The 91,206-nt window shown below is 43.3% G+C and carries 90 protein-coding genes, 3 tRNA genes and 1 pseudogene (1 of these 94 cut by a window edge); 83 read left to right on the top strand and 11 right to left on the bottom strand.

The features are described from left to right. The first annotated feature begins 49 nt into the window (after window positions 1–49). The 11 genes from G587_RS0106265 (at window position 50) to dnaB (ending at window position 7,790) form a co-directional block, all read left to right on the top strand. Window positions 50–122 (top strand) — tRNA-Asn (locus G587_RS0106265). A 51-nt stretch (window positions 123–173) separates the two neighbouring features. Next, window positions 174–245, top strand: a tRNA-Glu gene (locus G587_RS0106260). 6 nt (window positions 246–251) lie between these two features. Then, a tRNA-Cys gene (locus G587_RS0106255) sits at window positions 252–322 on the top strand. Window positions 323–482: 160 nt separating this feature from the next. Further along, window positions 483–1,385, top strand: a complete 903-nt coding sequence (locus G587_RS0106250) for a S1 RNA-binding domain-containing protein (RefSeq protein ID WP_026491527.1) — start codon at window positions 483–485, stop codon at window positions 1,383–1,385. Between the two features lie 41 nt (window positions 1,386–1,426). After that, window positions 1,427–2,143 (top strand): NAD-dependent protein deacylase, encoded by a 717-nt coding sequence (locus G587_RS0106245; protein ID WP_026491526.1) that lies wholly within the window; start codon window positions 1,427–1,429, stop codon window positions 2,141–2,143. 206 nt (window positions 2,144–2,349) lie between these two features. After that, window positions 2,350–2,640: a 30S ribosomal protein S6 gene (rpsF, locus tag G587_RS0106240; RefSeq protein WP_022763530.1), complete on the top strand. Its 291-nt coding sequence runs from the start codon at window positions 2,350–2,352 to the stop codon at window positions 2,638–2,640. Window positions 2,641–2,662: 22 nt separating this feature from the next. After that, window positions 2,663–3,121, top strand: a complete 459-nt coding sequence (locus G587_RS0106235) for a single-stranded DNA-binding protein (RefSeq protein ID WP_026491525.1) — start codon at window positions 2,663–2,665, stop codon at window positions 3,119–3,121. Window positions 3,122–3,178: 57 nt separating this feature from the next. Continuing rightward, entirely contained in the window at window positions 3,179–3,442 is a 264-nt protein-coding gene (gene rpsR, locus G587_RS0106230) for a 30S ribosomal protein S18 (protein WP_022763528.1), read from the top strand. A 448-nt stretch (window positions 3,443–3,890) separates the two neighbouring features. After that, entirely contained in the window at window positions 3,891–5,942 is a 2,052-nt protein-coding gene (locus G587_RS0106225) for a DHH family phosphoesterase (RefSeq protein WP_026491524.1), read from the top strand. A 41-nt stretch (window positions 5,943–5,983) separates the two neighbouring features. Next, window positions 5,984–6,430, top strand: a complete 447-nt coding sequence (gene rplI, locus G587_RS0106220) for a 50S ribosomal protein L9 (RefSeq protein ID WP_026491523.1) — start codon at window positions 5,984–5,986, stop codon at window positions 6,428–6,430. A gap of 1 nt (window position 6,431) precedes the next feature. Further along, entirely contained in the window at window positions 6,432–7,790 is a 1,359-nt protein-coding gene (dnaB, locus tag G587_RS0106215) for a replicative DNA helicase (protein ID WP_026491522.1), read from the top strand. 95 nt (window positions 7,791–7,885) lie between these two features. Here the strand turns inward: dnaB and G587_RS0106210 are convergent, their stop codons facing one another. Then, complete coding sequence (locus tag G587_RS0106210; protein ID WP_022760404.1) at window positions 7,886–8,056, bottom strand: DUF362 domain-containing protein; 171 nt, start codon at window positions 8,054–8,056, stop codon at window positions 7,886–7,888. Between the two features lie 432 nt (window positions 8,057–8,488). Between G587_RS0106210 and nifJ the strand changes: the two genes are divergently transcribed. Further along, window positions 8,489–12,016 (top strand): pyruvate:ferredoxin (flavodoxin) oxidoreductase, encoded by a 3,528-nt coding sequence (nifJ, locus tag G587_RS0106205; RefSeq protein WP_026491521.1) that lies wholly within the window; start codon window positions 8,489–8,491, stop codon window positions 12,014–12,016. Window positions 12,017–12,210: 194 nt separating this feature from the next. Here nifJ and G587_RS0106200 read toward each other — a convergent pair whose 3' ends face one another. After that, a complete protein-coding gene (locus G587_RS0106200) occupies window positions 12,211–12,975 on the bottom strand; it encodes an adaptor protein MecA (protein WP_026491520.1) in 765 nt (254 codons plus the stop codon). A 777-nt stretch (window positions 12,976–13,752) separates the two neighbouring features. Between G587_RS0106200 and G587_RS0106195 the strand changes: the two genes are divergently transcribed. The 5 genes from G587_RS0106195 (at window position 13,753) to G587_RS0106175 (ending at window position 18,877) form a co-directional block, all read left to right on the top strand. Continuing rightward, complete coding sequence (locus G587_RS0106195) at window positions 13,753–15,471, top strand: glycosyl hydrolase family 18 protein (RefSeq protein WP_026491519.1); 1,719 nt, start codon at window positions 13,753–13,755, stop codon at window positions 15,469–15,471. Between the two features lie 25 nt (window positions 15,472–15,496). Beyond that, window positions 15,497–16,555: an L-threonylcarbamoyladenylate synthase gene (locus tag G587_RS0106190; RefSeq protein ID WP_026491518.1), complete on the top strand. Its 1,059-nt coding sequence runs from the start codon at window positions 15,497–15,499 to the stop codon at window positions 16,553–16,555. A gap of 78 nt (window positions 16,556–16,633) precedes the next feature. Then, window positions 16,634–17,068: a ribose 5-phosphate isomerase B gene (rpiB, locus tag G587_RS0106185; RefSeq protein ID WP_026491517.1), complete on the top strand. Its 435-nt coding sequence runs from the start codon at window positions 16,634–16,636 to the stop codon at window positions 17,066–17,068. Window positions 17,069–17,152: 84 nt separating this feature from the next. Then, window positions 17,153–17,635 carry a deoxycytidylate deaminase gene (locus G587_RS0106180; protein ID WP_026491516.1) on the top strand — a complete coding sequence of 161 codons (483 nt, stop codon included), beginning with the start codon at window positions 17,153–17,155 and terminating at the stop codon, window positions 17,633–17,635. A 24-nt stretch (window positions 17,636–17,659) separates the two neighbouring features. Then, on the top strand, window positions 17,660–18,877 hold the full coding sequence (locus G587_RS0106175; protein ID WP_155829440.1) for a cell wall hydrolase: 1,218 nt from the start codon (window positions 17,660–17,662) through the stop codon (window positions 18,875–18,877). On the opposite strand, the gene G587_RS0106170 is transcribed toward G587_RS0106175, so the two are convergent. Next, on the bottom strand, window positions 18,871–19,368 hold the full coding sequence (locus G587_RS0106170) for a DUF402 domain-containing protein (protein WP_026491514.1): 498 nt from the start codon (window positions 19,366–19,368) through the stop codon (window positions 18,871–18,873). The two genes, G587_RS0106175 and G587_RS0106170, sit on opposite strands and share 7 nt — an antisense overlap. 109 nt (window positions 19,369–19,477) lie before the next feature. Between G587_RS0106170 and G587_RS0106165 the strand changes: the two genes are divergently transcribed. Next, window positions 19,478–22,036 carry a hypothetical protein gene (locus G587_RS0106165; protein ID WP_026491513.1) on the top strand — a complete coding sequence of 853 codons (2,559 nt, stop codon included), beginning with the start codon at window positions 19,478–19,480 and terminating at the stop codon, window positions 22,034–22,036. Window positions 22,037–22,115: 79 nt separating this feature from the next. Here G587_RS0106165 and G587_RS0106160 read toward each other — a convergent pair whose 3' ends face one another. The 4 genes from G587_RS0106160 to murC form a co-directional block, all read right to left on the bottom strand. Continuing rightward, window positions 22,116–23,315, bottom strand: coding sequence for a ribose-phosphate pyrophosphokinase (locus G587_RS0106160; protein ID WP_026491512.1), 1,200 nt, complete (start codon window positions 23,313–23,315; stop codon window positions 22,116–22,118). Window positions 23,316–23,327: 12 nt separating this feature from the next. Further along, complete coding sequence (locus tag G587_RS0106155; protein ID WP_026491511.1) at window positions 23,328–24,296, bottom strand: ATP-binding protein; 969 nt, start codon at window positions 24,294–24,296, stop codon at window positions 23,328–23,330. 62 nt (window positions 24,297–24,358) lie between these two features. After that, entirely contained in the window at window positions 24,359–25,384 is a 1,026-nt protein-coding gene (locus tag G587_RS0106150; RefSeq protein WP_026491510.1) for a DnaD domain protein, read from the bottom strand. A gap of 301 nt (window positions 25,385–25,685) precedes the next feature. Continuing rightward, window positions 25,686–27,071 (bottom strand): UDP-N-acetylmuramate--L-alanine ligase, encoded by a 1,386-nt coding sequence (murC, locus tag G587_RS0106140; RefSeq protein WP_026491509.1) that lies wholly within the window; start codon window positions 27,069–27,071, stop codon window positions 25,686–25,688. Window positions 27,072–27,333: 262 nt separating this feature from the next. Here murC and G587_RS0106135 point away from each other — a divergent pair, with 262 nt between their 5' ends. From G587_RS0106135 to G587_RS21655, 6 genes are all read left to right on the top strand, one after another. Then, entirely contained in the window at window positions 27,334–28,605 is a 1,272-nt protein-coding gene (locus G587_RS0106135; protein WP_026491508.1) for a glucose-1-phosphate adenylyltransferase, read from the top strand. Continuing rightward, on the top strand, window positions 28,605–29,723 hold the full coding sequence (gene glgD / locus G587_RS0106130; RefSeq protein WP_026491507.1) for a glucose-1-phosphate adenylyltransferase subunit GlgD: 1,119 nt from the start codon (window positions 28,605–28,607) through the stop codon (window positions 29,721–29,723). The genes G587_RS0106135 and glgD overlap by 1 nt, the downstream gene beginning before the upstream one ends. A gap of 37 nt (window positions 29,724–29,760) precedes the next feature. Beyond that, complete coding sequence (spoVG, locus tag G587_RS0106125; protein WP_026491506.1) at window positions 29,761–30,081, top strand: septation regulator SpoVG; 321 nt, start codon at window positions 29,761–29,763, stop codon at window positions 30,079–30,081. 139 nt (window positions 30,082–30,220) lie between these two features. Next, window positions 30,221–30,805 carry an aminoacyl-tRNA hydrolase gene (pth, locus tag G587_RS0106120; RefSeq protein WP_026491505.1) on the top strand — a complete coding sequence of 195 codons (585 nt, stop codon included), beginning with the start codon at window positions 30,221–30,223 and terminating at the stop codon, window positions 30,803–30,805. A gap of 68 nt (window positions 30,806–30,873) precedes the next feature. Continuing rightward, on the top strand, window positions 30,874–34,443 hold the full coding sequence (gene mfd / locus G587_RS0106115; RefSeq protein ID WP_026491504.1) for a transcription-repair coupling factor: 3,570 nt from the start codon (window positions 30,874–30,876) through the stop codon (window positions 34,441–34,443). A gap of 15 nt (window positions 34,444–34,458) precedes the next feature. Beyond that, on the top strand, window positions 34,459–35,412 hold the full coding sequence (locus tag G587_RS21655; protein WP_051200805.1) for a prephenate dehydratase: 954 nt from the start codon (window positions 34,459–34,461) through the stop codon (window positions 35,410–35,412). 120 nt (window positions 35,413–35,532) lie between these two features. Here the strand turns inward: G587_RS21655 and G587_RS0106105 are convergent, their stop codons facing one another. Next, window positions 35,533–35,835 carry a hypothetical protein gene (locus G587_RS0106105; RefSeq protein ID WP_026491503.1) on the bottom strand — a complete coding sequence of 101 codons (303 nt, stop codon included), beginning with the start codon at window positions 35,833–35,835 and terminating at the stop codon, window positions 35,533–35,535. 448 nt (window positions 35,836–36,283) lie between these two features. Between G587_RS0106105 and G587_RS0106100 the strand changes: the two genes are divergently transcribed. From G587_RS0106100 to G587_RS0105995, 21 genes are all read left to right on the top strand, one after another. Further along, the gene (locus G587_RS0106100) at window positions 36,284–38,020 is read left to right on the top strand and encodes an ABC transporter ATP-binding protein (protein WP_026491502.1); all 1,737 of its coding nucleotides are present in this window, start codon (window positions 36,284–36,286) and stop codon (window positions 38,018–38,020) included. A gap of 84 nt (window positions 38,021–38,104) precedes the next feature. Beyond that, window positions 38,105–41,656, top strand: a complete 3,552-nt coding sequence (locus tag G587_RS0106095) for a DNA polymerase III subunit alpha (protein WP_026491501.1) — start codon at window positions 38,105–38,107, stop codon at window positions 41,654–41,656. 211 nt (window positions 41,657–41,867) lie between these two features. Further along, the gene (gene pfkA, locus G587_RS0106090) at window positions 41,868–42,836 is read left to right on the top strand and encodes a 6-phosphofructokinase (protein ID WP_026491500.1); all 969 of its coding nucleotides are present in this window, start codon (window positions 41,868–41,870) and stop codon (window positions 42,834–42,836) included. 78 nt (window positions 42,837–42,914) lie between these two features. After that, window positions 42,915–43,748, top strand: a complete 834-nt coding sequence (locus G587_RS0106085) for a TrmH family RNA methyltransferase (protein WP_026491499.1) — start codon at window positions 42,915–42,917, stop codon at window positions 43,746–43,748. 22 nt (window positions 43,749–43,770) lie between these two features. Beyond that, window positions 43,771–44,565 (top strand): pyrroline-5-carboxylate reductase, encoded by a 795-nt coding sequence (proC, locus tag G587_RS0106080; protein ID WP_026491498.1) that lies wholly within the window; start codon window positions 43,771–43,773, stop codon window positions 44,563–44,565. Between the two features lie 217 nt (window positions 44,566–44,782). Next, entirely contained in the window at window positions 44,783–45,931 is a 1,149-nt protein-coding gene (locus G587_RS0106075; RefSeq protein WP_026491497.1) for a cell wall hydrolase, read from the top strand. A gap of 94 nt (window positions 45,932–46,025) precedes the next feature. Continuing rightward, on the top strand, window positions 46,026–47,015 hold the full coding sequence (argF, locus tag G587_RS0106070; protein ID WP_035785892.1) for an ornithine carbamoyltransferase: 990 nt from the start codon (window positions 46,026–46,028) through the stop codon (window positions 47,013–47,015). Next, on the top strand, window positions 47,015–47,839 hold the full coding sequence (locus G587_RS21650; protein WP_196812522.1) for a biotin--[acetyl-CoA-carboxylase] ligase: 825 nt from the start codon (window positions 47,015–47,017) through the stop codon (window positions 47,837–47,839). The genes argF and G587_RS21650 overlap by 1 nt, the downstream gene beginning before the upstream one ends. A gap of 33 nt (window positions 47,840–47,872) precedes the next feature. Continuing rightward, the gene (locus G587_RS0106060; RefSeq protein ID WP_026491495.1) at window positions 47,873–48,679 is read left to right on the top strand and encodes a type III pantothenate kinase; all 807 of its coding nucleotides are present in this window, start codon (window positions 47,873–47,875) and stop codon (window positions 48,677–48,679) included. Between the two features lie 19 nt (window positions 48,680–48,698). Beyond that, window positions 48,699–49,274, top strand: coding sequence for a DUF6145 family protein (locus tag G587_RS26160; RefSeq protein ID WP_242830040.1), 576 nt, complete (start codon window positions 48,699–48,701; stop codon window positions 49,272–49,274). Window positions 49,275–49,316: 42 nt separating this feature from the next. Next, window positions 49,317–50,345 (top strand): tRNA dihydrouridine synthase DusB, encoded by a 1,029-nt coding sequence (gene dusB / locus G587_RS0106050; protein WP_081679353.1) that lies wholly within the window; start codon window positions 49,317–49,319, stop codon window positions 50,343–50,345. A gap of 196 nt (window positions 50,346–50,541) precedes the next feature. Then, the gene (greA, locus tag G587_RS0106045; protein WP_026491492.1) at window positions 50,542–51,021 is read left to right on the top strand and encodes a transcription elongation factor GreA; all 480 of its coding nucleotides are present in this window, start codon (window positions 50,542–50,544) and stop codon (window positions 51,019–51,021) included. A 77-nt stretch (window positions 51,022–51,098) separates the two neighbouring features. After that, window positions 51,099–52,664, top strand: a complete 1,566-nt coding sequence (gene lysS, locus G587_RS0106040) for a lysine--tRNA ligase (RefSeq protein ID WP_026491491.1) — start codon at window positions 51,099–51,101, stop codon at window positions 52,662–52,664. A 355-nt stretch (window positions 52,665–53,019) separates the two neighbouring features. Continuing rightward, window positions 53,020–53,499: a DUF6462 family protein gene (locus G587_RS26595; protein WP_330364400.1), complete on the top strand. Its 480-nt coding sequence runs from the start codon at window positions 53,020–53,022 to the stop codon at window positions 53,497–53,499. Further along, window positions 53,492–54,304 (top strand): ParA family protein, encoded by an 813-nt coding sequence (locus tag G587_RS0106025; RefSeq protein WP_026491489.1) that lies wholly within the window; start codon window positions 53,492–53,494, stop codon window positions 54,302–54,304. Before G587_RS26595 ends, G587_RS0106025 begins: the two co-directional genes overlap by 8 nt. Then, window positions 54,267–55,175, top strand: coding sequence for a ParB/RepB/Spo0J family partition protein (locus G587_RS0106020; protein ID WP_026491488.1), 909 nt, complete (start codon window positions 54,267–54,269; stop codon window positions 55,173–55,175). Before G587_RS0106025 ends, G587_RS0106020 begins: the two co-directional genes overlap by 38 nt. A 2-nt stretch (window positions 55,176–55,177) precedes the next feature. Then, the gene (locus G587_RS0106015; protein WP_026491487.1) at window positions 55,178–55,543 is read left to right on the top strand and encodes a replication initiator protein A; all 366 of its coding nucleotides are present in this window, start codon (window positions 55,178–55,180) and stop codon (window positions 55,541–55,543) included. Between the two features lie 68 nt (window positions 55,544–55,611). Then, a complete protein-coding gene (locus G587_RS0106010; RefSeq protein WP_026491486.1) occupies window positions 55,612–56,556 on the top strand; it encodes a DUF6017 domain-containing protein in 945 nt (314 codons plus the stop codon). 82 nt (window positions 56,557–56,638) lie between these two features. Continuing rightward, entirely contained in the window at window positions 56,639–57,079 is a 441-nt protein-coding gene (locus G587_RS0106005) for a hypothetical protein (RefSeq protein ID WP_022769957.1), read from the top strand. 35 nt (window positions 57,080–57,114) lie between these two features. Next, the gene (locus G587_RS0106000) at window positions 57,115–57,753 is read left to right on the top strand and encodes a hypothetical protein (protein WP_026491485.1); all 639 of its coding nucleotides are present in this window, start codon (window positions 57,115–57,117) and stop codon (window positions 57,751–57,753) included. 43 nt (window positions 57,754–57,796) lie between these two features. After that, entirely contained in the window at window positions 57,797–58,087 is a 291-nt protein-coding gene (locus G587_RS0105995) for a HigA family addiction module antitoxin (RefSeq protein ID WP_026491484.1), read from the top strand. A gap of 5 nt (window positions 58,088–58,092) precedes the next feature. Here the strand turns inward: G587_RS0105995 and G587_RS0105990 are convergent, their stop codons facing one another. After that, entirely contained in the window at window positions 58,093–59,130 is a 1,038-nt protein-coding gene (locus G587_RS0105990) for a YeiH family protein (RefSeq protein ID WP_026491483.1), read from the bottom strand. 127 nt (window positions 59,131–59,257) lie between these two features. Between G587_RS0105990 and G587_RS0105985 the strand changes: the two genes are divergently transcribed. From G587_RS0105985 to G587_RS0105925, 12 genes are all read left to right on the top strand, one after another. Continuing rightward, complete coding sequence (locus G587_RS0105985; protein ID WP_022780006.1) at window positions 59,258–60,142, top strand: LysR family transcriptional regulator; 885 nt, start codon at window positions 59,258–59,260, stop codon at window positions 60,140–60,142. A gap of 373 nt (window positions 60,143–60,515) precedes the next feature. Next, entirely contained in the window at window positions 60,516–61,598 is a 1,083-nt protein-coding gene (locus tag G587_RS0105980) for a DUF5688 family protein (protein ID WP_022770876.1), read from the top strand. A gap of 217 nt (window positions 61,599–61,815) precedes the next feature. Further along, window positions 61,816–62,469 (top strand): hypothetical protein, encoded by a 654-nt coding sequence (locus tag G587_RS21640; protein WP_051200800.1) that lies wholly within the window; start codon window positions 61,816–61,818, stop codon window positions 62,467–62,469. A 560-nt stretch (window positions 62,470–63,029) separates the two neighbouring features. Further along, window positions 63,030–63,158 (top strand): hypothetical protein, encoded by a 129-nt coding sequence (locus G587_RS26475; RefSeq protein WP_256379307.1) that lies wholly within the window; start codon window positions 63,030–63,032, stop codon window positions 63,156–63,158. 242 nt (window positions 63,159–63,400) lie between these two features. Then, window positions 63,401–64,357: a hypothetical protein gene (locus G587_RS21630; RefSeq protein ID WP_051200798.1), complete on the top strand. Its 957-nt coding sequence runs from the start codon at window positions 63,401–63,403 to the stop codon at window positions 64,355–64,357. A gap of 21 nt (window positions 64,358–64,378) precedes the next feature. Then, a complete protein-coding gene (locus G587_RS0105955) occupies window positions 64,379–64,759 on the top strand; it encodes a hypothetical protein (RefSeq protein ID WP_026491482.1) in 381 nt (126 codons plus the stop codon). Window positions 64,760–64,969: 210 nt separating this feature from the next. Next, on the top strand, window positions 64,970–65,332 hold the full coding sequence (locus G587_RS24230; RefSeq protein WP_155829439.1) for a helix-turn-helix domain-containing protein: 363 nt from the start codon (window positions 64,970–64,972) through the stop codon (window positions 65,330–65,332). 76 nt (window positions 65,333–65,408) lie between these two features. Beyond that, a complete protein-coding gene (locus tag G587_RS0105945; RefSeq protein ID WP_026491481.1) occupies window positions 65,409–66,035 on the top strand; it encodes a hypothetical protein in 627 nt (208 codons plus the stop codon). A gap of 167 nt (window positions 66,036–66,202) precedes the next feature. Continuing rightward, window positions 66,203–66,451 (top strand): hypothetical protein, encoded by a 249-nt coding sequence (locus G587_RS0105940; RefSeq protein WP_026491480.1) that lies wholly within the window; start codon window positions 66,203–66,205, stop codon window positions 66,449–66,451. A 373-nt stretch (window positions 66,452–66,824) separates the two neighbouring features. Then, window positions 66,825–67,157 (top strand): helix-turn-helix domain-containing protein, encoded by a 333-nt coding sequence (locus G587_RS21620; RefSeq protein WP_035785883.1) that lies wholly within the window; start codon window positions 66,825–66,827, stop codon window positions 67,155–67,157. A 210-nt stretch (window positions 67,158–67,367) separates the two neighbouring features. Further along, complete coding sequence (locus G587_RS0105930; RefSeq protein WP_026491479.1) at window positions 67,368–68,792, top strand: AAA family ATPase; 1,425 nt, start codon at window positions 67,368–67,370, stop codon at window positions 68,790–68,792. Next, entirely contained in the window at window positions 68,782–69,492 is a 711-nt protein-coding gene (locus tag G587_RS0105925; protein ID WP_026491478.1) for a hypothetical protein, read from the top strand. Before G587_RS0105930 ends, G587_RS0105925 begins: the two co-directional genes overlap by 11 nt. A 206-nt stretch (window positions 69,493–69,698) precedes the next feature. Here the strand turns inward: G587_RS0105925 and G587_RS21615 are convergent, their stop codons facing one another. Then, window positions 69,699–69,929: a hypothetical protein gene (locus G587_RS21615; RefSeq protein ID WP_035785880.1), complete on the bottom strand. Its 231-nt coding sequence runs from the start codon at window positions 69,927–69,929 to the stop codon at window positions 69,699–69,701. Between the two features lie 19 nt (window positions 69,930–69,948). Here G587_RS21615 and G587_RS25020 point away from each other — a divergent pair, with 19 nt between their 5' ends. The 8 genes and pseudogenes from G587_RS25020 to G587_RS26470 all read left to right on the top strand — a co-directional run bounded on the left by G587_RS25020 (window position 69,949) and on the right by G587_RS26470 (window position 73,324). Beyond that, entirely contained in the window at window positions 69,949–70,209 is a 261-nt protein-coding gene (locus G587_RS25020) for an MBL fold metallo-hydrolase (RefSeq protein ID WP_081679351.1), read from the top strand. Window positions 70,210–70,266: 57 nt separating this feature from the next. Beyond that, window positions 70,267–71,064, top strand: a complete 798-nt coding sequence (locus G587_RS0105910; protein ID WP_026491477.1) for a putative ABC transporter permease — start codon at window positions 70,267–70,269, stop codon at window positions 71,062–71,064. 33 nt (window positions 71,065–71,097) lie between these two features. Continuing rightward, entirely contained in the window at window positions 71,098–71,289 is a 192-nt protein-coding gene (locus G587_RS0105905) for a hypothetical protein (protein WP_026491476.1), read from the top strand. 4 nt (window positions 71,290–71,293) lie between these two features. Next, window positions 71,294–72,028 (top strand): GNAT family N-acetyltransferase, encoded by a 735-nt coding sequence (locus G587_RS0105900; protein WP_022770074.1) that lies wholly within the window; start codon window positions 71,294–71,296, stop codon window positions 72,026–72,028. A 36-nt stretch (window positions 72,029–72,064) separates the two neighbouring features. Beyond that, a complete protein-coding gene (locus G587_RS0105895) occupies window positions 72,065–72,757 on the top strand; it encodes a TVP38/TMEM64 family protein (protein ID WP_022770073.1) in 693 nt (230 codons plus the stop codon). After that, window positions 72,758–72,856: pseudogene (locus G587_RS26735) on the top strand (metallophosphoesterase); the annotation flags it as partial. Window positions 72,857–73,047: 191 nt separating this feature from the next. Beyond that, window positions 73,048–73,212, top strand: a complete 165-nt coding sequence (locus G587_RS25015) for a helix-turn-helix domain-containing protein (protein ID WP_185752359.1) — start codon at window positions 73,048–73,050, stop codon at window positions 73,210–73,212. Further along, window positions 73,190–73,324, top strand: coding sequence for a hypothetical protein (locus G587_RS26470; protein ID WP_022770070.1), 135 nt, complete (start codon window positions 73,190–73,192; stop codon window positions 73,322–73,324). The genes G587_RS25015 and G587_RS26470 overlap by 23 nt, the downstream gene beginning before the upstream one ends. 107 nt (window positions 73,325–73,431) lie before the next feature. Here the strand turns inward: G587_RS26470 and G587_RS0105875 are convergent, their stop codons facing one another. Further along, the gene (locus G587_RS0105875) at window positions 73,432–73,980 is read right to left on the bottom strand and encodes a TetR/AcrR family transcriptional regulator (protein WP_022770068.1); all 549 of its coding nucleotides are present in this window, start codon (window positions 73,978–73,980) and stop codon (window positions 73,432–73,434) included. Window positions 73,981–74,125: 145 nt separating this feature from the next. Between G587_RS0105875 and G587_RS0105870 the strand changes: the two genes are divergently transcribed. From G587_RS0105870 to G587_RS21595, 18 genes are all read left to right on the top strand, one after another. Beyond that, on the top strand, window positions 74,126–75,619 hold the full coding sequence (locus G587_RS0105870; protein ID WP_026491475.1) for a radical SAM protein: 1,494 nt from the start codon (window positions 74,126–74,128) through the stop codon (window positions 75,617–75,619). Between the two features lie 404 nt (window positions 75,620–76,023). After that, window positions 76,024–76,182, top strand: coding sequence for a hypothetical protein (locus G587_RS25380; protein WP_022770065.1), 159 nt, complete (start codon window positions 76,024–76,026; stop codon window positions 76,180–76,182). A gap of 245 nt (window positions 76,183–76,427) precedes the next feature. Next, a complete protein-coding gene (locus G587_RS25815) occupies window positions 76,428–77,150 on the top strand; it encodes a hypothetical protein (RefSeq protein ID WP_022770064.1) in 723 nt (240 codons plus the stop codon). Next, complete coding sequence (locus G587_RS26730) at window positions 77,065–77,247, top strand: DUF6462 family protein (protein WP_334290988.1); 183 nt, start codon at window positions 77,065–77,067, stop codon at window positions 77,245–77,247. Before G587_RS25815 ends, G587_RS26730 begins: the two co-directional genes overlap by 86 nt. Window positions 77,248–77,412: 165 nt before the next feature. Beyond that, window positions 77,413–78,633, top strand: a complete 1,221-nt coding sequence (locus tag G587_RS0105855; protein ID WP_022770063.1) for a site-specific integrase — start codon at window positions 77,413–77,415, stop codon at window positions 78,631–78,633. Between the two features lie 721 nt (window positions 78,634–79,354). Next, window positions 79,355–80,377 (top strand): DUF5688 family protein, encoded by a 1,023-nt coding sequence (locus tag G587_RS0105850; protein WP_026491474.1) that lies wholly within the window; start codon window positions 79,355–79,357, stop codon window positions 80,375–80,377. Next, complete coding sequence (locus G587_RS21600; protein ID WP_035765119.1) at window positions 80,377–80,586, top strand: hypothetical protein; 210 nt, start codon at window positions 80,377–80,379, stop codon at window positions 80,584–80,586. The genes G587_RS0105850 and G587_RS21600 overlap by 1 nt, the downstream gene beginning before the upstream one ends. 6 nt (window positions 80,587–80,592) lie before the next feature. After that, window positions 80,593–81,546, top strand: a complete 954-nt coding sequence (locus G587_RS0105840; RefSeq protein WP_026491473.1) for a replication initiator protein A — start codon at window positions 80,593–80,595, stop codon at window positions 81,544–81,546. A gap of 16 nt (window positions 81,547–81,562) precedes the next feature. After that, a complete protein-coding gene (locus G587_RS0105835; protein WP_026491472.1) occupies window positions 81,563–82,384 on the top strand; it encodes a ParA family protein in 822 nt (273 codons plus the stop codon). After that, the gene (locus G587_RS0105830) at window positions 82,344–83,312 is read left to right on the top strand and encodes a ParB/RepB/Spo0J family partition protein (RefSeq protein ID WP_026491471.1); all 969 of its coding nucleotides are present in this window, start codon (window positions 82,344–82,346) and stop codon (window positions 83,310–83,312) included. The genes G587_RS0105835 and G587_RS0105830 overlap by 41 nt, the downstream gene beginning before the upstream one ends. A 43-nt stretch (window positions 83,313–83,355) precedes the next feature. Further along, on the top strand, window positions 83,356–83,832 hold the full coding sequence (locus tag G587_RS0105825) for a PcfB family protein (protein ID WP_026491470.1): 477 nt from the start codon (window positions 83,356–83,358) through the stop codon (window positions 83,830–83,832). Continuing rightward, a complete protein-coding gene (locus G587_RS0105820; protein WP_026491469.1) occupies window positions 83,829–85,574 on the top strand; it encodes a VirD4-like conjugal transfer protein, CD1115 family in 1,746 nt (581 codons plus the stop codon). The genes G587_RS0105825 and G587_RS0105820 overlap by 4 nt, the downstream gene beginning before the upstream one ends. A 135-nt stretch (window positions 85,575–85,709) precedes the next feature. Next, entirely contained in the window at window positions 85,710–86,438 is a 729-nt protein-coding gene (locus G587_RS0105815) for a DUF3800 domain-containing protein (protein ID WP_026491468.1), read from the top strand. 507 nt (window positions 86,439–86,945) lie between these two features. Further along, window positions 86,946–87,158, top strand: coding sequence for a Maff2 family mobile element protein (locus G587_RS0105810; RefSeq protein ID WP_026491467.1), 213 nt, complete (start codon window positions 86,946–86,948; stop codon window positions 87,156–87,158). A 150-nt stretch (window positions 87,159–87,308) separates the two neighbouring features. Continuing rightward, entirely contained in the window at window positions 87,309–88,175 is an 867-nt protein-coding gene (locus G587_RS0105805; RefSeq protein ID WP_026491466.1) for a VirB6/TrbL-like conjugal transfer protein, CD1112 family, read from the top strand. A gap of 16 nt (window positions 88,176–88,191) precedes the next feature. Continuing rightward, window positions 88,192–88,593, top strand: coding sequence for a PrgI family protein (locus G587_RS0105800; protein ID WP_026491465.1), 402 nt, complete (start codon window positions 88,192–88,194; stop codon window positions 88,591–88,593). A 37-nt stretch (window positions 88,594–88,630) separates the two neighbouring features. Next, a complete protein-coding gene (locus tag G587_RS0105795) occupies window positions 88,631–90,991 on the top strand; it encodes a VirB4-like conjugal transfer ATPase, CD1110 family (protein ID WP_442855753.1) in 2,361 nt (786 codons plus the stop codon). Window positions 90,992–90,995: 4 nt separating this feature from the next. Beyond that, a protein-coding gene (locus G587_RS21595) for a C40 family peptidase (RefSeq protein WP_051200794.1) crosses the window boundary here: on the top strand, window positions 90,996–91,206 show its 5' portion. It continues 1,829 nt past the right edge of the window; the window shows 211 of its 2,040 coding nt (coding positions 1–211); it begins with the start codon at window positions 90,996–90,998; the stop codon falls past the right edge of the window.

The raw sequence follows: 91,206 nt of genomic DNA, 5'->3' as shown, positions 1-91,206 counted from the left end.
TAACGGATCAAGATGAAATTCAGTGTTCGGTTTTGAAGGTACGGAATAATCCTCAATAGCTCAGTCGGTAGAGCATTCGGCTGTTAACCGAAGTGTCGTAGGTTCGAGTCCTACTTGGGGAGCTGGTTGTACGGAGTTCTACAATCGAAGAGCCTGCGAGGCAGGAAAAACACGGCTCCGTGGTCAAGTGGTTAAGACATCGCCCTTTCACGGCGGTAACACGAGTTCGAGCCTCGTCGGAGTCATTACATGGTGACTTAGCCAAGTGGTAAGGCGTGGGACTGCAACTCCCTGATCGTCGGTTCAAATCCGTCAGTCACCTTTAAGAGTAAGTCTTAAATGCTAAGAGAAGCATTTAAGGCTTTTTTATTGTATAAATTATTGGTACAATTCTTCAATTCAGCGGTGTATAATTTATTTCAGATGATAAAAGAAAAGTTTTGTTCGCGTATAGACGGACTAAGGAGGGAGGAATTTCTAAAATGGAATCAATGGAAGATTTTAAGGATGAGATAGACAGATCCTTTAGACAGATTAAAGAGGGGGATATCCTTACAGGTACTGTAATTGGCATCGAGGATACCTATGTACTTCTTGATATCAAATATTACACTCAGGGTGTTATAAAGGCTGAGGATTTAAGTGATGATCCTAAGTTCAATATCAGAACTGACATCAAGGTCGGTGATGAGGTAGAGGCTACAGTAGTAGCAACCGATGATGGCAATGGCAACATTCTTCTTTCTAAGAAAGAGGCTACACAGGTTCTTGCCTGGGATAAGTTAAAGGCACTTCTTGAGAGCAAGGAGAACGTTACTGTTACTATAAGCGAAGCAGTTAAGAGTGGTGTTGTCTGCTACCTTGAGGGTATCAGAGCGTTTATTCCCGCTTCTAAGCTTTCACTTAACTACATCGAAGAGGATGCTCTTAATGACTTCGTAGGTAAGAAGTTAGAGGTTAGAGTTATCACTGCTGATGAGAAGGAAAAGAAGCTTGTTCTTTCAGCAAGAGAGATCTTAAGAGAGAAGGCAGATGAGGAGAGAGCTCAGAAGGTATCTAATGTTCAGGTAGGTCTTGTAACTGAGGGTACAGTTGAGAGTCTTCAGGACTATGGTGCATTCATTAACCTTGGTAACGGTCTTTCAGGTCTTGTGCATATTTCTCAGATCTCAAATCAGAGAATCGCTCATCCCAGCGCTGTTCTTAAGGTTGGTGATAAGGTTAAGGTCAAGGTTACAGCTATCAAGGACGGAAAGCTCAGTCTCAGCATGAAGGCTCTTCAGGACGTAGCTGCAACAGAGATTACAGAAGAGAAGATTGAATTTGAGAGCGAGGGTGAGGCTACAACTTCACTTGCAGATCTGTTAAAGAAGGCTGGTTTCTAATACTGTAGGCGACGGTTTTCATGGGGGAAAGGCGGTTAGCTATGGATGACAAGATTAGAGAGTTAAAAGAGCTTATAGATGGTTCTGACAATATCGTGTTCTTCGGAGGTGCAGGAGTATCTACGGAGAGCGGTGTTCCGGATTTTAGAAGTGAGGATGGTCTGTATCATCAGCACTACAAGTATCCTCCGGAGCAGATGCTTAGTCACAGCTTTTATATGAGAATGCCTGAGGAGTTTTTCAGATTCTATAAGGATAAGCTCCTTGTGAAGGGAATTAAGCCAAATAAGGCGCATTTAAAGCTCGCTGAGTGGGAAAAACAGGGTAAGCTTAAGGCTGTTATTACTCAGAATATTGATGGTCTTCATCAGGCTGCTGGAAGCAAAGAGGTATTGGAGCTCCACGGCAGCGTACACAGGAATTACTGTGAGAGATGCGGTAAATTCTATGACTTTGATTTCATGGCTGAGTGCGAGGGTGTTCCCTACTGCGACTGCGGCGGAAGGATTAAGCCTGACGTTGTTCTCTATGAAGAAGGCCTTGATATGGACGTCATGAGCAAAGCTGTTGGCTATATCTCTAATGCAGATGTGCTCATAATCGGCGGAACATCACTTGTTGTATATCCGGCAGCCGGACTTATTGATTATTATCGCGGTCACAAGCTTGTCTTGGTAAATAAGCAGGCGACGACAAGGGACTCTCAGGCGGATCTTGTGATCCAGGGACCTATTGGAGAGGTATTTAGCCAGCTATAGTATTAAAAAGCAGTTTTGGGTAATCGAAAACACTATATATAGAAGGAATGAATAGTCAGAATATTGGAAGCATATTCTGACTATCATAAATTAGGCCTTTTTTGCTTGCATGATTTCATATTTTGTGGTAAAGTCTATCTCTGTGATAATTTCCTTGTTACCGTACTGAAAACGGTAGCCAGAGACCAAAAGGAGGTAAAGAAAGCATGACAAAATATGAGTTAGCCGTTATCGTTAACGCAAAGATCGAAGACGACGCCAGAGCAGCAGCTGTTGACAAGTGCAAAGCTTTGATCGAGAGATTCGGCGGACAGATCACAAATGTTGATGAGTGGGGCAAGAAGAAGCTTGCTTACGAAATCGACAAGATGAATGAAGGCTTCTACTATTTCATTCACTTCGATGCAGAGCCTACAGCTCCTGCTGATATCGAGAAGCGTGTCCGCATCGTCGATGGCGTCATTCGTTATTTGCTTGTTAAGCAGGACGAGGCCTAAATAGAAAAGGACGAGAAAAAATATGAATAAAGTTATACTTATGGGACGTTTAACAAGAGATCCTGAGGTTAGATACTCTCAGGGGGAGAGTTCTCTTGCAATTGCAAGATACACACTTGCAGTAGACAGAAGATTCAACAGAAACAATCAGGACGGTCAGACAGCAGATTTCATTAACTGCGTAGCGTTTGGCAAGGCCGGAGAGTTCGCTGAGAAATATCTTAAAAAGGGAACCAAGATGGCCGTAACAGGCCGCATCCAGACTGGTAGCTATACCAATAAGGATGGCCAGAAAGTATACACTACTGAAGTTGTAGTTGAGGATCAGGAATTCGCTGAGAGCAAGAACGCTCAGGGCGGAAACGGAGGATTCTCAGGTGGCTCACAGCCCGTTGGATTCGATGCTCCTAGCAGCAACGGTCCTGCAGATGGTTTCATCAATGTTCCTGACGGAATTGATGAGGAGCTTCCATTCAATTAATTGATTTGTAATGCCCGATGGGCGTTGTCAACTGAAATTCGATAAGGAGGTACCACAATGGCTTTCAATAAGTCTGATAGAACCGATTCTCCTGTAAGAAGAAAAGGTGGTATGCACAGAAGAAAGAAAGTTTGCGTTTTCTGTGGAAAAGACAATGTTATTGATTACAAAGATACAGCAAAGCTGAAGAAGTTTGTTTCCGAGAGTGGAAAGATCCTTCCCAGACGTATCACAGGTAACTGCGCTAAGCATCAGAGAGAGCTTACATCAGCTATCAAGCGTGCAAGACACCTTGCACTTATGCCTTACGAGGCAGAATAATAGCATTGCTATTTGAATAGTTATTTAGAGACACTTTTTAGAAGAAATTCTAAGAAGTGTCTTTTTTTATCTCAAAATATCCTGTTCGAGGCTGACTATATAGAATATTCTCGATAGTTTTATAAAGGTTTAATTGTCAGCATATACGCTATTCCGTATAATTATTATGGTATATTGGGTTAGTATGAATTCGATTGGCCAAGGGATGAACTTCGATAAACTGCTTAGGGGGCTGATGGATTATGAATAGAAATCATACCAAGGGTTTTAAATATATATTGTCATTGACTATATTTGCAGCTTTGATCCTTGGGATACTATGCCCTTTGATTGGGACGGTATAGAGGAATTCCTGAAATAATTAACTTCTTCATATAGCTTTTTATTTATGCTATTATTATATGGTATATATAGGCGAGATATCGCATTATGGATGGAGAAAGAGGTTATGCCGAAGAATAGAATAAAGTTAAAGGGGAAACTGAAAACATTTCTTCGTATTTTTATTTATCTTGGAATACTTCTTGCGCTCGTGATGGTTGCTGTTTTTACAGTGGATTTCACTGCGGGGCTTATTGTTGCGGCATTTGCTGCTTTATATTTCATGGCTGTTTTGTATCTTGATTTTTACAACAAGCCGATCATTATGAATGAGCTGGTCAGCTTTGCTACTGAGTATGGCCAGATTCAGAAAAGGCTCTTAAGGGAGCTGGATCTTCCCCATGCGCTTTTGGATGATACCGGTAAGATTGTGTGGACTAATGCGGCCTTCGAGAAGGCTGTGCACCAGGAGAAGGGATTTCATAAGCCTATCTCTGTGCTTTTTCCCACTATCACTCCGGAGAGATTCCCTACAGGAGATGAGGAGTCTCATCAGGATGTCGAGTTCGAGGGTAATTTCTATACTCTGAAGATGAAGAAGATATCCCTTGAGGAGATGGCTCTTAACAGCGACATTATCGAGTCTGATGGATACGAGGGATACCTTATAGCGGTTTATCTCTTTGATGAGACAGCATTAAAACTGGCTATAAACGAGGTTGATTCCCAGAGTCTTGCTGCAGGTCTTATTTACATCGATAACTATGATGAGGCCTTGGAGAGCGTAGAGGAAGTCAGAAGATCTCTGCTCACAGCGCTTATCGATAGAAAGATCAATAAGTACATCGCAACCTGCGATGGTATTGCCAAGAAGATTGAGAAGGATAAGTACTTCGTAGTAATGCCTAAGAAGTCAGCGCAATACTTGAAGGAAGTCCGCTTCGATATCCTTGAGGATGTTAAGACTGTAAACATCGGTAACGAGATGGCGGTTACACTTAGTGTGGGCGTTGGTCTTGACGGTCTTTCCTATGCGCAGAACTATGAGTTTGCAAGAAATGCCATTGATGTCGCTCTCGGTAGAGGCGGTGACCAGGCTGTTGTTAAGACTCCGGATGAGATCATGTACTTCGGAGGAAAGAGCCAGAAGGTTGAGAAGAGTACCCGCGTTAAGGCGAGAGTTAAGGCTCATGCTCTTAAGGAGATCATAAACGGAAAAGATACCGTTATCGTTATGGGTCACAGACTTGGCGACGTTGACAGCTTTGGTTCATCCGTTGGTATTTACAGAATCGCCAAGACTCTGGATAGAAGATGCCATATCGTTTTAAATGATGTGACTAATTCAATGAAGCCTCTGGTTGACCTTTTCAAGGATAATCCGGAATACGAGTCTGATATGATCATCAGCAATCAGCAGGCTATTGATATTGCAGGTAATAACGTTGTTCTCGTGGTTGTGGATGTAAATAAGCCCAGTATCACTGAGTGTCCTGAGCTTCTTAAGTTCTGTAAGACCATAGTTGTGCTGGATCACCACAGACAGGGCGCTGAGGTAATTGAGAACGCTACGCTTTCATACGTAGAGCCCTATGCATCAAGTGCCTGCGAGATGGTTTCAGAGATTCTGCAGTATATTGACGAGACAGTTAAGATAAGACCTGAAGAGGCTGACAGTATGTATTCGGGAATTGTTGTAGATACCAACAATTTCATGAACAAGGCAGGTGTCAGAACCTTTGAGGCAGCAGCTTTCCTTAGAAGAAATGGTGCGGATGTTACACGCGTAAGAAAGCTCTTTAGAGAGGATGCAACTGAGTACAAGGCTAAGGCTGATGCGGTTGGTCAGGCTGAGATTTACCGCGGTGCCTATGCTATTTCAGTATGTGCAACTGAGGAGGTTCAGAGCCCTACGATTGTGGCTGCGCAGGCTGCAAACGAGCTTCTTAACATCAAGGGTGTTAAGGCCAGCTTTACGCTTACCCAGTATCAGAATCAGATCTATGTAAGTGCACGATCTATTGATGAAGTTAACGTGCAGATAATAATGGAGAAGCTTGGCGGCGGCGGACATATCAATTCTGCCGGATGTCAGTTTGAGGGCATTAGTAACGAAGAAGCTATCAATATGGTGAAGAGCACGCTTGATAGCATGATCGAGGCAGGAGAGCTCTCATAATTTCAATATTTGATATTTAAAGATTACGGAGGAGTATTTTCATGGAAGTTATATTGTTGGAGGACGTTAAGTCTCTTGGAAAAAAAGGTGACGTAGTCAAGGTTAGTGACGGTTACGCTTCTAATTTCATTTTGCCTAAAAAGCTCGGTGTCGAGGCTACAAAGGCAAATCTTACAAATCTCAAAAATCAGAAGGCAAAGGATGCCCGCGATGCGCAGGCTCTTCTTGAGAAGATGCAGGATTACGCAAAGGAGATCGAGAAGGCAACTGTTCGTCTCACCATGAAGGCAGGTGAGGGCGGAAGAGTTTTCGGTTCAGTTTCTTCCAAGGAGATTGCGACAGAGGCTAAGAAACAGTGCGGATTTGATATCGATAAGAAAAAGATTCAGCTCCCTGAACCCATCCGTACATTTGGTACAACAGAGGTTCCTGTAAAGCTTCATCCACAGGTTACTGCTACACTTAAGGTTTCTGTAACGGAGGCTTGATATGCCTGAAGAAAATGTAATACAGCGCACCATGCCCAACAGCCTTGAGGCTGAGCAGTCGGTGGTTGGTGCCATGATCATAGATAAGGATGCGATTCAGATTGCATCCGAGATCATAACCGGTGACGATTTTTATAACAGACAGCTGGGAATGCTATTCGAAGCCATGGTTGAGCTCCACAAGGAGGGAACACCTGTCGACGGCATCACTCTGCAGAATCATCTTAAGGAAAAGAATGCGCCTCCGCAGGTTTATGATATGAACTACATTCTGGGAATGGCTGAGGCCGTGCCCACTTCTGCTAACGTGAAGTTCTATGCGGAGATTGTTCATGAAAAGAGTAAGCTTAGAGAGCTCATTCATTCCTGCGGTGATATCATAAACAACTGCTACAACGACAACATGGATCTTCAGGATCTTATGACTGACACTGAGAAGGAGATTTTCAGAATCACACAGCTTCGTAACAGCGGTGAGTTCGTGCCTATCAGTGAAGTTGTAATGAATGCCCTTAATAAGATCGAGCAGGCAAGTAAGATGCAGGGAACTGTAACTGGTCTGTCCACAGGCTTTACGGATCTGGATTACAGAACGGCTGGATTCCAGCCCTCTGACCTTATTCTTATTGCGGCCCGTCCTTCAATGGGTAAGACGGCGTTTGTTTTGAATATTGCGCAGCATATGGCTTTCCATCAGGATAAAACCGTTGCGGTTTTCTCTCTGGAAATGTCAAAGGAGCAGCTGGTTAACCGTCTGATGTCAATGGAGTCACACGTTGATTCACAGCACATCAGAACAGGTAACATGACAGATATGGACTGGGAAAATCTTATCGAGAGTGCAGATCTTATCGGAAGGTCTCACCTTATTATCGATGACACCCCGGGTATATCAATCCAGGAGCTCCAGTCTAAGTGCAGAAAATTCAAGATGGAGCACAATCTCCATATTATCATGATCGACTACCTGCAGCTGATGAGTGGTAGCGGTAAGCGCTCCTCCGAGTCAAGACAGCAGGAGGTATCAGAGATTTCAAGATCACTTAAGGCTCTTGCCCGTGAGCTGAATGTGCCGGTTGTGGCGCTGTCACAGCTCTCCCGTGCGGTTGAGTCAAGACCTGATCACAGACCTATGATGTCAGACCTTCGTGAATCCGGAGCCATCGAGCAGGATGCGGATATGGTTATGTTCATCTATCGTGATGACTACTATAACAAGGATACCGACAGGAAGGGCGTATCAGAGATCATTATTGCTAAACAGAGAAATGGTCCGATTGGAACCGTTGAGCTGGCATGGTTGCCTGAGTTTACGAAGTTCGCGAACTTAGAGCCTTCCAGGAAGAGTAATATAGAATAATATCCCCTCATCCGTCACTTCGTGACGGATGAGGGTAATAAAAAACTCCGGAGCTTTCGCTTCGGAGTTTCTTGTTTTCATTTGCAATTGTGCAATTAGCCCTGAGAGATAGCTGAAACAGGGCACTGAGCTGCGCAAGAACCGCAGTCGATGCATGTATCAGGATCGATGTTGAACTGTGAGTCTCCCTGAGAAATAGCAGATACAGGGCACTGACCTGCACATGATCCGCAGCTGATGCAAGAATCACTAATAACGTATGCCATATCAAAAATCTCCTTCCTGAAATAAAAGTTAGTAATATGTGAGATGATCGGTATTAGCCGTTACCAATCCATATTACCTACTACAAAAGATATGATAATATAATTGTTTCTTTTTCGCAAGCAATTTAACGATAACTTTTATCTATAAAAAGGTTGTTTATAAAAGATTTATTTTTTTTATATTTTCGTTATTTTGTTTAGAAAAATTATCAATGCTAAAGCGTGGAAATGCCGTATTTGCGTTGACTTTGAATAATCACAATGTTAGAATTTAAATTGCGCGTAGTGCGCATATTAGCGGTTTTACGGCATAGGTGTGTAAAAGCTTAACATGCCTATCCTGGAAATCCAAGTCAAAGTAATCATAGGAATTCCGGTTTTTTTCTTTGCCCCTATGGTTACAATACATTATTTAAGGTAGGAGGAATAGAAATGGCAAGAAACATGAAAACCATGGACGGTAACGAAGCTGCTGCATATGCTTCATATGCATTCACTGAAGTTGCTGCCATGTACCCGATCACACCTTCATCAGTTATGCCTGAGCATGTTGATGAGTGGGCTACTGCCGGCAAGAAGAACATCTTCGGTCGTACAGTACAGATCACAGAGATGCAGTCCGAGGCAGGTGCAGCAGGTGCTGTACACGGATCTCTTGTAGCAGGTGCACTTACATCTACTTACACTGCATCACAGGGACTTCTTCTTATGATCCCCGATATCTACAAAGTAGCAGGTGAGAGACTCCCCGGTGTATTCAATGTATCAGCTCGTTGTGTGGCTTCACATGCGCTGAACATCTTCGGCGATCACTCTGACGTTTATGCATGCCGCCAGACTGGTGCAGCAATGCTCTGCAGCTCAAGTGTACAGGAGGTTATGGATCTTACACCTGTATCTTACATGGCTGCTATCGAGGGAAAACTTCCTTTCATTAATTTCTTTGATGGTTTCCGTACATCACACGAAATCCAGAAGATCGAGGTTTGGGATTACAAGGATCTCGACGAGATGGTAAATCACGAGGCAATTGACGAGTTCAAGGCTAACGCTCTTAACCCGAATCACCCTCGTCAGATGGGTTCAGCTCAGAACCCTGATATCTTCTTCCAGGCAAGAGAAGCTTGCAACACTGGTTATGATGAGCTTCCTGCAATTGTTCAGAAGTACATGGACAAGGTTAATGCTAAGCTTGGAACAGATTACAAGCTCTTCAACTACTACGGAGCTGCTGATGCTGAGACAATCATCATCGCTATGGGTTCTGTAAACGATACAATCGAAGAGACAATCGACTACCTTGCAAACAAGGGCCAGAAGGTCGGCGTAGTTAAGGTTAGACTTTATCGTCCTTTCGATGCTAAGGCACTTGCCAGCGCTATCCCTGCAAGCGTTAAGAGAATCGCTGTTCTTGACAGAACAAAGGAGCCCGGTTCTTACCGTGAGCCTCTTGCTCTTGATGTTATTGCAGCTCTTAAGGGCACTAAGTTTGAGTCAGTTCCTGTTATGTGCGGGCGTTACGGTCTTGGTTCTAAGGATACAACTCCTGAGCAGATCGTTGCTGTATTCAACAACACAGATAAGGAACAGTTCACAATCGGTATCAATGATGATGTAACACATCTTTCACTTGATGCAGGTGCTCCCCTTGTTACAACTCCCGAGGGAACAACAAACTGTAAGTTCTGGGGTCTTGGTGCTGACGGTACTGTTGGTGCTAACAAGAACTCCATCAAGATCATTGGTGATAACACAGATATGTATGCTCAGGCATACTTTGATTATGACTCTAAGAAGTCAGGTGGTGTTACAATGTCTCACCTTAGATTTGGTAAGACTCCTATCAAGTCAACTTACCTCATCAAGAAGGCTAACTTTGTAGCTTGCCACAATCCTTCATACATCCGCAAGTTCAACATGGTTCAGGAGCTTGTTGATGGAGGATCATTCCTTCTTAACTGCCCTTGGACAGTAGATCAGCTTGAGGCTGAGATCCCCGGACAGGTTAAGAAGTTCATGTATGACCACAAGATCAACTTCTACATCATGAACGGTTCTAAGATCGGTGTTGAAGTAGGTATGGGTCCTACAAGAATTAACACAATCCTTCAGTCTGCATTCTTCAACATCACAAAGATCATTCCTGAAGAAGATGCAATCAAGTTCATGAAGGATGCTGCTCAGAAGACATACGGCCGTAAGGGTGAAGATGTCGTTAAGAAGAACTGGGATGCTATCGATGCAGGTGCTGATCCGAAGAACCTCATCAAGGTAGAGATTCCTGAAAGCTGGAAGGATGCTAAGGACGAAGGCCTTGAGTTCACAGAAGCTAAGGGCGATCGTAAGGACGTTGTAGATTTCGTTAACAATATCCAGTCCAAGGTTAACTCTCAGGAAGGTAACACTCTTAAGGTTTCTGACCTTCTTCCTTATGTTGACGGTTCTACACCTAGTGGATCTGCTGCATTCGAGAAGAGAGGTATCGCAGTTAACGTTCCGAAGTGGGATGCTACAAAGTGCGTAGAGTGTGGATTCTGTTCACTCGTTTGTCCTCACGCTGCAATCAGAACAGTTGCTCTTACAGACGACGAAGTTGCTAAGGCTCCTGAAGGACTTCAGACAAAGGATCTCAACGGAGTTCCCGGATACAAGTTCTCAGTTGTTATCTCTGCACTTGATTGTACAGGTTGCGGATCTTGCGCTAATGTCTGCGTAGGTAACAAGGCTGGCGAGACACTTAAGATGGGTGCTATCGCAGAGAACAAGGACGAGCAGAAGTACTTCGACTATGCAGTTAAGACTCCTGTTAAGACAGAAGTTGTTGAGAAGCTTAAAGAGACAACAATCAGAGGTTCACAGTTCAAGCAGCCTCTCCTTGAGTTCTCAGGCGCTTGCGCAGGTTGTGGTGAGACACCTTATGTTAAGCTTGTTACTCAGCTCTTTGGTGACAGAATGTACGTTGCTAACGCTACAGGATGTACATCAATCTGGGGTAACTCCTCACCTTCAACACCTTACACAGTAAACGAAAAGGGTCAGGGTCCTGCATGGGATAACTCCCTGTTCGAGGATAACGCTGAGTTTGGTTTCGGTATGGTTCTTGCACAGAACGCACTCCGTGACGCTATTAAGGAAAAGGTAGAAGAGATCGTTGCTGCTGGCGGTTCTGCTAAGGATGCTGCTCAGAAGTATCTCGATACATTTGCTAACGGCGCTACAAACACAGCTGCTACAGAAGAGCTCGTAGCTGCACTTGCAAGCGACAGCTCAGATGCTGCTAAGTATGTTCTTAAGAATAAGGACTTCGCAGCTAAGAAGTCACAGTGGATCTTCGGTGGTGACGGATGGGCATTCGATATCGGATTCGGTGGTCTCGATCACGTACTTGCTTCCGGTAAGGATGTAAACGTTCTCGTTGTTAACACTGAGGTTTACTCAAATACAGGTGGACAGTCTTCAAAGGCTACTCCTACAGGTGCTGTAGCACAGTTCGCTGCAGGCGGTAAGGAGATCAAGCAGAAGGATCTTGCTTCTATCGCAATGAGCTATGGTTATGTATACGTTGCTCAGATCGCTATGGGTGCTGATATGAACCAGACACTTAAGGCAATCGCAGAGGCTGAGGCATATCCGGGACCTTCACTCATCATCGCTTATGCTCCTTGTATCAACCAGGGTCTTAAGGCCGGCATGAACAAGGTTATGGACGAAGAGAAGAAGGCAGTTGCTACAGGATACTGGCATATGTTCAGATTCAATCCTGCTGCAGAGCAGAAGTTCTCACTTGACAGCAAGGCTCCTACAGAGGAGTATCAGGACTTCCTTGACGGTGAGGTTAGATACCTTTCACTTAAGCTCAAGAATCCTGAGAGAGCACAGAAGCTCTATGCTAAGTCTAAGGAGAACGCTCAGGAGCGTCTTGACTACCTGAACAAGCTCGTTACTCTTTATTCTAAATAAAAGTAATCACTTAGCGCGGTTTTTTCGAGCTTAGTGTACTACTTTGTTCTGGCGAGCGAAGCGAGAGCAGAACTACATTATGAAATTTTGGAAAGGCTTCGGAGAGAAATCTCCGGAGCCTTTTTACTTAGGAAAAAATGCATATTAGAGCAATAAAAAACCGAGGCCATAAACCTCGGTTTTAGTAGTTCATATTAAATCTGTGAAAGCTTCTGAATAGCCTCGTCCTTAATGATCACGCTGTAGTGCTCATTGAGGAACTGCTCGCTGATGGAGCTTGAGGACTCTGACTTACCATATTCGGAAAGTAGAGTGCAGAGCTTCTGAAGGTTAGCAGCTGATTCATTATCAGGATGGATCAACAGATAGAGCCTTCCGGTTGAGTCATTTTTATACAAAGTATTCCTTACGGACAAAGTTACCTTATTAAGTGATGAGAACTCCATCACGTCATGCATTGATCCGAATGAGAAAAGGAAGAAGGGATCAACACCAGGTTTACCGGTGCTTCCTGAAGCAGCAGGTCTAGCCTTTGCAGGCTTGCTGTTACCAAGAACCCTGTCAATCATATCGGAATCTGTAGCTGTATCATTTTTGAGCTTCTGGAAAAGATCCATAACGTCTTCTTCAGACTCATCATCATCCTCAGAGCCAGTGATCTCGCTCTGAAGTGCGGGTGAGAAGTTGGCAAAGCGTGTGTCAAGCTCCTCGGGATCTTCTACTTTAGTTATAATGAGAACGATGCACTCGGAATTGATCGGAACAGCTTCGATCATAAGAGGAATGTCCTCCGCGTCGAATCCGAACTGGTAGCTGGCCTGCTGCATCATATCGCGAAACAGGTCCTTAGCTTTATCTGTTCCATATGCAAGCTCGCTGATCTTAAGCTCTCTGCTTGCTAAATCTTCCTTTGTGAGTGTGCATCGAATCTGAGAATCATTAACTCGTTCGATTTTCATGCGATGCCCTCCCTATCTATATAAAGGTTATAGTAAAATCTAGTAATGGTTTTTATATGTTAAATGAAACAACAACGTGTGTCAATAGATGTATCGGTATGTTTTAAAATTTCATACATATGAAGAAAATTATAAATTTATAAAATATTGAAATTCGTTGTTGACATTATGATTAGCGTCGTGTATATTACATACTCGTGGTGCCTCTGTAAAGAGTATCAGGGAGGAGGCATGTACACAAACAGTTTAATAAAAATGTTTCACACAGTCTGTGTGGAACGTCTTACAAGATCAACCGATAATCTCGGAATGAAATCAAAAAATATACCTGTATCCATTTACAAACAAACAACAAACTTGCAGGAATAGTTTTTAGAAGATAAAGATTGTGATACAACAGTGGCACCAGTGCCATTAGTCGGCGATCTCTGATCTTACTTTTATTACCCGGAGAATTATTCTATCAGACTTATAAGAAGCACTTGGGAAATTATCACTAGGTAGAGGATTGATACGAATCCGCTTGCTCTTTTTGGTGTCTGAAGGTCTATTCTCATATCGAAACAGTTGACAAAAAAAGCAGATTGAAAAGGAATTCATCATGTTGGCCCCACCAGCAGAGTACATGCCGGAATTAAGACAAGTTAAGGCATTCTATGATTTTTTAAGATTTGTCCATGGGTAAGAAGCACAATATCAGATGAATCGCCGAGAAAATGGCAACAAAACAGAATATTATGGTATAATGAGGCGATTGAAAGGAGTCGGTATTTTTAAATGAAAAAAAAGATTAAACCGGTGATTATCATAATCGCCCTTATTATAATTATTGGACTTATATATGCAGCACAGATTTTACTGGAGCATTTTTCATATACAAAGGATAAAGCAGATTTAAACGAGTACTACGGACTTACGGATGCAAAGCAGGCAGTTCTTTTCATAGATGACGAGCTCATGGAGGAGAAGGCGGCCTATTTAAATGAGAAGTTCTATCTTGATTACAATCTGGTTCATCAGTATGTAAGCAGCAGATTCTACTATGGCGCTGCGGACGGAATCATAGTTTATACGGGACCTAATGCGATCTATACCTGCGCTGTGGGTGACAGTACTATCACTTCTACAGCGGGAGACAGCATAAGTCTTGATACAGCTGCTGCAATTCTTGAGGGTGAGACTCTTTATGTTTCACTTGATTACATCAGCATGTTTACGGATAACACCTACCAGGGCTTTGTGGACGAGGGTCCTGCGAGAGTAAGGATATTCACTGCGCCCGGCAAAGAGGTTCAGGTCGGAACTCTGAAAAAGGACATCGCAATAAGAAGGCTCGGCGGAAGAAAGAGCGAGGTTGTCAGCACCGCGATGGCAGGAACTGTGACCGTTGTGGAGCAGATGGAGGAGTGGTCAAGGATCATAACAGCCGATGCTCAGATAGGATATGTTGAGAACAAGCATCTGAAGGATATCGCACCCGGAGTACTTACAGGTGATGCTAATCCGAACAAGGTGGGCCTTGGTGAGTACACCTCCATTTCCATGGAAGGTAAGATCAACATGGGCTTCCATCCCATCGGTGGAATCGCAGGTAATGAGTCAGTTTCAGGTATTATCTCTCAGGCGAAGAGTCTTAACGTGATCGCACCTACATGGTTCTCACTTTCAGATACCGAGGGCAATATCTCTAGCTATGCAACACACGATTACATAACAGCTGCACATGCCAGCGGAATTCAGGTATGGGCTGTTGTTGATAACTTTAATAATGAGAATAAGCCGGATACAGAGGCTGTGCTTTCAAGCGCTTCTGCCCGTGCAAACCTTATTTCTAACCTTTTGGCTCAGCAGGCTGAGTACGGCTTCGAGGGAATAAATGTTGACTTCGAGCTTATCGGCGAGAGCTACGCGGAGTCCTATGTTGAGTTCTTAAGAGAGCTTTCAGTGGCTTGCCGCCAGAATAATATAATCATGTCTATCGACAACTATGTGCCGATGGATTTCAACGATCACTATGATCTCACAGAGCAGGGCATTGTTGCTGACTATGTGGTAATCATGGGATACGACGAGCACTATGCAGGCTCTGAGGAAGCCGGTTCAGTTGCTTCTATCAGCTATGTGTCTACAGGAATTGAAAAAGCGCTGGAGGAGGTTCCTGCTTCCAAGCTTGTAAATGCAGTTCCTTTTTATACAAGACTCTGGACAACCAGCGGAGGAGAGCTCTCAAGTAAAGCTCTTCACATGGATGGAGCAGCAAGCTTTATCTCTGAAAACGGCATCGAGCTTAAGTGGGATGAGGCGACCTGCCAGTACTACGGCGAAAAGACAGCCGAGAATGGCGATTTCTATCAGATATGGAATGAGGATGCGAGATCCTTAGAGGCTAAGCTTGGCGTTATGCAGAGCAAAGGAATTGCTGGCGTTGCAGAGTGGGCTCTTGGCTTTGAGTCACCTGATGCATGGGATGTTATCGCGGATTATATGAGTAAGTAATTGAGGTTTTAAATAGAAGTAACAGATGGAAACAGAAGTAGTAATAATAGACGAACAGAATATAGATGAAAAGGCCCTTGAAGCTTTAAAGCATGCAGGGGAGATAATTAAAAAGGGAGGGCTTGTCGCTTTTCCTACAGAGACCGTGTACGGACTTGGCGGAGATGCGCTTAATCCAGAGTCCTCTAAGAAGATCTACGCCGCTAAGGGCAGACCTTCAGATAATCCACTTATAGTTCATGTGGCGGATATGGAATCAATAGAGAAGATAGTTAAGGAAGTTCCGGAGGAAGCCTATAAGCTTGCAGATGCGGTCTGGCCGGGACCTCTTACCATGATCATGAATAAATCAGATGCCGTTCCCTATGAGACCACGGGGGGACTTGATACTGTGGCGATCAGAATGCCAAGTAACAAGATTGCGGCTGAGCTGATAAGGCAGTCGGGAGGCTATATAGCTGCTCCCAGTGCTAATCTGTCAGGAAGACCAAGTCCCACGGAGGCGAAGTACTGCGTGGAGGACTTGGACGGCAGAGTTGAGATGATAATCGACGGAGGCCAGGTTGGAATAGGCCTAGAGTCCACAATAGTTGATCTTACTGTGGAGCCTCCGATGATACTTAGACCCGGATATGTCACAAGGGAGATGCTTGATGATATCTTAGGCGGTGTCAGCATAGATAAGACGATTCTTAGTGCTGACAGCGGTGTTAAGCCCAAGGCTCCGGGAATGAAGTACAGACATTATGCACCTAAGGGTGACCTCACAATAGTTGAGGGAGATCCCGAAAAGGTTACCGAATATATAAATAAGGAAATCGAAAAGCTTCGCGCGGAGGGTGTTAAGACCGGTGTTATAGCTACATCAGAGACACGAGATCTGTATAAAGCGGATGTTGTTAAAAGCGCAGGTAACAGAGACGACGAGGAAGAGATTGCAAGGAACCTTTTTAGCATACTCAGACAGTTCGATGATGAGAATGTAGGCTGCATGTATTCCGAGGCTTTTAATGAGAACGGGATCGGACAGGCCATAATGAACAGACTTCTTAAGGCAGCAGGCCATAAGGTAGTCAGGATCTGACAGGAAAAGTAAACAGTTGCGGCCGCTATTTTTATATAGTAGGAACTGCAATAAATATAAAAAGAGGAGTATGAAAAAATGATAGCACTTGGTAGTGATCACGGCGGATTTGACATTAAACAGGTGGTAATCGAGCACCTTAAGGAGAGAGGCATTGAGTACAAGGACTTTGGTACCTATGACAAGAACTCCTGCGATTACCCGATTTTCGGTAAGGCAGCAGCTGAGGCTGTAGCAAACGGCGAGTGTGAGAAGGGTATTGTTATCTGCACAACAGGTATCGGTATCTCAATCGTTGCCAACAAGGTTAAGGGCGTTAGATGTGCACTTTGCAGCGAGCCTCATTCAGCCAGACTTACAAGAGAGCATAACGATGCCAACGTACTTGCAATGGGCGGGGCACTTATCGGTCCCGACATGGCAATCGATATCGTTGATACCTTCCTGGATACAGACTTCTCAGGACTTGAGAAGCATGTAAGAAGAATCGGCGAGATTACTGATATGGAGTAATACCCTCATCGGCACAGCGTGCCACCTTCTGCCTGTAAGGCAAGGTGAATAAGAGGGTAGAAATTGAAAAAGGGGGACTGGAGTATGAAAAGAGAAGATTACATATCCTGGGATGAGTATTTCATGGGCGTTGCAAAGCTTGCAGCTATGCGCTCAAAGGATCCTAACACTCAGGTTGGAACCTGTATCGTAAGTCAGGACAACAAGATTTTATCCATGGGATATAACGGATTCCCTATCGGCTGTGACGATGACAGCTTCCCTTGGGAGAGGGACGGGGAGGATGAACTTTCTACAAAATATCCTTATGTTACCCACAGTGAGCTAAATGCCATTCTTAATTACAGAGGCGGAAGTCTTGATGGCGCAAAGCTCTATGTATCACTTTTTCCCTGCAATGAATGTGCAAAGGCTATCATTCAGTCGGGGATAAAGGAAGTAGTATATGACAGTGATAAGTACAGCTCATCAGCAGCAACGAGAGCATCCAAGAAGATGTTCGATGCCGCTGGAGTTAAGTACACTGCATATAGCAGATCAGGTAAAAATATCCATATAGAAATATAAAACAAAAACTATCAGAGGTTGAGAGTGAAAAGTTATTGGGGAAAGGCCTTTCGCCTCAGCGCACTTGCGCTGTTGCCGGTTTTATGCCTAAATCTGGGAAAGCCGGCGATAAGTGTACATGCAACAGAGGAAACCAAGAAGGCACTTCAGGAAGCAAAGGATAAACTTAATAATACTAAGGATCAGCTGAGTGATACTCAGGATCAGCTTGAGGAAAAAAAGGACGACATCGGTAATCTCCATAAGGAGAAAACTGTCCTTGAGAGTAAGCTGAACGATCTGAATGAGCAGCTTGCTGAGGTTAGCAGCAACTTAGAAGACCTTGAAGGACAGATAGAAGTCAAGGAGGAGGAGATAAGTACCACTCAGGATGAGCTGGCTGCTGCTATAAGCACAAGGGACGAGCAGTACGCAGCCATGAAAAAGCGCGTGCAGTTCATCTATGAGAAGCAGGGCTTCATGCTCCTTGATATGCTGACAGATGTGGGTGGTTTTGCTGATTTCCTTAATCAGAGTGACTATGTTGCGGCGCTTTCGGCCTATGATAGAAAAATGCTCGAGCAGTACAAGGAAACCTGTGTGAATATCGATGCCAAGGAAAAGGCTCTCCAGACTGAAAAAGCAGAGCTTGATGAGTGCAAGGATCAGGTTGAGGCTGAGCAGAGCAGAGTTTCCGGTCTTGTCACTGAGACCAACGGAAGTATCAGCCAGTATAAGCAGAATATTTCTACTGCCGAGGAAGAGGCAAAGGATATAGAGGAGCAGGCAAGGGCATACGAGTCCCAGGTCGAGGAGCAGAATAAAGATGTAAAGGCTCTTGAGGCTAAGCTTGCTGAGGAAATAAGACTGTCAAAGCTGGCAGCGAAATCAAAATGGAGAAATATCTCAGAAGTAAGTTTTGCAGAGGGTGACAGATACCTTCTTGCGAATCTTATCTACTGCGAGGCAGGTGGTGAGCCCTACGAGGGTAAGGTCGCTGTTGGTGCAGTAGTTATTAACAGGGTTTTGAGCTCGGTCTACCCGGATACGGTAGTCGGAGTTATATATCAGTCAGGACAGTTTTCACCTGTCGGAAGCGGAAGGCTTGCGCTTGCACTTGCTAACGGAAGTGCTACAGAATCTTGTTATCAGGCAGCAGACGCTGCCATGGGCGGAGCCACAAACGTAGGAAACTGCGTATACTTCCGTACTCCTATTCCGGGACTTTCCGGAATAAATATCGGCGGACACGTATTCTACTGATCCAGAACCTTTGCAGCGAGAGCCTTTATAATAGGCGCTTCAAGGGCAGAAATGCTGTTTTCATAAATCGCATCCATAAGATCACCGAGAGAGGTGAGAGCCTGTCTTAGCTGCTTTTCATCTATGAGCTGCTTTTCGAAGGCTTCTGCTAACTCATCAAGATCAAGGATGCGTATCTTGCCGTCGGGGTAGATGACCACATCGGCGAGAAGATCGAGGGTAAGAACAGAATTCTCCTCAGGTCCTTTCTGATAATCCACGATATCGCAGTACCAGTACATAAGGCTGGAATCTGCGCGGTAAAATTTGCTAATCTTGTATCCGCGTTTTAAATAATAGATGGAATATCCGTGAGACAGATCAGACCGGGGATGTATCGCTTTCCATGCAGTGACAATAGTGTTATCATCACATTGCAGGATTTGATCATCCTTCAAAAGAATACATTCATCCGGAATAATACGTTTGCGGTAAAGAACAGGGTAACTCATGATTCCCCCTATCTGCGCTATCATGCGCTGGCTATAAACGTTTAGAAGTTAGAAAAATATTACCGCGATGAGTGTAATAAGTCAATGGAATTAAGGATTAGGATTTGTAATGAAAAACGCTATCTTTAAGATAATATATACAATAGTAGTATTTATAGTTTCCATATTTCTGATAGGGCACTTCACCAATGTTGAGACTGTCGACATGACAGCCAAGATGGGTGCTCCTACTTTTCCCACTGTAACATTTGATTCTAACGGAAAACAGGTGAATATGCTTCATGGGTACGCCACAGAGATGGATGTGGCCCATATGAGAGGAGAGATCCTGCTCACAACAGCTCAAAGAGGCATATCCTTCCAGATGAATACCTATGGAGAGGACGTAACGGATTTAAAATTCGAGGTAAGACAGGCTTCAGGTAACAGTCTTGTAGAGAATTCCGAGATCACGGACTTTTCAAGGGACGGAGATATCATCAAGGGGAGCTTTACGATGAAGGATTTGATCGACGCAGGTCACGAGTACATGCTGGTTCTTCTTGCTAACGTTAACGGCCAGACAGCAAGGTACTACACAAGGATCATGTGGCCTGAGAGTGACGAATCCTTCCATGTGAACGAGGCTGTGGACTTTGCACTGAACTTCAGCAGTAAGACCTTCGATAAGGTGGCAGCTTCTGAGGAAATATCAAATTATCTTGAATCCAACGCAGATGAAGATAATACGAGCTTTTCTCATGTGAGCATAAACAGCAGCTTTGATCAGGTAACCTGGGGTGATCTTAATATAGCAAGTCACTCTGAGCCGAAGATCTTTATCAGGGATATTCAGCCCCAGACTTCGACAATCGACCTGGAATACCAGGTTGTTCAGAAGACTGTGGATGGATCAGAGAAGCTCTACGATGTCGAGGAAGCCTACAGAATAAGATACACGACCGACAGAATCTACCTCCTCAATTTTGACAGAAAAATGAATTATGTGTTCAATGCGGACACCTCAGATCTTACGGATAATGTCATAAGTTTGTGGATAACTGATCCCGGTGTCTCTATAAAGGAGAGCGACGGTGGCGGCGTTTTTGCCTTTATCAGTCAGGACAGACTTTATGTTTACAATAGTACAAGTAACAAGATAGCTCTGGTATTTGGATTCTATAACGAGGATTACGCGGACGACAGAGCGACCTATAAAGGAAATACGATTCATATCCTGAACGTTGATGAAGCAGGAAATGTACGCTTTGCGGTTTCCGGTTACATGAACCGCGGAGATCACGAGGGATGCGTTGGTAATGCTATTTATAACTATGACTCACAGCTTAACACCATCGAGGAGATGGCCTTTATCCCCTCCAATCTTCACCAGGATATAGTTCGCGCTTATTCTGAAAATGTGCTGTTTGCCAGCACTGGCGGTGACCTTTTCATGAAGGTTGAGGGCGATATCTATATGATCGATCTTGAGCAGCGAAACCAGAAGAAGCTTATCGAGAACATTTCGGAGGACAGATACTGCATCTCTGATACAGGAAGCATAATCGCATGGCAGGATGTGGATAACAAGAGTGTGCAGATCATGAACCTGAGCACTCAGGCGCAGTCAGATATACAGGCTGAATCAGGCGACCTCATAAGGGTTCTGGGCTTCATGGGTGAGGACCTTGTTTACGGAATGGTTCATGAGTATGACGTTCATACGGATCGTATGGGAACCAAGGTCTACGGAATGTACAGCGTCCACATTGTGGATAGCGAAGGTAATATCTTAGAGAATTACAGCCCCAACCAGGGTGTTGTTACAGATATTTCCATCGAGGATAACCTTATAAGATTATCAAGGGCTGCTTGGAATGATGGTAGCGGTCTCTACGACGAGCTGATTGATGACCAGATCATGAGTACTCTTAAGAAAGAGGTCGGAAGCAACTTCGTTACAGTGGCAGCTACTGAAAATTATAAGAATGTCACTCAGATAAATGTAAAGAGTAACATCAAGAAGAAGTCACTTATAGTTCAGACACCGAACATGACCCTGTATGAAGGAAGCCGCGAGGTAGATATAAAGTCAGACAGAGATGCTGAGACAGAACCCTACTACTTCGTATATGGGCTTTACGGCCTTGAAAAGGTATGTGACAATCCGGCAGAAGCGGTAACAAGCGCTTACAATGCTACCGGAGTTGTGACAAATGATGTGAATCAGTATGTATGGGTAAGAGGTAACCTTCTTGCTTCAAATCAGATCATGTATATAACGAACCTCGCTGAGGACTGGGAGAATATGTCTTCCGAGGATTCGACAAGCGTATGTCTCGACCTTATACTGCAGCACAAGGGTATAAGCGTTAATGCAAAGTCCATGCTGGAGCAGGGAGATTCTGTAGTGGATATCCTCTCAAACAGCCTTGTTAATACGAGAATACTTGAGCTTGACGGATGTCCCATGGAGGCAATGCTCTACTATGTAAATCAGGACATTCCTGTTATGGCTACATTAAACGACGGTAACAGCCTTCTTATCATAGGCTTCAATGATCTAAATACGGTTCTTCTCGAACCCTCAACTGGTCAAGTTTATAAGCTGGGAAGGGGCGACACCACATCTCTTCTTGAGAACAATGGTAACCACTTCATAACCTATCTGCCGGGACTTGAAAACTGATTATGGAACAAATGAAAACCACCAGGACTTTGGAAATCCTGGTGGTTATATTTTTGTTGTTTTTTATTATCTAATATTATTACTGAGGATCTTTCTCAAGCTCGCCGTTTTTATATCTTGCGATGATGCTGTTAATACGCTCAACAGGATTAAGAAGATCGCTGATAGAAGCGTCGTGGTTAAGAGTATCGATGAGGTAAGCGATGTACTTACTCATATCACAGCTGATGTACCAGTCACGGGAGAGAAGCTCGGGTGTCTGATAAATAAGGTTAGTTGTGAGTACTCTGTCGATGAGGCCTTCCTCATGAGCCTTATCAAATTTATCAAGACCGTTTGTGAAGAGTCCGAATGTAGAGAATGCAAAGATTCTTGCTGCCTTTCTCTGCTTAAGAGCTCTTGCAACGTCGAAGATACTCTCACCTGAGGAGATCATATCGTCTACGATGATAACGTCCTTGCCCTCAACTGAAGTTCCGAGGAACTCATGAGATACGATAGGATTTCTTCCATCCACAACCTGAGTGTAGTCACGGCGCTTGTAGAACATTCCAACGTCGAGACCCATAACGCTTGCAAGATAGATTGCACGGCCCATTCCGCCTTCATCAGGGGAAATAACCATCATGTGGTCTGAATCGATCTGAAGGTCATTTATATTTTTAAGAAGTGCTTTTATGAACTGGTAAGTAGTACGAACGGTTTCAAATCCGCTTAAAGGAATAGCATTCTGTACTCTGGGATCGTGAGCATCAAATGTGATGATGTTGTCAACGCCCATTCCTACGAGCTCCTGAAGTGCGATTGCGCAGTCAAGAGATTCTCTGGAAGTACGCTTATGCTGACGGCTCTCATAAAGGAAAGGCATGATAACTGTGATTCTTCTGGCCTTACCACCTACTGCCGCGATTATTCTCTTAAGATCCTGATAGTGATCATCAGGAGACATGTGGTTTTCTTTTCCGAAAAGTGAATAAGTAAGAGAGTGGTTACAAACGTCAACCATGAGGTAGAGATCGTCACCTCTTACAGACTGCTTGATCACACCCTTGGCTTCACCGCTTCCGAATCTCGGAACCTCAGCCTTCAAAAGGTAGGAGGGACGTTCATAGCCTGTAAATGCAAGGCTGCCCTTGTGCTCGTTCTCGCGTTCCTGACGCCACTTTACGAGGTAGTAGTCTACCTTTTCACCAAGTGACTCGCATCCCTTAAGGGGAATGATTCCCAATGATCCAACAGGGATAGTTTCAAGGTTACGTTTTTCTTCTCTTCTTGGCATTGCCAAAATTCCTCACTTTCTATTCTGGACCTTTTTCATAATGCGGATATCCTTGCCCGTCAGCTTGCAAAGATGATATGAGCTGGCGATTCGGGAGGATACGCGCTCTGAATACATGGACTTGATGTCGTCCAAAGAAAAATTGGTTGTGATAATGGTAGATTTATTCCTGTTCAGTCTCTCATTAATGCATGTAAAAAGCTGAGGAATCGATGTATTAGAAACATGCTCAGTCCCCAGGTCATCAATTATGAGAAGTTCTGTATTGTAAAGGTCGTCATAAAGTGACCTCAGCTCCTCTGATTTTTTGAAATCATAAGTATTGGTCTGGATCAGTGAAAAGAGGGAAGCAGCGCTGAAATACAACACGGAATGCCCTTTTTCAAGGATTTCCTTAGCAATACAAATGGAAAGGAATGATTTACCAGTACCAACTGTACCATAAAAGAGGAGGTTTGGGTATAAACTTTCAAAATTCTTAATAAATTCTTTCGAAGTTCTGACTGCACCGCGAAAACGATCCAGATCCTCCCCTTCGTAGTAATCTTCGGATAAAATACTGAAATTAGCCTCTTCTGCCAGCTTGTTGATATTGGACTGGGCATAGAGGCGCTCAATTATTTTCTGCTTGAAGCATGCACATTTTTCGTTACCGACATAACCGGTATCCTTACAAAATGGGCATTCATATTCCATTTCAAGATAATCGTCGGAAAGTCCGGCTTCACGAAGAAGGCTGAGTTTTCGTTCGGAAACCTCTGCCAGCTGTCTGTGAAGCTCGGATTTGTCCAACTTCTCCCCGTTTAAGAGGCGACGCCCGAAGGCTGCGCTTCTTTTTCCTGTCTCCTGTTCGAGATCAAGGTAGCCAGGAACATGTTGCTCAACATACCTGATTCGCTTGGTAAGCTCACTTCTCTTGAGAGTACGAAGTCTCTCGTAATCGTGCATGATTTCATCATACTGAGTGTTTGTTAATGCCATAGCGATGTTCCCCTCCCTGTGCTCCCCTCACGGATTTGATCGCCGCGGGGGGAACACATATCTTAATTGTCCAGTAACTGCTGTTCCAGACTAGAAAGATCGTAGTCGTTTTGTCTAAACTGATGAAAACGATTGTTAGTTCTTATATTATCTGCCTTCTTGGCTGTTTCTTTTTTGGCTGTCTCCTTGCCGAAATCTGAATCAAGTTTATTGATATCAGCAACAGTCTTAACTCCGCCCTTGTACCAGCTTCTGAGGATACCGTCGCAGTACTGAAGGCGCTTAACCTGAGTCTGAAGTACTGTTCTGCGGCATGCCTCTGTGATGATAACAAGTGAAAAACCGTAATCATTCTGCCAACGATCAAAGAACTGAAGCTCAGCAGGAGTAGGAGCGTTCTGCATTCCAAGCTCCTTCATGATCTGATAAGCTGCTTTGCCTGCTGCATTCTCGCGGCTTGCCTCTGCTGTAGTTGTAATTCCTTTCTCGTGCCAGTTCATTGCAACCTTGCGGACGTAATCGAAGTCCTTCTTGCCATTGCTTGCACAGTGCTGAAGAAGGTAGTCCAGAAGATCCTCTGAGAACTCAAGCTCATCCTGAATATAGTAGATAGTCTTGATCTCGCCGGGATTAAGAGTGCGACCGAAGTACTGCTCAGCTACGAAAAGCATCTGCGGATTCTCCTTGTGATCCACTTTCTTCTTAGGCTTCTTAACAACTGAATACTTAGGCTGAGGCTCCTCCTGCGTCATACGTACAGAACGAAGAGATGTAACCTTAGCGGCTCTCTTAGGAAGTATATCCTGCATGTGGATACCAATCAGCTGACCTGCAGCATCGAGCTCAAGCCCGATGAGTCCTTGCTCCTCCCAGTAGGAGAGGGCGCGCTGAACGTCCTTCTCCGTATAATTAAACTTATCTGCAAGGTCAGCGACGCTGGTAGCCGTGCCTGCGCACATCATGCGAAGCAGATAAAGGTAAACCTTTATCTGAGCATCATTAGCATCTTCAAGATATTCATCAATAAAGATATTGGAAAGTGATGTCGTTGACATCATTGAATTGTGATTAATTGTAACTCGCCCCATCATGTGATTTCTTCACCCACTTTTTTCATATTTTTCTCTTTAATTCTCTTTAACACGACTTGAATTATACACAAAAGAAAGCTTTGTGCAAATGGGAAAAATGACGATAAAAATGCAGAGCCACACTGGGCTTGGACCATCCCGGTCCTTTGTGGACAATGTGGATAACGTGGACTATTTTTACGGAAAATGTAAAGAAAACCGCTGACAGCACATTTAGTTTCGAGGGTGCGGTCAGCGGAAGTTATCCACATGAAATTTTGATTAAATTGTGCAAGATGTAAGTGGATAGGGTGGACAATTACCTTCCTAAAAGGTCATTTGCGATATTTACAATATCGCCTGCCCCCATGGTTATCAACATGTCATCCTTAGTGCAATTTTGCAAAAGAAATTTTTCTATTTCGTCAAAGGATGGGAAGTAATAACATTCATGTCCCAAGGACTCGATTTTTTCCTTAAGAGTCCTGGAGCTGATGCCTAAGTTATCGGTCTCTCTTGCTGCATAAATATCAGCAATTATCAGTTTATCTGCAGGAAGAAGAGCGTTTGCAAACTCATCCATAAGTGCCTTGGTCCTTGTGAAGGTGTGAGGCTGGAAAACTACCCAGAGAGTTTTATGAGGATAGTTCTTGGCAGCGCTCAGTGTTGCAGCGATCTCTGTGGGATGATGAGCATAGTCATCAATAATGGTAAGGCCGTCAACGGTTCCTCTGTACTCAAAGCGTCTGCCTGTTCCTGTAAAGGAGGATAATCCGGCAGCAATCTCAGCGTCCGGAACCTCAAACACATCTGCTGTTGCAGCGGCAGCCACGGCATTGCCGATGTTGTGCTTGCCCGGAACCTTTAAGGAAATATCAAAACCATTTCCGTTCCTTCTATTAATATGGAACGAAGCGTTACCAAAAGCGTCATAGCTGATATCAGTAGGATAATAGTCGAATTCATCTGAAAAACCGTAGGTCTTTATGTTGCAGGAAAGACCATCTGTGATCTCGGAGAGATTCGGGATTTCGCCGTTTATTACAAGTGTTCCGTTTTCAGGAATGAGCTCGGCAAATTTTCTAAAGGATCTTCTGATGTCGTCGAGGTCCTTGAAGAAGTCAAGGTGATCGGCGTCGATATTAAGAATGATGCCGACTCCCGGGAAAAAGCTAAGGAAGCTGTTTGTATACTCGCAGGCCTCTGTAACGAAATATTTGGAAGCGCCGATCCTGATGTTGCCGTCGATGTCCTTTAAAAAGCCGCCGATTGAAACGGTGGGATCAAGCTTACCCTCGATCATTATCTTGGAAACCATTGCAGTGGTTGTGGTCTTACCGTGAGTTCCCGCAACGTTAACAGGAAGATAGTAGTGCTGCATTATCTGACCTAAGAGCTCAGCTCTTGTGAGCATTGGAATTCCAAGCTCCTTTGCTGCAGCAAATTCCGGGTTATCCGGATGAACTGCGGCGGTGTAAACTACAAGATCGGGCTTATTAGCGGGATCGATATTTTCAGCCTTCTGACCGAAGTGAACCCTGATGCCTGCCTTTACAAGTTCAGCGGTAGCGTCTGATTCTGAACGGTCGGAGCCTGTTACCTTAAAGCCTCTGTCTGCAAGCACCAGCGCAAGACCGCTCATGGAGATGCCGCCGATGCCGATAAAATATACACTTATGGGATTATCAAAGCTAATCTGATACACGATGTCCCTCCTGATTTTCTTATTAAATGTGCGCAAAAACTAATTTTGCTCTTTACCGAAATTCTACTACTTCGCATTAATCATGTCAAAATTAAAAAAAGGTATCAAAAAGATAGAAAAATAGCGGATTTTTTTTGTTAATAAGTTTCCTTTAATTTTTTAATGTGATATACTCTAAGTGGTGATTTATTTGGGGGGAATTAAAATCTACCATTAATAAAATACACCGGATACTATATTTAGATGACAACGAGGTCTTAACATGATAAAAAAAGAGATGATTGCCATGTTGCTGGCCGGTGGGCAAGGTAGCAGACTGGGCGTTCTGACCGCAAAGATGGCAAAACCGGCAGTTTCATTTGGCGGTAAATACCGCATCATTGACTTTCCATTGAGTAACTGTATCAATTCAGGAGTAGATACAGTGGGTGTACTTACTCAGTACAGACCGCTGCGTCTTAATTCGCATATCGGAATCGGTATTCCGTGGGATCTTGACCGTAATATCGGTGGTGTATCCATTTTGCCTCCTTATGAAAAGAGTGCAAACAGTGAGTGGTATACCGGAACAGCGAATGCTATTTTCCAGAACTTAGAGTATATGGAGAACTATCATCCTGACTATGTGCTCATTCTTTCCGGTGACCATATTTACAAGATGGATTACGAGACAATGCTTGATTTCCACAAGGCGAACGGAGCTGATGTAACTATCGCAGTTATGCCCGTGCCGATCGAGGAAGCGAGCAGATTCGGAATCATGATTACCGATGAGGACAGGAAAATTGTGGACTTCGAGGAGAAACCCGAGAAGCCGCGTTCCAACCTTGCATCCATGGGTATCTATATCTTCTCATGGGAAGCTCTTAAGGAGGCGCTCATCACTAATCAGGATCAGCCAGGTCTTGATTTTGGTAAGCATATCATTCCTTACTGCAAGGAGAAGGGACAGTCCCTTTATGCATACGAGTTTGACGGCTACTGGAAGGATGTAGGAACACTTACATCTTATTGGGAAGCTAACATGGAGCTCATTGATATTGTTCCTGAGTTCAACCTTTACGAGGAGTATTGGAAGATCTACACAAGAAACGAGGTTCAGCCTCCGCAGTACTTAGGACCTGAGAGCTCTACTTCCAGAAGTATTATCGGTGAAGGTTCTGAGATTTACGGAGAGGTTCATAATTCCGTTATCGGATGCGGAGTTAAGATTGGTAAGGGCACAGTAGTAAGCCACTCAATCATCATGAACGGAACCGAGATCGGTGAGAACTGTAATATTGAAAAGGCAGTTATAGCCGAGAATGTAAAGGTCGGCAATAATGTAAAGCTTGGCGAGGGTGACGAAGTTCAGAACGAGACCAAGCCCGGAATTTATAGAGACGGAATCGTAACTATCGGAGAAAAATCAGTTGTGCCTGACGGCGTATCCGTTGGAAAGAACACAATGATCTCCGGTGTAACTACCGAAGCAGACTATCCTGACAGAGTACTGGGTAGCGGAAGAACATTAGATAAGGCAGGTGATAGGTAGTGAGAGCGATTGGAATTATTCTTGCCGGAGGCGGCAGTAACCGCATGCACGAGCTTTCTAAAAACAGAGCCGTTTGCGCTATGCCCATTGCCGGTTTTTACAGAAGTATTGATTTTGCACTTAGTAACATGACGAACTCCCACATTCAGACGGTGGCGGTTTTCACGCAGTATAATGCAGGAAGCCTTAATACCCACCTTTCATCATCCAAGTGGTGGGACTTCGGACGTAAGCAGGGTGGTCTTTATGTATTCACTCCTGCAGCAAAGGCTAACGGAAATCTCTGGTACAGAGGAACCGCCGATGCTATTGCGCAGAACCTCAGCTTTTTGAAGAGCTGTCATGAGCCCTATGTGGTTATCACATCAGGTGACTGCGTATACAAGATGGATTATAACAAGCTTCTCGAGTATCACATCGAAAAGCAGGCAGATATCACAGTGGTTTGCAAGGACGTTGCAGCAGATATCGATGCTGAGAGATTCGGAACACTCCGCATGAATGAGGAGAGCCGTATCGAGGAGTTTGAGGAGAAGCCCGTTGTGGCAAGATCCAACACGGTTTCCTGCGGTATTTACGTTATCAGACGCCGCCAGCTCATAGAGCTGATCGAGAAAGCACAGACAGAAGAGAGATTCGACTTCGTTAGGGATATCCTCGTGAGATACAAGGATATGAAGAGAATCTATGGTTATAAGCTGAAGACATATTGGAATAACATCGCTTCAGTTGAGGATTACTTCCGCACCAACATGGACTTCCTTAAACCGGAAGTAAGGAACTACTTCTTCAACGAGTATCCCGGTGTTTATACCAAGGTAGTTGACCTTCCGCCGGCAAAATACAATGTGGGAGTTAAGGTTTCAAACAGCCTTATCTCAAGCGGATGCATCATAAATGGTATGGTTGAGGATTCAGTTATTTTCAAGGGAGCATTCATTGGTAATAACTGCTACATCAAGAATTCAATCATCCTGAATGACGTTTACATTGGAGACAACACTCACATTGAGAATTGCATCGTGGAGAGTCATGGTACCATTCAGGCAAACTCCTATTACAAGGGAGAGAATGACATCAAAATAGTAGTAGAAAATAATGAGAGGTATGTAATCTAAGTATTCATAAGACATTTCTAAAAGGGGGACAAACAGGATGAATATTACAGATGTTCGTGTCAGAAAAGTAGCAAAGCAGGGCAAAATGCGTGCAATCGTTTCAATCACACTTGATAATGAATTCGTAGTTCATGACATCAAGGTTATTGAGGGCGACAAGGGGCTTTTCATTGCAATGCCCAGCAAGAAATCAGTTGATGGAGAGTATCGCGATATTGCACATCCTATCAACTCCGACACCAGAAGGTTACTTCAGGACACAATTCTTAAGGCCTATGACGAGGCTTCAGATGAAGTTATCGATTCAAGACCTGTAGCTGAAGAGCCTGCACCGACAGGAGTTGGAAGTTTGTTTTGATATAAAATTGTATTCAGAATGATTTTATGAGATTATATGGGGAGTGGCGTTTGGACGTCATTCCCTATTATTTTATTAAGAAAGAAAGCCTTCGCCCTTTAGGGAGAAGGTGTCTGCGAAGCAGACGGATGAGGGTAATATGTATTTAATAGCAGGACTCGGCAATCCCGAGAAGAAATATAATGCCACAAGACATAACGTTGGCTTTGGTGTAATAGATTTATTATCTGAAAAGTATGACATAGATCTGACTGAGATGAAGTTCAAGGGAATGTATGGAAAGGGAAGGATCGGTAATGAAAAGGTGATCCTCTTAAAGCCCCTCACCTACATGAACCTTAGCGGTGAATCCATCAGACCTGTGGCTGATTATTTTAAGATCGATACTAAGACGGAGCTTATTGTTATCTCCGATGATATAGAGCTTGATCCAGGAAGAATCAGGGTTCGTCCCGGCGGAAGTGCCGGCGGACACAACGGCCTTAAGAGCATAATCGCTCAGCTTGGTCACGATCAGTTTGCGAGAGTAAGAGTTGGTGTTGGCAAAAAGCCGCCGAGAATTGATCTTGCAGACTGGGTTCTTGGACATTTTGATAAAGAGGATACTGCACTTGTCATGGATGCCATGGAGCATGCTGCAGATGCGATAAATATAATCATGGAAAACGACGTGAATGCCGCCATGAACAAGTGGAACGGATATAAACCCGAAGAAAACAAATGAGATAGGATGAAACTAAATGCCTTCTCCGTTGGGAGAAGGTGTCTACACAGCAGACGGATGAGGGTAATATGAGAGCAATAGAAGCGCCTCTTCAGGAACTGGAGGCTTTCCAAAAACTGAATAAATATCTTGAAAAGCCCTTTGCCTGTGCGGAGGTTTCAGGATGCATGGATTCTCAGAAACTTCATTTTATAGGAGGGCTGGCGCAGGACTTTAAGTACCGCATCATCGTAACCTACAGCGATATCAGGGTTAAGGAGATTGTGGAGGATTACAGATTCTACGACCGCAATGTGACGGTTTACCCTGCAAAGGATTTGATCTTTTACCAGGCGGATATCCACTCCAATGAAATCGTAAGGGAGAGAATCCGATGCTTGAGACGCCTTATTGAGGGACGTCCCGTTACAGTTGTCACCACCTTCTCAAGTCTTATGACACCTCAGATTCCGATAGATGTCATCAAGGATAACATCCTGAAAATCGACAAGAGAAAGCCCGTCAATGAGAGGGAGATAGCAAAGACTCTCACAAAGATCGGTTATTCCAGAGTGTATCAGGTCGGTGCTCCGGGAGAGTTTTCCGTAAGAGGTGACATCATCGATGTCTTCGATTTGACTGAGGAGAACCCCTACAGAATAGAGCTTTGGGGTGACGAGGTTGAGAACATCAGAAGCTTCGACATTATGACCCAGCGCTCGATCGATAAGCTGGAGTCCATCGAGATCTATCCCGCAGCCGAGATTATCCTTACGGATGATGAGAAAAAGCAGGGCTTAAAGAAGATGGAGAGCGAGACGAAGCTTGTCTATCAAAAGCTCCGCGACGAGTTTAAGACAGAGGCTGCCCACAGGATAAAGACTTCCTTCGAGGAACTTAAGGAAGAGCTCACAGAGCTTGAGCTGGAGGTCAACTTAGAGAGCTATATCAGATATTTCTATGATAAGACGGTGACCTTCTTAGAGCTTTTCCCTGCAGGAAAATCCTGCATTTTCATAGATGAACCGCTTCATGTATTAGAGCACGCATCTGCGGTTGAGACAGAGTTTAGGGAGAGCATGATCCACAGATCAGAGAATGGATATGCCCTGCCTTCCCAGATGGATCTTCTGTACTCAGCTGAAGAGTGTATCGCCAGAATGCAGAGCACAAGGCGAGTCATGGTATCTGCACTTCAGGCACCTGCGGGACTTAACAAGTTTGAGCCGGAGCTTCATGTGGAGGTTCATGCGAGAAGTATCTCGCCCTACAACAACAGCTTTGAATCCCTGGTCCATGACCTCAAGGGCTTTGTGAAAAATGGTTACAAGGTTCTGATATTGTCAGGATCCCGAACGAGAGCCAAGCGAATTGTTGAGGATTTGCGAGATCAGAATGTAACAGCTTTTTATAGTGAAAATCCCATGAGAGAGCTGCAGCCCGGGGAGATAATGACCTATTACGGAAGAATCCTTAAGGGCTTTGAGTACACTGATTTAAAATTCGCGGTTATCTCAGAGAGTGATATTTTCACTGAGCATAAAAAGAAAAAGAGAAAGAGCTCCAAGTCAAAGTACAGCGGAGAAAAGATTTCAGGATTTTCGGACCTCACTGTGGGTGACTATGTTGTCCACGAGGACCACGGACTTGGAATCTACAAGGGAATCGAGAAGATTGAAACTGACCATGTTGTCAGGGATTATATAAAGATCAGCTACGCAGATGGCGGTAATCTCTACGTTCTTGCGACGGGACTTAACGTCATTCAGAAGTATGCAAGCGGAGATGCAGGGGCTGACGGCAAGGCCAGAAAGCCGAAGCTTAATAAGCTTGGAACCGGCGACTGGAAGAGAACTAAGAACAAGGTAAGGACAGCGGTTGAGGAGATCGCGGACGACCTTGTGGAGCTCTATGCCAAAAGGCAGAACAGCAACGGCTATCAGTTTAGCCGTGATACTGTGTGGCAGCAGGAGTTTGAGGACGCATTTCCTTTTGATGAGACAGAGGATCAGCTGGTCGCTATATCGGACACTAAAGGTGACATGGAATCCTCCAGGATCATGGACAGACTTATCTGCGGTGACGTTGGATTTGGTAAAACCGAGGTGGCTATACGTGCTGCCTTCAAGGCGGTTCAGGATGGAAAACAGGTTGCTATTCTGGTTCCCACAACCATCCTTGCGCAGCAGCATTATAACACCTTCACTGAGAGAATGAAGGACTTCCCCGTGAGGGTTGATATGATGTCCAGATTCCGCACAGCTTCCGAGCAGAAGAAGACAGTTGAGGATCTGAAAAAGGGTCTTGTTGATGTGGTCATCGGAACCCATAGACTTTTGTCCAAGGATGTTGTGTATAAGGATTTGGGACTTCTTGTTGTGGATGAGGAGCAGAGATTTGGCGTAACCCACAAAGAGAAGATAAAGAAGCTTAAGGAAAATGTGGATGTTTTGACACTGTCCGCAACGCCTATTCCCAGAACACTTCACATGTCTCTGGTTGGAATAAGGGACATGAGCGTTCTTGAGGAAGCGCCCATGGACAGACAGCCCATCCAGACCTTCGTCTGCGAGTACAACGATGAGATGGTCCGCGAGGCGATTTCCAGAGAGGTGGCAAGAGGCGGTCAGGTTTACTATGTTTATAACAGGGTTAATGACATCGCTGATGTGGCTGCAAGAATCCAGAAGCTGGTGCCTGAGGTGAACGTATCCTTTGCCCATGGTCAGATGAAGGAATCTGAGCTTGAGCGAATAATGTACGACTTCATAGACGGCGAGATCAATGTGCTGGTATCTACCACCATCATTGAGACCGGACTTGATATATCAAATGCCAACACGATGATCATCCACGATTCTGATAAGATGGGACTTTCACAGCTTTATCAGTTAAGAGGACGTGTCGGAAGATCCAACAGAACAGCCTACGCTTTTCTTATGTACAAGAGAAATAAGATGCTGAGGGAAGTTGCTGAAAAAAGACTCTCCGCGATTCGTGAGTTCACGGACTTAGGCTCCGGCTTTAAGATCGCCATGAGAGACCTTGAGATCAGAGGTGCAGGTAACCTCCTTGGAAAGAGCCAGTCAGGTCACATGGCTTCAGTAGGATATGACCTCTACTGCAAGATGCTTGGTGAAGCGGTTCGAAGGAAGAAGGGCGAGGAGAAGGATGCCCTTTTGGAAGATTTTTCAACAAGTGTGGACATCGATGTAGACGCATTCATTCCAAGCGATTATATTGTTAACGAGGAGCAAAAGCTCGAGATCTATAAGCGAATCGCCGGAATCGAGAACGAGGGCGACCGCGATGATATGAGAGATGAGCTTCGCGACCGCTTTGGAGATATTCCTGAGTCGGTGGACAATCTTATAAGAATATCACTCTTAAGAGAAAAAGCGCACAAGCTTTATATCCTGGAGATAAAGGGCGGAAACGGCGAGGTTGCAATTAAGATGAACAACAACGCCAGACTGAAGGCGGAGAATATTCCGGTTTTCATAGATGCCTGCGAAGGAAAAATTAATTTCAGACCGGCTTCATATCCGCTGTTTTTGTATAAATATGTTAAGGATAACAATACTCTTCAGGCGGAAAGACAGCTCCTTAAGGATGTGGAAGAGATAATTGAGAAGATGGAAGTTCTTGCAGATAACTAATTAAGTGGAGACAACATGGACGAGATACAGATAATTAACGAAAGATACATAACACAGCTTCGTGAGCGTGTGGAGAGAAAGCTTGGAGAGAGTCACGGCGCCTGCGAGCCTTTGGATAGTGCTCTTAGAAATGTAAGAGAACCCATAGAGAATCCTAAGGTTGTTTATCAGGGAGAGCCCGGAGCCTACAGCGAGATGGCGGCTATTTCTTTTTTTGGAAAAGGCGTTAACAGTGAAGGCCTTGTTCATTTTGAGGACACCTTCGAAGCCATTAAAAGCGGAGCGGCAGACTATGCGGTTCTTCCTATTGAGAACTCATCCACAGGTGCAATCCGCCAGGTGTATGATCTTCTTGCTCAATATGAGTGCTATATGGTGGGCGAGACAACCGTAAGAGTAAAGCACAACCTGATGGTTCTTCCGGATGCGGATATGTCTGATATCAAGACAGTTTTCTCACATGAGCAGGGAATATTCCAGTGCGAGCAGTTTTTAAATGAGCATCGCGATTGGGTGAGGGTCCCTCAGGCAGACACCGCGGGAAGTGCACGCATGGTTTCCGAGCTTGGTGATAAGAGTAAGGCTGCCATCTGCTCATCAAGAGCCGCTGAGATCTACGGGCTTAAGATAATAAAAGAGGGCATTAATACAAATAGAAGTAACACCACAAGATTCGTGGTGGTATCGCCAATGATGGAGCTCAGACCCGGAAGAGACAAGATCTGTATCAGCTTCAGAACTGAGCATAAGGCCGGAGCACTTCATGAAGCCCTTACAGTTTTCAGAATTTACGGACTTAACCTTGTAAGGCTGGAGTCACGCCCCATTCCTGAGCAGAAGTGGCAGTACATGTTTTTTGCTGAGTTCACAGGAGACTTGACGGTTGAAGGAATGAACAGGGTTATTGAAGCACTTCAGTGCACGGTAAGTGATATCAGGATATTTGGTAACTTTGTGGAGAATCTGTAATTAGTATTTGTAAGGATTCCGGATGTAGAAATAAAGAATAAAATTACGAAGTAGAAATATAGATAGGTAATAAAAAAGAATGCTGTCGCAAAATAACTGCGGCAGCATTTTCAACATATTTTAAAGTCTCTTAACTGTACATTTCTGATTTTCACCGTGACGGATTTCATTCTTGCGGCATCTGAAAACATGCGCGTTTTCAAGGGAAATAACATTTCCACCATCTGCGGCAAGAGCAGCAAGCATCTGATTATAAAATGTTTTGTAATCCGCTTCTGTCATCGACATCACGAAATCGTGGTGCTGGTGATCCGTTGAAATGACGCAGGATTTATATCTGTTGTCGTAATGAACTCCGTAGAACTTGCATATCTCATCCTGTAAATCATTGGTAGCATTGATACAGTGCATTGCAATATACATAGCGACCTCCCTCAAAGAAAACTACAGAAATATAATTCTGAATAATTTTAGTATTCCTTTTATATTTTAGACTATTGATCAATAAAAAACCACTAGGGGGCCGCATCTAGTCCCTACATAATCTGGGTTATGTAAGCTTGGAAATTTAAGAGCATTTTTTGTGATTTGGTATCCTTTTAGGCTGATTTCTTAGGCTTTTTTATGACTGTTTGGAAATTTCAGTGTATTTTTATAGGTTTGGTACCCGTGTTTTGGAAAATTATGGGTACCAAATCGCTAGAAATCATTATATATTTCCCTTTTAGTTTTCAGATGCCTAAAAAATAAGCGGTAAAAGGGTACCAAATTCATTAAAAGATTCATATATTTCCTTTTGAATTGTTATGATCCGATGAAAGTAAGTGACTAAAAATATAGTATAGGGTATGATACAACTTGGAGGCTTGATATGGACTTATTGAAAAAATTTATACCTTATTACAAACCCTACATTGGGGTGTTTTTGCTCGACCTTTTGGCGGCATCGATATTGTCAATTATAGATCTTGTATTTCCGCAGCTACTTAGAGTTCTCAGGGAGACACTTTTTCTGGAGAGCCCGGAGAAAATAATTGCAGGTATAGGTAAGCTTGCGATTGTACTTTTTATAATGTATACAGTCAGAGCGCTGTGCAAGCACTATGTGACCTATCAGGGACATATGATGGGAGCTCGCATGGAGTCGGGAATGAGAAGTGATCTCTTTGAGCAGTTTGAGAGATTCTCTTTTTCATATTATGATAAAAACAATACAGGCGAGATGATGAGCAAGCTTGTTTCAGACTTGTTTGATATATCAGAGCTTGCGCATCACGGACCGGAAAATATATTTATTTCTGTTGTGAAGCTTGTTGGATCATTTTTGATCCTCATGACTATGAATGTTCAGATGACGCTGATACTGGCAGCAGTTGTGGCATGTATGGCCATCTTTTCATTCAGGCAGAACGGAGTCATGCGCAGAACCTTTTTCGATAACAGGAAAAAGATTGCGGGAATCAATTCATCACTTCAGGATACGCTTGGTGGAATCAGAGTTGTGAAATCCTTTACCGGAGAGGACATTGAGAAGGCTAAGTTTGATAAGAGTAACGATGCTTTTCTTGAATCCAAGAAGGCGAATTACCTGACAATGGCGCTGTTCCAGTCAGGCAACAATTTCTTTGAAGGACTTATGTACATTGCAGTGATCGTGTCGGGCGGTTTCTTTATTGCTAAGGGAACCCTATCGGTTGAAGATCTTGCAGTCTATGCACTTTATATTAATGTATTTATTGCACCTGTTAACGTGCTTATTGAATTTACGGAGCAGCTTCAGAAGGGTGCTGCGGGATTCCAGAGATTCCGGGAGGTCATGGATGTTGTGCCTGAGATAGAGGATGCCCCGGATGCTGAAGAGCTTAAGGAATGCAAGGGAGATGTTGATTATGAGAACGTATCCTTTGCCTATGATGACGAAGAGGAGAGGGTTCTTGATCACATCAGCCTTCATGTTGATGCAGGAAAAAAGGTTGCTATAGTCGGTCCTTCAGGCGGAGGAAAATCCACACTTTGCAGCTTGCTTCCAAGATTCTACGATGTCACCAGGGGCTCTGTGAAAATCGATGGTAAGGACGTAAGAAGCCTTACCCAGAAATCTTTAAGAGGTGTCATTGGTATCGTACAGCAAGAGGTGTATCTTTTTAATGGAACCATTAGGGAGAACATCGCCTATGGCAGACAGGGAGCAAGCTTTGAAGAAATCAGGGAAGCGGCGAAGAAGGCAGACATGGATGACTTTATTTCTTCACTTCCAAATGGTTACGATACTCTGGTAGGTGAGCGTGGAGCAAGGCTTTCCGGAGGCCAGAAGCAGCGCATTGCTATAGCAAGAGTATTCCTTAAAAATCCGCCGGTACTGATTCTTGATGAGGCCACCAGTGCCCTGGATAATGAATCAGAGAGATATATTCAGGAGAGTCTGGACAGACTTGCAGTTGGCAGAACGACGATAACAATTGCTCACAGACTATCTACTATCAGGAATGCTGATGAGATTATCGTTCTTGATTCCGATGGAATTAAGGAGACCGGTAATCATAAGCAGCTACTTGAAAAGAACGGAATCTACGCTAAGTACTATCGTATGCAGGTAGGTACGGTTTAAGTAATTGTTTAGCCGGGTCTTTTCAAGCTTAGTGTAATACTTGGTTCCGTTGAGCGGGACTTTACTACTAACGAGGTAACATACATGTCATTTGCACATTTACATGTCCATACGGGATATTCCCTGCTGGACGGGTCCAACAAGGTTGCGGACTATGTAAAGAGAATAAAGGAACTCGGACAGACAGCCGGCGCTATTACTGACCACGGCGTCATGTACGGAGTTATTGATTTTTATAAGCTGGCTAAGAAGGAAGGCATAAAGCCCATCCTTGGCTGCGAGGTTTATGTTGCGCCGGGATCACGCTTTGAGAAGGAAGCCGGGGTTAATGAGAATAGATATTATCACCTGGTTCTTCTTGCAGAAAATAATAAGGGATATGAGAATCTGTCCCACATCGTCAGCCGCGGATTTACGGAAGGCTATTACTACAAGCCCCGTGTTGACCTTGAGCTTTTGCAGGAATTTCATGAGGGAATAATCTGCCTTTCTGCCTGTCTTGCAGGTGAAGTTCCGAAGGCGATAACCAAGGGAGACCTTGATGAAGCAAGGGCAGCAGCCAAAAGATATGACGACATTTTCGGGCACGGCAACTTTTTCCTTGAGATGCAGGACCACGGAATTCCGGAGCAGGCGAGGGTTAACTCTGCCCTTCTGACACTGTCTAAGGAGCTGGATATTCCGCTTGTTGCAACAAACGACTGCCACTATACCTATGCGGAGGACGCTGAGCCCCACGATCTTCTTCTTTGTATCCAGACCGGTAAGAAGGTCTCAGATGAAGACAGAATGCGCTATGAGGGCGGTCAGTACTACGTTAAGAGCGAAGATGAGATGCGACTTCTTTTCCCGTATGCTCAGGAGGCTATTGAGAATACACAGAAGATTGCTGACAGATGTAATGTCGAGATTGAGTTCGGCGTTACCAAGCTCCCTCACTTCGATGTGCCGGAGGGGTATGACTCATGGACATATCTTAACAAGCTCTGTGACGATGGTCTGAAGGAACGCTATCCCGAGGATGACGGAACCATCAAGAAGCAGCTTGATTACGAGCTCTCTGTTATTAAAAGAATGGGCTATGTGGATTATTTCCTCATAGTTTGGGATTATATAAATTTCTGTAGGGAAAATGGAATTGCGGTGGGCCCTGGACGTGGCTCGGCAGCAGGCTCCGTAGTTTCTTACTGCACTCATATTACAAACATAGATCCTGTTAAGTATGATCTTCTCTTTGAGCGATTCCTTAACCCGGAACGTGTATCCATGCCCGATATAGACGTGGACTTCGAGTACGAGAGAAGACAGGAAGTCATCGACTACGTTACCAGGAAATACGGTGCCGATAAGGTTGTTCAGATCATAACCTTCGGAACATTGCAGGCTAAGGGAGTTATCAGGGATGTGGCGAGAGTATTGGATCTTCCCTACAGCTATGGCGACAACCTCGCCAAGATGATACCTAATGAGCTTAATATAACGCTGTCCAAGGCGCTGGATATGAACCCTGAGCTTCGCGGAATGTATGATTCAGATCCTCAGGTTAAGCATCTGATAGATATGTGTAAAAAGCTTGAGGGACTTCCGAGGCACACATCAATCCACGCTGCCGGCGTGGTTATCTGCCAGAAGCCCGCAGAGGATCTGGTTCCTCTTTCAAGGTCAGCTGAAGGTAACCTCACAACCCAGTTCACCATGACCACCATTGAAGAGCTGGGACTTTTGAAAATGGATTTCCTTGGCCTTCGTACCCTTACTGTAATTAAGGATGCTGCGAGATTTGCAAATGAATCCATCGGAGCAAAGCCGGGAGATCCCAATTACATAGATATGGATAAGATCGACTACGATGACCCTCAGGTTCTTGCTGCGATCGGCAGCGGACATGCAGAGGGTGTGTTCCAGCTGGAAAGTGCGGGAATGCAGTCCTTCATGAAGGAACTTAAGCCCCAGTCTCTGGAGGACATCATAGCGGGAATCTCTCTGTATCGTCCGGGCCCAATGGACTTTATTCCTAAGTATATTTCGGGAAAAAAGGATGCTCAGAACATAACCTACGAAGCACCGCAGCTTGAATCCATCCTTGCTCCCACCTACGGCTGTATCGTTTACCAGGAGCAGGTTATGCAGATAGTTCAGCAGATGGGTGGCTACACTCTTGGACGAGCTGACGAAGTAAGACGTGCCATGAGTAAGAAGAAGCAGCATGTCATGGAGGTCGAGCGAGAGAACTTCGTTAATGGTAACGAGGCGGAAGGCGTTCCCGGATGTAAGGCCATCGGAGTAGAACCTGATGTGGCTAACAGAATCTACGATTCCATGATGGACTTTGCAAAGTACGCCTTTAACAAATCACACGCTGCCTGCTATGCGGTTGTCTCAATGCAGACGGCATGGCTTAAATATTACTATCCCGTTGAGTTTATGGCTGCGCTTATGACCTCAGTCATAGACAATCAGGGAAAGGTTTCTTCCTATATAATGACCTGTCGAAATATGGGAATTGAGATCATGCCCCCTGATATCAATGAGGGCTTTTCAGGCTTCTCAGTAGCAAGAATTGCAAAGCCTGTAGAAATAGCTACTGCTGACGGCTCAAAACCGGTAGCAGATGACAGAACCGCAGGAAAAGCTATACGCTATGCCCTGACTTCTATTAAAGGAGTAGGACGCCCTGTCATCGAATCCGTTGTAGAGGAAAGAGAGCTGGGAGGAAAATTCAGGAATCTCAACGACTTCCTTACAAGAATGGAGCCCTACGGCGACATCAACAAGAGAGCCGTGGAGAACTTTATCAAGGCAGGAGCTCTCGACAGCCTTGGCGGCACAAGAAAGCAGATGATGTGCGTCTACGGAAAAGTGATGGATCAGCTCCATGACAAGAATAAGAACAGCGTCGCAGGACAGATGTCATTGTTCGACTTTGCACCTCAGGAGGTGAAGGAACAGTTCGAGATAAAGCTTCCCGATGTGGGCGAGTACCCCAAGGACATGCTTCTCGAATTTGAAAAAGAGGTTCTGGATGTATATGTATCAGGGCATCCTCTCGAGGAGTACGAGGGACTCTGGAAAAAGCACATAACCGCAAAAACCACGGATTTCTATCTCGATGAGGAGACAGGCGAAGCAACGGTTGAGGATAATTCCACAGTCACTGTCGGTGGAATCATCTCCGACAAAAAGACCAAGTACACCAAGACCGACCAGCTTATGGCCTTCATCACCCTTGAGGACCTTGTTGGAAGCATAGAGGTCATCGTATTCCCCAAGACCTACGAGTCCAACGTGGGAAGACTAAGCGACGACGCCAAGGTATTCATCCAGGGCCGCGTAAACGCCGAAGAGGACAAGGACGCCAAACTCATCGCTTCCAAAATCCAGCTCTTCGACGAAGTACCGAGAACCCTTTGGGTGCAGTTTGATAATAAGGAAGCATATACTAAAAATGAGAAGCTGCTCGAGGAAATATTACTCTCTACCGTCAAAGGCCCCGGCGCTCGCGACCAGGTAGCAGTTTATCTGAAAGATACAAAACAAATTAAAAAACTTTCGCCTTCCTTAAAAGTAAAAGCAAACGACGACACCCTCGCCCTCCTCGCCAACAAATTCGGATCCGACAACATTAGGGTAGTATAAACTATACGCCCCCTTACTCCTTGAATATTTTTGTTTTAGTAAATCACGACGCAGACGAAAACATCCATTAATGAATTATGTTCCGGAGGCATACCATATCTAAAAAAATACTAAATTAATACCCCTACATAATTGCAGATTGCCAAAAATTGCGCTAATATATAAATCGTAAAAGTGACAAAGATTTATCAATAACGAGGTATTACCTGATATGGCAAAAGAAATCAAAACTATCGGAGTCCTTACAAGTGGTGGTGATGCACCCGGAATGAACGCTGCTATCCGTGCGGTTGTTCGTAAGGCTCTTGCAAACGGACTTAAGGTTAAAGGTGTTAAAAAGGGCTACATGGGCCTTCTTAATGAGGAGATTGTTGACATGGAGCGCCGCAGTGTTGCTGATATCATTCAGCGAGGCGGTACAATCCTCGGAACTGCAAGATGTATGGAGTTCACAACTGAGGAAGGACAGAAGAGAGGCGCTGAGATCTGCAGAAAGCACGGTATCGACGGAATGGTTGTTATCGGTGGTGACGGATCTTACAGAGGTGCTCAGAAGCTTTCAGCACAGGGAATCAACACAATCGGACTTCCCGGAACAATCGACCTTGATATAGCATGTACTGATTACACAATTGGTTTTGATACAGCTATCAATACTGCAATGGACGCTATCGATAAGATCAGAGATACATCCTCATCACATGAGCGAGTAAGTATCGTTGAGGTTATGGGACGTCATGCAGGATATATCGCACTCTGGTGCGCAATCGCTAACGGTGCTGACGACATCCTTCTTCCTGAGAAGTATGACTATAACGAGCAGAGAATCATTGATAACATCATTGATAACCGTAAGAAGGGTAAGACACACCACATCATCATCAACGCAGAGGGTATCGGACACTCAGCTTCTATGGCTCGTCGTATCGAAGCTGCTACAGGTCTTGAGACCAGAGCATCTATCCTTGGATACATGCAGCGTGGTGGTAGCCCGACCTGTAAAGACCGTGTATATGCTTCTCTTATGGGATGCTATGCAGCAGATATCCTTACAGCTGGTAAGACAAACCGCGTAGTTGCATACAGAAACGGTCAGTTCGTTGACTATGATATCGATGAGGCTCTTGCAATGAAGAAGTCCATCAACGAGTATCAGTACGAGATCAGTAAGATCCTGTAATTCTTACTCGAATAAACATAAGTGAAAATAGTAAAACCTTCCCGTTGTGGGAAGGTTTTTCTGTAAGGGAAGGGGCTTATGCTTACAAGCACAAACAATTCCAGAGTTAAGAAAATAGCGGAATATTGTAAAAAAGCCAAGGCAAGAAGAGAGGACGGCGTATTCATAGTTGAAGGAATACGCATGTTAAGAGAGGTTCCGCTGGACCTTATAAGAGAGGTCTATGCCACATCACATTTTATGCAGAATCTCTCAAACGTGGACCGCACAGCTATTGAGGCCATACGGATGAGCGACGGAGTGAGCTTCGAAGAGGTGTCGGATGATGTGATGCGCAAGATGGCTGACACCCAGACACCGCAGGGCGTTATCGCTGTTGTAAAGCAGGCAAAGTGGACCATGGAGGACGTGATAAAGGGAGCTTCGGAAGATGGCTCAAAGGAAACGGCACCGCTTATCCTCATCCTTGAAAATATCCAGGATCCCGGGAATCTCGGCAACATGTTCAGAACAGGTGAAGGCGCAGGCGTGACCGGAATCATTATGAGCAGCGATATGGCAGATGTCTATAATCCCAAGGTTGTCAGATCAACTATGGGGGCAATTTTCAGAGTGCCATTTATATATGTAGATTCAATTCCGGACACGGTCAGAGAGCTCCATGAAAAGTGCGGAATTACAAGCTACGCAGCCCATTTAAAGGGTAAGAAGAATTACGATGAAATAGATTACGGCAAAGGAGCAGCTTTTCTTATAGGTAATGAGGGGAACGGTCTTACGGACGAGGCTGCAAATGCAGCTACTGACTACGTTCTCATCCCCATGCTTGGAAAGGTTGAGTCAATGAATGCTGCAACATCAGCAGCAATTCTCACATTTGAGGCAGCGCGTCAGCGCAGGAATGCAAAGTAACACAACAAAAAGGAGGCAAGGTATGACAATAGGATTTATCGGACTTGGTAATATGGCAAAGGCTCTTATGGGCGGAATCATCTCCAAGGGAATCTTCGATCCCCAGGACATCATCGGTTCTGATCCCATGGAGGCAGCAAGAGAAAGTGCTTCAAAGAAATTCGGAATACAGACAAGAGACAACAACTCAGACGTAGCTAAGGAAGCAGACATCGTCCTTCTGGCTGTTAAGCCCCAGTTTCTCAAGGTTGCTATAGCAGACATCATGGATGATATCAATGATAAAAAGCTTGTTATCAGTATTGCGGCAGGTAAGACTCTCGAGTGGATCTCAAAGGAATTTGAGAAGCCTGTAAAGATCATAAGAGTTATGCCTAATACTCCTGCTCTTGTTGGAGAAGGCTGCTCAGCAGTTTGTCCCAACAGTCTTTGCAGCGATGAAGATCTTAACATTGCACTGGAAATTTTGGGAAGCTGCGGCACCGCAAACGTAGTAACGGAGAACCTTATGGACGTTGTGACCGGCGTAAGCGGCTCATCTCCTGCATATGTGTTCCTCTTCATCGAGGCAATGGCGGATGCTGCTGTACTTGGAGGCATGCCCAGAAAGCAAGCCTATGAATTTGCTGCACAGGCGGTACTTGGCAGTGCCAAGATGGTGCTGGAGACTGGAAAGCACCCCGGTGAGCTCAAGGATATGGTGTGTTCACCTGCAGGTACGACCATCGAGGCTGTGAAAGTTATGGAAGAAATGGGCTTTAGAGGCATCGTGATGGACGCAGTGCAGGCGGCTACTGAGCGCAGCAAAGAGTTATAAAAATAGCCATATTCGGAAACGGAATTTGGGTAATAATTAACAAACGAAAAAACGCAATAAATTAATCATCCAGTAATGGCAAGGGCTCCCCGATTTTTGGGGAGTCTTTTTTACGATAATTTTGGTGATAATTTGACAAAATAACATACATTTGTTACAATAGGCAAGTATTTTGTTTTAACATTTTGTAACAATCTTAAAAAGGAAGCAAAAAAGCATGAAGAAAGCAGGCACGTTAATGCAGGGAGTTCTCGCATTCGCAATGGCGATTATTTTACTTGGAACTTCCAATGGCACAACCGTACAGGCAAGAACATCAAATGTCTTGAACAGTAATGATGTAGGAGTGGGTAACCTTCTGAACCCTACAGAAGTTGCTGAGATTTCCGATGAGGAGGTTGCCAAGGCTCACACTTTTGCCCAGGATATAAATGACGAGGCTGATGATGTTGCAGATGATGAGGAGGAAGACGAAGAAGAGGATTCCTCTAAGCTGGTAATGGCTAATGTATCACAGGTTATGAACATTCGTATCGCACCTGATGATAATGCAGAAAAAGTTGGAGTTCTTTATAAGGACTGCGGTGGTAAGATTATTGAACAAAAGGATGGTTGGACAAAGCTTCAGTCAGGTGATGTAGTAGGCTGGGCTAAGGATGATTACCTCCTTTTCGATGAAGAGGCTGAGGAGCTTGCTCAGGAAGTAGGCGTACAGCTTGTAACAAGTAATTGCGAAGCACTTCGTATCCGTGCTGAGGCAGACGAAGATGCAGACGTTTTAGGTGTTATTACAAACGATGGTTTTGTAGATATGGTTGAGGATCTTGGTAACGGATGGATCCAGGTTGATTACAACGATGAGACCGGTTATGTTCAGGCCGATTATGTTGATACTGATTTCAGAATCGACGAAGGCGAGACAATAGCAGCTATCGAGGCCAGAGAGGCTGAAGAGGCTAAGCGCAAGGCTGAGGAAGCTGAGAAGGCAGCTAAGGCTAAGCTTACAGAGAACAGAGGCGCTGTGGCAGCAGGTGCAGATGAGGCAAGACTTCTTGCAGCACTTATCTACTGCGAAGCAGGTAACCAGTCCTATGAAGGTAAGGTTGCAGTCGGTGCCGTAGTTATGAACCGTGTTAAGAGCGGTGCTTATGCAGGAACAATCCCTGGAGTTATCTATGCATCCGGACAGTTCACACCCGCACTTAACGGTACTGTTGACAGAGTATACGCAGGGAACATTCCTGACAGCTGCATCCAGGCAGCTAACGCAGCACTTGCTGGTGAGACCACATGCGGCGGAGCAACTCACTTCAGACGCGCAGGCGGACATGACGGACAGGTTATCGGAGCACACGTATTCTGGTAAAGGTATTATATAAATAGGATTTGTGGTAAAATAAAGCCTGATTATGGATTTTTCCATAGTCAGGCTTCATTATTTATTATTAGGAGGAGTTATCATGGCAGTTAATTTGCACGGAAGAGATTTTCTTAAGTTACTGGATTTTGAACCTGAAGAGATAGAGTATCTTCTTGACCTTGCTGCAGAGTTCAAAGAGAAGAAAAAGAACGGAACTTTGCACGATGAGTATAGAGGAAAAAATGTAGCTCTCATTTTTGAGAAGACAAGCACACGTACCAGATGCTCATTTGAAGTTGCTGCACATGATCTTGGAATGGGAACAACCTATCTTGATCCCAGCGGCTCTCAGATAGGTAAGAAGGAGAGTATCGCAGATACAGCAAGGGTTCTTGCAAGTATGTATGACGGAATCGAGTACAGAGGCTTTGAGCAGACCATAGTTGATGATCTTGCCAAGTATTCCAAGGTGCCCGTATGGAACGGTCTTACAAATGAGTTCCATCCTACACAGATGCTGGCTGACCTTCTCACAATACGTGAGCACTTCGGCAAGCTTAACGGTATTCACATGGTTTACATGGGCGATGCGAGATACAACACAGGTAATTCTCTGATGGTTGCATCAGCAAAGATGGGACTTCACTTTACAACCTGTGCTCCAAAGAAGTACTGGCAGAACGATGAGCTTGTTAATACATGCAAAGAAATCGCAAAGAAGACAGGCGCAGTGATAGATTTCTGCGAGGATCCTATGGAAGCAACCAAGGGTGCTGATGTTATTTCAACTGACGTGTGGGTATCCATGGGCGAGCCCGATGAAGTGTGGGAAGAGAGAATTACTGACTTGAAGCCCTACAGGGTAACATCAGGCATTATGAAAAATGCAGGCGATCAGGCTGTATTTATGCACTGCCTGCCGGCTTTCCACGATCTTGGAACAGGCATCGGCCAGAAAATAAAGGAAAAATTCGGACTTAACGAGATGGAAGTAACTGATGAAGTTTTTGAATCTTCACAGTCCATTGTTTTCCAGGAAGCAGAAAATCGCATGCATACTATTAAGGCGGTTATGTACGCAACAATATGATGAATAAGGATAAAATAGCCGTGGCTCTTACCACCAGGTGGGCAGCCAGGGAGCTGGACTACCGCGACGTGGTTGATTCCACCAACGACATAGCTGATGATGCCGGAAAAAGTGGAAAGGCCAGCGGCTTTTTGGCAGTAGCGGATAAACAGGAAGCCGGAAGAGGAAGCAGAGGAAGAAGCTGGGTTTCACCCTCTGAGAGCAACATTTTCATGAGCATCATGCTAAGGCCTGACATCAGCATGGAAAATGCCCCGGGGCTTACACTTGTGATGGCGCTTTCCGTGGCAGAGGGCATAGAGGATATGCTTAATGACAGCGGATATGAGCTTAAGAGTGGAGACCTTGGAATTAAGTGGCCAAACGATATAGTCTTGAATAAAAGGAAAATCTGCGGTATTTTAACAGAGCTAAAGCCTGCAGCTGATGGCGACTATTATGTAGTTATTGGCATTGGTATTAACGTAAACCAGAAGGCTGAGGATTATCCTTTAGAAATAAGGGAGACTGCGGGCTCAGTTTTTTCAGAGACAGGCGTCATAACTGACAGACCAAGGCTTATAGGAAGGGTTATGCATCACTTCGAGAATAACTATGAGAAGTATGTAGAATCCAAGGATCTGTCCATGCTGAAGGCCGATTATGAAAAGCGGCTGATAAATATAAATAAGGTAGTTAAGATAATTGATCCGGATACGGAGTACGAGGCGACTGCCCTTGGAATTACCAAGGAGGGTGCCCTGGTCGTTAGAAAAGATGACGGCAGCGAAGAAGTCATCAACGCCGGGGAAGTAAGCGTTCGCGGACTTTACGGATATGTATAAATAAATCATACAGCTGTGGCTGCGGAGGTGGATATGCTATTAGCAGTTGATGTAGGTAATACAAACATTACCTTTGGTGTTTTAAAGGGAAAGAATATTGTGGCATCTTTTCGTATGATGTCTCAGACAGCGCATACATCTGATGAGTATGGTAACAACATCATAGCGCTCCTTAGAAACAACGGAATTAATAAGGATGAGATCGATGGAATAATCGTGGCAAGCGTTGTGCCTAACATTATGCATGCGCTGGTTAATTCCATGGTCAAGTATCTTGGAAAGCAGCCCTACATCGTGGGTCCCGGCATCAAGACCGGAATAAAGATCATGACTAAGAACCCCGCTGAGATAGGTCCTGACCTTGTGGTGGGTGCAGTTGCAGCCTATGAGATGTATGGCGGACCTGCAATAGTTGTTGATTTTGGAACAGCGACCACATACGTGCTTGTTACTGAAAACGGCGATTTTACTGCAGGTGTTGTAAGTCCCGGAATCAGAATTTCAGCAAAGGCACTTTGGGAAGATACAGCAAAGCTTCCTGAGATCGAGATCAAAAAGCCTGACAGCATCCTTGCTCAGGAGACCATCAGCTCAATGCAGGCAGGACTTGTTTACGGCCAGATCGGTCAGACCAAGTACATCATAAACGAGATGAAGAAGGAGTCAGGCCTTAAGGATGTCAAGGTAGTGGTTACCGGCGGACTTGGAAGGCTCATCGCAGAAGAGGTCGAAGAGGTAGATGTGTATGACCCCAATCTTTTGCTGCAGGGACTTCGCATCATCTATGAAAAGAACAAGAAGGTTAAGCCTAAGGCGGGAGAGTTTTCAGAAACCGAGTAAGGAATGAGGTCAATATAGAATGAGTAAAGACGACGAGAAGGAAATAAGAAAGGTCTACAGTGAGGAGTCACGCCCCGGCGATGAGGAGAGAGTTCACTCCGACACATTGAATGCCGACAAGGCAAAGGGTAGACGCCTTATCATAAATAAAGAGACTGGTAAGATTACAAACGCTGAGACAGGCGAAGAGGTTTCAGATATTCAGGTGGTAACTGAGGACGGATCTCTTGGAAGCGTGTCAGCAGGTGGAAGGATAATCCTCTGCGGTGCAAATGCCTATGAGATGAAGTACTACTTCAATCCTCTTTTCAAAAAGATTCCCGAGAGCATCCAGAAGGAGCTTCATATTATAAGCGTTCTGTTTACACAGGAAGCCGGCGGAATTTTCACAATTGAGTTCGAGGATGATGGTTCCATTACAATGGAGACTACCAGGGATGACGAGGATATCACCTACGACGAGGTCAGCGCCGGTCTTCTTATCGGAGAGGTCAGAAGACAGAGACAGGATCTCTTCGAGGCACTTCAGATGTATTACAGAGCCATGATCCTTCATGAGGATATGAGCGACATTCTGAGTGAGGATGATGAGTAAGACTGCTTTTTTATATAAAGCTATGATTCGGAAGGATATGGAATGCGCAGAGTAACAAATGCGTTTAAGAACAAAGGCGTAAGATATAACGATTATCTGCATCCGCTGACGATCGGGGATGTGGAGCTAAAAAATAATATTATACTAGGACCGATGGCAGGCGTATCTGACCTGCCATTTCGTCTGCTTTGCAGTGAGATGGGTGCGGGGCTGGTCTGCATGGAGATGGTGAGCGCCAAGGCGATAACCTATCACAACAGGAATACCAATGACATGCTGGAGATTCACCCTGCGGAGAGACCTGTGTCGCTGCAGCTTTTCGGAAGTGAGCCTGAGGTCATGGCGGAAGCCACCAGAATGATAGCGGGAAGGCCCTATGACATTCTTGATGTGAATATGGGATGCCCGGTGCCGAAGGTTGTAGGTAACGGTGAGGGCTCAGCCCTTATGAAAAATCCGAAGCTTATCGAGGAGATTGTAAGGGCCATGGTGTCTGAGACTGACAGACCTGTGACTGTTAAGATAAGAAAAGGCTTTACGGAATCAAGCGTCAACGCGGTTGAGTGCGCCCTGGCAGCTGAGGAAGGCGGAGCTGCCGCAATCGTTGTTCATGGAAGAACCAGAGAGCAGTACTACAGTGGAGAGGCAGATTGGTCGATAATAAGAAAGGTGAAGGAAGCTGTCAGAGTTCCTGTAATCGGAAACGGCGATGTGACAGATGGCCCAAGCGCGAAAGCACTTATTGATGAGACCGGGTGTGACGGCGTTATGATTGCAAGAGCCTCTGAGGGAAATCCCTGGATTTTCAGAGAGGTGATAGGTTATCTGTCTGACGGAGATGTGCCTGAGAGACCTTCGATGCAGGAGATATACGACATGGTGATAAGACATGCGGACCTGCAGCTTAAGTATAAGGGCGAGTATATCGGAATAAGGGAAATGAGAAAGCATGTGTCCTGGTACACGACAGGTCTTCCGGGATCAGCAAAGTTCAGAGCCATGATAAACACAATGGATGATATGGATTCACTTAAGGCTGCATGTGCGGTTGTGTTTGGAGTAAAGGACTGAGATTTTTAGCTGTTTGTGAGGGGCGGAAAGCTATCAAAATATAAAAAATAGTTGAGTGTATAAAACTTATTTTGACTTTATATAATTATTCATATATAATGCTATGGATTGTAAACACTTATATCATTGACACTATTTATTTGCATCGCTGTGAACAGTGGGCAAAATTCTATCTTTATAGAAAGGGTATTTCAAAATGGAAGAAAAGAAAAACATTTTAACCTACGAAGGACTCAAGGCTTACGAGGATGAGCTCCATGACCTCAAGGTTGTGAAGAGAGCAGAAGTTGCCGAGAGAATCAAGGAAGCTCGTGAGCAGGGTGACCTTTCCGAGAACGCTGAGTACGATGCAGCTAAGGATGAGCAGAGAGATATCGAGGCTCGTATCGAGGAACTCGAGAAGATCCTTAAGAATGCAGAGGTCGTTGTTGACGAGGACGTTGACCTTGATAAGGTAAGCGTAGGTGCTAAGGTTAAGCTTCTTGACATAGCAGCTAACGAAGAGATTCAGTACAGCATCGTTGGTTCATCAGAGGCTAACAGCCTTAAGGGCAAGATCAGTAACGAATCACCTGTTGGTAAGGCACTTATCGGCGCTAAGGTCGGTGAGGAAGTAACCGTAGAGACACAGATGGGTGATTTCAAGTACAAGGTTCTTGAGATCGTTCGTAAGTAATTAATTACAGATACTTAAGAGCAGGGGTAATGAAAACTTACCCCTTTTCTATTTTCATATGGAAAGAGGAGTGAAAAGTGGCAGAAAATCAGCAGAAGAATCAGAATCAGCAGAAGACAGAGGATATCAATCAGCTTAAGAAGGTTCGCCGTGAAAAGCTTGCAGACCTTCAGGCAGCAGGAAAGGATCCTTTCCAGATCGTAAAATACGATCAGACACATCACGCACAGGAGATCCGCGACAACTTCGATACTCTTGAGGTTGTTCCCGAGACAGACGCAGAGGGTAAGCAGATCACACCTGAGCTTTCAGAGATTCCCGCAGAAAAACAAGTATCTCTTGCAGGTCGTATGATGAGTAAGCGAGTAATGGGTAAGGCATCTTTTGCAAACCTTCAGGATAAGTCAGGCCGTATGCAGCTCTACGTATCAAGAAATGATCTTGGTGATGAGTCTTACGCAGCATTCAAGAAGATGGATATTGGCGATATCATCGGCGTTAAGGGCTTTGCTTTCAGAACTAAGACAGGTGAGATTTCTGTTCATGTAAAGGAACTGACACTTTTATCCAAGTCACTTCAGCCTCTTCCGGAGAAGTTCCACGGACTTACAGATACAGAGATCCGTTTCAGACAGCGTTATGTTGACCTCATCATGAACGAAGAGGTTAAGGAAACTTTCATCAAGAGATCACAGATCATCCAGGAGATCCGTAACTTCCTTGCAGCTCGTGACTTCATGGAGGTTGAGACACCTATGCTTGTTGAGAATGCAGGCGGTGCTGCTGCAAGACCTTTCCTCACACATTACAACGCACTTGATGAGGAGAGAAAGCTTCGTATCTCACTTGAGCTTTACCTTAAGAGACTTATCGTTGGCGGTCTTGAGAGAGTATTCGAGATTGGACGAGTTTTCAGAAACGAAGGTACAGATACAAGACATAACCCTGAGTTCACACTTATGGAGTTGTATCAGGCATATACAGATTATGAAGGAATGATGGAGCTCACAGAGAGCATGTTCCGTTACCTTGCAGAGAAGGTTTGCGGCACAACTCAGATTCCTTACGGCGACAACATCATCGACCTTGGTAAGCCCTTCGAGCGTCTTACAATGAACGACGCTATCAAGAAGTACGCAGGCGTTGACTTCGATGCTGTTAAGACAGACGAGGAAGCTAAGGCTATCGCTAAGGAACACCACGTTGAGTTTGAGGAGCGCCACACCAAGGGCGACATCATCAACCTCTTCTTCGAGGAGTTCTGCGAGGAGAAGCTGATCCAGCCTACATTTATCATGGATCATCCTATCGCAATCTCACCTCTTACAAAGAAGAAGCCCTCAGATCCTGAGAAGGTTGAGCGTTTCGAGCTCTTCATCAACACATGGGAGATGTGCAACGCATATTCTGAGCTTAACGATCCTATTGATCAGAGAGAGCGTTTCGCAGCGCAGGATGCCAATGCGGCAGCAGGCGACGACGAAGCTGAGCACACAGATGAAGACTTCCTCAACGCACTTGAGATTGGCATGCCTCCGACCGGTGGTATTGGTTATGGTATTGACAGATTGTGTATGCTTCTCACGAACAGTGCTAATATAAGAGAGGTTTTGCTCTTCCCGACCTTGAAGTCGAGCAAGTAATATAGTGCGTCTTAGAAAGTACAGGGAATCCATAGGAGTCCATATTCGTCCAATCAGGCAACTTTTTGACAGTTCCTTCATTGGACTCCTACGGAGCTATACGACGTTCTATGGATAATAATCGAGAAATCAAAGGACGCGCTATGACGAATTTTGGGGTTGGTCAAGGCCCTGAGGAATAGTCGGTTCATTTTTAGAAACAGTTTTAGCGGCGTATTTTTGATATAATTTCAATCTTTTAATAGAAAATCTGCATTTTAAGCCACATTTCTTTTCATCAAGGAATGTGGCTTTTTATCTTTTTAGTTCATTTCATTCGTTTTACATCTCGTAACACCCAAAAGGAGGTTACAAGATGGTTCACAAATCAAATTCTCCACCGGATCTTGATAAGTATTTCAAGGGAAAACTGCATAATTTCGTCACCTACGAAGATGGTGCAAGGCTCTACAGCATTCCTTATTGGAGTTTCGTAAACTCAGTAAAGGAAGCCGGGGCCAATAGGATGATCAGACAACGGGTACTGGTAGATCAGGACATCTATGAAAAATTTATTGAAGATAATTGCCGGTACGAGGAAACAGTAAAGGAGAACAAGGAAATGCCTAAAAGACGAATTGTCCCTAACCTGGAGGAAATGGTTAAAAAGGGAAAAAAGAAATATGTGCGTTACCAGGAAGGCGCTGAGCTCTACTCAATGGGGCTTCATACTTTCGAAAAACTGGCTAAGGATGCAAGAGCCACAAGGAAGGTCAGAGGAGTTGTTCTGTGTAACACGGAAAAAATTGATGAGTTTATAGAATCATGTTGGGAGGAGGACGATTTTTATGAGTAAGGTTTTCAGCGTAGCAAACCAGAAAGGCGGTGTGGGAAAAACAGTCACCAGTGTAAATCTAGGTATTGGTCTTGCAAGAGAAGGCTATAAGGTTCTTATGATCGACGCGGATCCTCAGGGCAGTATGTCAATCAGTCTTGGCTGTGATGAACCGGACAGACTTGATTATTCTCTTGCCACAGCGCTTGTGAGCATTATCAATGATGAGCCTGTAGATGTAGCAAGAGGCCTCATTCATCATCCTGAAGGTGTAGATCTTATGCCGGGAAATATTGAGCTCTCAAGTTTGGAAATCAGCATGACAGGAGTTATCAGCAGGGAGACAATCCTCAAAGAGTATGTAGACAAGGCCAGAGAAGTATATGACTTCATTATTATTGATTGCATGCCTTCTCTTGGAATGATGACCATAAATGCCCTTGCGTGCGCGGATTCGGTAATTATTCCATGCCAGGCCGCATATCTTCCTGTAAAGGGGCTTCAGCAGCTTATAAAGACTATAGGAAGAGTTAAGCGCCAGCTCAATCCCAAGCTCGAAATCGACGGAATTCTCATCACTATGGTAGATAATAGGACCAATTATGCAAAAGACATTTCTGCGCAGATTTACGAAGCTTATTCATCAAGTATAAATGTTTTTGAGACAGAGATCCCGTTATCTGTAAGGGCTGCTGAAATAAGCGCTTCTGGAAGCAGTCTATATGTATATGATCCAAAAGGAAAAGCAGCATTTGCTTACACATCATTCATAAGGGAGGTAATGGACAATGGCACAAAGAGTTGGACAGAAAGTAAAGCTATCTAGTATTGATGAGCTCCTGGGTGTTCCAAGCATGGAGGGAACTGTAGATCTTGATGTTATGACAATTTATCCTTTCGAGAATCATCCTTTCAGAGTTGTAGATGATGAAAAGATGGATGAGCTTGTTGAGAGCATCAAGGAAAGCGGTGTTCTCACTCCGGTTCTTGTAAGACCGGATGATGAGGGCAATTATGAGATGATCTCAGGGCACAGACGTCTTCATGCGGCAAAAAGAGCCGGACTTAGGAAGATTCCTGCAATCATTAAGGAAATGACCAATGATGATGCCACAATTGCCATGGTTAATGCAAATATGCAGAGGGAAGAGATACTTCCGAGTGAGAAGGCTTTTGCATATAAGATGAAACTTGATGCAATTAAACATCAAGGATCACGGAGAACAACTTCCCCCCAAGTTGGGGGGAAGTTAGAAGCAGCTGATATAGTTGGTGAAGCAGCTGGAGTTAGCGGAACTCAAGTGCAAAGGTACGTTCGTCTCACGTACTTAATTCCAAAGCTTTTAGACATGGTTGACGAAGGAAGGCTTGCAGTATCTGTAGCAGTAGAGATCTCCTATTTCAACCACACCTACCAACAATGGCTCTGGGAATACATCCATGAAAACGGCATGATCAAGCAGGAACAGCTCATGGATCTCCGCCAATATCGTGATGATGACTCTCTCACCCAGGAACAGATGATAGACATCCTTATACAGAAGAGAGCCACGCCTCAGATAAAGAAGAAAGTTACGTTTAACGAAAGAAAGCTCAACAAGTACTTTCCTGCTTACTACTCTCAGTCTGAGATCGAGAGGATCATGATCAGTCTACTGGAGGAATGGAAAAGAACTCACGAAAGCGAGGACACTTAATAATGATGGAATACTTTTATGGTGCGCAGTCAGCACAGTTTGCTTCAGTGGAGATTCCCAAGGAGCTTCTGACAGGGAAGGTGTTTTCTTCCCTGTCTCCCGGAGCCAAGCTTATGTACGCAGTGCTTCTTGACAGAATGCGTGAAGCCAAAAGGCACAGCTGGTATGATGAGCAGAACCGGGTGTATATTCTTTATCCACTGAGAAAATTGGAAGAAGACATTGGCTTTTCCAGGCACACAGTAATCGACTGTATGAAAGAGCTTGAGGACATTGGACTTATATTGCGACTACAGGAAAAGGGAAAGCCCAATAAGATCTACGTCAAGAATTTCAACAGACAAAAGATTTTTCAGCTGATTGGGTAGTGCAAATATTGCACCACTATACGTCATAGGACGTCGTAGAAAGTCATTGAATGGAGGAGAAAAGAGCTTTGAGCGACAAGATAACATTTGACTATTTTTATGGTCAGGAATCTGAAATGCATGCTTATTACAGGCTGCCTAAGCTTCTTTTTACAAATAAGATATTCAGAAATATGAGCTCTGATGCCAAGATCCTGTATGGCCTGATGCTGGATAGAATGTCGATTTCGCAGAAAAACAAGTGGATAGATAGCGAAAATAGAGCATTTATCATATATTCTCAGCAGGAAGCCATGGAAATGCTAGGCTGTAAGGAGAATAAGGCTATAAATCTTTTTAAGGAGCTGGAGGCTATAGGGCTCATGGAACGCAAGAAGCAGGGCCAGGGAAAAGCAGCTTTATTGTACTTGAAGGACTTCGTTGAGGAAGATCCAGAAGAAGTTCAGACCCGGGAAAAACCAATGTCTGAACAAAATGATAATGTTTCAGACATGGGAAAAACCAAGGTCAAGACCTTTGAAAAACCAATGTCTAGAGATGGGAAAAACCAAGGTCTAGACATGGGAAAAACCAACCCTAATTATATTAATACTAATAATACTAACTTAGTTAAAATAACAAATCATATCACATCGATGGAGCCGGATCTGAATGATGACTACAGAGCGTATTATGAGATTCTCAGAGAAAACCTCGATATGGATGCCATGATAGAGCGTCATCCGGAATACAGGGATGATCTTGAGGGAGTCTTTGACCTGATTCTTGAGACAGTTCTTTCCACCCGGAAGACAATCTGGATTGCCAAGAACGAGTATCCCAAGGATCTGGTGAAGTCCAAGTTCTTAAAGCTCAACCACATGCACCTTGAGTACGTGATCGACTGCCTTAAGAGTAACACCACCAAGATCACCCACATCAAGAACTACATGCTTGCAGCCCTGTTTAATGCTCCTTCTACCATGAGCAGTTACTATCAGGCAGAGGTTAACCACAACATGTACGGCACATGATCGTTATATTGACAACATTGTACAACACTCATATAATTTAACTGTAAGTGAACATAAAACAACACTCATGGAGGGAAAAGATATGCCAAGAGTTAATTTAGCAATCACACAGGAATTATATGATCAGATTGAGAAAGCAGCCAAGAAGGAGAACGTAACCGTCAACTACTACATCTGCGATATGTTGGAGGAGAAGTTCGGCAAAAGAACTGTCTACGACTATACACTTGCCATCAACAACATGATCGCTGAGGCCAAAACAATGAAAGCAGAATTCGTCCTGGCAGATCTTCCGACCTTCGCAGGTGTAAACGATGTTCTTATTGAATACGAGATAAAAGAGTCACCGGCTCAGGTCAGATCCCGCCTTGGCAAGATGTTCACAGAAGCAGTCAAGCAGGGAAATGCCAAAGGCATCGAGAGGGCTGTGATTGAAAGAAACGGTGTAGAAGAGTTTAAATCTGCTTCAAGAGCTGCTGTCTACTGTAACAAACTGTATAAACAAAAGAAAAACAGCAAATGATGGCCAAGGGCTTTGGTCATAGAATGGAGGCATAAATGATAGCGGCAATATTTGAAATTCTGTTGGTCATAGCATTGGGAGTGATCTTTATACTCTTGTTTGGTCTTCTAAGGGCATTACCTTTTATGACAGGGCTCTTAGGATCTCTTTTTCTCCTTTTGGTATTTCCAGGGCTTAAAGACATTATTCCCGGAGAAACTAAACTCAGCGTGATAACACTTATTGTTGTGATAGAGTTGTTAATAGCACTCCTTACATTTAATCAGCAGACCAGCGGACCTATGATAGTGTTTTCCTGCCTCATGTTCGTTGACCTGATCATGGGCCTAGGTTACAGTTTATTTGAATGTGCATCTTGGCAGAAAGCCACATTTGTGACCGTTGCATACCTGGCTGTGACATACTTTATATTAGTTTCCAACTGCGACTCTCTCAAAGTCGACAGGGATGATTGCAGAAACATACTTGCCAGTTTGGTTGTGGCATGTATGTATGCTGCTTCTGTTGGAGCCACGCTTCTTGTAATACTCGGTGCAATTTGGGAGAAATTCATTAAGCTTAAGTTCTCTGAAGGAATCTATAATGCTTATGACAGGATTGGAATAGCCGTAATTTGCATAGCTATGATTGTTACAGCAATAGGCAGTGTGATAAGAGATAGAGTGACGGCATGAAAAGCCGGCTTTGAGTCAGAAGAAAAGTGAAATGGAGAATGATATGATCAGAAAACCTACGCATCCAGGAAAGGTATTTGCTGAAGATGTGTTAAAACCACTAGATCTTTCAGTTACTGATGCGGCGAGAATGCTTGGAGTAAGCAGAAAAGCGTTATCAGAGTTTGTTAATGAGAAAGTATCTCTTAGCCCGGAGATGGCCATTAGAATAAGCAAGGCAACTAATACATCTCCGGAAAGTTGGATGAATATGCAGCAGAAACTAACACTATGGACAGCACAGCAAAATGAACCATCAAATGTAATACCTTTTCCTCTGGATACAGTATTTTGAATCGTTTACCATATCCCCATTACATGTTGCATCACAAGGCTTACAACTGTTATTCCGCCCCAGCAACAGCCACCAAGCAGTATCGGCTTTCCACCGGATTTAATGAGCTTGATCACGTTGCTGTTCAGGCCTATAGCAGCCATGGCCATTATGATAAAGAACTTGCTAAGTTCTTTAAGAGGTTTAAAAATATCCGAAGGTACTCCCATTCCCAAGCAAAGTGTTGTGATAATTGAAGCAAGAACAAAGAACACTATGAACATCGGGAATGCTCTCCTGAAGCTAAAACCGTTGGTGGTGCTTCCATCCTTTTTTGCTTCCTTTGCTCTCAGATAAGCAAGAACCAGTGTAATCGGAATGATTGCTAATGTCCTTGTAAGCTTCACTGTAACTGCCTTGTCCAAAGTCTGACTACCCAGGTTCCACATGCTGTCCCAGGTTGATGCAGCTGCAGTGACGGAAGAAGTATCATTAACTGCAGTTCCCGCAAAAATACCGAAAGCCTCTCCTGTTGTGATATCAAAACCTATAAGCTTTCCCAGCGAAGGAAAAAGAAGTGCTGCCAGCACGTTAAAGAAAAATATCACAGAAATTGCCTGTGCCACTTCATCATCATCCGCATCAATGACAGGAGCCGTAGCTGCTATTGCTGAGCCGCCGCATATTGATGAGCCAACTCCGATAAGAGTAGCTGTGTTTCCTTTGATATTCATAACCTTATGAAGAATCCATGATAGGATAAGCGATGTTGAAATCGTGCAGATAATTATAGGAAGTGACTGTTTTCCGGTCTGAAGAACGACCGAAAGATTCATACCAAATCCAAGGAGGACAACAGCCTCCTGCAGAATTATCTTTGATGTAAACTTTATTCCATCAGCCGCCTTCCCCTTGTCATTCCAGAACAGGGCTATTATCATGCCCAGAATGATTGCAATCACCGCTCCGCCAACGACAGGGAAGCGCTTTCCCAGGAGCCATGAAGGAACTGCAATAGTGAAGCATACTATTATTCCCATGTAATTCTTTTTCAAAAAATCCATCTCAAGACCTCTCTCACTTTCTAATCTGTTATTTCGCAGGTCTTATTCTATTCTGTCTTTTGAAAAAGATAAAATTATATATTATTATATAACCATAAATATTTTTTATCGTTATGGAGAACTAATTATGCTGGATTTCAGAATAGATACTTTCCTCTGCGTTTGCAGACACCTCAATTTCACCAAGGCGGCTAAGGAGCTGAATATTACTCAGCCCGCTGTTTCTCAGCACATACATCATCTTGAAAATGAATACGGGACAAAGCTGTTTACTCAGGATGGAAAAAAACTTTTTCTAACTGACAACGGAAAACTCCTGTATAAAAAAATGAATCAGATAAAAAATGATGATGAAAGTCTCAAAGAAATACTTTCACAGAATAACCATGGCTTAAAAGACATCTCTTTTGGTGTCACCATGACCATAGGAGAATACATAATTGCTGATCCGATCAGTGATTACATAAAAAATCACCCGGATACTAATCTTAAGATTACATTTGGCAACACATCGGAGCTTCTTAAAAAACTCTCCGAGGGTGTTATAGATTTTGCACTTGTAGAAGGATATTTTCCTGAAAATGATTATGAAACGCTGCTTTTTAGCAAAGAAGAGTTCGTTTCTGTCTGTTCGGCAAAGCACTCTTTCACTCAGAAGCCGCGCGTGATAAAAGATCTCTTTCCCGAGCGAATTCTTATAAGAGAACCCGGTTCAGGAACGCGCAATATATTAGAAAGAGCTCTTGCCCTGAACAATTATTCTACAAGTGATTTTAGGAATTTTATCCAGGTGGAGAACATGCATGCCATAATAAGCCTTATTGAAAAAGACTGTGGCATCACCTTTTTATATAAAGCAGCGGTTGCATCCGGACTGCAGTCCGGATATCTGAAAACAATCCCCCTTGACGACTTTAGGGTAAAACATGATTTTACCTTCATCTGGCCAAAAGATACTGTTTTCAGTGAAGAGATCCGTGCAATATGTGAGGAAATCCTACCGGTGGCATAAACATTTTAGTAAAATGAATAACGATAAGCATACCTATTCTTAAAAAAGCATGCAAGCAGTCTGAAAAAGAGCAGGAAGAACGGATCAGGAAGCTTTTTTGAAGATAGAAACAAGCCTGCCTACCAAACGTCACTAAAAATGCCAAAACGTCACCAAGATGCATGAAATTTGCATGGTTTTTGCGTTGAAAGCCGATTTTCGATGTGATATTGTTATAATGCGCCAAGAAATGAGCAGCAGGGAAGCAGCTCATCTCCTGGCTTTTTCTTTTGCAAAAGAATAACCATTAACCAAAGACGCATGTCTCTGATCGAAGGATTGGAGCTGCGTCTTTTTCTATGCTCAAAAATACAAAAGAAAGCGAGAAAACAAAATGGATTTTGAGACATTTAGAGAAAACCTTGCCAGAGATATTAAGGAAACACTTGAGGCTAGGACCGGAACAGACTTTGAAGTCGAGCACCGTACAGCGGAAAGAATGAACGGTAGCTATGAGGCAATCGTAGTAAAGCCTGCAGACAGCGAAGTAGGAGTCAGCCTTAATGCAACCACTCTTTATCAGGACTACGAGAGCGGCGTTTCTTACGAAAACATTGCAAAGGGAGCAACTGATCTGGCGGACAGATCTCTTAGAAACCAGCCGGAGTTTGATGTGGATTCTTTCAAGGACTATGACAAGATGAAAGGTACACTTGCAATGGAGGTCGTATCCAAGGAGAGAAACGCTGAGCTTCTTGATACAGTTCCTCATAAAGATATTGAGGATATGTCAGTGGTTTATCGCTTTGTGCTTGGCGAAACACCTGCGGGTTCAGGAACAATCCTTGTTACGAATCAGATGCTTGAGAATTATGGGATTACCGCAGATCAGCTTCATGCGGACGCAATGAAGACAGCACCTGAGGTGAGACCTCTTGTAATTGAGGGCATGTGCGAAGTTCTTGCAAAGCAGATGGGGGTTCAGGATCTTGAGATGTTGGGGCTTAACATCCCACCTGAGCAGGAGCAGATTTTTGTTGCATCTGTGGAAGGCAATGTACATGGCGCCGGAGTCCTTGCTTACGAAAATTTCATGGAGAAAGCTTCGGAGAGGGTTGGAGGTGAGTCCTTCTTCATTTTACCCAGCAGCATCCATGAAATTTTGATCGTGCCTGACAACGGCATAATGGATCTTCGTCATCTTGAGTCGATGGTAAGAGAAGTAAACGCTACTACAGTGGATCCTTCCGAGCAGCTGACAGACAACGTTTATCACTACGATGCCAAGGAAAAGGTCTTTGAGCTTGGTGAGAAGTATGTGGAGCGTCAGGCTGCTAAGGAGGCCAGAGGGCATGAGGCTTCGGAAAAGAAATCTCTCCTGGGAGATCTTAAAGCGGCAAAGGATGAGGCTTCCAAGACACCTCACAAGGATGCTGACATCGGAGAAAAGTCCAAAGACGGTAAGAGTCTTGGCTGATTACAGAAGATAGAAAAGGTATGATTGGCACTGGCCTGTGGTATATCCCGGACTGGTGCCTTTCTTTTACCAAATACATTTTCATAGAACAAGGAGAAACTCAAATGCATAAAGGAAAACCAAGCAAGCATAAACTCAGCTGTGCAAGAAACAGCTCAGGTTCCGTTCCCTCGGAGATGGCTATTCGGAAAAAGAGCTGCATGAGAAACTTGAGGGTGTGGCAAGAGGATCAGAAGAGAGAAAAGACACTTCTCCAAAGGAAAAAGCCAAGCCCTTCTACAGAGAGGATGGCTTTGATCTTCTCCTTAACATGCAGGAGGTTATTGCAAAGGGAAAAGGTCCCGGCTATGAACTCTGGGCGAAAAAGTACAACGTCAAAAATGTCATGAAGGCACTTCTCTTTTTCCAGGAGCAGGGACTTAGGACTTACAATGAACTTGAGAAAAGAGCCGGCGACACTTCAGAAAGATTCTCTGAACTTAGTGATCAGATCAAGGGCTACGAGAAACGTCTTAAAGAAATCTCAGAGCTTAAGAGCAAGATCATCGACTACTCCAAGACAAAAGACATCTATCAGCAGTATAAACAGACTGGTTACAGCAGGCAGTTTTTTGCTGAGCACAAGGAAGAGATCATGACTCACAAGGCAGCCAAAGATTCTTTTAACAGGCACAAGGGAAAACTTCCTTCTGTAAAAGGACTCAGCGATGAGTACGGAAAAGTTTTGGCAAAAAAGAAAGCGGCCTACTCCGAATACAAGGAAGTCAGAAAAAATATGCAGACCTATCAGACTGCAAAATATGATATCGATAAGATCCTTGGAATCGAAAAGACTCCGGATCAGAACAGGACACGCGAGCAGACGCGATAATTTTTTAGGGACATTACTATCAGAAATATGATGGTGGTGTCCCTTCTTTTTTTGTGTCTTTAGCTCTCGAAGAGAGCATAGTCAGATTGAAAATCTGATGCGAGGGGATTGGGGATACGCCCCAACAAGTGAGTACGACGGAGCATTTATGCGCAGGAATACACCACTTGCCACTTTACTTACTACCGTTAGGACACGGCTCAGCCACGGGTCGGCGCGCCGGAACGTGGGCCGGAAGTCTTTCATCAATATTATGTATCTGAGTGGACAAGATATTCTCTGCTGGCCGCATCATCTAGTTGGCATTTTTATGGGACTCCAAAAAGTTCATACTGTAACCATAGAGGAACCATAGAGGAACCTAGAGGACTAACCATAGAGGAGACCAATACAGATAAATTACTTTTGGAGTATTGCTCGCAATCATTTTCTGAGGAGGCGTATATGGGGCGACTGATCTACTGGATAAAGAAATGTATACATCGTAACAATAAGTTCTGCAAACACTTCTGCGTGACCTGTGAGTTCTATGATTTCTGCAGGAGAGACGGAGAGCTTGATTGAAAAAGTTTGTTGGGGAGCATCCAGTTTACATGAAAGGTATACCTGTGGTAAAAGATGGAGTTTTAAGGCCGGGAGAAGACTGTGCAGAGGTTTTCTTTGAATTCTTGATTGGGCTAAAGGCATAAAGGAAGTAGAAGTAAAATGAACAGCATATTCCTTAATTCTCCCGCAACTATTGTCATCATTGGGATCAATATCATTATATTTGTCTTGGTAAACCTTCGGGCGTTTGATGTAAAAATGCTCGGATCTTCATATATGGATACTATACAGAACAGACAGTATTACAGGATAGTGAGCAGTGCGTTTACCCAGAAGGAATTGCTGCGCTTATTATAAAAAAACAATATGAGGAGGCAAGCAATATATGAAAAACAAAATGAAATGGTTACCTGTACTACTCTGTCTTGTGCTTTTTGCAGGCATGGCGATTGGAAGCGGTTCATCTTCAAGCTCTGATGGTGATAAGCAGATATCCAGTGTTACAACGTCCTCTGATTCAGAAAGTAAAGAAACAGACGCGGGTGGTACAGAGGCAGGTGCTGCAGAGCAGGCTCAGGAAGAAAAAAAGGAAGAGGCATCAGCTGTAACAATTGAAGAGCAGGTGCTCTATGATGACAATGATATAAAGATTACAGCGACAGGGATTGAGGATTCGTGGGCAGGTACTAAGCTCACTCTTCTAATTGAAAACAATTCTGCTAAGGGAATTACAGTACAGGCACGTAATGCAAACGTAAATGGCTACATGGTTGAAACTATGATGTCTGCTGATGTGGCTGCTGGTAAGAAAGCCAATGATGGACTGACATTCCAGACGTCAGGACTTAAGGAATGTGGTATTGAGCAGATTGCGACCATGGAGTTCTTGTTCCATATCTTCGATTCAGAGAGCTGGGATGAGATAGTAGATACGGATGTGATAAAAATTGATACATCCGTCGCAGAAGGCTACGTTCAGAATTACGATGACTCTGGTGAAGTCCTGGTAGATACAAATGGAGTGAAGATTGTAGGCAAGGGCCTCTCTGATAAAAATTCTTTCTTCGGTCCAGGAGTCATCCTTTATATAGAGAACAACTCTGATCAGGACATTACTGTCCAGGTAAGGGATGTATCGGTAAATGGATTCATGGTAGATTCCTCTATGTCTGAAGATGTAGTTGCTGGGAAGAAAGCAATAAGTGCGGTAACATTCTTCAGCTCAAGCCTGGAAGAGAATGGAATAACTGATATCACCGATGTTGAACTGTTCTTCCATATCTTTGACCTGAAATCTTGGGATACAGTTTTTGATTCGGATGTTATAACAATTAAGTTCTAAAGTAAAAGGAGAATAGGATTTATGAAAATTTGGAAGTTGGTGGCAGGGATTTTGACAATTGTATTCTTTATAATTGTGGCATTCCAGTCATGTGCAGCAGGCGTGGTAAATGCGCTTGAGGAGAATGGAGGCTCGTCGGGATCTGCTGGAATCATAGTTGCTATCCTAATGCTTGCTGGCGGAATTGTTTCTATCGCTACAAGAAAGAGTTCCGGAAAAGGTGGCAATATAGCACTTATTATTATCTTTGGACTTGCAGCGCTGATAGGGTTTGCCGGACATGGTAATTATAGCGATCTGGTAATATGGTCAGGATGGTGCCTGATTAACGCCGCAGTTGCAGTAATAGCAATTGTCACAGGAAAGAAGAAAACTGAAGTAACTAATGATGAATCGCAATAATATTTAATAAAAAAATTCATGTAGTAGTTTCAGAAAAGACCTCGTTTGAGGTCTTTTCCTATTTTATAGGATAGTACGCTATGAACGACTATTAGTAGACACTGGCTGATTTTTTGAGCACGACCATTCTTCTACAATAATGGAGTGATCGCTTTCGTTTGGAAAGGAGATAAATCCGTGACGGTAGGGGAAGTGCAAAACAGGATTCAGATGCTGATGGATGATCGTAAGTGGACATATTACAGGCTGGCAAAAGAGGCAGGCGTAACAACTACTACAATAACAGATATTTTTAAAAGAGATACATTCCCTAAAATGGAATTGATGAACAGTATCTGTGCGGCTTTTGGGATGACTTTTGGAGATTTTAGTTCTTTTGATATGAGCACTTCCGAGAATATGCCTTTAACACCACAGGAAGCGAGAATTGTGGCTTGTTTACGTAAACTGAGTGCAGCAAATAGGAAAGCTGCTGAGGGCTATCTTGAAGGTTTGGTGGTGGCATCTGAAAATGATGCAAGAGAATCTCTTGAACAAAAATTGCATGTCTCAAAACAGAAAAAGTCTGAATAAACAAAAAGCTAATGCCGCAGGGTGATTGGGAATGACCAGTCACCCTGTTTTTTTATGAGGATATGGAGGAAATAAAATGCCGAGGAGGACAACATTGGAACAACGCATCGATTTTTACATAAAAAGCTTTGGATTGGATCCGGCAGTGGTACTTGATATGACGAGGAAAATGTTAGAAGAGTATAAGGATCGTAGGAAATCATTTAATCCATTAATGTTACAACTGCCGCCAATGACTGAAAAAGAGATTCTGAAAAATAAGCAGGAGTTGAGAAGAGAATTCCTCAAGTTGATGAAGAAGGATAGGAAAAAGCATAATGAGGCACAGACGACTTTTGTGTATAAGGCTGTAAGGGCGCCGTGGCTTTGGGATAAGTTGATTGGGCTGTTGGATATGGTTGCGGATTTCAGCTATAAGGGAGAACTGTATAAAAAGATTCTTTGGAGCGCATATTTCACAGATGACGATCCTATGACTAATGAGCAGCTTGCTGATGAAGTAAACGTTTCGGATGATGTGATCGATTATAGGAAAAGAGAAGCTATCAAGCTATTTGGGCTTTTCATTTGGATCTATGCTTCTCGAAGAGAGCAGGAAGACATCATCGCAGGTATAGTGAAACCGGCTAATGATAATGATGATGATGAACATGATGAGAATGAAGAAGATGATGACAATGTGTGCGGAATTAAAGAAGACTGAAAGTGGCATGAATTCTGGAATTGAGGCACTATGATTGATGGAGTTGTACGGGAAGTGTTCTGTGGCTGTTCTATTGTTGTTCCTAAACTGTTCAAATTTTTTCGTGCTGACGTATTAGTTTTTTCTACATATAATATGCACTGTTGTATGAAAGGAGTGAGTATTATATGAATTCAGAAAAAACGTTAGTTCATGGGGGATGCACAAACTGTGGTTACGTCATGATGCATGTTGAGGTTGTCAAGGGATGCCTGCAATGTCCAAATTGCGGGGAGTGGCTTAGGGTAAGTGTTAAGAACAGAGGCTACTCCGCTCATCCGGCATCTGAGGAAGATATTAGGGAAGCTATTCTAATGAGAAACAAATATGCCAGGGAATGCAGGGAAGTAGCAACGCGAAATATCAGTAGGTTATAGTATTGGCTTTGAGCTCAGACATCATGGGGAAGATATCGGGCTGTTGCTGTAAGTTTGAAAACTGAATAGTTTGAGGTATATGTGAACGAAGGGCTGAATCGCAGCAAAGAATAATGTGGGGTTCTTCTATATGTAAATAGAAACCAAAGGAGGAGGCGTAAGTCGAACGAGCCCCGCTCATGTGCCAAGAGTTTGCCTAGAGCTGTATATGCTGAAAATAAAAATAGCACCAAGGAGTCTGCAAAACGGAGATGTGACCATAACTATTATGGTTTTGTTTCATTACCGTTTTGCAGGCTTCTTTTTTGATGCAAACTGAATAGCTCTAGGCAGGTCGTGTTTCCGTTTTCAGACTCCGGAAAAGGAGAATGAAATGGAAACAAAGAACATCGGAGAAAGACTGAGACTGCTTAGAACAAGGAGCAACATGAGCCAGGAGGAACTGGCAAGAAAGCTTCACCTTGGAAGCCGAAGCGCTGTATCGGAGTTGGAGATGGAGAAAAGGACACTGTCTCCAACAATGATAAGAGAGTATGCTGAGCTCTTTGACGTGTCAGCTGACTGGATTATCTTCGGACAGGATGATAAGGAACGCATGGAAAGGAAAATAGAGACTGATGAGATACTGAAAGCATTCTTTTCAATAAGGAAGGCTGCAGTTAGGAAAGTTGCCATTGAGCAGATCAGGGCTCTGGCAAAGCTGTGATTATAGAATTCTGAAGGCAATTTGGATGTCAATATGAGGTGTGTATGAAATGGCATGTAATTTGACTTTGGGTAATCGACTATAAAATGTTATGACGAAAGCTGATATCGATACAAAATGTATCGAACGAATCATTCATATTGACGTTTTGCCAAATGAGTGGTATTCTATCTATGTATCGACTTTTGTCAAAATTGGTGGAGGTGAAAGATGTCTAAGCTTGATGTAAGAATCACTGGAATATCCATTGAGAACTTCAAGAACGTGATATCAGGGCAGGTTGAATTAGTAAACACGAGGAAAGCATATCGAACTAGTATACTAGGGATATATGGGCAGAATGGTTCAGGTAAGACGGCGCTCATTGACGCTATTCTTCTGCTAAAATACAACCTTTGTGGCCAACGAATACCACCTATGTTTGCAGATTACATACAGGTTGATGCGGATTTTGCAAAACTCAGATATGTGTTTAGTGTGAAGAACAAAGAATGTGAATATGAGGTTTTTTATGAGTTTTGTATAAAGAAGGAAGAAGATGTTACCGGACAAAACTCAGATATTACTACGGGTACAAAAGAAAAGTATAAAACAGTAGTATATGATGAGGTTATCAGCTACTCCTATGAATCAAAATCAGAAAAGATAAGGAAATCTACACTTATAGATACAAGGACAGACGAGTTATTTCTTCCTGCTCCTAAGCGTGAATGCCTTATTGGAAATGATAAAAAGCTCAAACTTGACTTGTTGGTTACAAAGAGGGTTGCTTCGGCATCTTCCAGATCCTTTATCTTTTCCCCTGAGTTAATAAATAACATAAGAGCTAGAAGTAACAATAATCATGATACTGAGTTCCTTAGACATTATCAGATGATAGAAAGCTTAATTACCTATGGTAATTTTGAATTATTTGTTATAAACACTGCGAACTCAGGTGTCATTAGCATGAATGCCCTGCCACTTGCCTTTAAGTACGAGAAAGCACAAAAAGGCGCAGTTGGCAATATGGTTATCCTCCTTGATGGAACTTCTATTATTCCTGAGGAAATGCTTGAGCTTGTGAAAAAAGTCATGCAGGACATGAATATTGTTTTGGAGAAAATAGTTCCGGGATTAACTATTAGTGTAAAAGATCTGGGAAAAATTGTTCAGCAGGACGGTCAAGTTGCAAACAGAATACAGCTGATGTCGCATAAGAATAATAAAGAGATTCCTCTGAAATATGAGTCAGAAGGAATAAAAAAGATTGTATCAATTCTACAGTTGCTTATAGTAATCTATAACCAGACTTCTATTACGGTAGCCATTGATGAGCTGGATTCCGGTGTTTTTGAATATTTGCTTGGGGAAATCCTTAGGATATTATCGGAGAAAGGAAAGGGACAGTTAATCTTTACATCTCACAATCTCAGGCCATTAGAGACACTTGATAAGGGATTTATTGCATTTACAACGACAAATCCAAAGAATAGATATATAAGGATGAGTGGAGTTAAGGAAAACAATAACCTTAGAGATTTTTATTTCAGAGATATAGTATTAGGCGAGCAGAACGAAGAAGTTTATGATCATACGAATAACGCTGAAATAGCTCTTGCTTTCCGGGAGGCAGGTGAGATAAGTGGCTCGTAAGAAAATAGTTTTTGTAATAGTCGAGGGGCCTTCCGATGACAGTGCTTTGGGTGTAATTCTTAGCAGACTGTACGATAAAAATACGGTACATGTAGAAATAACTCATGGAGATATAACTTCTGAAAGTACTGCCAAGCCGGAAAACATTGCTTCCAAAGTCGGAAATATTGTCAAAGCTTATGCAAAAGCAAATCATTTTAAGCAGGAAAATTTTTTGAGTGTCATCCATATCATTGATACGGATGGGGCTTTTATTCCAAAAGATCACGTCATAGAAGATGCTAATGCTGAAGAACCGATATATACGCTTCAAGAAATAAAAACGTGTAGACCTGAACAGATAATAAAACGTAACGAGAAAAAAAGCGAAATCATGTTAAGGTTATCAGCACTAAATAGCGTATGGGTATCTGTGCCATATAAAGCATATTATATGTCAAGTAATCTTGATCATGTGCTGTACAATAAGCTAAATAGCTCTGATGATGAAAAAGAAGACGATGCATATACTTTTGCAATCAGGTATAGGGATGACTTGGAGGGCTTCCTTTGTTTCATAATCGATTCTGATTTTTGCAAGTCGGATGACTACAAAGAATCCTGGGAATTTATTCAGAAAGATCTTCATTCCCTGGAAAGATGGTCAAATCTTGGCATTTGCTTTAAAGAAATCAGAGAAGAAAGAAAAAAAAGAAAATAATAAAAGTGGGATAATCAAACTTTTTGAGGGTTTGCCAAGCGTTTTGAGGGTCTGACTTGAGGGTCAGGCCCTTTTAGTATGGGGAGTTTTTGAGGGTTTGGTTTGAGGGTCTAGTTTGAGGGTCTGGTTTGAGGGTCTGGTTTGAGGGTCTGTATGTTGGAGCCATTTTAATAGCCCACGGATTACTCCGCGGGCTGAGTTATAAGTCAGAAAGGTAAATCTGTTGCGCCTAGAAAGTCTTCTGGAAAATCATCAAACACATTTCCATCAGGTATAGAAGCAAAGCTTTGAGTGCCTTCTTCAGATTCTTTTTGTTCTTCATTTACGCAGTCAAAGTATTCGCGCATTTCTTTCCAGCTGCGAAGAGTGTTTATAAAGTCTAGCGGCCATCCATCATCATCAAAGACATTGTCACCATTAGGTGCGTGGTAGTTCATGATTTGATACAATGGGTATATACGTGAGGATATTGCCGGAGATACCGGCGCAACAAAAGAGGCAAAGCAAGTCAGATGTGATATCGCACTTGTCCCTGTAGGCGGAACATATACGATGGATGTTAAAAGAGCTGCAGAGCTCGTAAACATCATTCGTCCCGAGTATGCAATCCCCACACATTACGGCAGTATTGTAGGGAAAAAGACTGATGGGAAGGCATTTGCAGAGCTTGTATCTTCTCCTGTAAAGGTGATAGAGAAGATACAGTATTTCGAATGAAAATTCAGCATCGCCTGAAAGAAATATTTAAAGGAAAGCAGATATTGTAGGTTAGTTATGATTGTTTCTCAGTACTTTGTCGAATTTATTCTGTACAGCTTTCTGGGTTGGGTGTGGGAATCCATATACTGCACTGTAAAAGAAAAGAAATGGGCCGACAGAGGCTTTCTTTTCGGCCCCATCTGTCCCATATATGGCTCATGTGTAGTGGGCGCATCATTAGTTCTTGTTATTTTTCCAAGGCTTTCAGATCCTGATTTTCCTGTATGGATATTGTTTATCCTATGTTATATAGGAAGCGCCATAGCAGAATTTGGTACCTCATGGGTTCTAGAAAAAAGATTCCATGCCAGATGGTGGGATTACAGTAAAATGCCGCTCAATATACAGGGGAGGATATGCGTCCCTGTAAGCTGCACATTTGGGATAGCCGGTGTTCTTATCATAAAGTATCTGCTTCCGCTGATAGCATTTGCAAGAGGGCTTATCCCACCACTAATCTATGAGCTTCTTGCCCTATGCTTCGCAATCCTGTTCGGTGCAGATTTTGCTATGACAGAAGTCAGCCTTTCACAGCTGCTTGAGGAAGTTGAAAAAATCCACGCCGAATTTAACGAAAAAGCCCAGGAAAGATACGATAAAGTCGCAGAGATTCCAGAAAATATCAAAAACAGAATTGAGAGGAGCAGAGCTTTTATAGAAAGAAGTAATGTCAATCAAAAGAGGATTGTAGATAATATTAAAAGTTTTACACCATTGCTTAATAGTAGCAGCGAGCATAATCGTGGAAGGGAGCTTGTTCTTGACAGTCTTAAGACTGCCCTCCGTGACCATCGCGATCATAGTAGAAAATGAAAAATGAGCTTAAAGTAAAGAAGAGGTTTTAGCGTGATAGATCAGAAACAAGCCAGAGAAATATTAAAACAAAAGCTGGCAGATAATCTTGTTATTGTAAACTCATTTGAGGATCCGGAGTATTGGTGTTTCGGACTTGGTCTTGTCAGAGAAGACGGGGATATCATGCCGCTTATGGGAGACAGCACAATAAGGATCAGTAAAGAAACCGGAGAGATGGAGTAGGACTATGAACGATATACTTTGTGAACAGCTATCCCGTGATTACTGTTGCTCTCGGGAAGATGTAATTGATGATAAAAACCACTTTACTAAGTATAGCCCTGTAGATGGCAGGCGCAGATACCAGGAAAAAGAAGAATGCTACCTTAAGCTTGTATGTGTTAACGGAAAGCTCCTGTTTACCGGCAGAGAAGATATTATTGCCTGGTGTCAGGAAAACTTTGAAAGTTATGGCTCTGAGTGGTTTATGGAAGCAAAAAACCTTCGAAAGCTGAACGACAGACTGCATCAGGATGGATACCAGATAGGCATGTCCCATCCGTTTTATATATCCGAGGAAAAATCTGATGTAGACACTTCCGGATATGATATTAAGTGGTATCGGGGCAAGGAAATCGAGCAGTTTAGGGGAGATAACAGGTTCTGCGAAGCTTATACCTTCTGCAAAACTGCACCTGACATGGTAGGTGTCGCAGCCATAAAGGATGGTGAAATCCTTGGTATGGCAGGGGCAAGCATGGACAGTCCTATGATGTGGCAGATAGGAATAAATGTGGAGCCAAACGGAAGACAGAAGGGCATAGGAAAGATGCTTGTTGCGCTTCTTAAAAATGAGATCCTTGATAAGGGAAGGCTTCCATATTACGGTACTTCCATGGGACATATCGCTTCCCAAAAGGTTGCTATCGGTTCAGGGTTTGTACCGGCCTGGGCAGAACTTGTAACAGATAGGCTCGAATGATTTTCACATATACTGTCATTTTGGAGAGGACATGCGATGCAATCAGAGTCCACAAACAAATCTCAAAAGAATAATAAGCGGAGAATCCTGATTGTATGTTTTGTTGCTTTTTTCCTGCTTGGTATTTACTTTTTAATTGGAAAACCTATGATTGCTTTTGTTGGTGATGCAGATGGATTTCAAGAATATGTTAAAAGCAGAGGCATCTTTGGACTATTAGTGTTTGGATTTTTTGTTTTTTTACAGACACTCTCAAACTGCATACCAGGACTTCCGTTTTATCTTGCTGCTGGCGCTGCATTTGGAGGCATTAAGGGAGCAATCATTTGTGATATATTTGCAACTATGGCAAACACAACTGCATTCCTCTTGGGAAAGAAATTTGGAAGAGATTTTTTGCTTCTGCTTTTTCCCAAAAGTAAATTGGAACAGGTTGAAAATCTTGTTCTAAATAAAAATCCGGTATTAGTACATGTTCTGTTCATGCTTTTACCATTACCAAAAGATACGTATGCATGGCTTGGCTTTTATTCAAAAGAAAATGTGGTCCAATGGATCCTGATCACTTTTGTTGCAAGGTTTCCGCATATCTTTATCTATACATTCGGAGCTGAAAAGATGCTAGAGAACCAATACAGCTATATTGCTGCGGGCGCGATCATTGCAGTAGTCGTTTACCTGGCTGTTGCTATGCTTATTAAGAAAAAAACTGTTAATAGTGGTGAATAAATGGCACTATATGCACTTGGAGATCTCCATCTGTCTTTTCAGGCAGACAAACCAATGGATGTATTCGGAAAAGCATGGAGAAATCACGAAAAAAGAATGTGAAAAGCAGCTTTGTAAATTATTTAGTTAAACGCGTATTTCTCAGATTAAAAGCACACTATTCTATAGGTGTTGCGTTTAGTCTGAGAATTCTTTTTTTCTATATATCAAGACGTATTTCGAATATGGGTCTCTTGTGTTCATATGATGATCAACACATTATATGAAAGACAGGTGAAAAAATGTCTCATATGACATTAGATGATCGTGTTTATATTCAGGAAGGTCTTGATAATAATCTTAATCCTAATCTGATATCTAGAAAGATAGGAAAATCCCATTCAACTGTAATCAGAGAAATTGAAAAGCATCGTGTATTTAAAGGAAAACGTTATGAAGGTGCAAAAGTTTATTGAACTGACTCATGAGAAATACTATGCTGAGCTTTCAGAGTACTTTGGGGATACAATCATTGCTTTTTTTACAGACGAACCCAATATCCTTGGACGAAATGCCGTGTCAGTATAGTATGAAGGGTGACGTGATGATATGAATCAGGATTTGTTTCCGGATGGGGCAAGCTTTTCAGATTTTGTCTCTTGAATAAAACTTTTGGATGTTTCGTTAAGTAATTTTCATTCCAATCTTAAGGTTTCTGAGCATACCCTTGCCATATATTCAGGAGATTCTTTCATACCGTTTTTTATCCATGTCAGCGACACTTCCCATAAGCCGGCAGCAATACCTCTGGCAATATATTCATGATGGGAAGCGTATTCGCTGTCTGAGGCAATACATAAGGCATTATAGAACATATCCGTAAAAGAGATATTTGAATTACGGATAAGTACACACATGTCTTTATCGGAGTGCAGCCTTGAAAACACCTTTAAAAACCACTCATACGTGTTACTTTTCTGCAACAGTCCTGTCAAAGAAGCGCTGAGCTCGTCAGTTATGTTTTTTGTAATGTCTTGAATGATAGCCTCTTTTGAAGGATAATTTCTGTAGACAGAAGCTCTTGAAGCTCCTGATTTTTTTATTATCATGGTCATATTTATATCTTTGTACGGATGCTCTTTCATCAATCCAATCAGCGCATCACAGATGCATTCTTTAGTAATTCTATTGGACTCCTTATTTGACATTCTTCGTATATTTCTTTTTTCAAGCTCTGTGGACATTTTGGCCTCCATTTGTATTGTCACGACATTTTGTAAAATTGTGTATCAAATACGCACAACATATTGTTTGACATTTGTATAGATGATATAAATGTATTATCAGACAGATGTTTTGTCAATATACATAAAAATACTGGGAGACGATATGAACACATTTACAAATATTTCACATGCAGCGCAAAGACAAGCTTTTAGTATCCTGATAGACAAATTCCTTGGCCATCTTGATAAGACTGATGACCGCACCAAAACATACTTAAAGCTCGTTGATGAAGCAGAACGCTTTTGGGGAAAGAAGGCTGCTGATCCTGAAAAACTGAAAGCTGTTAGACGTGCATTTAAGGATCCGGATAACCGCTGGGTAAACTTTATAAACAGAGTAGTGGATGAAACTGATCCGCATATAGCCAAAATGACCATGCTCAATCTGGGGTACGAGGCTTTCTTCAGGGGAACAAAGACTATACGGAAGAACAGGGAAAAATACGGCTGTAACATACCATGGCTTATACTTTTTGATCCTACTTCTGCCTGCAATATGCACTGTAAAGGATGCTGGTCAGGCACTTATGGACCAAAGAACAATTTGTCTTTTGCCGATATGGATAAGATAGTAACTCAGGGAAAAGAGCTGGGCGTGTATCTCTATATGATGACAGGTGGAGAGCCCCTTGTCAGGAAGGCAGATATACTTAAGCTTGCAGAAAAGCATAATGATGTGCAGTTCGGAATATATAGTAATTCAACTCTTGTGGATGATGATTTTTGTAAAGAGGTTGTACGGCTGGGAAATATTACATTCATGCTTTCCATAGAGGGGACACCTGAAACTAATGATGCAAGAAGAGGAATCGGTCATTATGATGCAGTGATGAATGCAATGTCTCTTTTCAAAAAATACGGAATTCTCTTTGGTACATCTATTTGCTATACAAGAAATAATATTGAAGCCGTGACAAATCCTGAATTTATAAAGTATATTGCAGAAAAAGGCGCGAGATTTGGCTTTTTCTTCCACTATATGCCGGTTGGAAATAATGCGGTACCGGAGCTGATGCCTACCGTAGAGCAGAGAAAGATGATGATAGAACGTATCAGATGGATTCGCTCAAACGAATGTGATACAGGCTTCTTTCCGATGGATTTTCAGAATGACGGAGAAGCTGTAGGTGGATGTATTGCAGGTGGAAGGAATTATTTCCATATTAACTCAAGCGGAGATGCAGAACCTTGCGTTTTCATCCATTTTTCAAACACTAATATACATGACAATTCTATTTTGGAAATGCTAAAGAGTCCGCTTTTCATGGAATATCATAAGGGACAGCCCTTTAATAAAAATCATTTAAGACCGTGTCCGATGCTCGAAAATCCAAAACTTCTAAGGGAGATGGTGGAAAGATCAAAAGCACATGGCACAAATGAAGAATCGGAGGAGAGTGTAGAGCATTTATGTGCAAAGTGTGATGACTATGCTCTCAAGTGGGCCCCTGTTGCCGATGAGATTTGGAAATCGCAGCCACATCAAAAAAAGAAGTATGAAAATTATGCACCGGCTAATAGGATAGGAAATGATAATCTTATGAGATTTGAAGAGAAGAAACCAGACCTTGCCAAAGATTTCAAAAAACATGCATGATTATAGATATGCGTTTTTCCAAAATACGGCTTAATACTCTGGATTTGTCAGAAGCTATTATTCACCTGAATCAGTGAAGTTAAGGGCATAAAAAATAAGCCAGAGTGCTGAAAAACTCTGGCTTTGTGTGCATTTAGTTCGATAAAATTTATTTATTAAAAAGTGTGCGTTTACCCTGAAAATTTACCGTAAAAAGCAGCTTAATGCTTTGTAAATATAAACAAAGAATTAATAAAAAGATATCTTGAATTCAGAATTGAATGTGATACTATCATATTGTATCAAATTGTTTAAATTGATAAAGATGGAAATATAGCTGAAAGGTTTATACCTTCAGAGAAGCCGGATACCTTAGTGTGAAGCATTGAAAAACAATTGAACAAATAAACAGCAGGAGGTTTAAGATGAAGTCAGGAAATGTAATATTGGCAGTAGTAGCAATACTCTTTGGTGGATGTCTTTTCATCCACAGACGTGTGATCAAGTCCCTGATCACAGGGGAGGAGATGCCTAAAGCACCAGCATGGCATACATGGGTTCCTGAAGATAAAAGGCGCTCATAACTTTCTTAGAAAATCAACTTGCCTAACTGGTTCTTATAGTTGGATATACCATAAACTCTCGACATCTGGTCGGGAGTTTTTTAGGATGAAAGCAGTCATTGAATGGCTGCTTTTATTATGTCTGAAACTCGGAACATGATGTCTGAACATCGGACGATTTTGAAGCTGTTTCTACTATATTATATAAGAGTCTTAAGACTAACAACATATTGCTTTTGGTTTTCATCGTTTCAAAGGAGGGAAAGATGGCGGCTGAAAATGATTTTCTACTTATTTATGCGGAATCTGACAACGGCAAGAGGATCGATATCATATTTGAACACTATGATAACTTTCTTGAGCTGGCGGATATGTTTGAAGGAAGGCTCTTTGATGATATTAAGGAAGAGAAGGCTTTTAACCGGAGAGAGGCAAGAGGAGATCTTGGTATCAGGGTCCAGACCTCAGGGAAGAGTGATCCGACCTGCATGGAGGCGACAGGAAATCTGACCCTGATACAGGATATACAGGATGGGAACATTGATGATGCCATGAAGGGGGCGGATGAGGATATGAAGCACGACATCCAGATCCAGGCTCTTCAGGATATGAGGACAGATTATAAGGACCTCAATGATGCGATGGTCATCCTTCCAAGAAAGCAGAGAAATGAAGTCAAAGACCTTCTTACAGGAGAAAGAGATCTCCAGCAGATTGCGGATGACAGCAAGAACTATTACGACTCTGCCAAGTCAAGGGTTTACCGCAACCGCAGCAAGGTAAAGAAAAAGGCAATAGAATTCATAGAAGATACAAGAAGAAAACAGATGAGAAGATGGAAGGAGTTGTGCAATGCCAAAGATGAGGAAGCAATTGGAGGAAAAAGAACTGAGGGAACTGGTGATGTCGGGTCAGAAAAAATACGTAACCTACAAGGAGGCGATGCTTCTGTATTCTCTGGGGAGACACTCTATAGAAGAGCTGGCTAAAGATGCAAAAGCAAGGTATTACGTGAAGGGACGTGTTCTGATCGATACGATTAAGGTAAATGATCACATAGAAAATAATTGTGAGTATGATGAGTAATCCATAGGGATCCATACAGATACACACAAGTCCAAATAGCAGCATTTATGCGGTTTTTGGGATTTTTAAGAGGATAAATATGGATTGAAACTGAGGAATATGACGGATTATAATGAACTTATGAACCGGCTATTCCTCTTTTTATTAGATAAATGGAGGAATCAAATGCCAAGAAAAGATAATAGAGGATATGTTCTGCATAGCGGTGAGTATCAGAGAGCAGACGGCAGATACTGCTTTGCCTACACAGACCGCACAGGTAAAAGACATCAGATCTATTCAAAGACACTGGTTGGAATGAGGGAGCGCAAGAAAAAACTTCTGCGCGACTATGAGGATGGACTCGACCCTCATAAGGCAGGCACGATCGAAGTGAGCCATATGGTTGACAGTTACCTTGCTACCAAGTATGACCTTAAGGTATCTACAAGAGGAGCTTACAGGAACAGTGCCAAGTACATTGATGAGGGGATTGGAAAATGTAAGATTGTCGATATCAAGTACTCAGATATCAAGAGGTTCTACTATGGCCTGATGATTGACAAGGGACTAAAGGCAACCACAGTTGATCACGTGAACACGGTGCTCCATCCTGCTTTCCAGATGGCAGTAAGGGACGGGCTTATCAGAACCAATCCTACAGAAGGGGTAATGAACGAGATAAAGCACAGCAGGTACTGGATCAAGGAAAAGAGATTTGCCCTTTCTATTCCGGAGCAGAAGCAGTTTATGGATTTCCTTCGCTCCAGCAGCAAATATCACGGATGGCTTCCGATTTTCACAATCCTTCTGGGAACCGGGATGAGAATAGGAGAATGCCTCGGTCTTACCTGGGATGACCTTGATTTCGAGAAGCGTATCATCAGTGTCAACCATTCACTTAGCGACAGACCTGATGAGGAGGGCGACTGCAGAAAGCGTATTGAGACTACAACCAAGACTGCCGCCGGAATGAGGACAATTCCCATGGTACAGGAAGTGTTTGATGCTTTTCTTATGGAATATGAGTTCCAGAAGATCATCGGTTTCTGCGAGGAAGAAGTGGATGGCTATTCTGGATTTGTCTTTTCCACGGGTAGCAGAACCGTACAGATGGCAGGAGCAGTCAACCGCGCACTCCACAGCATCATAGATGATGCCAACAAGCTGGAGGAAAGACTAGCAAAGCAGGAGAAGAGAGAACCTATTATGATACCGCAGATATCAGCCCACAATCTCAGACATACATTCTGCACGAGGCTGTGCGAGAATGAGTCCAACTTGAAAGTCATCCAGTCTATCATGGGCCACCATGACATCTCAACAACCATGGACATTTATGCAGAATGTACCGGAGAAAAGAAGCAGGAAGTAATGGCAAATCTTGAAGGCAAGATCATCATCTGAATGACACAGGTATGTCTTTGGACATGGAAGGCGTCATTTGGATTAAAAATTTACGGAAAGGTAATGACAAATGGACCAGGAAGTATTATACTGAGTTTAGTACAAAGTTCAGAGATGTAAACGAACTGAAATGTGCATCAGCAGATATTGAAAGATATCGATTATGATTCATCGGGTTCTCCATCATGGAGATTGTCCATAGGTGTCCAAAGAGGGCACGTCCTGCACCAAAAAGGACAGCAGATAAGGTACACTCTACGACGCGCTATGGATAAAAGTCAGTCCCGGGACCTTTCTAAAACGAACGTGTATGACATGCTAAGACACGGTATGGAAGAATCAGTAAGGATTTTCCCGACACTTAAGAGCTTAGACAAGTAAAAGATTGATAAATACTGAGGATGCAGTAACCATGAGGGGTGTCACCACACCCAATTTACACCCGTTCAAATTGAACTTTAGATCGTGGGTGCATTCGTTAATCAGATATTCTGTGATATTTAAAAGGTTTTATCAGTTAACAAAGTGAGAAAATCCTCCAAAATCGGACCAATTTTATCAGAGAACTCATGAGACAATTTGTGAACGAAAATAGAGGATGATCTCCTGTGAATTTAATAGTGATTTTTACATAGAGCAATTTTCCAGCTTCGGAGAATTGCTCTTTTTTCTTGCCCGAAAAACGGGTTTAACCACTATTTCATTTCACAGGAGGAAAAAGATGAATTTCGAAGATTTCAAAGAAAACTTTTCAAGCGATGTAAAAGACACATTGGAGAGAAGAAACGGTATTGAGTACGAGGTGGATGCCAGGACAGTCGAAAAGATGAATTCAACCTACGAGGCACTTACAGTAAAACCTGAGGGAAGCGTCATCGGCGTTAATCTTAATCTCACAGATATCTACAAGGAATTGGAGAATGGTGCAGATTACGGAGTTCTCGTTTCAAAATCTGCTGATCTTGCAGCAGAGGCTATCGAAAATCGTCCCGATTTCGATCTTGCATCCATTACAGATTACGACAAGATGAAGAATACGCTGGCGATTGAGGTTGTATCAGCTGAGAGAAACAAGACAAATCTTGAGAACGTGCCTCACAGAGATATGGAGGATATGGCAGTTGTTTACAGATTTGTTCTGGGGGATACAGGTTCGGGCTCAAGCAGCTCAATTCTCGTGACAAATCAGATGCTTGAGAACTACGGTATCACTGCAGATCAGCTTCATGAGGATGCAATTAAAAATGCACCGGAAATCAGACCTCTCGTTATTGAGGGTATGGCAGAGGTTTTAGCAAAGCAGATGGGTGTTGAAGACCTTGAGTTGATGGGGCTCAATATCCCGTCAGAGCAGGAGCAGATGTTTGTAGCATCCGTGGAAGGAAATGTTCACGGTGCAGGAGTACTTGCTTATCAGGACTTCATGGATAAGGCTGCTGAAAGAGCTGGAGGAAGCTTTTTCATTTTGCCCAGCAGCATCCATGAGGTCCTTATTATTCCTGATAATGGAAAATTCGATACAGCGAGTCTTGAGAACATGGTCAGAGAGGTTAATGCCACAACAGTGGATATCGAAGATCAGCTCACAGACAATGTCTATCACTACGATGCAGATGAGAAAGTTTTTGAACTTGCAGAGAAGTTCGAGGACAGAGTAGCTGCTAAGGAAGCTGATATTTCAAAGGAGGAAAAGTCCAAAGGAATATCAAAGCCTCACAAGGATCGTGGAGGCGAAGCTCTCTAATGGATAAATACGCGGAAGATAAGCCTTTGAGCTGTAAATACTGCTACTGGGGCACAAATAAGGGCGAATGTACAAGGGATGTCTGTTATTACCTTGTGAAGCCCAGGAAGAAACCGCGTTTTAAGTGTAAAGATAATTGTCCTTACAGTGTAGGCCAGCCGTGTATCGGCTGGTGTACACGTAAGATGCTTGAGGAAAAGGGGAAATAATCTAAAATGGCTGATTTTGAATATTTTTACGGACAGGAAGCTGATCTTTTTAGTTTTATAAGGGTACCAAAGCTTTTGTTTACAGATGACAGGTTTAAGAGATTAAGCAGTGATGCGAAAATTCTGTATGGCCTATTGCTCGATAGAATGAGTCTATCCGCAGATAATAAGTGGTTTGATGAAAAAGGAAGAGTGTATATTATCTACACGATAGAGGAAATCGAGAAGACAATTGGCTGTGCTAATGGTAAAGCCGGTAAAACCTTGAAACAGTTAGTCGATATTGGACTTGTTGACAGGACTTATCAGGGACAGGGCAAGGCGGCACTTCTTTATGTGAAGAAAATTCTTTCAGACATGTCAAAATCGCATTCCAAGACATGCGGAAATCGCACTTCTAGGGATGTGAAAATCGAATCTCAAGAAATGCGAAAATCGCAATGTAATAATACTGAGATTAATAATACTGATTTTAGTAATACTGAGAATAATAATCTTATCTCATCCAATCTCATCAGAATATACCCTCCGGGATATAAGGCTGAGGATGGAGCAGATAAGATACGATGCGATGAGATAAGAGAAGATAACATGTCTGATATAACAGAATTAAAAAAGTCTGTTATGGAGAAAATAGATGCTGACACTCTTAAGCAGCGATTCCCGTATAGCAAAGACCTTATTGATCAGACGGCTAACCTGATTGTAGATGTTCTATCCGATGATGTTGATTATTACATCATTGGTGGAGCCAGGAAGAAACCTGAGCTCGTAAAAGATCAGTTTAGAAACCTTGAATACAGGCATGTTGCATACGTGATTGATTCACTTAAGACCGTCACTAATGACATTCGAAATATAAGACAGTATCTGATAGCAGCACTTTATAACGCACCATTAACGATTGACGCCCACTATGAGTCACAGGTTAACCATGACTTATACAGGGGCGATTTTTAGTTTAGGAGAAAAACAAATGAGTAAAGGCACAGTATACGCCCTAGTAAATCAAAAGGGAGGAACGGGGAAGACCCAGAGTGCAGAGAATATCGGGATCGGACTGGCTGATGAAGGCAAGAAGGTTCTGCTGGTTGATATGGATCCACAGGGTTCCCTGACTATAAGCCTAGGATATCCAATGACGGATGATATTCCGGTGACAATAACAGACATCATGGCAAATATTCTTCAGGAAATACCGATAGAACCGGGTGAGGGAATAATCCATCATACAGAAGGTGTGGATCTCATGCCTGCTAATATTTCTCTGGCCGGAATGGAGGTGTCACTTGTAAATGCCATGGGCAGGGAGAGAATCCTCAAGGAATATATCGATTCTGTAAAACACAATTATGATGCTGTTCTGTTGGACTGCAGCCCATCACTTGGAATGCTGACCATAAATGCCATGACAGCTGCAGATAAACTGATTATTCCGATGCAGGCTCAGTATCTTTCAGCAAAAGGACTGGAGGCGCTTCTTCAGACTGTAAACAAGGTGAAGAGGCAGATGAATCCGGGACTGAAGATTGATGGCATTCTTCTTACCATGGTTGATGGGAGAACCAATTATTCCAAACAAATCAGTGAACTTGTGAGAAATGTTTATGGTGGAAAAATCAATGTCTATGCTACGGAGATTCCGCATTCAGTGAGGGCTGCAGAGATAAGTGCAGCTGGAAAGAGTATTTATAAGCATGATCCGAAGGGAAAAGTGGCTGTGGCATACAGGCAGCTAACGAAGGAGGTGCTGAAAAATGCAGAAATTGCGCGGAAACATTCAGCTTACGAGTTATGATGACATTTTCAAGACGGATGGGGATGGCCTGAATAATAGCCAGGGAGACGATAAGGCCAAAGAACAGTTTGATAAAGGGGGAGAACAGGTTGTTGATATTTCTATATCGGATCTCCATCCATTTAAGAACCATCCCTTTAAGGTTCTGGATGATGAGGAGATGGCTAAAACTGTTGATAGCATCAAAGAGTTCGGGGTACTCACTCCGGCAATTGTTAGACCAAGAAGTGAAGGCGGGTATGAGATTGTGTCAGGACATAGAAGATGTCATGCTTCTGAAATTGCTGGAAAGGAAACAATACCCTGTATTGTAAGAGACCTGGATGATGATGCCGCTACGATTTTGATGGTAGATGCCAATCTGCAAAGAGAATCGCTTTTGCCAAGTGAGAAAGCGTGGGCATACAAAATGAAGTTGGATGCTGTGCGTAGAAAAGCGGGAAGACCTACGAAAGAAAATTCGTGCCAAATTGGCACGAATTATCGCGCGGACCATGTTGTTGCGAAAAACTCAGAAGATAGTCCAAGACAAGTACAGAGATATATCAGTCTTACCAATCTTCTTCCGGAAATCCTGGATATGGTCGATAACAAGCAGATTGGCTTCAATCCGGCAGTTGAGATTTCATTCCTGGATGAAGCACAGCAACGTCAGCTCCTTGAAGCAATGGATTTCTCACAGTCTACGCCGTCACTGTCTCAGGCCCAGCGCATAAAGAAGCAGGCACTTGAAGAAGGTATAACGCAGGAGGCTATGAATGTAATCATGTCAGAAGAGAAAAAGTCAGATGTGGACAGAGTTACAATAAAGAACGATATCCTAAGGAAATATTTTCCGAAGTCATACACTCCAAAACAGATGGAGGATACAATTGTGAAGCTGCTTGATCAGTGGCAGAAAAAGAGAATGCATGAAAAACACCTGTGACCACGGATAAAGCCAGCTGATAGTTAGAGAGGGGGAGATTTTTATGCAGGAAACGGTTGAAGAGAAAACCGTAAACCTGGCTATCAGGACAGGCAAACTTTCCATGAGATGTCTGGTGGGGGCAGTCAGGGGATTTATTAATCACAAAAGGCGAAAGCAGATGATGGGACCCAAAAGATATAGGGGCAAGCAGACAGTAAAGCAGCTCCTTAGTCAGGATCAGGGTGCCACAAGTATGGTTATCGGTGATGAGGGTATAAAGGAATTTCAGCGTATAGCTAAAAGATATGGGGTAGATTTTGCAATAACGAAGGATAAATTTGCTGATCCACCTGTATATACAGCATTCTTTAAGGCAAAGGACATGGATGCGCTTGAAGCAGTCATGGATGAATTTGAAAAAACAAGAGCATTCAAGAAAGACAGACCCAGCGTAATAAGGCAGCTTGGCATCTACAAGGAAAAGGCAAAGGAGCAGATTATCAAAGCCAAAGTTAAAGTAAAGGAGATGATCAGATGACACGTAAACAGAAATGTCTTATCCTTCTTAATCTTCCGTATCTGCTTATCGGGCTTGTTGCCACAAATCTTGGAGAAGCCTGGAGACTTTCTTCAGGGACAAATGCTACTGACAGAATCAATTCGCTGATACAGGAAATACCGGTTGCAATGGCGAACTTTTTGCCCAGTCTTCATCCTTTTGATATGATGATTGGCGCAGCAGTTGGTGCAGGCTTCAAGCTGGTTGTGATATACAGAAGTAAGCATGCAAAGAAATACAGACAAGGTGCTGAATATGGTACAGCAAGATGGGGAACAGCTCAGGATATTGAGCCATATATGGCTCAAAAGTTTGAGGATAATGTCATACTGACTCAGACTGAACGCTTATCCATGGAGAGCAGACCCAAGAACCCCAAGTACGCAAGAAATAAAAATGTTCTTGTTGTCGGAGGTTCCGGATCAGGTAAAACACGATTTTTCCTGTTACCTAATCTACTGCAGATGCACAGTTCATATGTAATAACCGATCCCAAAGGGGACCTCATTATCAAAACTGGCAACTGCCTTAAGAAGCATGGGTACGATATTAAAGTGTTCAACACCATCAATTTCAAAAAGAGCATGCATTATAACCCGCTGCATTATATCCATTCCGAAAAGGATATTTTGAAACTGGTAAATACGCTTATTTCAAATACAAAAGGTGAAGGAAAGTCCGGTGATGAATTCTGGACGAAAGCGGAGACGCTGCTCTATACGGCTCTGATCGGTTATATCTATTATGTTGCTCCCTATGAGGAGCAGAACTTCAATACGCTGCTTGAGCTCCTTAATGCATCGGATGTTAGAGAAGACGATGAAGATTATATGAGTCCGGTGGATATGCTCTTCAGGGATCTTGAGCGCAAGGAGCCGGATCATTTCGCAGTAAGACAGTATAAAAAGTTCAAGATGGCGGCGGGCAAGACCATGAAGTCAGTGCTTATAAGCTGCGGAGCAAGACTTGCTGCTTTTGATATCGAGGAGCTTCGTGAAATAACAAGGTATGATGAACTCGACCTTGATATGCTGGGAGATAGGAAAACAGCTCTATTTCTTATCATGAGTGATACAGATCCGACCTTCAATTTCCTTATTGCTATGATCTATAGTCAGATGTTTAATCTGCTCTGTGAAAAGGCAGATGATGTTTATGGTGGTAAACTCCCTGTTCATGTGAGATGTCTTATCGATGAGACAGCGAATATCGGACAGATACCGCATCTTGAGAAGCTTGTGGCAACCATTCGAAGCCGTGAGATAAGTGCATGTCTGTTCCTTCAGGCAAAATCACAGCTCAAGGCTATTTACAAAGATAATGCAGATACTATTGTCGGCAACATGGATTCACAGCTATTCCTTGGCGGTACAGAGCAGACCACTCTGAAAGATCTTAACCAGATCCTTGGCAAGGAAACTATAGACATGTACAACACCGGGGAGAGTAAGGGTAACAATCCATCGTACTCCATGAATTACCAGAAGACAGGTAAGGATCTCATGTCCATAGATGAGATAGCGGTAATGGATGGTGGAAAGTGCATCTTGCAACTTAGAGGTGTGAGACCGTTCTTGTCGGATAAATACGATGTAACGCAGCATCCGCACTATAAGGAGACAGCGGAGTATAACCCCAAGAACAAATATGACATAGAGAAGAATCTCATTCCAAAGATGTCACTTAGGGATGAGGATTTATATGATGTAGTAGAGGTGTAAAGATAGTGATGAGGCAGAAGTTGGCTATGAAGTATCATTCTTTGTAGCATTCTGCCTTATCAAAAATGTATTGAGTTTATAAATGAATGATTATATACTTTAGGGACATGAATTTTTACGCTTTGCGAGGACTAAATGGAAGAAGTAAAAAATACAGTTTATGTGTATGTGGATGAGTCAGGTAGTATTACTAAAACAAATATAAGCAATAATAGATATTTTATTATTGCCATGCTATTTACGGATAATCCTACCGCAATACGTAGGCTGTTTAAGAAGAAAATTTCACAACTAATAAAGAATGATAGCAAAAGAAAAGAGACACTGATTAAGAACAAAGAGATTAAGGGATCTGATATATCTGAGAGAAAAAAATTACAGATATATCAGCATGTGTTAACACACGGAAAAGATACTCTTGAGCTAGGAATAATCGTTTTAGACAATAATTATGCAACTGACAAATTCATTGAAAATCATGCTAGGGCATTTAATTATCTTGTTCAGGTATATTTCGATAGTTGCTATAGAAAGCATAGCAAATATATGACAGGATCAGGTAAAATTGAGATACTCCTTGATGAACAGAATGTTGCAACTGGAGCAAAGTATAACTTGGAGGAATACCTGAATCAGCAGCTGACTATGTCCAACCCAATTTGTGATTCGTTTGCCGCAAATTATACAGATTCCAAGAATGAAAAACTTGTTCAATTAGCAGACTTTGTAGCAAATACTTTTTACAGAAATATTGAAAAGAAAGATGAGAATAGCGCTGAAAATATCAAATTATGGATGGATTCTTTATGTGGTGATGATATTTTTGACTTTTCTGAGGCGCATGATATCAAACTAAATTTTTGACTAAAATCCTATTTAATGTTAATATTAAATCAGCAAAGTAAATCGTTGCAAACCGCATGAGGATGTAAGGCAGATGTAAGCTGTCCGGTCCAGCGTTTTTGTTAGAAGGGCATTCCAGATATGGGATGTCTTTTGTTGTATATAGAATTTTACATAGGCCAGCAAAGGCCGGAGACGTCCGGTACTTACTGGTCTGTTTTTATGCCCAAATTCAGGTGCACAGGGAGGAAGGCATAACGAAACTATCAATCATATTTTAAATCGAGAAAGGAGAGTAGTCCGAAAGCCGGCGCGGTTTTTGGATGAAGATAGGAAGATGAAGAAAGAGGTACGGATGAAGATGAGATTATGAAAATAGAGTACGAGGCGTGGGTTTCGGGCGTGGGAATCCCGATAGAACAGTTCAGAGAAGGACCAAGTGATCCGTTTATTCTCTATAAAACGGGCTATCATTTGGTATTAATAGCCTTTGCGATTGTTCTGTCACAGGGGATCCCGGTGAACACAATGGAATTTTTTCAGAGCGCAGTAACATCATTACAGACAGTAGTAGTTGCCCTTGGTGCAGGTCTTGGAGCATGGGGCGTGGTTAACCTTCTTGAAGGTTACGGAAATGACAATCCGGGCGCGAAGTCTCAGGGTATGAAGCAGCTCATGGCGGGCGGTGGTGTTGCCCTCATCGGAACCCAGCTTATTCCTCTTCTTGCAAACCTTTTCTGATTTGCAGGAAAGCGCGGCCTGCCGCGCTATAGCAAGTGGCAGGACTGAAAATTTCATATGGTAATCATACAGAGCCAGGCGGAGATGCCGGTAAAGGGCATTTCCGAGTCTTGACTCTGGTCTTTAAAAATAAGCAAAGGAGCATAATCTATGGACAGAGTTATAGAAGAACTGACCTCCTGGCTTAAGTCTTTACTTGTTGACGGGGTTATGAGCGTTTTACAGGGCATGTTCGACAGTGTCAATAACCAGGTGGGTGAAGTGACCACACAGGTTGCGACAACACCCGCGGCGTTTCAGGCAAATGTCTTCAACCTGATAAAGGAACTGTCGGAAGGCGTGATCATGCCAATAGCAGGTATGGTACTGACATTCATCGCCTGCTATGAACTGATCCAGCTCATCATAGCGCACAATAACCTGGCAAATTTTGAGACATGGATATTCTTTAAATGGATCTTCAAGACATTCATAGCAGTAATGCTCATCAGTAACTGTTTCGACATAAGCATGGCAGTGTTTGATGTGGCTCAGCATGTTGTAAACAGTAGTGGTGCTCTGATACAGGGGTCGACGGCTGTTGATGATTCAGCTCTTGCTGGTATGAGGGCTACGATTGAAGCGATGGATCTGGCAGCCATATTTGGACTGTTCTTCCAGGTGCTGTTTGTAAATCTGGCAACGCAGATACTAGCTGCATTCATCTTCGTGGTCGTCTACGGAAGAATGGTGGAAATATATCTCATGATCAGTCTTGCACCCATACCCTTTGCTACATTCGGCAACAGGGAGCAGAGCCAGATTGGACAGAATTATTTAAGGGGACTTATCGCACTTGGATTCCAGGGTTTCCTCATCATGGTGTGCATGGGGATTTACGCAGCCCTTATACAGTCTGTTGCCTTTACGGATGACATAGTCGGATCCATGTGGGGAGTGTTGGGATATACGGTGCTTCTGTGCTTTTCCCTTTTGAAAACAAGTTCCCTTTCAAAGAGTATTTTCAGTGCAAGGTAGGGGGTAACAGAAAAAAATGGCAAATTTCGTATCAGTACCCAGGGATCTTACAAGGGTCAAGGAAAAGATAGTATTCGGTTTTACCAAAAGACAGATTATATGCTTTTCGCTTGGGGCACTCGTGGGAGTTCCCCTGTTTTTTGTTACAAAGAAGATGACGGAAAACATAAGTGCATCAACACTTGCGATGATGGCGGTGATGATGCCCTTCTTTTTTGTGGCTCTTTATGAAAAGGACGGCATGAACTGTGAGACCATCCTTCGGCACATGATCGTCTGGAGATTCAAAAGACCCAGGATAAGACCATACAGGACAGAGAATTACTACGCTGCCCTCATGAGGCAGAGAAAACTAAAGGAGGAGGTAGAGGACATTGTTGTTTCATTTGTTCAGAAAGAAAAAGAAAAGAAACCTTAAGGTTCCGGCACGCCTCTCATCCGAGGAGAAGAAGCAGATAAAGAAGGTCATTGATAATGCGAAGAAATCGGACGATGTTCCCCACTCCGCCCAGGAATCCGTGACCTTTGAGAGGATGTTTCCCAGCGGCATATGCAGGGAGGAAGGGGATTTCTATTCAAAGACGATCCAGTTCCAGGACATCAACTACAAGCTCGCCCAGGATGAGGACAAGACAATCATGTTTGAGGAGTGGTGCAGTTTCCTGAACTTCTTTGACAGTTCAGTGGAATTCGTGCTGACATTTCTTAACGTAAGTACGGATGCAACAGCTTTTGAAAAGAGTATCAGGATACCCTTAAGGAAGGACGGATTCAACGTCACAAGGGATCAGTATTCAAATGTACTGAAGAGGCAGCTTGAAAAAGGTAACAACGGTCTTACAAAGACCAAGTACCTAACATTCGGAATCCATGCATCATCCATAAGGGAGGCAAAGCCAAGGCTCAACCATATCGAGATAGATATAATGAATAACTTCAAGCATCTCGGTGTCATGGCAAATACCCTAAACGGCAAGGAGCGTCTTAAGCTCATGCATGACATTTTCCATATGGGAGATGATGACAGGTTCATGTTTGACTGGAAGTGGTGCAGTGAAAGAGGACTTGGTCCCAAGGACTTCATCGTTCCAAGCAGCTTTGCATTCCAGAAGAAAAAGAGTTTTGAGATGGGAGACATGTACTGTGCGATGAGCTTCCTTTCGATAACGGCATCCGAGATAAATGATGAGATGCTGGCAGATTTCCTTTCAATGGATTCATCGCAGGTGCTCAGTATACACATGCAGTCAATTGACCAGAATCAGGCCATAAAGAACGTCAAGCGTAAGATAACGGAGCTAGATAGGAACAAGATCGAGGAGCAGAAAAAGGCTGTAAGAGCCGGGTATGACATGGACATAATTCCCTCAGATCTTGCAACCTATGGTAAGGATGCCAAGGCACTTCTCCGCGAGCTGCAGTCACAGAACGAGAGAATGTTCCTAATAACCTTCCTTATCATGAATACGGGTAAGACTGAGAGGGAGCTTGAGAATAATGTTTTCCAGGCAAAGAGCATAGCACAGAAGCATAACTGCATTCTGGTAAGACTTGATTACCAGCAGGAGATGGGACTTATGAGCAGCCTTCCGCTTGCACGTAACCATATCCAGATACAGCGCGGCATGACAACATCAAGCTCAGCGATTATGATCCCGTTCACGACCCAGGAGCTTTTCCAGGAGGGTGAGGAGTCACTATATTACGGACTTAATGCCCTTTCAAATAACCTTATCATGGCTGACAGAAAGAAGCTGAAGAATCCCAACGGACTTATCCTTGGGACACCGGGTGCGGGAAAGTCCTTCTCAGCAAAGCGTGAGATGGCAAACGTCATGCTCGCAACGGACGATGATATTATAGTATGCGATCCTGAGGGAGAGTATTCCCCGCTTGTCCATAAATTCAACGGCCAGGTAATCAAGATAAGTGCCAATTCCACACAGTATATCAATCCCATGGACATCAACCAGAACTATTCCGACGATGACAATCCCATAGCACTGAAGGCTGAGTTTATCCTGTCCCTCTGCGAACTTGTCCTTGGAGGAAGGGACGGCCTCATGCCAATAGAGATAACCGTCATAGACAGATGCGTCCATAAGATATACAACAGATACTTTGAGGATCCAAGGCCTGAGAACATGCCGATTCTGGAGGATCTGTACAATGAGCTGTTAAAGCAGAGTGAACCTGAAGCCAGGAATGTTGCTACTGCACTTGAGATCTATGTAAAGGGTTCCCTCAACGTATTCAATCACAGGACAAACGTTGATATCCATAACAGATTCATCTGCTATGACATCAAGGAGCTTGGAAAACAGCTTAAGAAGCTTGGAATGCTGATCGTTGAGGATCAGGTCTGGGGCAGGGTTTCAGCAAACCGTGAATCCGGAAAGAGTACACGTTACTATATGGACGAGTTCCACCTACTCCTGAGGGAGAAGCAGACCGCAAGCTACAGCGTGGAAATCTACAAGCGATTCCGTAAGTGGGGCGGAATACCGACAGCAATCACGCAGAACGTCAAGGACCTCCTGTCATCTCCTGAGATAGAGAATATCCTGGAGAACTGCGAATTCATATATATGCTGAACCAGGCGACAGGAGACAGAAATATACTTGCCAGAAAACTTGGCATCAGTGACCATCAGCTCTCATACGTAACCCAGGCGGGTGAAGGTGAAGGGCTGTTATTTTTTGGAAACGTGATACTGCCGTTCGCAGACCACTTCCCTACAGACATAGAGCTGTACCGAATACTTACAACCAAACCGAATGAGATTGCACAGTATAAGGAAGAGAAGGGAGCATAAAAACTTGAATGACAGAAAGTATTACAGGAGTAAGTTTCGCACGAAGTCCTCCCTGAAGGCTGAGTATGGGAAAAAGCTTAAAAGCGGCAGGGATGGCAGGAACATTCCGGACAGCGATGAAAAGAATAAGGTAAGGCGCCTTTATGGCAGTAACGGGCAGAAGAATCAGGATGATGTTGTCATAAGTGATCCTCTGGGAACCTCCGGGATGGATG

It is taken from the genome of Butyrivibrio sp. XPD2002 (assembly GCF_000423945.1).
In the GTDB taxonomy this organism is placed as follows: domain Bacteria; phylum Bacillota; class Clostridia; order Lachnospirales; family Lachnospiraceae; genus Butyrivibrio.
The sequence above is the reverse complement of the archived record's forward strand: the minus strand, read 5'-3'. Positions and strand labels throughout refer to the sequence as shown.

Excerpts from the sequence above, each read along its gene's own strand:
- G587_RS0106250 (WP_026491527.1), top strand. The coding sequence starts at position 483 with ATGGAATCAATGGAAGATTTTAAGGATGAGATAGACAGATCCTTTAGA.
- G587_RS0106245 (WP_026491526.1), top strand. The coding sequence starts at position 1,427 with ATGGATGACAAGATTAGAGAGTTAAAAGAGCTTATAGATGGTTCTGAC.
- rpsF (WP_022763530.1), top strand. The coding sequence starts at position 2,350 with ATGACAAAATATGAGTTAGCCGTTATCGTTAACGCAAAGATCGAAGAC.
- G587_RS0106235 (WP_026491525.1), top strand. The coding sequence starts at position 2,663 with ATGAATAAAGTTATACTTATGGGACGTTTAACAAGAGATCCTGAGGTT.
- rpsR (WP_022763528.1), top strand. The coding sequence starts at position 3,179 with ATGGCTTTCAATAAGTCTGATAGAACCGATTCTCCTGTAAGAAGAAAA.
- G587_RS0106225 (WP_026491524.1), top strand. The coding sequence starts at position 3,891 with ATGCCGAAGAATAGAATAAAGTTAAAGGGGAAACTGAAAACATTTCTT.
- rplI (WP_026491523.1), top strand. The coding sequence starts at position 5,984 with ATGGAAGTTATATTGTTGGAGGACGTTAAGTCTCTTGGAAAAAAAGGT.
- dnaB (WP_026491522.1), top strand. The coding sequence starts at position 6,432 with ATGCCTGAAGAAAATGTAATACAGCGCACCATGCCCAACAGCCTTGAG.
- G587_RS0106210 (WP_022760404.1), bottom strand. The coding sequence starts at position 8,056 with ATGGCATACGTTATTAGTGATTCTTGCATCAGCTGCGGATCATGTGCA.
- nifJ (WP_026491521.1), top strand. The coding sequence starts at position 8,489 with ATGGCAAGAAACATGAAAACCATGGACGGTAACGAAGCTGCTGCATAT.
- G587_RS0106200 (WP_026491520.1), bottom strand. The coding sequence starts at position 12,975 with ATGAAAATCGAACGAGTTAATGATTCTCAGATTCGATGCACACTCACA.
- G587_RS0106195 (WP_026491519.1), top strand. The coding sequence starts at position 13,753 with ATGAAAAAAAAGATTAAACCGGTGATTATCATAATCGCCCTTATTATA.
- G587_RS0106190 (WP_026491518.1), top strand. The coding sequence starts at position 15,497 with ATGGAAACAGAAGTAGTAATAATAGACGAACAGAATATAGATGAAAAG.
- rpiB (WP_026491517.1), top strand. The coding sequence starts at position 16,634 with ATGATAGCACTTGGTAGTGATCACGGCGGATTTGACATTAAACAGGTG.
- G587_RS0106180 (WP_026491516.1), top strand. The coding sequence starts at position 17,153 with ATGAAAAGAGAAGATTACATATCCTGGGATGAGTATTTCATGGGCGTT.
- G587_RS0106170 (WP_026491514.1), bottom strand. The coding sequence starts at position 19,368 with ATGAGTTACCCTGTTCTTTACCGCAAACGTATTATTCCGGATGAATGT.
- G587_RS0106165 (WP_026491513.1), top strand. The coding sequence starts at position 19,478 with ATGAAAAACGCTATCTTTAAGATAATATATACAATAGTAGTATTTATA.
- G587_RS0106160 (WP_026491512.1), bottom strand. The coding sequence starts at position 23,315 with ATGCCAAGAAGAGAAGAAAAACGTAACCTTGAAACTATCCCTGTTGGA.
- G587_RS0106155 (WP_026491511.1), bottom strand. The coding sequence starts at position 24,296 with ATGGCATTAACAAACACTCAGTATGATGAAATCATGCACGATTACGAG.
- G587_RS0106150 (WP_026491510.1), bottom strand. The coding sequence starts at position 25,384 with ATGGGGCGAGTTACAATTAATCACAATTCAATGATGTCAACGACATCA.
- G587_RS0106135 (WP_026491508.1), top strand. The coding sequence starts at position 27,334 with ATGATAAAAAAAGAGATGATTGCCATGTTGCTGGCCGGTGGGCAAGGT.
- spoVG (WP_026491506.1), top strand. The coding sequence starts at position 29,761 with ATGAATATTACAGATGTTCGTGTCAGAAAAGTAGCAAAGCAGGGCAAA.
- pth (WP_026491505.1), top strand. The coding sequence starts at position 30,221 with ATGTATTTAATAGCAGGACTCGGCAATCCCGAGAAGAAATATAATGCC.
- mfd (WP_026491504.1), top strand. The coding sequence starts at position 30,874 with ATGAGAGCAATAGAAGCGCCTCTTCAGGAACTGGAGGCTTTCCAAAAA.
- G587_RS21655 (WP_051200805.1), top strand. The coding sequence starts at position 34,459 with ATGGACGAGATACAGATAATTAACGAAAGATACATAACACAGCTTCGT.
- G587_RS0106105 (WP_026491503.1), bottom strand. The coding sequence starts at position 35,835 with ATGTATATTGCAATGCACTGTATCAATGCTACCAATGATTTACAGGAT.
- G587_RS0106100 (WP_026491502.1), top strand. The coding sequence starts at position 36,284 with ATGGACTTATTGAAAAAATTTATACCTTATTACAAACCCTACATTGGG.
- G587_RS0106095 (WP_026491501.1), top strand. The coding sequence starts at position 38,105 with ATGTCATTTGCACATTTACATGTCCATACGGGATATTCCCTGCTGGAC.
- pfkA (WP_026491500.1), top strand. The coding sequence starts at position 41,868 with ATGGCAAAAGAAATCAAAACTATCGGAGTCCTTACAAGTGGTGGTGAT.
- G587_RS0106085 (WP_026491499.1), top strand. The coding sequence starts at position 42,915 with ATGCTTACAAGCACAAACAATTCCAGAGTTAAGAAAATAGCGGAATAT.
- proC (WP_026491498.1), top strand. The coding sequence starts at position 43,771 with ATGACAATAGGATTTATCGGACTTGGTAATATGGCAAAGGCTCTTATG.
- G587_RS0106075 (WP_026491497.1), top strand. The coding sequence starts at position 44,783 with ATGAAGAAAGCAGGCACGTTAATGCAGGGAGTTCTCGCATTCGCAATG.
- argF (WP_035785892.1), top strand. The coding sequence starts at position 46,026 with ATGGCAGTTAATTTGCACGGAAGAGATTTTCTTAAGTTACTGGATTTT.
- G587_RS21650 (WP_196812522.1), top strand. The coding sequence starts at position 47,015 with ATGAATAAGGATAAAATAGCCGTGGCTCTTACCACCAGGTGGGCAGCC.
- G587_RS0106060 (WP_026491495.1), top strand. The coding sequence starts at position 47,873 with ATGCTATTAGCAGTTGATGTAGGTAATACAAACATTACCTTTGGTGTT.
- G587_RS26160 (WP_242830040.1), top strand. The coding sequence starts at position 48,699 with ATGAGTAAAGACGACGAGAAGGAAATAAGAAAGGTCTACAGTGAGGAG.
- dusB (WP_081679353.1), top strand. The coding sequence starts at position 49,317 with ATGCGCAGAGTAACAAATGCGTTTAAGAACAAAGGCGTAAGATATAAC.
- greA (WP_026491492.1), top strand. The coding sequence starts at position 50,542 with ATGGAAGAAAAGAAAAACATTTTAACCTACGAAGGACTCAAGGCTTAC.
- G587_RS26595 (WP_330364400.1), top strand. The coding sequence starts at position 53,020 with ATGGTTCACAAATCAAATTCTCCACCGGATCTTGATAAGTATTTCAAG.
- G587_RS0106025 (WP_026491489.1), top strand. The coding sequence starts at position 53,492 with ATGAGTAAGGTTTTCAGCGTAGCAAACCAGAAAGGCGGTGTGGGAAAA.
- G587_RS0106020 (WP_026491488.1), top strand. The coding sequence starts at position 54,267 with ATGGCACAAAGAGTTGGACAGAAAGTAAAGCTATCTAGTATTGATGAG.
- G587_RS0106015 (WP_026491487.1), top strand. The coding sequence starts at position 55,178 with ATGATGGAATACTTTTATGGTGCGCAGTCAGCACAGTTTGCTTCAGTG.
- G587_RS0106005 (WP_022769957.1), top strand. The coding sequence starts at position 56,639 with ATGCCAAGAGTTAATTTAGCAATCACACAGGAATTATATGATCAGATT.
- G587_RS0106000 (WP_026491485.1), top strand. The coding sequence starts at position 57,115 with ATGATAGCGGCAATATTTGAAATTCTGTTGGTCATAGCATTGGGAGTG.
- G587_RS0105995 (WP_026491484.1), top strand. The coding sequence starts at position 57,797 with ATGATCAGAAAACCTACGCATCCAGGAAAGGTATTTGCTGAAGATGTG.
- G587_RS0105990 (WP_026491483.1), bottom strand. The coding sequence starts at position 59,130 with ATGGATTTTTTGAAAAAGAATTACATGGGAATAATAGTATGCTTCACT.
- G587_RS0105985 (WP_022780006.1), top strand. The coding sequence starts at position 59,258 with ATGCTGGATTTCAGAATAGATACTTTCCTCTGCGTTTGCAGACACCTC.
- G587_RS0105980 (WP_022770876.1), top strand. The coding sequence starts at position 60,516 with ATGGATTTTGAGACATTTAGAGAAAACCTTGCCAGAGATATTAAGGAA.
- G587_RS21630 (WP_051200798.1), top strand. The coding sequence starts at position 63,401 with ATGAAAAACAAAATGAAATGGTTACCTGTACTACTCTGTCTTGTGCTT.
- G587_RS0105955 (WP_026491482.1), top strand. The coding sequence starts at position 64,379 with ATGAAAATTTGGAAGTTGGTGGCAGGGATTTTGACAATTGTATTCTTT.
- G587_RS24230 (WP_155829439.1), top strand. The coding sequence starts at position 64,970 with ATGCTGATGGATGATCGTAAGTGGACATATTACAGGCTGGCAAAAGAG.
- G587_RS0105945 (WP_026491481.1), top strand. The coding sequence starts at position 65,409 with ATGCCGAGGAGGACAACATTGGAACAACGCATCGATTTTTACATAAAA.
- G587_RS0105940 (WP_026491480.1), top strand. The coding sequence starts at position 66,203 with ATGAATTCAGAAAAAACGTTAGTTCATGGGGGATGCACAAACTGTGGT.
- G587_RS21620 (WP_035785883.1), top strand. The coding sequence starts at position 66,825 with ATGGAAACAAAGAACATCGGAGAAAGACTGAGACTGCTTAGAACAAGG.
- G587_RS0105930 (WP_026491479.1), top strand. The coding sequence starts at position 67,368 with ATGTCTAAGCTTGATGTAAGAATCACTGGAATATCCATTGAGAACTTC.
- G587_RS21615 (WP_035785880.1), bottom strand. The coding sequence starts at position 69,929 with ATGAACTACCACGCACCTAATGGTGACAATGTCTTTGATGATGATGGA.
- G587_RS0105910 (WP_026491477.1), top strand. The coding sequence starts at position 70,267 with ATGATTGTTTCTCAGTACTTTGTCGAATTTATTCTGTACAGCTTTCTG.
- G587_RS0105900 (WP_022770074.1), top strand. The coding sequence starts at position 71,294 with ATGAACGATATACTTTGTGAACAGCTATCCCGTGATTACTGTTGCTCT.
- G587_RS0105895 (WP_022770073.1), top strand. The coding sequence starts at position 72,065 with ATGCAATCAGAGTCCACAAACAAATCTCAAAAGAATAATAAGCGGAGA.
- G587_RS25015 (WP_185752359.1), top strand. The coding sequence starts at position 73,048 with ATGACATTAGATGATCGTGTTTATATTCAGGAAGGTCTTGATAATAAT.
- G587_RS26470 (WP_022770070.1), top strand. The coding sequence starts at position 73,190 with ATGAAGGTGCAAAAGTTTATTGAACTGACTCATGAGAAATACTATGCT.
- G587_RS0105875 (WP_022770068.1), bottom strand. The coding sequence starts at position 73,980 with ATGTCCACAGAGCTTGAAAAAAGAAATATACGAAGAATGTCAAATAAG.
- G587_RS0105870 (WP_026491475.1), top strand. The coding sequence starts at position 74,126 with ATGAACACATTTACAAATATTTCACATGCAGCGCAAAGACAAGCTTTT.
- G587_RS25380 (WP_022770065.1), top strand. The coding sequence starts at position 76,024 with ATGAAGTCAGGAAATGTAATATTGGCAGTAGTAGCAATACTCTTTGGT.
- G587_RS25815 (WP_022770064.1), top strand. The coding sequence starts at position 76,428 with ATGGCGGCTGAAAATGATTTTCTACTTATTTATGCGGAATCTGACAAC.
- G587_RS26730 (WP_334290988.1), top strand. The coding sequence starts at position 77,065 with ATGTCGGGTCAGAAAAAATACGTAACCTACAAGGAGGCGATGCTTCTG.
- G587_RS0105855 (WP_022770063.1), top strand. The coding sequence starts at position 77,413 with ATGCCAAGAAAAGATAATAGAGGATATGTTCTGCATAGCGGTGAGTAT.
- G587_RS0105850 (WP_026491474.1), top strand. The coding sequence starts at position 79,355 with ATGAATTTCGAAGATTTCAAAGAAAACTTTTCAAGCGATGTAAAAGAC.
- G587_RS21600 (WP_035765119.1), top strand. The coding sequence starts at position 80,377 with ATGGATAAATACGCGGAAGATAAGCCTTTGAGCTGTAAATACTGCTAC.
- G587_RS0105840 (WP_026491473.1), top strand. The coding sequence starts at position 80,593 with ATGGCTGATTTTGAATATTTTTACGGACAGGAAGCTGATCTTTTTAGT.
- G587_RS0105835 (WP_026491472.1), top strand. The coding sequence starts at position 81,563 with ATGAGTAAAGGCACAGTATACGCCCTAGTAAATCAAAAGGGAGGAACG.
- G587_RS0105830 (WP_026491471.1), top strand. The coding sequence starts at position 82,344 with ATGCAGAAATTGCGCGGAAACATTCAGCTTACGAGTTATGATGACATT.
- G587_RS0105825 (WP_026491470.1), top strand. The coding sequence starts at position 83,356 with ATGCAGGAAACGGTTGAAGAGAAAACCGTAAACCTGGCTATCAGGACA.
- G587_RS0105820 (WP_026491469.1), top strand. The coding sequence starts at position 83,829 with ATGACACGTAAACAGAAATGTCTTATCCTTCTTAATCTTCCGTATCTG.
- G587_RS0105815 (WP_026491468.1), top strand. The coding sequence starts at position 85,710 with ATGGAAGAAGTAAAAAATACAGTTTATGTGTATGTGGATGAGTCAGGT.
- G587_RS0105810 (WP_026491467.1), top strand. The coding sequence starts at position 86,946 with ATGGAATTTTTTCAGAGCGCAGTAACATCATTACAGACAGTAGTAGTT.
- G587_RS0105805 (WP_026491466.1), top strand. The coding sequence starts at position 87,309 with ATGGACAGAGTTATAGAAGAACTGACCTCCTGGCTTAAGTCTTTACTT.
- G587_RS0105800 (WP_026491465.1), top strand. The coding sequence starts at position 88,192 with ATGGCAAATTTCGTATCAGTACCCAGGGATCTTACAAGGGTCAAGGAA.